Genomic DNA, 114528 nt, shown 5'->3' on the forward strand with positions numbered 1-114528 from the left:
CGCAGGCGAATTCGCGGATCAGGTGAGCGGGCGGCGTGAGTTCCTTCAATTCGCGGATGCGGACATCGTCGGTATTGTGCGGGGGCATGTTGTTCTCCTGAATCGGTTCGTAGCGTGTTCGCGCGGGTCAGATAGGGTTCGAAAAACGTGAGACGAAAAAAAACCGCCAGGCTGGCTGGCGGTTTTTCGGGAATTCTTGGTGTCCTGCGTGCACTAACACCCCTCTCGATCCGCCAGCGGTCTGAGATACCAAAAAAAGTAAAAATAAAACTTGGCGGACATGGCGAAGTGAATGCGTCGCTGGTCAAAAAAGGGTGAGTGACTTTATAACCCGGTACGGGCTCGGCTGACAAGCCGGGACGTCGAAAAATGCGGAATTTCCGCACGCTTCGCGCTTTGCGTGCACGAAGCGTGCATTCTTCGCGAAATCAGGCCGTGCCGCCGACCGTCATCCGCTCGATGCGCAGCGTCGGCTGACCGACGCCCACCGGCACGCTCTGGCCTTCCTTGCCGCACACGCCGACGCCCGAATCGAGCTTCATGTCGTTGCCGATCATCGTGACGTACTTCAGCGATTCCGGGCCGCTGCCGATCAGCGTCGCGCCCTTCACCGGATACGTGATCTTGCCGTTCTCGATCATGTACGCCTCGGAGGCCGAGAACACGAACTTGCCGTTCGTGATGTCGACCTGACCGCCGCCGAAGTTCACCGCATACAGGCCGTTCTTCACGGATGCGAGGATTTCCTGCGGGTCCTTGTCGCCGTTGAGCATGTACGTGTTGGTCATGCGCGGCATCGGCAGCGCCGCGTATGATTCGCGCCGCGCGTTGCCGGTGACCGGCATCTTCATCAGACGCGCGTTGAGCGTGTCCTGGATGTAGCCCTTCAGGATGCCGTCCTCGATCAGCGTCGTGCACTGGGTCGGATTGCCTTCGTCGTCGATATTGAGCGAGCCGCGACGGTTCGGCAGCGTGCCGTCGTCGACCACGGTGACGCCCTTCGCGGCGACCTGCTCGCCGATGCGTCCCGCGAATGCCGACGAGCCCTTGCGGTTGAAGTCGCCCTCGAGCCCGTGGCCGATCGCCTCGTGCAGCAGCACGCCGGGCCAGCCCGGGCCGAGCACGACGGTCATCGCGCCGGCCGGCGCCGGACGCGCGTCGAGATTGACGAGGGCCGCGTGTACCGCGTCGTCGACGTAGCGCGACAGCACTTCATCGGTGAAATAGCCGTAGTCGAAACGCCCGCCACCGCCGCCGCTGCCGATTTCGCGGCGGCCGTTCTGCTCGGCGATCACGGTGACCGATACCCGCACGAGCGGCCGGATGTCGGCCGCGAAGCCGCCGTCGCTGCGCGCGACGAGCACCACGTCGTATTCGCCGGCGAGGCCCGCCATGACTTGCTGGATGCGCGGGTCGCGGCCGCGCGCCATCTGCTCGATGCGCTCGAGCAGCTTGACCTTCGCGGTGGCGTCGAGCGAATGCAGCGGGTCGGACGGCAGGTACAGGTCGCGCCCGGCGATGCCGGTCAGCGACGACGCCACCTTGATCTTCTGCTTGCCACCGCCGGCCTTGGCGATCGCGCGCGTGGCGATGGCCGCCTGGCGGATCGCTTCGGGCGACAGATCGTCCGAGTACGCGAACGCGGTGCGCTCGCCCGACACGGCGCGCACGCCGACGCCCTGATCGATGCTGAAGCTGCCCGACTTCACGATGCCTTCTTCGAGACTCCACGCTTCGCTGCGGGTGGCCTGGAAGTACAGGTCCGCGTAGTCAACGCGGTGCGTGAAGATTTCGGCGAGCGTGCGCGTGAGCAGCGACTCGTCGAGACCATAGGGCGTGAGGAGGATGTCCTTGGCGGCGGCGAGATTACGGATACCGGGTTCGATGATGTTCATGCGAAGTATGTTCTGCTCGATACGAAGGGGTCGGGGAGCGCCTGCGTGGGTATATGCGTGGCAGGCGCCGCAGTTTCAATGTCGGTTTTCAGGTCAGCACGCGATGACGCCATGCCGGCAGGCTCTGCCGCACTTCGTCGATGCGCGCGCGTTCGAGGTTGCCCGCGACCACGCCAGCGCCCTCGTCGCGCACCGCGACGATCTCGCCCCACGGGTCGATCAGCATGCTGTGGCCCCAGGTGCGGCGGCCGTTTTCATGTTTGCCGCCTTGCGCCGCGGCGAGCACGTAGCACTGGTTTTCGATCGCGCGGGTGCGCAGCAGCAGTTCCCAATGCGCGCGGCCGGTCGTGTAAGTGAACGCGGACGGCACGACGATCAGCGCGCAGTCGCCCATGCGCCGGTACAGCTCGGGAAAGCGCAAATCGTAGCAGACCGACAGGCCGACCCGCCCGAATGGCGCGTCGAAGCCTTGCACCGCGGTGCCGGGGCGGATCGTGCGCGCTTCGTCGAACGATTCATCGCCTTTTTCGAAGTTGAACAGGTGGATCTTGTCGTAGCGTGCGGCTTCGTTGCCGAGTGGGTCGAACACGAGGGTCGTGTTCAGTACGCGCGACGCCTCCGGCGCCATGAGCGGCAGGGTGCCGCCGATCACCCAGACTCGGTGACGGCGCGCAGCGTCGGCAAGAAAGCGCTGGATCGGACCGTCCTGATACGGCTCGCGCACGGCGAGCTTGTCGGTGTCCTTGAAGCCCATGAAGCAAAAATACTCGGGTAGCAGCACGAGTTGCGCGCCGTCGGCGGCGGCTTCGGCGATCAGGCGCTCCGCGTCGGCGAGATTGCGATCGCGATCCGGCGTGCTGACCATCTGCAGCGCGGCGACCCGGAAGGGGCTGGCCACAGGGCCGCTGGACGTTGCGGGGGATGCCGATGAAGTGACGTGTGTTTCGCTCATGAACGTGTCGGAAGACTCCCGGCGGCCGGCGCTGTGGAGCGCGGGCACCGCATGCATGGTTCTGGGCTGGCTCGGCTGCTGTCGACGCACTGGGTCCGCGCAGCTTCCTCGTTGGCTGGCTGAATGGTTCGGAGCGCGACGCCGGAGAAAGCGGGCCGAATCGGACGGACCTTTTGGTTAGCGCCGCCGGACTCATCCAGGCGGCAAAACTCAGTGCGCTTCCACGGTCGAAGCCGGAACGTCAATCTTACCCCCTTCAGTCGTCACCCGCTCGACGTGCGGTTTCGACCACGAGCCGGTGATCGAATACTCGCGCGCGAATACGTGCGACACCCCTTGCGAGAACGCGATATCGGCGACCAGCGCGCCGAGGCCGATCAGCGGATTGACGACGGTCGCGGCGATCACCGCGGAGCCGGCGCTGATGGTCGGCACCACGTGCAGGTGCATGTCCTGGGTCTTTTGCGCGATGTCGACCGAGCCCACCATTTCGACGCGCGCCGGCGCGGTCACCATCCTGAAGTTCTCGGTGCGGGCGATGCCGTCGTGAATCTGCGCGGTACCCGTCACGCTCGAGAACGGCAGGCCCTCGCCGATCACGTCGCGGAAATTGAGCGTGGCGATGCGCGCGAGGCTTTGCAGGCTCAGCACGCCGAGCAGTGTCGCGACACCCGGATCGACCTTCAGGATCTGACCGTGGCGCAGATCGAGCGCGAGGTTGCCGTTCAGCGTCGAATAGTCGATCGTGGTCGGGCCGCCTTGCCACACGGCTTTGCCCGAGACCGAGCCGCTGCCGCTTTTGAGGGTCTTCGGCAGACCGAAGCGCTCGAGCATCGCGCCGGCGTCCTTGATGTCGAGCTTGAAGTCGAACACGGTGCGACGCGGCGTGGCCTCGTCGGCCGAGGTGGGCAGCTCGGTCGAGGTGCGCCAGTTCGCGGTCGCCGTCAGCGTCGCGGTGGGGTTCGTCACGTCGAGCTTGTCGAGCTGCCAGACCGGCACGCCGTTCTCGTCGTAGTTGTGCGCAATGACTTCGAGCCGGCCGACGTTGCGATCGCGCACGATCAGCTCGTTCACGACCAGATCGATCGACGGCATGTTCAGCGCGGGCGCCGACATCGCCGGGCCGAGCAGGTCCTGGTCCTCGACCGATGGAATCACGACGCGCGCAAAGCGCGCCTGCAGCTCGCCCGGCGACTCGCGGGTCGCCCCCGGCAGCCACGATACGTGGCCGGACACCTGGTTCGACGCGATGTTCGCCTGCCACATGCGGTCCGTGTGCGACGCGCCGACGATCACGTTGTCCCAGTGGCGCTTGAGCAGCGTCAGCATGTCGATGTGCAGCGCGAAGCGATTCGGCAGGAACTGCGTGAGCGTGGGATTCGGCGCGGCGGCGGGGGCGGCCGCGCTGCTCGCGCTGGCGGCGCTGCTGGAGGTGCTGCCGCCGTTCACGCCATTCTCCGCAGCCGCGCTCGCGCGCAGTTGCGCGGCGAGCGCGCGCCAGGCGTCGGCATTGAACTCCTTGATGTCGACCGCGGCGACCACGCCCTCGGACGGCAGGTCGGCCGGCCGGTTCACGCCGATCGCGCCGCGCACGACGGTCGGTGGCGTACGCGGCTGCGCGTTTGGCTGATAGCGCAGCAGATACGCCGCGGCGACCGGCCCGAACGTCAGGTCGGCGCGTTCGAGGCCGGCTTCGCCCGGCAGCGTCGACGGATTGACCGAGAAGTGCAGCGGCATCGGCGTGCCGGCCTGCTTTTTGAACGGCGCTGGAAAATCGAGCCCGAGGCCGCGCAGATCAGAGTTGGCGCTGACTTCCGGCAGGCGGCCCTTCGCGCCGGTGACGTTCAGCGCATACGGCGCGCTGCCGCTCATATGCGCGAGCACCTGTGCGGTCGGGCCATGCAGATGCAGCTCGCGCGCGGCATCGACGGCGACGTGGCCGTCGAGCGCGAGCGCGTATGTGCCGTCTTGCCGCAAGCCGCCGTTCGCATGCACGTCGCCGCCGAGGAACTGTCCGGAGAGCCGGTCCACCTGGGCCGTGTGTTCGGTGAAGCGCACCCGGCCGTTCAGTTGCGACAGCGGCGGCGCATTGCTCACGCTCAGGCGATTGTTCTGGAAGCCGAGCGCGCCTTCCACGCCGACATGCGGCATAGGCGTACGCGGGATCGTCAGCTTCAACGCGAGCGACGCCGGCCCTTCCGCGCGAATCTTTTCGGTCTGATGCCGCGCCATGATGCCGAGTGAGCTGCCGTTCACGTAATCGAGCATGTCGGCGAGCGGGCCGCGGCCGTTGCCCTGGATGGTCAGGTTCGAGGCTTTGGTGCCGAGGTCGTCGATGCGGCCGTTCACGTTAGTCAGCGCGAATCGCTTGTAGCGTCCGCGGTCGATGTCGAAGCGCAGCACGTTCTGCTTCAGCTCGAACACGCCGTCGATGCCGTCGAGCGGCGGCCAAACGTTTGGCGTGCCGTTGCGCATGTTGCGCGGCGGGAACGGCGTCGGATCGAACTTGCCGCCGGTGAACGGCGCGACGATGTGGAAGATGCCGGCGTCGGGGTCGCGCGCATAGGGGAACTTGGTCAGGTCGCCATGGATTTCGATCGTGCCGCCCCGCGACACGCCGGCCTGCAAGCCGTGGCCCAGGTAAATGCGCAGCTTTTCGCTGACCGCGGTCGGCAGATAGCGGGCGATGCGCGTCACCTGCGCGCGCTGGAAGTCGGCTTTCAGGTCGAGCGCGCCGCGGCCGTGGCCGGGATTGCTGTAGCTCGCGGTCGCGGTCGCGTCGACGTCGGGGTTAGACACGCGGAAATCGTTCAGCTTGACCGCGAACGCGGGACGCGTGTCACCCGGTGACTTCGTGCCCATGGTCCAGTCGGCGCGGCCGTGCAGGCGCGCGATCGTGAGACGCGGATCGTCGAACACGCCCGGCAGCGTGATCGCCACGTTGGACGTATCGAGGTTCACGTGGCCGCCTTTTTCGTCGGCGTCGACGTTGCCCCACAGGTTTTCGATGCCGGGAACGCCGGCGCGCGGGTGGCCGCGCGGCGTGAGACCCGGCCCCGGCTCCTGGGCGGCGAAGCTGATGCCCTGCAGATCGCCCTTGAAGCGATAGCGCTCGATCGGTTCCGCGCCCGTCGGCCGATGGTCGCTGCCCACTTCACCGGATTCCGGCTTGCCGCGCTCGACCTCGATCACGTAGTCGGCGACGAGCCCGCGCGGATTGATGCGCACGAGTTCGTTCAGAAAGTGCCGCGGCAACGGCAGTGCGCGGCTGAATTCGGCGAGGATGCCGAGATCGATGCGATCCCCGCTGACGCTCAGTAGCTGCCCATGCTGCTGTGACGCGGTCCGGTAGCGGCTGTCGAGGGTCCGGAAGCGCAGGATGCGTGTGAGCGGCGTGCCGTCGTCGAGCGCCGGCTGGCCGAGCTCGGCGCGCATGTCCGACAGGTGCAGCTGGTACTCGCCTTCGTCTGCGTCGACGCGCCACAGAAAGTTGGCGATCGGCACGAGCAGCTTCGGCTGGGTCGGGCGCACACGCATCGCGACGTCGTTGCCGCTCAACTGGCCGGTCGCCTGGGTCATGCGGCCTTCGCTGAAGTCGATCCAGATTGCATTGTCGATGCGGCCGGCGAACGTCTCGATCGGGAATTGGACGTAGCGCGCGAGCGTCGGCAGATCGACCGTGCCCGTCGATATGTACACCTGGCCGCTCCAGTTGATCGGCTTGCCGATCTCGGAGAGCGGCGCGTGGCGGAAGTACGTGCGGAAGTCGAGCGGGCCTTTCAGCACCCGGCCGTCGGGCGGCGCCTGCAGCGCCATGCGGTGGTCGCGGCCGTCATTGAGGATCGCGATGCGGATGTCGCGCAGCGCCAGTTCGGGTTCGTGGCGCGTCGCGTCGCGCCAGCGCAGCACGCCGCCGCGCACGACGATCGCCTGCTGACGCAACAGCCAGGTGGACAGCGCGTCGTTGCCGCTATGGCGCGTCGGCACCGGCACGCCGGCGACCGACAGCACGCCGTCGTCACTGCGCGACACCAGCACGTCCGGCTGATCGACGATCAGGCTCGACAGCGCGGGATGAAACTCCCACAGCGAGCGCCACGACACCGTCGCGGTGGCGTGCGGAATCGTCAGAGCGGGTTGGCCGTCGTGATCGCGGATGACGAGGTTCGTGACATCCAGCCCAGGCTGGAAGCCGCTCCAGTGCGGTGCGAGCCGGCCGATGGTGAACTGGGTGTGCAGCTTGTCGGAGACCGCGGCTTCGATGCGCGGGCGGAACATGTCGATGCGCGGCAGCACCACATAGCGCAAACCCAGAAACAGGCCGCCCGCGATGAAATAGAGGACGAGCGCGAGTGCGGCGAGCACGCGCAAGGTCCGACGCAGCACGAGGTGGTCGCTTCCGCTCACATGCCGGACCTGCGATGGAGCTTGCGGGTCGGCGGATTCGTTTCGCTCGGACATGCTGCGGCGGCTGGGCGTATGGTAGTTTTGCGAGTTAACGACGAAATGTATCACACGGGAAAGCGTCGGCGGACCTCCTGCAAACCCTGTCCGACGGCCCGTGACGGGGATTGGCGAGGCTGTCCGGCACGGGGTTCGGCACGCTTGCCGTAGCATGCCGATTGCGCAACCGAGCACACGACAAAGACCCCGGAACGACGCCCGGACACCGTCAGAATACCGCCGGACAAATTCGATCAAGCAACGAGCGAGCCAGATTTTTGATGACTGACGCCACCCTCCTGAGTTCCAACTATTCGCACTATGCCGCGCGCGCCGCCGCGGCCCGCCCGCAACTGGTCGCGCATGTCAGCGCGCTGGCCGACGAACCGCTGACGCGCGAGCGCATCGATGCGCGTCTCGACGCGCTGTGCGCCGAGGCGGCGGGCGCGGCCGGTGCGCCGGTTAATGAAGATGCGCTCAAGCGTGCGCTGCGCCAGCTGCGCACCGAAGTCTTCTGCGCGGTGATGGAGCGCGACCTGGCCGGCGAAGCCGACATCGCCGAAGTCACCGGCGCGATGACCGATCTCGCGGAAACCACGATCCAGCGCGCGCTGACGGTGCTGAGCGCCGAGCTCGAAGCGCTGTATGGCGAGCCGCGCGGCCCGCAGGGCGAACGGCTCACGCTCGGCGTGGTCGGCATGGGCAAGCTCGGCGGACGCGAGCTGAACGTGTCGTCGGATATCGACCTGATCTTCGTCTACGAGGACGACGGCGAGACCGCCGGCGGCCAGCGCTCGCCGCTCGCGACCCAGGAGTTCTTCACGCGTCTCGGCAAGCGTCTGATCGGCGCGCTCGCCGAAGTCACCGCCGACGGTTATGTGTTTCGCGTCGACATGCGTCTGCGGCCGAACGGCGATTCGGGGCCGCTCGTCTGCAGCCTCAGCATGCTCGAAGAGTATTTCTACGTGCAGGGCCGCGAGTGGGAGCGCTACGCGTGGATCAAGGGCCGGCTCGTGTCCGAAGGCGCGAGCGGGTCGGCGCAGCGGCTGCAGAAGCAGCTCGACGCGATCGTCACGCCGTTCGTCTATCGACGCTATCTGGACTTCGGCGTGATCAGCGCGATCCGCGCGCTGCATCTGCAGATCCGCCAGGAGGCGCAACGCCGCGCGTCGATGCGCCCCGACAAGGCCGACGACATCAAGCTCGGCCGTGGCGGCATCCGTGAAATCGAATTCAGCGCGCAGGTGTTCCAGCTGATCCGCGGCGGCCAGGACGCCGGCTTTCGCGTGCGGCCGACGCTCGCGGTGCTGCGCCACGCGGCCACGCATGGGCTGCTGGACCCGTCGGTGTGCGTGAAGCTGTCGCAGGCGTATCGCTTTCTGCGTGAGCTCGAGCATCGTCTGCAGTATCGCAACGACGCGCAGACCCACGCGATGCCCGTCGATGCCGGAGAGCGCATGGCACTCGCGCTCGCGATGGGTTGCGACGACTACGCGCAATTGATGACGAAGCTCGACGCGCATCGCGAGTTCGTCGAACAGCAGTTCGACCAGATTTTCGCCGACAAGGTGGGTGGCCGCGACGGCTGCGGCGCGCCCGAGGACGGCGCGGCCGCGTGGGTGTGGAGCAGCGCGCTCGCCGACGATAGCGCCGACGACGCGCTGCGCGCGCGCCTCGTCGAACTGGGGGTGGCCGAGCCCGGCGAACTGCTGGCGCGGCTGCAGGCGGTGTGGCGCTCGTCGCGCTACACCGGTCTGAACGAGCGCAGCCGGCAGCGCTTCGACATCGTCGCGCAGCGCGCGCTCGAAGCCGCGCGCACGCTGGAGCCGGCCGGGCGGCGCGGCGATACGGTCGCGCGCCTGTTCGATCTGCTCGAAGCGGTGAGCCGGCGCGGCGCGTATCTGGCGCTTCTGACCGAGTATCCGCAGGCGCTGCATCAGGTGCTGTCCGTGCTGGGCGGCTCGCGCTGGGCAGCCGGCTATCTGATTCGCCATCCGCAACTGCTCGACGAGCTGCTCGACGTCGAGGCGATCAACAGCCCGTTCGACTGGCCTGAATTCAAGCGTACGTTGCGTTTGCGGCTCGCCGCCGCCGACGGCATCGAGCAGCAGATGGATCTGCTGCGTCACGCGCATCAGGCCGAGGTGTTTCGCATTCTGCTGATCGACCTGGCCGGCAAGCTGTCCGTCGAGCACGTCAGCGACCGACTATCCGAACTCGCCGACGCGGTGCTCGACGTGACGATCGAAGCCGTGTGGAACCAGTTGGCCAAACGTCACCGCGAGGTGCCGCGCTTCGCGGTGATCGCGTACGGCAAGCTCGGCGGCAAGGAGCTCGGCTACGCGTCGGACCTCGACCTGATCTTCCTGTACGACGATCCCGACGATGCCGCCGCCGACGTCTACGCAACCTTCACGCGGCGTCTGATCACGTGGCTCACCACCGCGACCGGCGCCGGCACGCTGTTCGACATCGATCTGCGGCTGCGGCCGAACGGCGAGTCGGGCCTGCTCGTCACCGATCTCGACGCGTTTCGCCGCTACCAGCTACGCGAGGGCGACGCGGCGAACACCGCGTGGGTATGGGAGCATCAGGCGCTGACGCGGGCGCGCTACTGCGCTGGCGATGCCGGGATCGGCGCGAAGTTCGAGGCGATTCGTGAACAGGTGCTGACGACGCCGCGCGAAGCGACGCCGCTCGCGAAGGAGATCGTCGAGATGCGCGCGCGTGTCGAAGCGGGACACCCGAACCATACGCCGGCGCTGTTCGATCTGAAGCACGACCGCGGCGGCATGGTCGATATCGAGTTCACCGTGCAGTACTGGGTGCTGCTGCATGCGGCACGCGATCCCGAGCTGATCCGCAACACCGGCAATATCGCGCTGCTGCGTGAGGTGTCGCGTTTCGGGCTGATGAGCGAGGCGGAAGCGGAGACGGTGGGCGCCGCGTATCGGCGGTATCGCAAGCTGCAGCACACGCTGCGGCTCGACGGGATGGAGAAGGCGCGGGTCGACCCGGCGCTGGTCGCGACCGAGCGCGAGGCGGTGCTGGCGTTGTGGAAGAGGGTGTTCGGGTAAGGGCGCCGAGGCATCTCGCCTCGCGCACTCATCAGGCCTGGCCGGGATCGGTGTGACATCCCGGCCGGCTCGAATCGGGGTATGCAGAAGGTAAAGCGCGGCGCGAACAGAGGCGACGCACTTGCCTGAGCGAAACGTGAATCCTGGCGAAGCGTAAACGGAGGCGCCGCGTGAACCCGAGTCACGCGTGAAGCTAGGCAGCCAGCATTTCCTTCGCATGCCTGCGCGTGGTCGCCGTGATTTCGAGGCCGCCGAGCATGCGCGCGACTTCCTCGATGCGGCTCGACTTGTCGAGCGAAGTCACGCTGCTCAGCGTGCCGCCGCTGCCATTGCTCATCTTTGCGACCTGGAAATGATGATCGCCGCGCGCAGCGACCTGCGGCAGGTGGGTCACGCACAACACCTGGCGCGCCTCACCGAGCTGATGCAATAGCCGCCCGACCACTTCGGCCACGCCGCCGCCGATGCCAGTATCCACTTCGTCGAAGATCAGCGTCGGTGTGGGGCTCGCCGCGCTTGCGATCACCGCGAGCGCGAGGCTGATACGCGCGAGCTCGCCGCCCGACGCAACCTTCGCGAGCGGCCGCAGCGGCACCCCGGCGTGGCCGGCCACGCGAAACTCGATCTGCTCGAGCCCATGCGCGCCGCCTTCGGGCAGCGGCACCAGCGCGACTTCGAAGCTGCCGCCTTTCATCGACAGTTCCTGCATGCCGGTCGTGACCGCCTCGCCGAGCGCCTTGCCTGCTTTCGCGCGTGCCTTCGACAGTTTTTTCGCCTCGGCGACGAACACTTCCTTCGCTTGCGCCTCGGCGGCGCGGAGGCCCTCGAGGTCGGCGGCGGCGTCGAGCGCGGCCAACTGCTTGCGTCGCGCTTCGTGTTCTTCCGGCAGCGTCTCCGGCTGCAGACGGAATTTGCGCGCGGCCGAGTGCAGCGCGTCGAGGCGCTTTTCGACCTGCGCGAGCCGCTCAGGATCGAGTTCGAGCTTCTGCGCGTAATGGCTCAGCGAATAGGCCGCTTCCTGCAACTGGATTTCGGCCGGCTCGAGCGCGGCGAGCACGTCGTTCAGCGCCGGGTCGATCTCCGCGAGGTCGCGCACCTTCGACACGATCGAGCCGAGATGCGTGATCATCGCGTCGTCCGATTCGGACAGCGCGCCGAGCGCACCCTGCACGCCGTCGATCAGATTCGCGGAATGCGACAGCCGCCGATGCTCGGTGTTGACCTCTTCCCATTCGCCCGGCTGCGGTGCGAGCTTGTCGAGTTCGGTGAGTTGCCACGCGAGTCGCTCGCGTTCGAGTTGCAGCTCGCGATCGCGCGTTTGCGCGTGCTCGACCGCCTGCGCCTTGTCGCGCCACGTGCGCCACCCGCGCGTCACTGCCGCGGCCATCTCGGACAGGCCCGCGTGTGTGTCGAACAGCTCGCGCTGCGCGTCCGGGCGCATCAGCAGCTGGTGCGCGTGCTGACCGTGAATATCGACGAGCATTTCGCCGACCTCGCGCAGCTGCGCGAGCGTGGCCGCCGTGCCGTTGATGAACGCGCGCGAGCGGCCGTTCGCGTCGACCACCCGCCGCAGCATCACGGTGTCGCCGTGCTGGCCGTCGTTCGCGGCGCCGAGCGCCTGCGCGTCGAGCCATTGATCGACCTGCGCGTGCGTTTCGAACTCCGCGGTGATGTCGGCGCGGCTCTCGCCGGTGCGCACGACGCTCGCCTCGGCGCGCGCGCCCAGCGCGAGCGCGAGCGCGTCGATCAGGATCGATTTGCCGGCGCCGGTTTCGCCCGAGAAAACGGTAAAGCCGCTGTCGAATTCGAGGTCGAGCGCGGCGACGATGACGAAGTCGCGTATCGAGAGGTGGCGAAGCATGGAGGTCGTCGGGTGAGCTTGGGATTCGGGTGGCGGCCGCGGCGGCGTGCGCGATTCAAAGCGTCGCTTACGGCCTCGGGTCTTCTTCGTGCGACGGGTACTCGTGCCAGTGCAGCTTTTTGCGCAGCGTCGCGTAATAGCTGTAGCCGACCGGATGCAGCATCGGCACCGTGTGACGCGAACGGCGCACCTCGATCGTGTCGCCGAGCTCTAGCGACGTGAACGATTGCATGTCGAAATTGACGTTCACTTCGCGCCCGGACACGATCTGGATGCTGACCTTCGAGTCGTCGGGCAGCACGATCGGCCGGTTCGACAGCGCGTGCGGCGCGATCGGCACGAGCACGAAGCCCTGCAACTGCGGATGCAGAATCGGCCCCTGCGACGACAGCGCGTACGCGGTCGAGCCGGTCGGTGTCGCGACGATCAGGCCGTCCGAGCGCTGGTTGTACATGAAGCGGCCGTCGACCGACACGCGCAGCTCCGCCATGCCCGAAAAACCGCTCCGGTTGACCACCACGTCGTTGAACGCGAGCGCGTGGTAGATCGGCGTGCCGTCGCGCACGATGCGCGCTTCCAGAAGCACGCGCTCCTCGCGCTCGAAGTTGCCCGACAGCATTTGCGGCACGATCTCGCGCATGTCCGAGATCGGAATGTCGGTGATGAAGCCGAGCCGTCCGTGGTTGATGCCGATCAAGGGCGTGCGATACGGCGCGAGCTGGCGGCCGAAGCCGAGCATCGTGCCGTCGCCGCCGAGCACCACGGCGACGTCCGCACGCGCGCCGATCTCGGCGGGACGCAGCGCCGGATAGTCGGTTACGCCGATTTCGGCGGCGGTGTCGGCTTCGAACACGACTTCGAAGCCGAGCTTCGCGATGCACCCGGCGAGCGCGGTCAGCGGCTCGCCAATGCCTGGCGTATTGCTGCGCCCGACGAGCGCGACGGTCTTGAACTGGCTGGTCACTTGCATGCCGGCATTACACCATAGGTAGGGCCTGAAAAGAACCGCAGACCGACCCGGTAGTGGGCCGGCGCACACGGGGCGTCTGCGTATGTCGCGATTATCGTTAGAATGGTGTAGACCTGATGACATGCGAGCCCACCGAGGGCGGCGCATTCGCCGGGAGCGGGCGCCGCGGGCGCTCGCGGCTGCGATGCCATTGAGCTAAAATTTTTCGTCATGCTAGATCCTCGCGCACAAACCCTCCTCAAAACGCTGATTGAGCGCTACATCGCCGAAGGTCAGCCGGTCGGCTCGCGCACGCTGTCACGTTACTCGGGCCTCGAACTAAGCCCGGCCACGATCCGCAACGTGATGTCGGACCTCGAGGATCTGGGGCTCGTGATCAGTCCGCATACGTCGGCGGGGCGCATTCCGACGCCACGCGGCTACCGTCTGTTCGTCGACACGATGCTGACGGTCGAGTCCGCCGCCGACGAGGAGGCGGTGATGCGCGCCGTCAAAACCACGCTGCAGGTCGGCGAGCCGCAGAAGATCGTCGCCGCGGCGGCGAGCGTGCTGTCCAACCTGTCGCAGTTCGCCGGCGTCGTGCTCACCCCGCGCCGCAGCCACGTGTTCAAGCAGATCGAATTCATGCGCCTGTCCGACAAGCGCATCCTGCTGATCATCGTGACGCCCGAAGGCGACGTGCAGAACCGCATCCTCGCCACCCAGCGCGACTTTTCGCCGTCGCAGCTGGTGGAAGCCTCCAATTACATCAACGCGCACTTCGCGGGCCTCTCGTTCGACGAAGTGCGCCGCCGCCTGCGCGGGGAAATCGACGAGCTGCGTGGCGACATGACCTCGCTGATGCACGCGGCCGTCACCGCGAGCACCGACGAATCCGACGCCGGAGAGACCGTGCTGATCTCGGGCGAGCGCAATCTGCTCGAAGTCGCCGATCTTTCGTCGGACATGGCGCGGCTGCGCAAGCTGTTCGATGTGTTCGACCAGAAGACCAGCCTCCTGCAGTTGCTCGACGTGTCGAGTCACGCGGCGGGCGTGCAGATTTTCATCGGCGGCGAGTCGACTCTGGTGCCGATCGAGGAAATGAGCGTCGTCACCGCGCCGTACGAGGTGAACGGCAAGATCGTTGGCACGCTCGGCGTGATCGGGCCGACCCGCATGGCCTACAACCGCGTGATTCCGATCGTGGACATCACTGCGCGGCTGTTGTCCATGACGCTCAGCCAGCAGTAGTCCTCGCGCTGCGTGGAACTGCCGTCATCGCAGCCCGTGCCGGTCATGATGCGCGAACGCGCTGCGTCTGCCAATCGTCCGAATGGCCAGGGGGGTCTGGCGGCGCCCGGCAGAACCCGCGCCGCTATAATGAATCTCCATTGAATCGACTCGCCGCGTGAAGCGGTGATTTTCTGCTGCCTATGCGCTTCGACCTCGAGCGGCCATCACAGAACGCCACGTCGCATCGCGTCGCCGTGTTGCTGATCAATCTCGGCACGCCCGATGCGCCGACGCCTCGCGCGGTGCGCCGCTACCTCGCGCAGTTCCTGTCCGATCCTCGCGTGGTCGAAATTCCGGCGTTGCTGTGGCAGCTGATTCTGCGTCTGTTGATTCTGCCGTTTCGCGGCCGCAGCTCCGCGAAGAAGTACGCGGCGGTGTGGATGCCCGAGGGCTCGCCGCTGCGCGTGCATACCGAAAAGCAGGTCGAGGGCCTGCGCCATCTGCTGCAACTGAACGACTACACGGTGCTGGTCGAGTACGCGATGCGTTATGGCACGCCAGGCATTCCGGCCATGCTGAACCAGCTGAAGCTCGCGGGCGCCGAGCGCGTGCTGCTGATGCCGATGTATCCGCAATATTCGGCGTCGAGCACCGCGACCGCGTTCGACGAAGCGTTTTCCGCGCTCAGGCGCATGCGCAATCAGCCGGAAATCCGCACGGTGCGCCAGTACGCGGATCACCCGGCGTATATCGCCGCGCTCGCCGCGCAGGTGCATCACTACTGGCATCTGCACGGCCGCCCCGATTTCGCGGCGGGCGACAAGCTCGTGCTGAGTTTTCACGGTGTGCCCAAGCGCACGCTCGACCTCGGGGACCCGTACCACGAGCAATGTCAGCAGACCGCCGCGCTGCTGATGCAGGCGCTCGAATTGACCCCGGTCGAATGCCGCATCACGTTCCAGTCGCGCTTCGGCAAGGCCGAATGGCTGCAGCCCTACACGGCGCCGACGTTGAAGGAACTCGGCGCGGCAGGCGTGCGGCGTGCTGACGTGTTTTGCCCGGGTTTCACCGCCGACTGCCTCGAAACGGTCGAGGAAATCGGCATGGAAGTGCGCGACGAATTTCTGCATGCGGGCGGCAAGGAGTTTCACCGGATCGCCTGTCTGAACGCGTCGCAGCCGTGGGTTGCCGCGCTCGGTGAGATAGTCGCGCAACATCTGCAGGGCTGGCCGGTGCAGGCGGTGCCGGTGCCGCACACCACAGGAGCTTGAATACGCAGATGAACTACCGCATTTCAACCGAACCGGGCGCGAAGCTGCGCATCGACAAATGGCTGTGGGCCGCGCGCTTTTTCAAGACGCGTTCGCTGGCCGCGGATGCGGTCGACAAGGGGCGGGTGCGCATCGGCGGCGCGGCCGTGAAGCCGGCCAAGGACGTGCGTGTCGGCGATCTGGTCGAAATCGAGATCGAGCGCTACGTGTGGCAGGTCGAGGTACTGGGCGTGTGCGACGTACGCGGTCCGGCGAGCGTCGCGCAGACGCTTTATGTGGAAACCGCGGAGAGCAAGGCGAAGCGGCAGGTCGAGCAGGAGCGGCGCAAGGTGTACCACGAGCCGGCCGCCGTGCTGCAGGGGCGACCGACCAAACGCGACCGGCGCACTATCGACAGATTTTCGCGTGGGGATTGAAAAATTGCTCCACGGTGGCGTGCGCGCCGCCGTACTCGGTGGTGTGGTCATTGACCGCACCGGACATGCAGATGGTCGTGGTGCCCGCGATCAGTACCAGTGCGACCACCCCGATTGCAACGGTCAGTTTCACGGTACTCCCCCTGGTGGGCTGAAACAGGCTATCGGAACGACTGTCAGGTATCGGTAAGGCTTACGTCAGATTAGGGTTAACGTGGCGTTGCCGCTCCATGAGTGGAGAATAGGTCAGTTGCGGGCTGCACTCAATCCCTATCTGATTGCGCCACGTTAATCCTTGTTACGGCGCATTTCGCATGCACGACGGTGGTGCGAAAAAACGCTGGGAACCGCTTGAAACGGCATTTTCAGGCCCCATCTGGGGTCCGGTCTGGCGGATCCGCGCGAAGAACGCGTGGCGCGATTGTGCGAAGCACGAATCGCCCCGCGCTGGAACGGCTTTTACCGCCTTTGGCTTTTACTTTTTAACGACTTTTCAGCGACATGGAAAACACGCAAGAGAACCCGACGAGCCAGAATCCCACGCCCGCCGACGAAGCCGCGCGCCAGGCCGCCGAGGCCGCCGGGGCCGCTGCTCAGCAGCAGGACACCGGCGCCGCCACTGAACCTGCCCAGGCAGCCGGCGAGCAGGCGCTGGCCGACGCTCAGGCGAAGATCGCCGAGCTGCAGGAAAGCTTTCTGCGCGCGAAGGCCGAAACCGAAAACGTGCGCCGTCGCGGGCAGGAAGACGTCGCCAAGGCGCACAAGTTTGCGATCGAGAGCTTCGCCGAGCATCTGCTGCCGGTCGTCGACAGTCTCGAGGCGGCCGTTGCCCATTCGTCCGACGACCTGCAGAAGGTCCGCGAAGGCGTCGAACTCACTCTGCGCCAGTTGAGCGGCGCGCTCGAGAAGGGCCGCGTCGTGGCGATCAATCCGGTCGGCGAAAAGTTCGACCCGCATCGCCATCAGGCCATTTCGATGGTGCCGGCCGACCAGGAGCCGAACACCGTCGTCGCTGTGCTGCAAAAGGGCTTCGTGATTGCGGATCGCGTGCTGCGTCCCGCGCTCGTGACCGTCGCGGCGCCGAAGTAAGCACGTCGGCGCGCACTTCGGGCGTTTGCGCCTGCGGGGCCCGCGGCGCCTGCGTCGTCGCATCGCGTCGCAAAAGATCCAGTCGAATCAGGCACTTCCGGCAAACCACGCCGGGGGCGCCGTGCAGGCTGACGGAGCGGGCTCGCAGCAAAGATTCGGCAGCGCGCCCCGTGATTGAAAAAAATTAAAGACCGCATCGCAAAAGAGGTCTTGAAAACGATGTGGCCGCACTTATTTTGAGTGCAGGTATGAATTCAGAGCGGATAGTCCGGCCGCCAGATGGGCCAACCGGGCGCTTTCCGCAGCGATCAAAGTCAGGAGATTTGTAAAAATGGGCAAAATCATCGGCATCGACCTCGGCACGACCAACTCGTGCGTGGCGATCATGGAAGGCAACTCGGTCAAGGTCATCGAGAACTCGGAAGGCGCGCGCACCACGCCGTCGATCATCGCTTACATGGAAGACAGCGAGATCCTGGTCGGCGCGCCGGCCAAGCGTCAGTCGGTCACCAATCCGAAGAACACGCTGTACGCGGTCAAGCGCCTGATCGGCCGCCGCTTCGAAGAAAAGGAAGTGCAGAAAGACATCGGTCTGATGCCGTACAAGATCATGAAGGCCGACAACGGTGACGCATGGGTCGAAGTGCGCGAACAGAAACTCGCGCCGCCGCAAATCTCCGCCGAAGTTCTGCGCAAGATGAAGAAGACCGCTGAGGACTACCTCGGCGAGACCGTCACGGAAGCCGTGATCACGGTGCCGGCGTACTTCAACGACAGCCAGCGTCAGGCAACCAAGGACGCCGGCCGCATCGCCGGTCTGGAAGTCAAGCGGATCATCAACGAACCGACCGCCGCGGCTCTCGCGTTCGGTCTGGACAAGGCTGAAAAGGGCGACCGCAAGATCGCGGTGTACGACCTGGGCGGCGGTACGTTCGACGTGTCGATCATCGAAATCGCAGACGTCGACGGCGAAATGCAGTTCGAAGTGCTGTCCACGAACGGCGATACGTTCCTCGGCGGCGAAGACTTCGACCAGCGCATCATCGACTACATCATCGGCGAGTTCAAGAAGGAGCAGGGCGTCGATCTGTCGAAAGACGTGCTCGCGCTGCAGCGCCTGAAGGAATCGGCTGAGAAGGCGAAGATCGAACTGTCGTCGAGCCAGCAGACCGAAATCAACCTGCCGTACATCACGGCGGACGCATCGGGTCCGAAGCACCTGAACCTGAAGATCACGCGCGCCAAGCTGGAAGCGCTGGTCGAAGACCTGATCGAACGCACCATCGAGCCGTGCCGTGTCGCGATCAAGGACGCTGGCGTGAAGGTCGGCGAAGTCGACGACGTGATCCTGGTCGGCGGTATGACCCGTATGCCGAAGGTGCAGGAAAAGGTGAAGGAATTCTTCGGCAAGGATCCGCGCCGTGACGTGAACCCGGACGAAGCCGTGGCCGTTGGCGCCGCGATCCAGGGCCAGGTTCTGTCGGGCGACCGCAAGGACGTTCTGCTGCTCGACGTGACCCCGCTGTCGCTCGGCATCGAAACGCTCGGCGGCGTGATGACGAAGATGATCAACAAGAACACCACGATCCCGACCAAGCACGCACAGGTTTACTCGACGGCTGACGACAATCAGAGCGCCGTGACGATCAAGGTGTTCCAGGGCGAGCGCGAAATGGCAGCGGGCAACAAGCTGCTCGGCGAGTTCAACCTCGAAGGCATTCCGCCGGCACCGCGCGGCGTGCCGCAGATCGAAGTGAGCTTCGACATCGACGCGAACGGCATTCTGCACGTCGGCGCGAAGGACAAGGCGACCGGCAAGGAAAACCGCATCACGATCAAGGCGAACTCGGGTCTGTCCGAAGCTGAAATCGAGAAGATGGTGAAGGACGCCGAAGCGAACGCGGAAGAAGATCACAAGCTGCGTGAGCTGGCCGACGCCCGCAACCAGGGTGACGCGCTCGTCCACAGCACGAAGAAGGCGCTGACCGAGTACGGCGACAAGCTCGAAGCCGGCGAGAAGGACAAGATCGAAGCCGCGTTGAAGGACCTCGAAGACACGCTGAAGAGCAACTCGAGCGATAAGGCTGCGATCGAAGCGAAGATCGAAGTGGTGGCCACGGCCTCGCAGAAGATCGGCGAGAAGATGTATGCCGACATGCAGGCTGCGCAAGGTGCCGAAGCGGCAGCGGGCGCGGCGGGCGGTGCCGGTGCATCGGCGGGCGCGAGCCAGCAGGCCGACGACGTGGTCGACGCTGACTTCAAGGAAGTGAAGAAAGACTAAAGCCAGGTCGGCATCCGACCGTAAAGCCGTGCACAGCAGTGTGTGCGGCCCGGCTGCACAACAGGGGCGCCCTTGGGGCGCCTCGAGTGCAAGAGCGGTTTTCGCGCCTGGCGAGCCCTTTGGGCTCTCCGGGCACGTTCGTTTTATGGAGGGCGTTGTTTTGAACCGTGGGCAAGCGCGGCGCAGACAGCGGCCGGACGAGTCGTGAGACTCCACAGCATTCACAAGGAGCTACCGCGTCGCTTTGCGCGGCGGCGTTGAACCGATATGGCGAAACGGGATTACTACGAGGTTCTGGGCGTCGCAAAGAACGCGAGCGACGACGAAATCAAGAAGGCTTATCGCAAGCTCGCGATGAAGCACCACCCCGACCGCAATCCGGGCAACAAGGATGCGGAAGAGCATTTCAAGGAGGTGAAGGAAGCCTATGAAATGCTGTCGGATTCGCAAAAGCGCGCCGCGTACGACCAGTACGGTCACGCGGGCGTCGATCCGAACATGGGTGGGGCTGGTGCGCAAGGTTTCGGCGGCTTCGCCGATGCATTCGGCGACATCTTCGGCGACATCTTCGGCCAGGCGGCCGGCGGTGCCGCTCGCGGCGGCGGCCGCGCGGGCCCGCAGGTGTACCGCGGAGCCGATCTGCGCTACAGCATGGAAATCACGCTCGAGCAGGCCGCACACGGCTACGACACGCAGATTCGCGTGCCGAGCTGGGTCTCGTGCGAAGTCTGTCACGGCTCGGGCGCGAAGCCGGGCACCAAGCCGGACACCTGCCCGACCTGTAGCGGCTCGGGTTCGGTGCGCATGTCGCAGGGCTTCTTCAGCATCCAGCAGACTTGCCCGAAGTGCCACGGCACCGGCACCTACATCCCCGATCCGTGCAATCACTGCCACGGCGCGGGCAAGGTGAAGGAAACCAAGACGCTCGAAGTGAAGATTCCGGCCGGTATCGACGACGGCATGCGCATCCGCTCGGCCGGCAACGGCGAGCCGGGCATCAATGGCGGTCCGTCGGGCGATCTGTACGTCGAGATTCATATCAAGCAGCACTCGGTGTTCGAGCGTGACGGCGACGATCTGCATTGCCAGATGCCGATCCCGTTCACTACCGCGGCGCTCGGCGGCGATATCGAGGTGCCGACGCTCGCCGGTCGCGCCAGCTTCACGGTGCCGGAAGGCACGCAGTCGGGCAAGACGTTCCGTCTGCGCGGCAAGGGCATCAAGGGGCTGCGTTCGAGCATCGCCGGCGATCTTTACGTGCACGTGCAGGTCGAAACGCCGGTCAAGCTCACCGAAGGGCAGCGCGATCTGCTCAAGCAGTTCGAAAAGGCGCTCGTGGAAGGCGGTGCGCGGCATAGTCCGCAAAGCAAGAGCTGGTTCGACCGGGTGAAGAGCTTTTTCGATTGATCTGATGTGGCGGTCAGCATGACGGTGGACAGGCGCGGCGCGGTGTTCGCGCTGCTCGACGATTGCGGTGCAACGGCGGCGCGTCCGTCGAGCCGCTTGTACACGGGTTTCGTGCGCGAGCTGGTGTGCACGGAGGCGGCGCAGCTCGAAGCCGTGTGCGACAGCGTCGCTGCGGATACCCGCAACGGCCTGCACGCCGTGGTGCTCGCCGACTATGAATTCGGCCGCGCGCTGATGGGTTTCGATGCGCGCCGCTCCTTTGAAACGCAGCGTGGCAATGCCACGCTGCGTTTTTTATTGTTCGAACGCTGCGCGAAGCTTTCGCGCGACGAAGTCGACGCGTGGCTGACGACGCGCGACAACGATGCGCTCGAACCGTCGGTCGCGGGCACGGCGAACGTGTGCGAGAGCGTCGATCGCGCCGAGTTCGATGCGGCGATCGAAGCGATTCACGCCGCGCTGCGTGCCGGCGATACCTATCAGGTTAACTATACGTACCGCCTCGGCTTCGACGTGTTCGGCTCGCCGCTCGCGTTCTATCGACGTTTGCGGGCGCGCCAGCCGGTGTCGTTCGGCGCGCTGATCGCGTTGCCGGACGCTGCGTGGGTGCTGTCGTGTTCGCCTGAACTGTTCGTCGAAAAGCACGGCCCGACATTGCGCGCGCGGCCGATGAAGGGCACGGCGCCGCGCTCGCAGGATCCTGCCATTGACCGGAGCCAGGCCGAGTTCCTCGCCAACGATCCGAAGAACCGTGCCGAGAACGTGATGATCGTCGATCTGTTGCGCAACGACCTGTCGCGGGTCGCGCGGATCGGCTCGGTCAACGTGCCGGCGCTGTTTTCCGTCGAGCCGTATGCGTCGGTGTGGCAGATGACGTCGACGGTGGAGGCGACGTTGCTCGGCGGCACCTCGTTCGCGACGATCCTGCGCGCGCTGTTTCCATGCGGCTCGATTACCGGTGCGCCGAAACATCGCACGATGCAGTTGATCGACGAACTGGAAAGCACGCCGCGCGGGCTTTATACCGGCGCGATCGGCTGGCTCGATGCGCCGGGCGACGATCAGGATTGCGGCGACTTCTGCATGTCGGTCGCGATTCGCACGCTGAGCTTGACTGCGTCGACGGCGCAGGCCGGCGGCATGGACAGTCTGCGCGGCAGCATGGGCATTGGCGCGGGCATCGTGCTCGACAGCGTGGCCGCCGACGAGCACGAGGAGTGTCGATTGAAAGCACGTTTTCTGACGGGCGCCGAGCCGGGCTTCGAACTGTTCGAAACGATGTACGCGACGCGGGAAGATGGCGTGCGGCATGTCGAGCGGCATCTGCGGCGCTTGTCGTCGAGCGCCGCGACGCTCGGCTTCGGGTGCGACGAAGCGCGCATCCGCGCGGAGCTTTCAGCACGCTGCGCCACGCTGCCGGCGCAGACGCCGCATCGGATGCGGCTAGCTTTGAGCAAGAGCGGCGCGACCCAGATTACGGCCGCGGTACTTACGCCGTTGGCGGATGCGTTGGTTGGTGTTCTGCTCGGCTCCGAAGCGCAGTTCGCGCCGACGCACGCGGCCGATCCGCTGCTGCGTCACAAGACCACGCGCCGCGCCGACTATGACCGCGGCTGGCGCGAAGCCGAAGCGAAGGGCGCCTTCGATACGCTGTTCTTCAACGAACGGGGCGAGCTGACCGAAGGCGGCAGGTCGAACGTGTTCGTAAAGCTCGCGGGGCAATGGTGGACGCCGCCGCTCGCCTCGGGCGTGCTGCCTGGTGTGATGCGCGGCGTGTTGCTCGACGGGGCGTCGGGCCTCCGGGCAGCTGAAAAAGTGCTGACGCAGGCGGATGTGCTGAACGCCGAAGCGCTGCTCGTGTGCAACGCGCTGCGCGGCGCGGTGCCGGCACGGGTTGTGGGTTAGAGCACTGAAACAAACCGGAATGCCACGCGCTCGCGCGGCAAACGGGCATCAAAACGTGTGCTCGGCGCCCGGAAACGTCCCCTCCTTCACCGCCCGCACATACGCCTCGACAGCCGCCTGAATGTTGGGCTGTCCTTGCATGAAATCCTTCACGAAGCGTGGCCGCTTGCCGGGGAAAATCCCGAGCATGTCGTGCAGCACGAGCACCTGACCCGAGCAGTCGAGGCCGGCGCCGATGCCGATCGTCGGAATGCGCAGTTGCTGCGTGACCTCGCCCGCGAGTTGCGACGGGATCGCTTCCATCACGATCAGTTGCGCGCCCGCTTCCTGAACAGCGAGCGAATCGCGCAGCAGTTGGCTCGCGCCCGCTTCGGTCTTGCCCTGCACCTTGAAGCCGCCGAACGCATGCACCGACTGCGGCGTGAGACCCACGTGCGCGCACACCGGAATCGAGCGCTCGACCAGAAACCGCACCGTGTCCGCGAGCCATTCGCCGCCTTCGAGCTTGACCATCTGCGCGCCCGCGCGCATCAATTCGACCGAGCTCCTGAACGCGTCTTCGCGCGTGCCATACGTGCCGAAAGGCAGGTCGGCGACGATCAACGCCGACGGTCTCGCGCGTGCGACGCTCGCCGTGTGATACGCGATGTCGGCCAGCGACACCGGCAGCGTGGTCGCCTGGCCTTGCAGCACGTTGCCGAGCGAGTCGCCGATCAGCAGCACATTGACGCCCGCGCGATCGAGCAACGCGGCGAAGCTCGCGTCGTAGCAGGTGAGCATCGCGATCTTTTCGCCGGCGTCGCGCATCGCCTGCAGTTTCGGCACGGTGACGGCGCTCCGGCTCGTTTCCTGCAAATAAGTCATGGTCAATCCAGTGAGAAAAATGAACTGGCCGCGCCGCTTACAGCGACGTGGCTTTGACGAAGAACTCCTTGCGGCCGCGCATCGTCCCGATGCGTTCGGCGAGCAGCGCAAGGTCCGCGTCGGAGTCGAGCGGATTCAGATGCTCGGCGTTGACCGTCAGCACGGGCGCGCGGTCGTAGTGGTAGAAGAATTCGTTGTACGCGTCGCACAGCGCGCGCAGATACGCATCGGAAATCTGCAGCTCCATCGGCACCGCGCGCTTCTGGATCCGCGCGAACAACACCTCGGGGCTCGCCTGCAGATAGACGACGAAGTCCGGCTCCGGCGCGCTGACGTCGAGCCGCGCGGCCAGCGCGCGATAGAGCTGCCACTCGTCTTCCTGCAAGGTCAGACGCGCGAAGACGTCGTTTCGCTGCGTGATGAAGTCGGCGATCAGCGGCGTGCCGCTCGCCTGCGCGGCGCTCACTTGCTGCGCCTGCTGCGCGCGTTGCAGCGCGAAGTGCAACTGCACCGGCAGTGCATAGCGCGTGGTGTCGCGATAGAAGCGCTCGAGAAACGGATTGTCCTGCGAGCGCTCGAACAGTTCGTGCATCGACCAGCGTTGCGCGAGGCGCCGCGCGAGCGAGGTTTTGCCGACGCCGATCGGCCCCTCGATCGCGATATAGCCGAACGGCGGGCGCAGCTGCGGCGCAGTGACCGTGAGCGGCGGCGAACTCATTCGCAGCGGCCTTTCTCGGCGGAATCGCCGGTGAGCGCACTGAGCATCGGGCACTGGCAGGGCGACTTCACCTTCTCGATGCGCTGATCGCTGACGCTGTCGAGCAGCGCGGCGGCCTGGCCATGTCGCGGAATGACGATTGCCGCGTCGATCTCGACGAGCGGCACTAGCGCAAACGCGCGCTCGACGAGGCGTGGATGCGGCACGATCAGATCGGCTTCGTCGATGGATTGGTCGCCATACAGCAGGATGTCGAGATCGAGCGTGCGCGGCGCATTGCGGAACGGCCGTTCACGGCCGAACTGATGCTCGATCTTGTGGCACAGCGCGAGCAGATGCCGCACGGGGAGCGTCGTTTCCAGCTTCACGACGCAGTTGAAATAGTCATCGCCGCCCGCGTCGATCGGGGCAGTACGATACAGGCTCGATTTGGCGAGCACGGTGATGGCGTGCTGTTGTGCGAGGCACACCACCGCGTCTTTCAGGGTCTGGCGCGCGTCCCCGAGATTCGCGCCGAGGCCAAGATAAGCAACCGTCATGGCATAACTTCCTGCAACTATCGTTTTGACGGCTTTTCCGCGAACGCCGCGTCAGTCTTCGTGCGGGCCTTCTTGGCCCGCGTCGTTGTCCGTGCGTTCGGCGGACGAGCCGCCCTCCACTCCGTCACCTGATTTGCGGTTTCTGGCGCCACCGCGCCGCCGTCGTTTTCTAGGGCTCCGGTCCTTCCCGCCTTGCGTGAGCAATGCCTCGCGCGCGGCGACGTCTCCTTCGATGAACTCAGTCCACCACACACCGACCGACTCGTCGAGTTCGCCCGATGCGCAGCGCAACAGGAGGAAATCATACCCCGCTCTAAATCTTTGGTGTTCCAGCAGCTTCAGCGCGCTGCGGCCCGAGCGTTTTTCGAGGCGCAGTTGCAGGCCCCAGATCTCGCGCATGTCGGCCGAGAAGCGCTTGTGGATCGCGAGCTTTTCGGTCTGCATGTCGAGCACTTCGTCCATCGCGCGATGCAGCGCGGGCACCGGATACTCGCCTTCGGACTCGAACTTCTGCCAGCGCTGCTGCACGTCGTGCCACAACAGCGTCGCGAACAGAAAGCCCGGCGACACCGGCTTACCGGCGAGCACGCGTGCATCGGTATTAGAGAGTGCCAGAGAAATAAATTTTTCGCCGGTCGGCTGCTCGAGCACGACGTCGAGCAGCGGCAGCAGCCCGTGATGCAGGCCTTCCTGACGCAGCCGCTTCAGACACGCGAGCGCGTGGCCCGACAGCATCAGCTTCAGCATTTCGTCGAACAGACGCGCGGCGGGCACGTTGTTGATCAGATCGGCCATCTTCTCGATCGGCGCGCGCGTGGCGTCGTCGATCTCGAAGTCGAGCTTGGCGGCGAAGCGCACGACGCGCAGCATGCGCACCGGGTCCTCGCGATAGCGTGTTGCCGGGTCGCCGATCATGCGCAACAGGCGCGCGCGCATGTCGGCCATGCCGTTGTGGTAGTCCAGCACGGTTTGCGTGGCTGGATCGTAGTACATCGCGTTGATCGTGAAGTCGCGGCGCGTGGCGTCTTCGTGCTGCTCGCCCCACACGTTGTCGCGCAGCACGCGGCCGCTCGCGTCGACCGCGTGGGTGCGGCGGTCGAGCTCGTCGCGCTTCAGACGCTTCGGCGGCGGCGCGTCGGCCGCGGGCGGATCGACCAGCGCACGGAACGTCGAGGTCTCGATGATTTCCTGGCCGAACTGCACGTGCACGATCTGGAAGCGCCGGCCGATGATGCGCGCGCGGCGGAACAGCTTCTGCACCTGTTCGGGCGTCGCGTCGGTCGCGACGTCGAAGTCTTTCGGCTTGATGCCGAGCAGCAGGTCGCGCACCGCGCCACCGACGATGAACGCGCGGAATCCCGCCTGTTGCAGGCCCTCGGTCACGCGGATCGCGTTGCGCGAGATCAGCGTGGGGTCGATGCCGTGCACGTCGTGCGGAATGATGACGGGGACGTCCGGCTCGGGCGGCGCTTTGGCGGCGGCAGCGGTGCCGGCGGACTTGCGACGCGGCCGCGCGGTCGTGCCGGAAGCGGTCGTGCCGGAAACGGACTTGGCGCGCGCCGGCTTGCTGGCATTGGCGTCGCCGTCGGCGCTGGCCTCGGCGCGGGTTTCGGCGGAGAGCGTGTCGTCAGCGGTCGCCGCGTCCTGGCCGAATAGCTTGCGGATGAGTTTCTTGATCACGAGGGTTGGAAGAGTTCGAGGATGCGCCAGCCTTTGGCCTGCGCATGGGCGCGCAACGTGTCGTCCGGATTGGTCGCGATGGGATCGGTGACTTTTTCGAGCAGCGGGATATCGTTGTGCGAGTCGCTATAGAAATAGCTGTGCTCGAAGTTGCTCCAGCTCTTGCCGAGCGACGCGAGCCACATTTCGGTGCGCACGATCTTGCCTTCCTTGTAGCTCGGCGTGCCGGTCGGACGGCCGGTGTAGGCGCCGTGCGGCTCGCCGCCGACGGTCTCCACCTCGCACGCGATCAGCGTGTCGACGCCGAACGCCTGCGCGATCGGCCGCGTGATGAATTCGTTGGTCGCCGTGACGACGCAGCACAGGTCACCCGCTTCGCGGTGCTGTTTCACGAGTTCGATCGCCACCGGCTGGATGGCCGGCGTAATGACTTCGTGCATGTACTGCGCGTGCAGGTCGGCGAGTTGCGCGCGCGTGTACTTCGCGAGCGGCGTCAGCATGGCGATCAGATAAGCGTGAATGTCGAGCTTGCCAGCCTTGTAGTCGGCGTAGAAGCGGTCGTTTTCACGGGCGAAATTTTCGGCGTCGACCATGCCTTTTTTCACCATGAAGCGGCCCCATTCGTGGTCGCTGTCGGTGGGAATGAGCGTGTGGTCGAGATCGAAGAGTGCAAGATTAGCCATGGGGGCCTATTTTACTTGAAGCGGGAAGGCCGGCGTGTGAACCCGGCACGGTGGCGGGATCGGGCGACGCGAGCATCGTGCGCAACAGCGGCAGCGTGACCGCGCGCTTCTGTTCGAGCGAGAACCGGTCGAGCGCGTCGAGCAGCGCCATCAGGCTCGGCATGTCGCGGCGAAAGTGCGTGAGCAGGTAGGCCGGGACGTCGTCGGCGAGCATGATGCCGCGCTCGCGCGCCGCGCGTTTGAGTACCGCGGCCTTCGCGTCGTCGGGCAGCGGCGCGAGGTGAAACACGAGACCCCAGCCGAGGCGCGTGCGCAGATCTTCGCGCACGGTCATGCCGATCGGCGGCGCGTTGCCCGCGGCGACGAGCGCGCTCGTCGGATGCGCGCGCACTTCGTTGAACAGGTTGAACACGGCGATCTGCTGCGCGGCCGACAGCGCGTCGCAATCGTCGATCGCATAGAGCGCGACGCGCGGATCGAAGCCGAAGGCGGCGAGGCTGCTTTGCGGACCGGCGAAGCGCGCATGCCCCGGCGGCGCTTCGTGCACGAGCGCCTGCAGCAGGTGCGTACGGCCGCTGCCGGCTTCGCCCCAGATGTAGAAGGTGCGATCGGCGACCGGCCCGGAAGCGAGCGCGTCGTCGAGCTCCCGCAGGCGCGTGACCAGCTCGGCGTTCGCGCCGGCGAAGAAATTGTCGAATGTCGATGGCGGCGGGGTGCCGAGATCGAGCGTCAGTTGACGAAGCACAGTAGGTTAATGCCGAAAATGAGGCTCGGGCCGCGAGTGGACCGGACCTCTGGGCCTGGAACGTCGCCAGGCGGTAGTTGTCGTAAAGCGTGCTCGCCGGGTTGCCAGGCCGCGCGTCGCGAAGCGCGGCGGACTGGATTGCGCGGCCGGCGGCGCCGGAATCGGGGTGTCGTGTTGCAAACTCGTTTCCCGGATCTCGTCGGAACGTGCGAATTCCAGCCAGGCGGCCAGCATCGGGTAAAATCGCATTTTACCGACCTTCGAGCTTTTCCCCATGAATCAACCGAAATCCGCTCAGCCTTCAACCGATTCGGCCCAAGGTTTGTCGTATCGCGACGCCGGCGTGGACATCGATGCGGGCGACGCCCTCGTCGATGCCATCAAGCCCTTTGCCAAGAAGACCCTGCGCGACGGCGTGCTGGGCGGCATCGGTGGATTCGGCGCGCTGTTCGAAGTGCCGAAGAAGTACAAGGAGCCGGTGCTCGTGTCCGGCACCGACGGCGTCGGCACCAAGCTGCGTCTCGCGTTCCAGCTGAACAAGCACGACACGGTCGGCCAGGACCTGGTCGCAATGAGCGTCAACGACATCCTCGTGCAGGGCGCCGAGCCGTTGTTCTTCCTCGACTATTTCGCCTGCGGCAAGCTCGACGTCGGCACGGCGGCGACCGTCGTGAAGGGCATCGCGCAAGGCTGCGAGCTGTCGGGCTGTGCGCTGATCGGCGGCGAAACCGCGGAAATGCCGGGCATGTACCCGGACGGCGAATACGATCTGGCTGGTTTCGCGGTCGGCGCGGTCGAAAAGAGCAAGATCATCGACGGCAGCAAGATCGCTCCGGGCGACGTGGTGCTCGGACTCGCGTCGAGCGGCATCCATTCGAACGGCTTCTCGCTGGTGCGCAAGATCATCGAGCGCGCCAATCCCGATCTGAACGCGGACTTCGACGGCCGCTCGCTCGCTGACGCGCTGATGGCGCCGACGCGCATCTACGTGAAGCCGCTGCTCGCGCTGATGCAGCAGATCGAGGTGAAGGGCATGGCGCACATCACGGGCGGCGGCCTCGTCGAGAACATTCCGCGCGTGCTGCGCGAGGGTCTGACGGCCGAGCTCGATCATCGCGCATGGCCGCTGCCGCCGCTGTTCTCGTGGCTGCAACAGCACGGCGGTGTCGCCGATGCGGAAATGCACCGCGTGTTCAACTGCGGTATCGGTATGGCGGTGATCGTGTCGGCGGCGGACGCCGAAGCGGCGATCGGGCTGCTGTCCGCGGCGGGCGAGCAGGTCTGGAAGATCGGCACGGTCCGTGAAAGCGCGGCGGGCGAAGCGCAGACGGTCGTGGTTTAAAGTTTGACGAGGGTTCGCGTGGCGCGCCGCAATGGCGCGCCACGCGGGCTTCGAATCTTTTGCTTCAAATCCCGCGCTTCAAATCCCCGCTTTACATCCCTCCGATTCCCTCCCGCTGACCGGCGTCTCAAACCAGCGTCTCGATCAACTCCACCACCCGCGCCGTCGCGTGCGGATCGCAGCAATCCACGACCTGTCTTTCCGGCATGCTGCGCAGCCACGTGAGCTGTCGCTTGCAGAGTTGCCGCGTCGCGAAGATGCCCTTGTCGCGCATGGTCCGACGGTCGACCGCGCCGTCGAGGTATTCCCACACCTGCCGATACCCGACGCAGCGCATCGACGGCATTTCGGGCAGCAGGTCGCCGCGCGCGCGCAGTTTCACGACTTCATCGACGAAACCGTGCGCAAGCATCGCATCGAAGCGCTGCTCGATGCGTGCGTGCAGCACGCCACGCTCGGACGGCTCCAGCGCGACCGGCACGAAGCGCCATGCCGACGCGGCGGCGTCGGTGGGTGCGGGTGCGGCGAGCAGCGTCGACATCGGCTGGCCGGCAAGCATGAACACTTCCAGCGCGCGCTGGATGCGCTGCGAATCGTTCGGCGCGAGACGCGCGGCGGTGACCGGATCGATCTCGGCGAGCCGCGCGTGAAGCGCCGGCCAGCCGTCGCGGGCGGCGTCGGCGTCGAGTGTCGCACGAACGTCGGCGTCGGCGCCGGGCAGGTCGTTGAGCCCCTGCGTTAGCGCCTTGTAGTACAGCATCGTGCCGCCGACCAGCAGCGGCAGCCGCCCGCGCGCATGAATCTCGCCGACGAGCCGCAAGGTATCGGCGCGAAATTGCGCGGCGGAGTACGAACCGGCCGGATCGACGATATCGATCAGATGATGCGGCGCGACCGCGCGCTCTTCAGCAGTCGGCTTCGCAGTGCCGATGTCCATCTCGCGATAGACGAGCGCCGAATCGACGCTGATGATTTCGACCGGCCGCCGCGCGGCAAGCGCGAGCGCGGCGGCGGTCTTGCCGGATGCGGTCGGGCCGAGCAGGCAGGGGATGGGAGTAGGGCGTGACGTCATGAGCAAGCGGGCGCGCGGCGAGGACGGTGTGATCGAACGCGGCGCGTTACTGGCCGCGCATGAACAGCCGATCGAGATCGGCCAGCGTCAGCTGATACCAGGTCGGACGCCCGTGGTTGCACTGGTCGGCGCGCTCCGTTGCTTCCATCTGGCGCAACAGCGCGTTCATTTCGTCGAGCGTCAGACGCCGGTTCGCGCGCACCGCGTGATGGCACGCGAGCGTGCCGAGCAGTTCGTGCTGACGCTCCGTCAGCACGCGCGAGCCGCCGAACGCGTGCAGGTCGGACAGCACCGCGCGCGCGAGCACTTGCAGGTCGGCGTCCTTCAGCAAGGCGGGGACCGCGCGGATCGCGAGTGTGGTCGGCGACAGTACCGCGAGGTCGAAGCCGAGCGCATCGAGCGTATCGCGCTCTTCCTCGACCGTGCCGATTTCGACCGGATCGGCCTGCATCGTCTGCGGGATCAGCAGCGGCTGCACGGCGATCGCGCGGTCGGCGAGCGCGTTCTTGAACTGCTCGTAAAGGATGCGCTCGTGCGCGGCATGCATGTCGACGATCACGAGCCCGTGGCGGTTCTGCGCGAGCACATAGATGCCGTGGATCTGGCCGAGCGCGAAGCCGAGCGGCTGGTCGTCGGTGGCGTCGAATGCGGGGGATGCGGGGCGCGATGCGAACGGTGCTGCATCGTACGGCGGCGTCGTGTCGGTTGCCGAGTCACGCGCCTCGAACAGTGACGCGCCTTCGACCCGGCCGGCAAGCGGATCCTTGCGGCCGAACAGCGCATCGTAACCGGCGAGCGGTTGTGCGACCGGTAGCGTGCCTTGCGTCATGCGCGCCTGGCGCATCCACGTGTTGCCGGGCTGCGTTGCGCCCGGGGCACTGAATCCGCCGAAGCCGCTGCCGCCGCCAAAGCCGCCGCCGCTGCTAGCGCCAGAGCCGCCGCCGCTCGAAGCACCGGCGCCCGCGCCAATGCCGTCGCCTACGGCGCTTGCCCCAGCGAGCGGCGTCGACCCGAATGAAGCCGGTCCGCCGGCCGACGCCTCAAGATGCGCCGCATGGCCGCCCGCCGTCGTTTCCGGCGACGCGCCCGCGTGCCGCGCGAGCGCGCGCTGCACCGCATGGAACACGAACTGGTGGATCGAGCGCGAATCGCGGAAACGCACTTCGATTTTCGACGGATGCACGTTCACGTCGACGCCTTCGGGCGGCAGATCGAGGAACAGCACGTACGACGGATAACGCTCACCGTGCAGCACGTCTTCATACGCGGCACGCACCGCGTGCGTGAGCAGCTTGTCACGCACGAAGCGGCCGTTGACGAAGAAGTATTGCTGATCGGCGCGGCCGCGGCTCGCGGTCGGCAGACCAGCGCAGCCGTAGATCGCGAGCGGACCGGCGGATTCGTCGAGCGGCAGATGGGCGGTCGCGAACGTGTCGCCGAGAATCTTCGCGACGCGCGCGGGCGGCTCGCTCGCGTTCCAGTGTTCGACGGCCTTGCCGTTGTGCAGCACCGAAATCGCGACATCGGGCCGCGCGAGCGCGGCGCGGCGGATCTGTTCGAGACAGTGGCCGAGTTCGGTCTGTTCGCTCTTCAGGAATTTACGCCGCGCGGGCGTGTTGAAGTACAGCTCGCGGACTTCGATCGTCGTGCCCTGGGTGCCGGCGGCGGGACTCAGCACGCCGGTTTCCGCGTCGATGCGCACCGCGTGCGGCACGTCGGCAGTGCGGCTCGTGATGCTCATCTGCGCGACCGACGCGATCGACGCCAGCGCTTCGCCGCGAAACCCGAGCGTCGCGACCGCTTCGAGCTCGGCAAGCGAGCGGATCTTGCTGGTCGCATGACGCGTCAGTGCGAGCACGAGTTCGTTCTCGGGGATGCCGCAGCCGTCGTCGGTGATCGAGATGCGTTTGACGCCGCCTTCGTCGAGCAGGATGCGCAGCGTCTGCGCGCCCGCGTCGAGCGCATTCTCGAGCAGTTCCTTGACCACCGACGCCGGCCGCTCGACCACTTCGCCGGCGGCGATCTGGCTGATCAGTTGATCGGGCAGCGGCTGGATCGCGCGCAGCGGACGCGGCGCGGGCGCCGGGTTGGAGGCGTCGGAAGGCGCGGCCGCGGCCGCGGTGCCCGCAGGCGTTTCGGAGAATTCGGACATGGCGAAATTATAGCGACTCGGCGCACGCCGCCCGCGCGTGCCACCAACCAGCAGTTTTTCAATCGACCGGAGGCACTTTCGGTATCATGTCGCGGTCAATTCGCAGTGGTCGGCCCGCCGCTTGCTGCTCCTGTTGCGGGGTCGCGCGGCGGCCGTTTTCCCTCTACGCACACACTGGTTTAAAAGGACGATCCTTGGATACGTTGCTACATTTCGCCAATCTTGTCCTGCACATCGACAAGTTTCTCGGGGACTTCATTCAAGTCTACGGCGCCTGGGTCTACGTGGTGCTGTTCGCGATCGTGTTCGCCGAAACGGGGCTCGTGGTGCTGCCGTTCCTGCCGGGCGATTCGCTGCTGTTCATCGGCGGCGCGTTCTGCGCGACCGGGCAGATGCATCTCGGCCTGCTGATCCTGTTGCTGCTGGTGGCGGCGGTCGCCGGCAATACGACCAACTATCTGATCGGCCGTGCGATCGGACCGCGTGTGTTCAATTCGCACATTCCGGTGCTCGAGCGCTTTCTCGATCGCGCCGCGCTGCAAAAGACTCACAACTTCTATGAGAAGCACGGCGGCAAGACCATCGTGCTCGCGCGTTTCATCCCGGTCGTGCGGACGTTTGCGCCGTTCGTCGCGGGCGCGTCGTCGATGACCTGGAGCCGCTTCCAGATGTTCAACGTCGTCGGCGCGCTGTTGTGGGTGCTGCTGCTCACGCTGCTCGGCTACTTCTTCGGCAACATCCCGTTCATCCGTCAGTATCTGAATGTGATCGTGCTGGTCGGTATCGGCGCGGCGATCGTGCCGGTCGTGCTCGGCGCGTTGTGGAAGATGCTGCGCAAGAATGGTGCGAACACGAGTCCGCGTTGACCGTATTTGAGGCCTTCAATACGCAAAAGGCGTCGCGAATCTCGCGACGCCTTTTTTTATGCCGCCGTGCCGACGCGGGTCGGGTCCGCGCGGACGTTCGATCAGATCAATCGCGCGTGATCGCGCGCGGCGCGAGCGGCGTTTCCGGTGTCGGGTAGCCGGCTTCCTTGAAGGTCTGCACGATCGCGCGATTAGTGTCGAAGTAGACCTGCCAATAGTTCTGGTTGGACGAGTAAGGGCGCACGCACAGCAGCGGTCCTTCCGGTGTGAAGCTCAGGACCTCGATGTCCGGCGCCGGGTTTTCGGCCACGTTCGGAATCTTCGCGACGGCGGCTTTCAAACGCGCGATCGCGTCGGTCGGATCGACGCCGTTGGCGATCTTCGCGGTCAACTCGACGCGCCGGAACGGCAGCACGCTGTAGTTCGAGATCGTGTCGGAAAAGATCTTGTTGTTGCCGACGATGGTCGTCACGTTGTCCGGCGTGACGATCGTCGTGCCGAACAGGCCCAACTCCGTGACGGTGCCGGTGACGCCCCCGGCCGTAACGAAATCACCGACCTTGAACGGCCGCAGCACCTGCATGAACACGCCGGCGGCGAAGTGCGCGAGCAGGCCGCCCCACGCAGTACCGATCGCGAGGCCGAGACCGGCGAGCAACGCGGCGAACGACGTCGTCTGCACACCGAAGATTTGCAGGATCGCGAGGACGAGCAGCAGGTTCAGCAACGCGCCGAGAATCGACGCGAGGTAGTTTGCAAGCGTCGGATCGACCCGGCCGTTGCGTGCCAGCATCTTGCGCAACAGGTTGGAGATTAGCCCGATGACCCAACGGCCGACGATCCACAGCACGATGGCGCCGATGACCTTGGTGCCGATGTCGATGCCCTGGGTCATGATGAATGCACGTACGGATTCGATATCCAAGATGTTTCCTCGTTATAAGTTGCCATCAACGGATTGAACGACGGTGGTGCCATGACCCACAACGCGCGGTCTTCGGGAGTTATAGCCGACGGCGCGCGCATGCGCAAGGACCGTTCCTGCCTTGTGCGCGGGTGGCCATAGAGCGATGAAACATGGCGGGGATGGACGTGAAAGGCCGGTCGGGGCGTGCCGGACTTACATGCGCAGCTGCGATTCGGAATACGGTGACGTGCGGATGACAATCGCTTTGTCCCGGGCGCTTTTCAACGCGCGCCGGCGCGCCGCCATGCGATGCCACGAGAACGCGATCACGATCGCGAGCGCATACGCGCCAGCACGCTGAAGAAACGACGTCGGCCGGACGAATTGTCCATAGCGGCTCTGCGCGTCGGCGAACACGACAAATGTCAACAAGCCGTCGAGCACGCATGCGATCAGCGCGAGCATGATGAAAATCGCCGGGCCGCTCAACGGGGCGCCCGACCCGAACCGGTTATACAGCCGACAGGCCAACGATACGATGGCGAGCAAAGCGAGGTTCGACAGCAGATCGAACAGAAAGTTGGTCATTATCGGTTCAATGAAAAAGCAATGCGCCGTGGGGTTGCCGGAACGTTTGCTCGCGCAAGCTTCAGACATGCTCCGCTGAGTCGGCGGCGATCATTGCATATCTTTTCATCTCGATAAATAACCCGAAAAAGCGAAACTGCTGTCGCTCTTTCTGTAGTTTTCTTTTATTTGCAATACAAATGTGAAATGCAAATTGCAAATTTATAGTACTGCGACGTATTCCGTGCGCTGGGTCTCAGAAGCGATAAGAAATGCCGATCTGCAAGGTCGGATACCACCGGTAAGGCGACGCCTTATCGCGCAGTTGCTGCAATCCGGTGTTGATGATCTGCTGACTCATCGCCGGTCCTGCCGCCTGCGACAGTGCCGGCGACAGTGTGTACGAGGTCTTCGGAATGCCGTAGGCGACACCGAGATCGACCACGAGCCCCCAGCCTTTGGGTCTCGGGTGCAAGCCATAGCCGATGCCGAGGTAGGGCATCGCAGTCGGGTATCGGGCGGTCGCCGTCGCGTATTCGCCAGGGAAGGCCGGCGATGCTTTGCCCTCGAACACGTACATGCCGTTGGTCGGAACCGAGTTGCCGCTGACTTCGTTGTCGGTCAGACGCAGGCCCGCGGTCACACGGAAGCCGGTGCCGGCCCACGGAAAGAAATCGCTGTAGAGACCGCCCTGACGCAGCCGTATGCCGTCTTCGTAGCGATTGCCGCCGACGTCGAAGTTGTGCGACAGATTGATCGCGTTGAAGTCCGCGTGCACGCCGAACCACGAGGTGATGCTCCACGCCGCGCCGACCCCGATGCCTAGCGTGCCGCCCTGCAGATAGACCTCCTGCGCATGCGACGTTTCGATCAGACATGGCAAAGCCACTACCCAGATTACTTTTCCAGCTTTCATGGGTACCCCCTGAGCGGCGGGGCAGCCCGATCGTTGCGGGACGCGCTCGCCGTTTTGTCGTCTCTTCTTTCTCTCTTTGTTTCAGGACGCTCGAAGGCGTCGTGAAGCGATCATGCGAGCGGAGGGCGCGGACGGTCTGTGAGGTGGCGAACCATACGATCAAATGAATGGGGTCGGAGGCGCAATCAAGCGGAAAAAGTCCTCAGGTGAAGAGGCGCGTCGCGTATCCGGCGCGCTGTCGTCGGACGCGCGACAAGCGTCCAGGCGGTCCTGTACGGAACGCTCGAGCGTGTTCTGAGATTGTGAGGATGAGGGGGGAGAAAGCCAGTCAGGGCGACGGCGGATGTCAGTCGCGAGACCTTGGCGAGGGCCGCCGCCTCCCCTTGGGTCTGGCCGCGCGGTGGGGAAGTTCAGGGAACTGCGCATCGCCGATAACGCTTGCCCACGCATTCATCCAGCAGGTGGCGAGCGTCTTTTCAGCCTCTGACTCAGCGCGCATAAGACGACTCGTGGCAAGACGCAGACGAGCCAACGCATACTCCTTGCGAGTGGACCCCCGACGCGAAAGCGAACGATTCTTCTGCATTGCCGGCCACCGAAAGTAGGCAAGAAGCATGGCAAGTGAAATCGGACCGCATTGCATCGTACCCGAGGAACCAACGCGCGGCGTAATCGACGGGTAGCTGTCGAGTAAGGATTCGCTCCAGGTTGGTGCGTCCTCAATCAATCGGGCGATGCCGCGCAAAACCTGCACTGTGGTGAAAACACCAAATCAACGTTGTTTAATTTTGACGAGTCGCGCTGTCCGTTTAGGCGTGCGAGGATGAAATCGTCAGTGTTCCTGACGTGCAGATCCAGTTACGGGGGCTCCATGAGTAGCATTCCACTCATCTGGGCAGCGGTGCCGCATAACAGCGACGGTGTTGTCTTTCAGATCCGGCTCGGCCGCGGACTTCAGCGGTTTCACGTGTCGCGGCGCGTGCTCGAGGATGTGTTCGAACTCGAACGAAAAGCCTCCGACGCGCGCCAACTCGAATTCTTCTACGTGCACGAGCAACGCATCGTCGCACGCGCCAGCGCAAAGCGTGCGACGGCCTGCGCGGCCACCGTTTCACTACTGACGGCCGATTTCGGCGTGTCGAACGACCGGGAGCGTTGGGCGACGCCGGGCGGCGTCGCGCACGGCCTCATCTAGGCGAACCGACGTTTCGCCAGCCGCCGCGAGCGGCGGCTGGGCGTGCGCCGAGCTTGCCCGTCAGCGCGCCTTGAGTTGCGCCTCGAGCACTTCGAACGTGCCGGGGATGACCGTCGCGCGCGGATGAGGATCGGCGGCGGTGGCCGCTTCGGGCGCGCCGAACTTCGACGACACCAGATAGATCCGGTGCTGCTGCGCGTCGAGCGCCATCGTTTTCGCGCCTTCCAGCGTTGGCATGTTCTGCTCGACCGTGTAGTGGTCCGGATCGTCCTGATGGACGACCGTCAGCGTGCCGTCCGCGCCGTTCGAACTGAACGCGAGCTTCAAGGCCGGATCGAAAGCCGCCGCGTCGGGGTGGCCGCCGATCAGCACCTCGGCCACGCGACGGCCCGATGTCGCATCGACGATCGTCATGCGGTGATTGGCGCAAACCGAAAACAGGCGCTCGCTCGCCGGATCGATCGCGAGTCCGGTCGGCGACTCGCACCGTGCGAGCGGCCAATGCGCGAGCACCGTCGCGGACCGGCCGTCCATCTCGACGATCTCGGCACGATCTTCGACATTGACGAACACGTGCCCGTGACTGTCCGCCGCGAGCGTCTCCGGCTTGCCTCCGACGCTCATCGTGGCGACTACCTTGCGCGTCGCGACGTCGATTGCGCTGACGCTGCCGTCGTGGCCATTGCTCACGAAGATGCGCCGCAGGGCCGGCACGTACAGAATGCCGTCCGGGTCGGGGCCGCCGGCCTTGATGATGTCGACGACCTTGAGCGTGTCGAGATCGACGACGCTCACCGTATTGGCGCGGCCGTTGGTGACGAAGCCGAGCTTGCGCTCCTCGACGAACGCGAAGCCGTGGACGCCGTCGGTGTCGGCGATTTCGCCGACCGGTTTGCCGGTGCGCGTATCGATGACCTGCACATGCGTGTCGCGGCTGATGAAGAGGTGCTGGCGAACTGCGTCGTAGGCCACGTAGTCCCAGCGTTCGCTGCCGTCGAGACCATAGCGTTTGGAGATTTCGAATCGATCCGCGTTGGCGGCCGTCGCCGCATGGACGTTCGACAAGGCGAGCAGGGAAGCGACGCCGGCGGCAATCAGAGTGGACAGGATGTTTTTCAGTTTCACGTCGAGTGGCTTCAGGTCAGTACTGCGTATTGATTGGAAAGGAGGACGTCATTCCGGCGAGCGGATCGCGTCCCGGGTGCGGCGGGGCGTCAGCGCATCGTCATTCGTGGTCGTCGAGATTGAAGTCGACCCACAACTGCTCGGACAACGTTTTGCCGACGAAAGCGGGCTCGGGTTTCGGATAGGCCGCGTCGCGTACCGCCGCGAGCGCCGCGCGATCGAGCAGTCCAATACCGCTCGATACCACGACGTTCAGGTCGGACACGACACCGTCCCGATACCGGAACGCCACGCGTGTGCGTCCCGTCATGCCGGCCATGCGGGCCGATTCGGGATAGCGCAGCGCGGCCTGAATCGCGGCGCGCAGCGCACCTTCGAAGCTTGCCGTGGGCGCGGCTGCAACCGGTGCCGCGGCGGCCGCGGGCGCTTGCCGCGCGGGCTGGGCCGACGGCTGCGGTGCGGACGTGGTCGGCGGCTCGGTCGGCGTCGCCGCGGGCTGCGCCGGTGCCGGTGTCGGTGTCGGTGCTGGTGCCGGCATAGGCTTTGGCCCGGCGGCGCTCACCGGTTTCATCGGCGTGTGCGCAGCAGGATGCATCGGCACGGGCTTCGCAACGGGCTGCGGCGGTTGCGTCGGCTGCGGTGCGGCAGCCGGTGCCGCCAGCGTCAATAGCGTCGGCGGCGCCTGTTGCGACACGGCGGGCAAACGAGCCGTATGCGTGAGCAGCGCAATCGCCACGCCGAGCACCAGCGCTTCCGCGACAAGCGCGATCGCGGCGGCCGGCAACAGGCGCTTTCGGTCCTGCGCGATCCCGGAGGCGGGTAGAGTCGCCATATCAGTTCGCCACGGGTTGCGCGGCGAGCGCGATCTGCGACACGCCGGCGGCGCGGCACGCATCCATCACCGAAACGAGGTGCTGGATCCGCGCCTGCTTCGAGCCGGCAATCGTCACGACGGTATGCGCGAGGTCCGCGCGGGCGGCGAGCAGCGTGGTCAATTGCGCGAGGCTCAGCGTGCGGCCGTCCACCGACAGACTGCCGTCGGTCGCGAGCGTGACCGTCACCTGCGGCGGCGGCAGCGATTGCGTGGTCGCGCTCGACGGCAGCTGCGTGCGTAGCCCCGCATTCGGGATCATGTGCAGCGTGATCATGATGAAGAACACCAGCAGAAAGAACATGATGTCGATCATCGGGATGATCTCGATGCGCGCCTTTCGCGCCTCGAAATACTTCATCGTCATACTCCCTGCGACGCGAATTTGCCGACCACCGGGCGCGGCACTTCATGCACCGCCTTGGCCGCGTCATGCGTTCTGGCCGCGAGCCGGTTCACGAGCGCGGCCTTTACGGTTTCGAGCTGATGGACGACGCTGCGCACGCGGTTGTGCAGACCGTTGAAGAACACGAGGCCGATCATCGCGACGAACAGCCCCGAGGCCGTCGCGATCAGCGCCTCGGCGACGCCGCCCGTGACCTGGGTCGGCGCATTGCCCGGATTCGACAGCACCTGGAACGCGTTGAACATGCCGACGATCGTGCCGAACAGGCCGAGCAACGGCGCGAGCGTGACGATCGTGTCGAGCACCCACAGCAAGCGATCGATGTTCGGCGCTTCGCGCATGATCGCCTCGTCGAGACACGCGTCGAGTTCTTCGCGCGTGGACGTCTGACCGGCAAGCCGGCCGGCGGCCTTCAGCAGGCTCGCCATCGGCAGCGCCTGAAACTGTTCGGCGCATGCCGTCAACGCGCCGGCGTTCAGTGCTTCGAGTCGGTCGATCCGGTCGAGCACCGCGTGGCTTGCGCTCGCTGCGCGCTGCAAAAACCACGAGCGCTCGATGATGATCGTCAGGGCAACGAACAGCATGGCGGCAATCACGTACAACACGCCACCGGAATTGTTCGCAAGGTGCAGCAGATTATCGACAGTCATGAAAGAAGCTCCGTTCAGAAATCGGTGGACAGCGTCGCGACGAACGCGCGGCCCGGGATGGTCCAGTAAAGCGGGGTGTTGTCCGCGGCGGTATAGCCGGCCAGCGCGTTGATGCTGGTGCGGTTGAACAGGTTGTCGATCTGCAAGCCGAGGCGGGTGTCGTGCGTCCACGACGCGAGTCGGTCGAACCTGTACGAGCTGGCGAAGTTGGTCACCGCGTAGCCGCCGATCGGCTGCGTGTTGCCCGTATCGCCATACTGATGACCGACGAACTTCATCAGCAACGAACCGGCGAGCGGTCCGCGTTCATAGAGCACGCCGGCGGCGGCCGTCGATTGCGGCGCGTTCGGCATCCAGGTATTGGTGCTCTTCTGTTTGGCCGAATTGAAGGTCAGATTGCCGTACAGGCTGAAGCCGTCGCCGACCGACAACGTCGCCTCGGTTTCGACGCCCTTGTAGGTCGCGCCGCCCGCATTCGAGAAGATCACGTTGTTGCCGACCGTGCGGCTCGTCACCGCATTACGGAAGTTGATGTAGTACAGGTCGGCGGAGACTGTCAGGCGCCCGGTTTTGTAGGTCGTACCGAGCTGGTAGTTGTCGGTCTGTTCCGGATCGGGCTGCCCGGAGATGGTCGGATCGTTGACATAGAACACGTTCAGGTTCGGTGCCAGAAAGCCCTGGGCGTACTGCGCATAGGCGCTCCATTGCGGCGTGATCTGCTGGTGCAGCGTCAGCGACGGCAGCAGCTTGTCCCACGTGTGGCTGAAATCGAGCGGCTCGCCGGTTTTCTGGTTCATCGGCGTATCGATGCCGCGGTTGAACGACACGTACTTGAGTCCCGGCGTAATCGTCAAGCCGTTCTGCAGTTGCCACGCGTATTGCAGATACGGCTGGAACGTCAGCATCGTGTCGTTCATCGTGAAGTTCTGCGAGATGAACGCGAAGTTCAGCGACGAATCGACATTGAAGTTGTCGCGGAAGTTGGACTGGTGCGCGATCCACATGCCGGTCTGCAGCTTGCCCGGACCGAGTTGCCGTTCGAGCGCGAGCACGTCGCCGAACGCGCGGTAGTTGTTGTTCATCTCCTCACCGGGCACGTTGTTCGGGCCGAAGATCGTGCCGTTCGGCGTTTCGCCGTTCGGGTCGAGACCGTTGAAGCCGTTGTGGTAGTAGCCGTACGTGTAGAGCTTGTTGTCGATCACCCACTCGGCAAGCTTCGTCTTCACGCCGATGTATTCGAAGTCCGTGTTGATCTTGTCGAAGTTGTAGCCGGCATAGGCCTGGCTCGTCGGATCGGCGCTCAGTCCGAAGTTCGGACCGAACTGCTGGATGTGCGCGGCCGTCGCGCCGAGCGACACGTTCTGGTGAATGTTGTTGTACGTCGCGAACAGCGTGAGCAGCGTGTTGTCGCCGATCGGTTTGTCGAGCTTGAAGTAGACGTTCTGACGGCGCTGGTCCGCGTTGGTCAGGTATCCGTCGCTGCTGCTCTGCGTATAGCCGACCATCGCGCGGGCATCGCCCCATTGCTGCAGATAGCCGGTGTTGAACTCGGCGCCGGCCTGCCACGTGTCGAAGCTGCCGTACGAGCCGAGCACCGAGAATGCTGGAGTTGCCGACGGATCCCTCGATTGCAGCGCGATGGTTCCGCCGAACGTGGCGAAGCCGATCTGCGAAGCGTCGCCGGGACCGCGGTCGACGACGATATTGCCGAGCACCCGGTTCGAGAAGAACGACGTCGAATGATGGGTGAAGTCGTTGGTGTCGCCGAACGGAATGCCGTCGAACGTCACGTTGTACTGACCGTCCTGAAAGCCGCGAATGGACAGGCTCTGCGATTCCATCAGGCCGGAACCGTTCGGATCGACGTTCGACACGCTCGGCGCGATCTGCACGATATCGCTGTAGTTCGCGCTCGGAGCGGTACTGTTCTCGATGTAGTGCCGGCTGATGACCGACTGCGGTTCGCTCGCGGTGAGCGAGCCCTGCGAGGGCGCCTGTGCCGGCGCGGACTGCACGTTCTTGCTGGCGGCTGCGCCGCCGTTCGACGAGGAAACTGCCGTGCTTTGCACGGAACCGAGATCGCCCGAGGTCTCGGCATGCGAGATCTGCGCGCCGGTTGCGCACAGTGTGGCCAGAACGAATTGCGTTAGCGGCTTCTTTCTAAGGGGAAAACTAACCCATTGCATGGTGCAGCATCCTTTCGCGAGTGGGGCGTGAACTGGAAGTCGAACGAGGCGGGATGCTATCAACGGTCCATTAACGCGAAGTGATCGGTATCTTACGAATCTAAAGTTGTTATTACGGATACCCAACGACAGCGCGATCCGCACTCGAAGCGATGCGGCGCGCTCAGGTTTGTAAGTTTGTGGACACCGCGCATTCATGCGTGTGCACTAGCATCGGCGGCGCCGTTCACACGGTGGGTCACGCCTTTTTTCCTGTCGGCGATAGCGCCGTGCCACTTCGCAGCAATCTCTCTTCAGTTTCCGCGCACGATGAAACGCCTTACCTGTTTGCCGCTCGCTGCTTCACTCTTCGTCGCTGCAAGTGCGGCGAGTTACGCCGCACCGTCCGTTGACGCGAGCTATCTCGACGCCCGTCAAATTCCGCTTGGCGTGCTGCTCGCGCCGCCTGCCGCCGATGGTTCCGAGCGCCAGCGGGCTGATCTCGATGCCGTGCTGAACGCGCAGCGCAGCCGCACACCGGAGCAGGTGGCGCGCGCGAAGGCGGACGCCACCAGGTCCGTGTTCCGTTTCGCGGATGTGCTCGGGCCGGACTTCAACCAGGACGGTCTGCCGAAAACCGCTGCGCTGTTCGAGGCCGTCGATCACGATGCCGAGCGGGTCGCAAAAGGCGGCAAGCAGTTCTTCAGCCGCGCGCGGCCGTTCGTCGCGAGCCGCGACGTGCAACCGATCGTGCCGAAGCGGCCCGGGGACGACTACGACTCGTATCCGAGCGGCCATGCGACCTTCGGCTATCTGTGCGCGATCCTGCTCGCGCAGATGGTGCCCGAGAAACGCGACGCGCTGTTTGCGCGCGGGCGCGAATTCGGCATGAACCGCGTCGTCGACGGCGCGCACTATCCGAGCGATGTCGAAGCGGGCCGCATCGACGGAACGCTCGTCGCGGCGGCGCTGATGGCCAATCCGGATTTTCAGCTCGACTTTGCCGAAGCGAAGGCGGAACTGCGCGCGGCATTGAAGCTCGACTAGTCGAGCCCGCGAACGTCGTTCGGCCCGACTCGGCTTGCGTCATGAAGCGGCAACATGGTCATGCGACACTGCGCGCCCGCGCCGACGGTCCCCGCCATTGACGTCGCCCTGGCTGCGGCGACGCACGATCACAGGAAACGACGTCCTCTTGGAAAGCAAAGCAGCGATCAACTACCCCGCGGGGCGCAGACCCCGCATTCTCGTCGTCGAAGATGACGAACGTGTGAGGCTCGAAGTGTCGACCGCACTCGAGGACTACGACTTCGCGGTGGAAAGCGTGCCGAGCGGCCATGCCGGCCTGTTGCGCGCGCTCAACGGCGATTTCGACGCGGTCGTGCTCGACCGGATGCTGCCCGATGTGGATGGTCTGTCGATTCTTTCCACGTTGCGCAACGTCGGCAAAGAGACGCCGGTGCTGATACTGAGCGCGCTGTCGGCGGTCGACGAACGCGTACGCGGCCTGCGCACCGGCGGCGACGACTACCTGACCAAACCGTTCGACAGTCTGGAGTTGACCGCGCGCCTCAATGCGCTGCTGCGCCGCCGCTCTTCTGCGGAGCAACCGCTCGTGCTGAGCGTCGGCGATCTCGTGCTCGATATGGGCGCGCGTCAGGTCAGGCGCGCGGGCGAGCCGATCGAGCTGAAGCCCCGCGAGTACCAGTTGCTCCGATACCTGATGCTGCATACGGAGCAGCCGGTGACGCGCGCGATGCTGTTCGAGTCGGTCTGGAATTACCACTTCAATGCGCAGACCAACGTGATCGACATGCATATCGGTCAACTGCGCCGCAAGATCAGTCTGAACGGACGGTTTTCGCTGATGATCCACACGGTTCGAAATGTTGGCTATGTCCTGCGTGCCGGCGAATAGGCGCTGGCTGCGTCTGCCGGCGAGCAACGTCACGTGGCTGCTGATGGTGTTCGTCAGTTGCGCGGTCGTGCTGTTCGCGATGCTCTACTGGATGATGCATACATATCTGCTGCACGAGGTAGATGAACGGCTGCGCGGAGAAGTGGCCGAATTCAGTTCGATCGGCCGCGCCGAGGCGATCGCCAATATCGCGGCGCTCAGCCGGCGCGACATCGCGAGCAGCCGGCCCTATGGCGTGTTCGACGAAGCAGGCCGCTGGCTCGCCGGGAATATCCATGCTCTGCCGCCCGAGCGCGAACGCCGGCCGTTCTACTACACGCAAGCGATGGACGACCAGCCGCCGTCGCTGGCCAGTCATTTTCGCGGCATCATCGTGCCGACGCGCAGTGGCCTGCGGATCGTCGTCGGTCACTCGATCGACGAGATCATTCATTTCGACCATACGCTCGTGAAGATCCTGTGCCTCGGGCTCATGCTGACGATTCTGCTTGCCGTCGGCTGCGGCGCCGCGCTTCACGCGATGTCGAACCGGCGCATCCGCTCGATGAGTCTGACGGCGCGCGAGATCATGGCGGGCCAGTTGAGCCGGCGTCTGCCGAATCGCGGCACGCATCACGATCTCGACCGTCTGGCGGAGATCGTCAACCTGATGCTCGATGAAATCGAGCGGCTCGTGGCCGAAGTGCGCGGCGTGTGCGCGGGCATCGCGCACGATCTGCGCACGCCGATGACGCATCTGCGCGCGGGGCTCGAGCGCGCGCGTCGCCGCTCGCAGAGCGCTGACGATTACGCGAGCGCCGTCGATACCGCGATCACGCAGTCGGACGTCGTGCTGAACCGTTTCACCGCGCTATTGAGGATCGCGGAGGTCGAAGCGGACGTCAGGCGCGCGAGCTTCTGCGACGTGTCGCTGGACACCATCCTGCGCGACGTCGCCGAGTTGTACGAGCCGGTCGCGGAAAACCGCCGTTTGTCGGTGGTAGTGCTTGCGTCCGAACCGGTTGTCGCGCGCGGCGACGTGGACCTGCTGTTCGGCGCGATCGAGAATCTGCTCGATAACGCGCTGAAGTTCACGCCCGGCGGTGGCGCGGTGACGCTGCAAGCGACGCTCGAAGCGGGAAGACCCGTCGTGCAGGTCGCGGACACGGGGCCCGGGATCGAGGCGGCCGAGCGCGACGCGGTGCTGCGTCCGTTCTATCGCAGCAGAAACGGACAGGAGGCGGCGACGTCGGGGCATGGCGTCGGCTTGAGTCTGGTGGCCGCGATCGCGCGAGTGCACGAGGCCGTCGTGGAGATTCACGACAACACGCCGGGCTGCAGGATCGTGTTGCGGTTCAACGCGGGATTGCCGGCGCGCTGAGCTCAGGCGTCGAGATGACGCGGAGGCTTTGACCTGGGAGCGCGCAAGAAAAAACGACCTGCCGGATCGCAGGTCGTTTCTTTTGCATCTACCAACCCGCTCAGGACTTCGGCACCAGCGCGACGCCGCGCAGCCCCTGGCCATACGGCGCGGTCTGCATCACGGTGAAGCCCTGCGCCGACGTCACCGTCGAACCGCTGATGCTGACCGTGATCTTGACGAGCTGGTTCGAGTCGGCGCCCGCATCGAACGCGCTGCCGAGGCTGTTGCCGATCGTCGAGGTCACCGCGTAGATCGTGAACGAACCGTCGCTGTTGACCTGGCCGGTGAGGTTGCGCAAGCCGTCAGGCGTGGTCGTATAGCTCGCGCCCTTCGTACCGTACACGCCGGCGGTGTCCGTCACCGTGTAGGCCGTGCCGAGGTTCAGGCCCGTCGTCAGGTTGGCGAGCGGCTTCCACGTGCCGTTCTGGTTCTGATAGACCCACAGGCCGCCGCTGCCGCTGACCTGGTCGCCCGGCGTGCCGTCGCCTTCGTCGGCGACGAACATGATCGACGGGTTCGACGCGGGGATCCACATACCGAACGGATAGACGGTGCCGGTCACCTGGCTGGGCGACATGAGCGCCGTCAGGTTGGTCGCGAGGGCCGTCGTGAAGCCCGGCACGATCGTGATCGCGGCGTTTTGCGGCAGCTTGCCGCCATTGGCGAGCGCACCGGTCGCGCCCACCTGGTACACGGTGTTCACGCCGTTGCCGCCGCTGCCCTTCGACACATACATCGTGCCGTCCGGGCCGACGAAGAGGCCGCGGAGGTTGATGTCCTTGCCGGTTTTGTCGGCGGCCGTCGCGGGCGTCGTCGGCAGGCTCGCGATCGAAAAGCCGAACTGGTCACCCGTCGAGCTGCCGCCCGTGATCGAACCCATCGACGCCAGCGAGCACGTCGTTCCAGCCGGCGCGACCGCGTACGTGCCGGTGCCCGTGCCGGACTGGAATGCGCCGATCACTTGCGTGAACGCGCATTGGCTGCCCGCAGCGATGGCTTGCACACCGGTGTTCATCGTCAGCATGTCGAGCTGCGCGGTGGTCGGCTTCGGATTCTTGCCCGAGTTGCCGGCATTGCCGACGATGTAGTACTGGCCGTTGGCCAGCACCGCCGCGCGGCTGTTGTTGCCGGCGTACGCGTTGGTGTTCGTGAACGACAGGCTGTTGTCGGCGAAATTCAGCTGCGCGACGGTTCGGTAGGTCGGCGTCGCGACGTCGGTGTTCGTCGTGTCGACTACGCCCGGCGTATTCGTGTTCGAGATATCGAGCTGGTCGATCGAGGTGTTGTAGCCGGTGAAGGTCACCGACTTCTGATCCAGCGACACGTTCAGCGCGAGCTCGGACTTCGAGGCGAAGCTGGTGGCGAAATTCACGCTGCTCTTCGCGGCCTGCGCGGTGATGTCCAGCGTTTGCGACGGGCTCGTCGCGTTCGGAGCCCACTGATCCAGATACGCTTCCGACGTCACGCCGAAGTTGGCGTCGTTCGCATCGTTGGTAAACACGTTCGGAAAGCCGCCCGGCGAGACGGCCGTCACGGGCGATGCATTGGTGGTCGTGGGCGTCGCGTTATAAGGAAGCGTGCCGCTCACGACGTACGCCGGATCATAGGCCGTGCGCGAGACCAGCAGGTTGCCGGCCGTGTAGTTGCTCGCGGAGGTCGTCGGCGTCGTCGGCGTGGCCGGGGTGCTGCTCGTCGTGCCTTGCGGCGCGCTCGTGCTCGACGGGTTTTGGGTGCTGCCGCCGCAGCCGTAGATGGCGGAGATCAGAACCGCGATCGGAAGCGCCTTCAGGGTGGTTTGCATTCTGTTTGTTTGGGTAGGGTGGGTGAAATTTTTTGAAAAGTTGCAGCCGGTATTGCAACTCGCGAGGCTACAAACCACCCGTGGCACAAACATGAATCGAAAATTACTAAAAAGATAAGAATGGGGTGGCGCGTTGGTGCTGGTTAGCGCTGCTTCGTTGCAGGATGCCTGGTGTTTTGTAGGGCGCGCGCGGAGGGGAGGGAAGTGGCCTGGGCGGAAGGCTACTCTGAGGCGGGGAAGAGGCGGGGGAGGGGCGGCTCGCTTGACGCGCGCACATCTGTTGTGCGCGCGGACAACGGAAAAAGAAAAGGGCTGACATGCATTCGCATGTCAGCCCTCGAATCTTTTGGTAGGCCGTACGGGATTCGAACCTGTGACCAACGGATTAAAAGTCCGCTGCTCTACCAGCTGAGCTAACGACCCAAAAGAGAAGCGAGATTATATCGATGCACCGATGACCTGTCAACTTCGCAAGGCGATCTGGCCAAAATGAAAAGCCCGGGCATCACTACCCGGGCTTTCCAGCGAGAGGCGCGCGTGACTATGACTTCGGGCACTGCGCGTTACTGCCAACAACTACATCAAAACATGATCAATCCGCCACCACGAACTACTTGATCTGCGACAGCTTGCTCTGCGCCGACTGCGCGACGTCCGAGCCGGCGTATTGCGAGACGATCTGCTCGAGCGTCTTTTTCGCCGCGGCCTTCTGGCCTTGTTCGAGCTGATTGTTCGCGATCGCGAGCAATGCTTCCGGCGCCCGCGGATGCTGCGGGTACTTGGCCACGACACCTTGCCAGACCGCCGTCGAACCCTTGTAGTCGCGCAGTGCATACAGCGCGTTGCCGAGCCAGTATTGCGCGGTCGGCTGATAGGGGCTCGTCGGATATTTGGAGATGAAGCTGCGGAACGACGTCGCCGCGTTCTTGAAATCGCCGCTGCGGAATTGCTGCGAAGCCGCGTTGAACGCATCGGTTTCACCCGGCTGCACCTCGCCCTGGACGCCGTCCACCGTCTGCTGCTGCGGCTCGAATTTCTTCAGGCGCGTGTCGAGATCGGTGTAGTAGTCCTTCTGCTGCTTTTGCAGCGTGGTGAGCTGGTTCGCCATGTCCTCGTTCTGTCCGCGCAGCGTCGCGACCTGCTGGTTCAGCTGGTCGAGACGGTTGGACTGATCGAGGATCGTGCGTTGCGCCGCCGACAGCTGGCTCGACAGACTATCGGTCTTCGAGCGCAGATCGAGAATGGCCTGGCGGGCCTGATCGTCGTCGAACATGCCCGCATGGGCGGGCACGGCCGCGAGGGCCGTGCCTGCGACGCAGGCCGCTGCGGCAAACCGCAGCCAGGAGAAACGATGCGTCATTCGGCTCATAACCCGTTGACTTACTGTTGATACACGAGGTCGGCGCGGCGGTTCTGTGCCCACGACGCTTCGTCATGACCCGTTGCCAGCGGCTTTTCCTTGCCGAGGCTCACGGCTTCCATTTGCGAATCCGACACGCCCATCAGCGACAGCGAACGACGCACGGCTTCAGCACGCTTCTGGCCGAGTGCGAGGTTGTATTCGCTGGTGCCGCGCTCGTCGGTGTTGCCCTGGATCAGCACGTGACGCTGGGGGTGGCTCTTCAGATATTGCGCGTGTTGTTGCAGCAGCGGTTGATAGTCGTCCTTGACCGAGTAGCTGTCGAAGTCGAAGTAGATGCTGCGCTTCGCGAGCGGGCTGTTCGGATCGTTCAGCGGGTCGACGTTGACCGTCGCGACGTCGTTCGGGTTCGGTTGAGCCGAGCCTGCGCCCTTGTTGGCGTTTTCGTCGAGCTTGACGCCCGAGTGACATGCGGCCAATGCACCGACCATCACGACGGCGAATGCGAAACGAAGTTTGGACATCATTTGATTACTCTCCTTGTGTTATTGCATCAACGTTATTGCATAAACGGGCCCCAGGACGGCTCGCGTACGCTGCCCCCCTGAACGGACAGGACCTGCCGAGTGCGACCGTCGGTCGATACTGCGGCCAACACGCCACGGCCGTTCACCTGAGTGGCGTAAAGAATGTACTGACCGTTCGCCGCGAAGCTCGGCGATTCGTCATGTGAGGTGTCCGTCAGGCCCGTGGCGGTTCCGCCTTGCAGGTCCTGGATGTACAGCTTGAAAGCACCGCCGACGCGCGAGATGTAGGCAAGCTCCTTGCCGTCAGGACTCACACGCGGGCTGGTGTTGTAGCTGCCCGTAAACGTGACGCGTTGCGCGCCGCCCGCGCTTTCGCCTTGCGCCGACATCTTGTAGATCTGCGGTGCGCCGCCGCGGTCGCTCGTGAAATAGATCGACTGGCCGTCAGGGGAGTAGGTCGGCTCGGTGTCGATCGAGCTGCCTTGCGTCAGACGACGCAGACCGCTGCCGTCCGCGTTGACCGCGAAAATCTGCGTATTGCCGGTACGCGACAGCGCGACGGCGAGCGTGCGGCCATCCGGCGACCACGCCGGCGCACTGTTGTTGCCCTTCTGGTCCGATACGACGACGCGCTTGCCCGTGGGCAGGTCGTGGATATAGACGATCGGCTTCTTCTTCTCGAACGACACGTAAGCGACCTTGGTGCCGTCCGGCGACCAGGCCGGCGAGATGATCGGCTCGGGGCTAGACAGCGCGATATGCGCGTCCTGACCGTCCGAATCCGAGATCTGCAACTGGTAGCGGTTGCCCGACTTGATCACGTACGACAGGCGCGTTGCGAACACGCCGCGGTTGCCCATCAGCTTGGCGTAAATGTAGTCGGCGACCTTGTGCGCGCTCATGCGCAGACCGCTTTCCGGGCTCACCAGCACGAGGCCGCCGAGGCTTTCGCCCTTGACCGTGTCGTACAGCTTGAAGCGCACTTCGTACTGGCCGTTCGGCAGGCGGTTCACGCTGCCCGCGACGAATGCGTTGGCACCCTTCGCCTTCCACGCGCCGAGGTCGACGGAATCGGTCTCGGACACCGGCGTCGAGCCCGCGTCGATATTCGTGAATTTGCCGCTGCGTTGCAGGTCCTGACGCACGATCGTGCTGACCTGCTGCGGGGAATTCGCTTCATTGGCGAAATTCGCCGTCGCGATTGGAAATTGGGTGGATCCGACGCCCGTCACGAGGACGTTGAGTTGTGCGTTGGCGGCGCCGCCGACGGCGATCAGGCACGATGCCACGAGTGTTCGCAGGCCTAGCTTGGTCATCAAACTCATGCTGTATGGGTTCCTCAAAACGGTTTTACTAATACTCAAAGACAGCAGACAGACCGGAAAACGGCTATTTCGTTCCCGCGCAACGCCGCGCCGGGTAGGGCGCGGCGTTGATCGTCAGACAGCTGTCAGGCTGCACATCACTTTGCCGGGCGTAGCGTGACAAGGAAGTAGTCGGGGGTCTTGCCATTGACGTCCCTGGGCATCGGATCGGAGGCTTTCACCGCCCGTAACGCGGCGTCGTCCCAGGCCTGGTTGCCACTGCTACGGGTAATGTTTGCGCTCAGCTGATTGCCGTCCGGCGAACAACGTACGGCGATCACGGTCTCGAGACCTTCGGTTTCGCCGCCCCAGTTCACATGCTGAAGCACCAGCCGACGCACCTTGTCCGCATAACCCGGCGATGCCGCGTTGCCGCCCGAGCCGCTACCCGTTCCGCTCTTGCCCAGACCGTTGCTGCTCGAACTGCTACCGCCCACGCCGCCAGCGACGCCCTGCATCTGCGCAAGCCGCGCGCTACGTTCCTTGTCGAGCTGCTTCTTCGCCTGCGCGGCCGCATCGGCTTGCGCCTTGGCCTTCGCCGCTTTCTCGGCGTCAGCCTTCTTCTGCGCTTCCGCCTGAGCCTGCTTCTGCTGCTGCTCCTGCTGTTCTTTCAGTTGCTGCTGCTTCTGCTGCTCGGCGAGCTGCTGTTGCTTGAGCTTCTCGGCCTGCTGCTGTTGCTGTTGCTGTTGTTGCTGTTGTGCCTGCTGTTGCTGCTTGAGCTTCGCGGCCTTCTGCGCGGCGAGCTGGGCCGCCTGGTCGGCTGCCAGTTGCTGCTGACGCTTCGCTTCCGCTTCCTGCTGCTCTTTCAGCTTCAACTGGCGCTGCTGCTCGGCGAGTTGCGCGGCGCGAGCCGCTTCCTGTTGCTGGCGCTTCTTTTCCTGCAGCGCGATGTCGGCCTGCTCGTCGCGCACGGGCGGGGCAGGGACGACCGGCGCGGGCGGCGGCGTGACGATGGGACGCGGGGGGATCGCCGAATCCGGCACCTCGGTCCACAGTTCCGCCTGCTCGCCCTCGGGCGTGCTGTTTTGCCACTGGATGCCGTGATACAGGAAGAATCCGAGCAATGCATGCATCACCAGCGCGAACAGAAATGCTCGCCCGGTGCCGCGTTCACGCGGTGGCTGAAGCGGATATTCGGTGTTCTTGCGGATCATTGCGATTTGACGAGCAATCCGACGCGCTTGACGCCCTGAGCCTTCAACTCGGACATCACATTCATGACGACTTCGTACTTCACGGTTTTGTCGGCGGCGATCACGACGGGCTGATCGGGATGCGATTGTGCCCGATCGGCGATGAAACCTTTGAGGCCAGCTTTCGTCATGTCTTCCTGCTGCTGCGTGCCGGAGTCGTCCTTGTACTTGACGCTCATGTTGCCGTCCGCGCGGATGTTGACGATCACGGGCGGCGTCTGCTGCTGGGGCGCGGCGCCGCCGACGGTCGGCAGATTGACGATCGACGGTGCGACGAGCGGCGCCGTGACCATGAAGATCACGAGCAGCACGAGCATCACGTCGATGTACGGCACGACGTTGATGTCGGCCATCGCGCGTCGCGAGCGCGAGCCGCGCATGCTGGAGGAGCGGGAGCCTGCCATCGTGGCCTCCTTAGTGTGCCTGGCGCTGCAGGATGTTCGAGAACTCTTCGATGAAGGTTTCGAAGCGGATCGCCAGACGATCGATGTCGTGCGCGTAGCGGTTGTAGGCGACCACGGCCGGAATCGCGGCGAACAGGCCGATCGCGGTGGCGGTCAGCGCCTCGGCGATGCCCGGCGCGACGTTCGCGAGCGTGGCCTGCTGCACGTTGGCGAGACCGCGGAACGCATTCATGATCCCCCACACCGTGCCGAACAGACCGATATACGGGCTGACCGAACCGACCGACGCGAGGAACGCGAGGTTCGCTTCGAGCACGTCCATTTCGCGCTGGAACGCCGCGCGCATCGCGCGCCGGGCGCCGTCGAGAATCGCGCCGGGATCGTTCAGGCGTTTCTCTTTGCCTTTCAGGAATTCGCGCATGCCGGACTCGAAAATCCGCTCGAGCGCGCCGATCGTGTGGCGATTGTTCGCGGCGCTCTGATAGAGAGCCTGCAGGTCGCCGCCGGACCAGAAATCACGCTCGAAGCGTTCAGTTTGCGCGCGCGCCCGGCGAATCGCAAACCACTTGCGGAAGATGAAAGTCCAGGAGAGAAGCGACAGCAACAGCAGCAGAGCCATGACGGCCTGGGCCAGCAGGCTCGCGTTGAGTACGAGTGAAACGATCGACAGATCTTGTGTAGTGTTCATAAAGGTTCGTTTTAACGTCCCGGGAAGGGGGCGTCCGGCTGCAAGGCCGCTTCAAGCTTGCCGTGGGCAAAACGGAAGCTTCGGCGATATCGAAGCCGAACCATGCTTTGTGTTACCTGACCGGTATGAGTTCACTGGCCCCGTAACAACGAGGCGCAGGTATCGTCCGTTGACATGCCGCCGCTGTTCAGTCCGCACTCTCGCTGACGCCCGGCCCGCGCCGCAGTGCGACGAGAACCGAAGGCGGGATCGCGGCTGGCCGCAGCGTCGCGCGGTCCACACAGCCAACCCGGACCGAACCGGTAGCAAGCAACGTGCCTTCGCGCCATGCTTCCTGCACGAAGTCTACCGAAGCTCGGCCAAGACGCTCGATCCGGCTGACAATTTTCACGATGTCGTCGAGCCGGGCCGGAGCCCGGTAATCGACCGCGGTACTGCGCACGATGAAAATCGCGTCGTTTTCTTCCGCAAGCCGATGCTGGTCGACGCCGCACGCGCGCAGCCATTCGGTGCGAGCGCGTTCGAAAAATTTCAGGTAGTTGGCGTAAAACACGATGCCGCCGGCGTCGGTATCTTCGTAGTACACGCGGATGGACCACGTATAGCCGATTTCCGTGCCTGGCTGGCTGGTCGACATATTCATGCGGCGCATTCTACCGGAACGCACACCCCGGGGTCTGTTTCGAAGTGTGAGTTGCGCGTGGCGGGCGTCGGCGGCGCTAGTGCCAGCCGCGCCGGGACTGGGGGTAGGTTATTGGCGCGCCGCGCGAACAAACGGCCATCGTGATGGGCGGCGGCGCGACCGATAGTAGCGGCGCCCGTCGCCGGCCGCCCTCAAACTCAGCCGCGGTTCACGGACAGACCGGCAAACGACTGCGCGACCGGCATCAGCTCGATCGTGTTGATGTTGACGTGGGCCGGGCGCGTGGCGATCCAGTAGATGGAGTCGGCGATGTCTTCGGCCGTCAGCGGCTGCACGTTTTCGTAGACCTTGGCGGCCTTGTCGTCGTCGCCGCGAAAACGCACGTTCGAGAATTCGGTGCCGCCGCACAGACCCGGCTCGATGTCGGTCACGCGCAGCGCGGTTCCGGCGAGGTCGGCGCGCAGGTTCAGGCTGAACTGGCGCACGAACGCCTTGGTCGCGCCATACACGTTGCCGCCTGCGTACGGCCAGCGGCCCGCCACCGAGCCCAGATTGAAGACATGCCCGCGATTGCGCTCGACCATGCCGGGCAGCAGCGCATGCGTGACCTGCACGAGGCCCGTGCAATTGGTCTCGATCATGGTGTTCCATTCGTCGAGGCTCGCCTTGTGCGCCGGCTCGGTGCCGAGCGCGAGGCCGGCGTTGTTGACGAGCACGTCGATCGCGGCGAACTCGGCCGGCAGCGAGGCCGGCACGGCTTCGACGGCGGCGCGATCACGCACGTCGAGCTCGTACGGCAGCAGCGCGTCGCCGAGCTCGTCGGCGAGTTCCTGCAGGCGGTCCTTGCGGCGTGCGGTGGCGACGACGCGATGGCCGCCCTTGACGAACGAGCGGGCGATGGCGGCGCCGAAGCCGGCTGACGCGCCTGTGACAAACACGATCATTGCAGTTCCCTGGTCGGTGAGAGACAAAGGCCCCAAGCCTACTTCCAATGCGGCGCTGCGGCAAGGATGCACGAGCCGGATCGGCGGCTGCAGCGATGGTGCGCAACGGTTGCGTGGCGCGGCCGGCGCGCTTTCGTCAGAGGGTTGCGCAGCGGGGCCGCCGGTCCGTCCGGAGGCCCCGCCGGCGGCCGCCGGAGTGCCCGTCAGTCGGTTGCCTATTCGGGCCTCTTCCAATACACTATCGCGCTCGACCCTGCGTGACTGGCGATAGAACCGAGTCGTCCGACTCAGCCGATTCAACCAATCGGGTTCAAGGTGGAACAACCCACCGTGAAGCGCAGGGTGCCGTTTTGCCGTTCGCCTGGGCAGCCGTGAACCGCGCGCACTAATCTGCGCTGACGGTGGCTGGCCTGCCTCGCGTGTGCGGCGACTCTCCACTCGCCACGTCAGGGCAAGACTCGCTGCCCACAGCGCTGCGTACCCCGCTGTGTACCCTCTACGCAGGATTCGGCGCACGATCCGGTCAACCTGAAAACACTCAACGGAACCCGTATGTTTGACAGAGCCCAAAGCACCATCGCCAACGTCGATCCTGAACTCTGGAAGGTCATCGAGCAGGAAAACCGCCGTCAGGAAGAGCACATCGAACTGATCGCGTCGGAAAACTACACGAGCCCGGCTGTGATGGCCGCGCAAGGCTCGCAACTCACGAACAAGTACGCCGAAGGGTATCCGGGCAAGCGCTACTACGGCGGCTGCGAATACGTCGACGTCGCCGAGCAGCTGGCGATCGACCGCGTGAAGCAGCTGTTCGGCGCCGAAGCGGCGAACGTGCAGCCGAACTCGGGATCGCAGGCAAACCAGGGCGTGTTCTTCGCGATGCTCAAGCCGGGCGACACGATCATGGGCATGAGCCTCGCGCACGGCGGCCACCTCACGCACGGCTCGCCGGTCAACATGTCGGGCAAGTGGTTCAACGTGGTCAGCTACGGCCTGAACGAAGCCGAAGACATCGACTACGACGCCGCCGAGAAGCTCGCGCAGGAACACAAGCCGAAGCTGATCGTGGCGGGCGCATCCGCGTTCGCGCTGCGCATCGATTTCGAACGCATGTCGAAGATCGCGAAGTCGGTTGGCGCCTACTTCATGGTCGACATGGCGCACTACGCTGGCCTGATCGCAGCCGGTGTGTACCCGAACCCGGTGCCGCACGCCGACTTCGTCACCACGACTACCCACAAGAGCCTGCGCGGCCCGCGCGGCGGCGTGATCCTGATGAAGGCCGAGTTCGAGAAGCCGATCAACTCGGCGATTTTCCCGGGCATCCAGGGCGGTCCGCTGATGCACGTGATCGCCGCGAAGGCCGTCGCGTTCAAGGAAGCGCTGTCGCCGGAATTCAAGGCGTATCAGGAACAGGTCGTCGAGAACGCGCGCGTGCTCGCTGAGACGCTGGTCAAGCGCGGTCTGCGCATCGTGTCGGGCCGCACCGAAAGCCACGTGATGCTGGTCGACCTGCGCGCGAAGAAGATCACCGGCAAGGCTGCGGAAGCGGCCCTCGGCGCGGCGCACATCACGGTCAACAAGAACGCGATCCCGAACGATCCGGAAAAGCCGTTCGTGACCTCGGGCATCCGCCTGGGTTCGCCGGCCATGACCACGCGCGGCTTCGGCGTGGAGGAAGCCGAGCAGGTCGGCAACCTGATCGCCGACGTGCTGGACAACCCGGAAGATGCTGCGACGATCGAGCGTGTGCGCGCGCAAGTCGCCGAGCTGACCAAGCGCTTCCCGGTTTACGGCTAAGCCGTCATGCATTGCCCCTTCTGCCGCCACGCCGATACGCAGGTCGTCGACTCGCGCGTATCCGAAGACGGCGCGACGATTCGCCGGCGCCGCCGCTGCCCGGCCTGCGACAAGCGTTTCACGACGTATGAGCGGGTCGAGCTGGCGTTGCCGTCGGTCGTCAAGAAGGATGGCACGCGCACGGAGTTCGATCGCCGCAAGATCGTCGCGAGCATGCAACTGGCGCTGCGCAAGCGCCCGGTTGCCGTGGACGCGATCGAAGCGGCGGTCGCCCGTATCGAGTATCAGCTGCTCGGCAGCGGCGAGCGCGAGGTGCGTAGCGAGCGCCTCGGCGAACTCGTGATGAACGAGTTGCGCGCGCTCGACACGATCGCCTACGTCCGTTTCGCTTCCGTGTACCGGCGCTTCGAAGACGTCTCCGAGTTCGAGGACGTGATCGAGGAATTCCGCCGCGCGGCTTCGCCGCCCAAGCCTTCCCGCAAGCGCTGAGCGCACGCGTGCCGCATCTGAGCTGCGGTCATTCGCCCCCATCGCCTCGCGCATTTCGCGCTTTTCTTCTCGCATCGCTTCTCCCGCCTCCGTGATCGATCGTCACGTGCATTGTTGCGCGCGCTAACGTCTGAACGCCACCTGGCCATTCGGACGATGTTCGGAGCGCTCGCAAAACGCTAGATTGGCTGCATCCGTTCGAAACGCTCAGGGATGCAGATGAAATTCAAGAGGATTCACCGGCCGTCGCGCGCCGGTTTCACGCTCGTCGAAACGCTGGCGGTGATCGCGCTCGTGATGCTGATGGCCGTACTGGCGATGCCGTCGTTCGCCGCCTGGCACATGCGCGATCAGGTCGACGCGCGCTCGAAGGCGCTGCTATCCACGTTCGCTTACGCACGCAGCGAGGCGCTGCGGCGCGGCACGCGCATCACGGTGTGTCGCGTCGGCGTGGCGCGCGTCTGTCTCGCGTCGGGCCAGGCCTGTGCCGACGGCATCGCCGACTGGGCCTGCGGCTGGGCCGTATTCGTCGAGCGCGGCGGCAAGCCGTCGTTGTTGCGCGCACAGCCTGCGCTTGCGGCGGTGAGCATCGTCGGCGTGCAGACGGATATGACCTTTACGCCGCCGGCGGGGCAACTGATCGGCGCGTTCCGAAGTTTCGATATCGCGCCGCGAAGCCCATCGAAGTCGATGCAGGGGAACCCGTGGCGGCGCTGCATCAGTGTCGCGGCAGGTGGCCGCGCGCGGATCTCGGATGGCGCGTGCGGAGCGACGTCATGAGCCGCCTCACATTCAACACCGGTTCGCGTGCGCGTGCATCGGCATGCGGCGGCAGTTCGCTGATCGAGGTGATGCTGGCGGTCGCGCTGGTCGCGGTGAGCGCGCTGGGTTTGGTCGCGGCGCAGGTGTGGACCGCACGCGAAGCGCGCGCGACGACGCTGCGCGAGAGTGCCGCGTGGATAGCCGACTCGATTGCAGAAGCGACGCATACGCCTGCCATGGGCGATGCCGTGCTCCATCAATGGAGCGCGTGGTCGAGCGTCCTGCTGCCGCACGGCGACGCGTCGATCGGTGACGGCGGGGCGGTCGCGACAGCGCGCGTGACGTGGGCGTCCGTGCGGGACCGGCCCACGGCGGGCGATGTGGTCGCTGAACCGGCGGAGCCTTGCGGCGACGTCGATGCACCAGCTGGATCGTCGTGTGTCGCGTTGGCGTTCGTGAAATGAGGCGGCCGCATTGTCCACGCGGTCATACGCTGGTCGAATTCCTGATCGCGATGGCGCTCGGGCTGATCGTGACAGTGGGCGCCGTCTCCCTGTACACGGCGCAGCGCAACGCGTTCGCGCAAGCGAGCAACGCGACCAGGATTCGCGAAGCCGGGTTGACCGCGCTGATGCTGATCGGCCAGCAATTGCAGATGGCCGGCTTCGTCCCAGCCGATGTCGTCGGCTATCACGCGGCGCCTACGCTGTTCGGCTGCTCGGGCGGTCGTCCGACCGGCGCCGACGACAGCCTCGCTTGCACCGCGTTGAGCACCGGCTCGGATGGCGTCGCGATCCGTTACGTCGCAGATGTCGTATCGACTTGGCCGTCTTCGAGCGGGCAAGTCACCGACTGCGTAGGGCAGGCCGTCAAAAGCAGCGATGCGGTCCTTGGCGATCAGGGCGCGCCGGTGGTGAATCGCTACTTCGCCAACGTCAGCGGGTCGACGGGCGAGCCTGAGCTTTACTGCGCAGGCAGCGGCAATGCCGGGTCCGCTCAGCCGCTGGTCGAAGGGGTCGAACGCTTGCGGTTGCGCTACTGGCTGGACGGTGCGGCCGATGCGGTGAACGCGTCGGCCGTAGCGGCCGATCAATGGACGAACGTCGTCGCGGTCGATGTCTGCGTGCTGGTACGCGGCGCGCCGCAAGGACAGCGCTCGAAGTACGTCGATTGCGATGGCGTGAGTACACTCGGCACCGACTCGCGGCCTCGGCAAGTGTTTTCGCGCAGGGTTGCGCTGCGTAATCGCGGGGAGGCGTCGTCGTGATGCACCGTGACGCAGCAATGCAACGCTGCCGCGCGTACGAAATAGGCGCCGGCGCAGACGGAACGGCGAAACACTTAGGCAAGCGAAATTGTCAGTGTGGTTCTCGACGGTCGGATCAACGCGGTGTCGTGCTAGCCATCGTGCTGTTGATCTCAGTCATGATGCTCGCCACGTCCGCGATCTGGTTCGAAACTTCGCTCGCGGCGGCACGCGCCGCGACCAATGTGCGCGACTATCTGCAGGCTTTTCACGCGGCGGATTCGGCGCTGACCCTGTGCGAACGCAGCGTGCTCCCGGCAAGTGGCGCTGCTCCTGGAGCGCCGCTCCCCTCCGGCGAGCCGGCTCAATGGAGGCTTGAAACCGCGTTCGACGCGGCCGCGATCACGCCGATCGCGCAATGGCCGGGATCGGCGCGCGCGCCGCAATGTCTGATCGAGCCTTGGCGTCTCGCGAATCGACCCAACGCTACTGCTTACCTGCTGAGCGCGCGCGGCTTCGGGCAGAGCAGCGAGTCACAGGTCTGGTTGCAGATGGCGGTCGTGACCGAAGATGGCGCGGTCGAACGTCATTGGCGGCGCGTTGCCGCAAGACCATTCTGAGGAACGCACCGACCGGACACCCATGAAAAGGCCGAACACATCCGCATTCACGCTGCTCGAACTCGTGATCGCGCTCGCGATTGCCGCCACGCTTGCCGCGTTTGCAATCCCTTCGTATCGCAGCCACATCGCACGCACGCATCGTGTCGATGCGGCGTCGGCGTTATATCGGGCTGCGCAATTCGTCGAGGGTGCCGCGAGCGATGGTGTGCCTCCCTTGCCACCGGGCATCGATCAGGCGCCGCAGTTCGGCGCGCCGGTGTATCGCGTGCGCGTGCTGCCCGTGGACGACACGAACGGCGGCTATTCGATCGAAGCAGCGCCCGTCGAAACGGGTCCGATGCGCGAAGACCCATGCGGCACGTTCACGCTCGATGCAACAGGTCAGCGAGGCAATAGAAACGACGCGAGCGGCACGACGCTCACGAGCAGCGAATGCTGGAATACGAGCTAGCGGGTCAATGAAAACCGGCGCGCACGGCCGTGCGAGCGGGACATGCGATAGATCGCGGAGGACCTCAGTAGCCGCTTCGCGTCGAATCGGCCTGCACCGCCGCCGACTGCGCAGCGGAAGCCGCCGTCGCCGCCCGCGCCGCCGCCGAAGCCGCCGACTCGTTCTTCATCTGTTGCCAGATCCGGAACGCTTCCCACGCGCCGAGCGCAATGCTGCCCCACTTGAGCGCGGGCTTCGCGCCCGCGACGACCGTTGCGCGCAGCGGTTTGGCAAGCAACAGCGAAGCGATCGAGCTGATGAACGGATACTGCTTCAGCAATGCGCCGATCGTGCCCGCGTTGAGCACGCTCGCCTTCGGCCCTTTACCGACGCGCACGCCGCCGAAGCCGGGAATCACGAACTTGAGCCAGCTGAAATGCGTGACGGCCTGGCGCAGTTCGAAGGTGGCCTGCGCGAGTTCGACGCGCTCGACATCCGCGCGCACGAGCAGCAACTCCTTGCGCAGCGCCCGCAGATGCGGCGCACTCAGATCCTTCGACGGATGGCGCTTGTTACGAAAGGCGGTATCGGAACGGGACTGGCTCATGGCGTGTCGGCGGCAGTGGAGGTGAGGTGATGGATCGGATGCGAACAGACTTGCCCATCAGTCGCGGCTGCGAAACGCGTCGCGATCCTTTTCGAACTCGGCGATGGTCGCTTCGAATACCATCGGCGCGTTGCGCAATCCGCTGCGGGCCTTCAGCGCGCAGGCGAGGCCGGCAATCGCGTAGACCACGGTGATGCCGGCAAGCGCCTGCCACCGGTAGGTGTCCCAGAAGGCAATGGCGATCAGTGCGGTCAACGCGATCAAGGCCATCGTCGCGAGCATCATCGCGGCAAGGCCGAGAAACAGCACGCCGAGCAGGCGGTCTTTTTCCTCGGCGAGTTCGATGCCCACCAGTTCGAGCCGCGTCTGCAGGATCGCAAACACGGAACTGAGAATACGGCGCAACGGGCTGTGTTCTGCGCGCTGCGAGTGTGTTTCGGTCGTCATGGCTGTGGGCGTTGCGCGTGAGGGCCTGGCCGGCGCACACGCGCGCCAGCAGAAGGGGACCGGCGAGGCTCGCGCCGGTCCTCCCATGTCTCCGGTGCGCCGGACATGCGTGCTCCGGCGACCTCACCGGCCTTTACTTGCGATTGATCAGCAGACCGACCACGACGCCGATCCCGGCGGCGATGCCGATCGACGCCCACGGATGTTCGTGCACGTAGTCGTCGGTGGCGCGGGCCGCCTTCTTGCCTTTTTCGACGACCACGACCTGGACGTCGGCTGCCTTTTCTTTCGCCTGCTTCAGGCGCGTCAGCGCGGTTTCGCGCAGTTCCGACGCGCGTTCGCCGGTAGCGCTCGCGGCCTGTTTCAGCAGGTCTTCAGCGTCCGCGAGGACGGTTTTGATATCCGACATCAATCTCTCCTTGTTGACTTCCGACATTGACAGCTCCCTTTGTCTCACGCTACGCGTAAATCGTAACCAAAGAAACGGTCGCTGGCGAGCATGGTGCCGGTCGCACGCCACCGCCGCATGATCCGTTCCCGGCAGCGCGCGGCGACAAGACACCCGTTTGAGGGCACTCTGCTCCAGACCGGTATCGGATTGAGTTGATCTGTCCCGCAAAGTTTCCATCAAACGGGAGAAAATTACAAAAACGCATAAAGTACTGACGCGATGTTGGTTCGCCATGTACCACCGCGGCCTTATGCTTTATCGTGACGGGCCGCCGCGGGTACACGCCCGCGCCCCGATCCGGATACCGTCCGAATACCTACAGGAGATGCACTATGAGTCTACGTCTTGGCGACATTGCGCCGGATTTCGAACAGGAGTCGAGTATTGGCCGTATCAGGTTTCACGAGTGGCTCGGCAATAGCTGGGGCGTGCTGTTCTCGCATCCCGCCGACTTCACGCCGGTCTGCACGACCGAGCTGGGCCTGACCGCGAAGCTTGCGAGCGAGTTCGAAAAGCGCAACGTGAAGACGATCGCGTTGTCGGTCGACAGCGCAGAGTCGCACAAGGAGTGGATCAAGGACATCAACGAGACGCAGGCCGCCAACGTCGGCTTTCCGATTCTCGCGGACGGCGATCGCAAGGTCTCGCAGCTTTACGACATGATTCATCCGAACGCGAACGAGACGTTCACCGTGCGTTCGCTGTTCGTCATCGATCCGAACAGGAAGGTGCGTCTGATCATCACGTATCCGGCGAGCACCGGCCGCAACTTCGACGAAGTGCTGCGCGTGATCGATTCGCTGCAACTGACCGACAGTCACTCGGTCGCGACGCCGGGCAACTGGAAGCAGGGCGATGACGTCGTGATCGTGCCGTCGCTGAAGGACGAGGAAGTCATCAAGCAGAAATTCCCGAAGGGCTACAAGGCGCTGCGTCCGTACCTGCGCCTGACGCCGCAGCCGAACCGCTGAGCGACGCGCCATCAAAAACGAAAAGCCGGTTCGAAGGAACCGGCTTTTTGCGTTATCGGTAGTGCGGCAGCGAAATCAGAAGAATGCCTGAATACCCGTCTGCGCGCGGCCGAGGATCAACGCGTGAACGTCGTGGGTGCCTTCGTAGGTGTTGACGACCTCGAGGTTCACCAGATGCCGGGCGACGCCGAACTCGTCCGAAATGCCGTTGCCGCCGAGCATGTCGCGCGCGAGGCGGGCGATGTCGAGCGCCTTGCCGCACGAATTGCGCTTCATGATCGACGTGATTTCGACCGCGGCCGTGCCTTCGTCCTTCATGCGGCCGAGGCGCAGCACGCCTTGCAGCCCGAGCGTGATTTCGGTCTGCATGTCGGCGAGCTTCTTCTGGATCAGCTGGTTCGCGGCGAGCGGCCGGCCGAACTGCTTGCGATCGAGCACGTACTGACGCGAGATGTGCCAGCACGCTTCGGCCGCGCCGAGCGCGCCCCAGGCGATGCCGTAGCGCGCCGAGTTCAGACACGTGAACGGACCGCGCAGGCCGCTGACGCCCGGCATGATGTTCTCTTGCGGCACGAACACTTCGTCGAGCACGATCTCGCCGGTGATCGACGCACGTAGACCCACCTTGCCGTGGATCGCCGGCGCCGACAGACCCTTCCAGCCCTTCTCGAGAATGAAGCCACGGATATTGTCCTTGCCGTCTTCCTCGAGCTTCGCCCACACGACGAACACGTCGGCGATCGGCGAATTGGTGATCCACATCTTCGAGCCCGACAGCGAGTAGCCGCCGTCGACCTTCTTCGCGCGCGTGACCATGCTGCCCGGATCGGAGCCGTGGTTCGGCTCGGTCAGCCCGAAGCAGCCGATCCACTCGCCGCGCGCGAGCTTCGGCAGATATTTTTCCTTCTGCGCGTCCGAGCCGAATTCGTAGATCGGCACCATCACCAGTGACGACTGCACCGACATCATCGAGCGATAGCCGGAGTCGACACGTTCCACTTCACGCGCGATCAGTCCGTACGCGACATAGTTCAGACCGGGGCCGCCGTACTGTTCGGGAATCGTCGGGCCGAGCAGGCCGAGTTCGCCCATTTCGCGAAAAATTCCGGCATCGGTCTTTTCGTGACGGAACGCCTCCAGCACGCGCGGCAGCAACTTGTCCTGCGAGTAAGCCGCAGCGGCGTCGCGCACCATGCGTTCGTCTTCGGTGAGCTGCTGATCCAGCAGCAACGGGTCTTCCCAATGAAACTGCGCGGCTACGGCCATGACGTATCTCCTGATTTCTCGCTCAGAACAAGCTTGACTTGTGTTCCGCCTTGCGAAACAATGTTTTGCAAACGACGCTCGAGTGTATCACCCTATGACGCTGCCATCCACTTTCTCCGCTCCGCTCGACGAACGCAAATTCGTCGTCGCCCTTGCTCGCGGGCTGGACCTGCTGCGCGCGTTCCGGCCGGGCGAAACGATGCTCGGCAATCGCGATTTCGTCGAACGCACGGGTTTGCCGAAGGCCACCGTGAACCGGCTCGCCTACACGCTGACCGTGCTCGGCTATCTGCGGCTCGACGAAAGACACGGCAAATATGCGCTCGACGCGGGCGTGCTGTCGCTCGGCTTCGCGCTGCTGTCGGGCTCCGACACGCTCGAACTCGCGCGCCCGCACCTGCGCAGCCTCGCGCGCGAAGTCGGCGCGGCGGTTTCGCTCGGCTGTCGGGACGGGCTCGACATGGTGTATCTGGAGACGATCCGCAGCGAAACCGCGCTGACGCTCGGCCTCGCATCCGGCTCGAAACTGTCGATGCTGACGAGCTCGATGGGCCGCGCCTATCTCGCGGTGCAGCCGCTCGAGGCCCGCGCCGCGCTACTCGCGGAACTGAAAAAAGCCGCCGGCAGAGTGGGGGGGATGCTCGTCGCCGAAGCCGAAAAGGAGATCGCCGCGTTTGCGACCGAGCGCTGCTGCTATTCGTTTCGCGCGTGGCATGACGACGTGAACGCGGTCGCGGTGCCGTTTCGCGAGCCGCGCGAAAACCGCTGGCTCGTGCTTAGCTGCAGCGGGCCGGCGTCGTCGATGGGGGAGGAGGTGTTTCGCGAGAATGTCGCGCCGCGCCTGAAGGCGCTCGCGGCGCGCCTGGGGGAGCCGGGCTGAAGCGATGCCGGGCGCCCCGGCTAATCGCGCCAACCTCGTGTCATGCCGCCCGGTCGTGATAATGCGCGTTGAACAATGGCCCTTGTACGAACCGCACGTCGTACTGCTGTAGCGCGGAGAACTGCGCCTCATCCATCACGCGATTGAAAATCAGCGGTACCCGCAGCCGCCCCGCGTAGCCGACGAGCGGCTTCACGGTCGCGTCGCGCAATGCGACCGACGCATCCATCTTGATGAAGTCGAGCCGCGCGGTTTCCGACACCGACAGAATCTGCCCCGCGTTCGACAGATTGCCCGCCACCTTGAACCCGTAGTGCTGATAGCTGCGCGTCAGATAGCCAAGAAACGTCTTGTGCGCGACCGCCGCCGCCGGCAGCTCGATGACGATGCGCGCCGGACTCAGATTGAACGACGTCAGCACGCTCGAAAAATGCCGGCCGTGGTCGTACTTCACACTCTTCAACAGCCTCTCGTGCACGCGCAGAAACAGCAGCCCATGCCGTTGCGGGCCGAAGAAATTGATTGCGTGCAGCGCGCGCGACATGCGGTCTAGCGCGACCAGTTGCTGATCGTCGGCGATGTTGTCGAATGGATCGAACACGTCGAACGGCGGCGCGCCGAGCCGATGTGTGACGGCCTGAAAGCCGAGTTCGTCGCCGAACCGGTCGACCCCTTCCGCGCCGCATGACAGCGACTGTGCGAGCGCATGCACGCTGATGTCGAAGATCGGCTCGTAGGCGCTGGTGAGCTCGATGCCGTCGAAATGCGCGAGCGCGATGCCGGCGTGCGCGCCTTGTCCCAATGCCAGATGCTCGCCGAGAAACGGGTGATGAGCGGCGCGGGCGATCAGATCGGGGATGGTCGGCGAAATCATGAAGGCTATTGAAAGGCGACGATGAACGCGCACCGGGCGCGTGGCGGCGCGACGCGATGGCCGCATTCATTGATGGTAGCAGTACGCGCCCCGCGCAGATTAACAAATTGGTCATAACGTTATGGGCCTCAGGCTTATCGGCCGGGGCTGAGCGCGAAATCAGGAGCTTGGCGAGCGAGCTTCCAGGGGTATACGTTAATTTCACTATACGTAATTCGTTTTACTATGCGTAAAACGCAATTTCAGTCAGCTTCAGTCAGCTTGAGGGACGACCCAATGAGTGACCAATCCGCCGCCAACGTGATCGAAGTCGAGCGCGTGCTCGCCGAAGCGCATCGCCCGGCTTTTCAGGCGATGCTGCTCGCGCTGTGCGGGCTGTGTCTGCTGATCGACGGCTTCGACGCACAGGCGATGGGCTATGTCGCGCCGAGCGTGATCGCCGAATGGCACGTCGCGAAAACCGCGCTTGGGCCCGTTTTCAGCGCGAGCCTGTTCGGCATGTTGCTGGGCGCGCTCGGGCTGTCGGTGCTGGCCGACCGCATCGGCCGGCGGCCGGTGCTGATCGGCGCAACGTTCTTCTTCTCGCTGTCGATGCTCGCCACGCCATTCGTAGCGACCATTCCCGCGCTGATCACGCTGCGCTTCATCACGGGGCTCGGGCTCGGCTGCATCATGCCGAACGCGATGGCGCTGGTCGGCGAATTCTCCACACCCGCGCATCGCGTCAAGCGCATGATGCTGGTGTCGTGCGGCTTCACGCTGGGCGCGGCGGTTGGCGGCTTCGTCAGCGCCGCGCTGATTCCGGCCTACGGCTGGCGCGCGGTGTTCTGGGTCGGCGGTGCGGTGCCGTTGCTGCTCGCGTTCGCGATGCTGGCGACGCTGCCGGAGTCGCTGCAGTTTCTGGTGCTGAAGGGCCGCAGCGAGCGCGCGATGAGCTGGCTGGCGAAGTTCGACCCGGCCTTGCCGATCGACGCGAACACGCGCCTCGTCGTCAGCGAAAAACGCACCGACGGCGCGCCGGTCGCCGAATTGTTCCGTGCGGGCCGCGGTCCGGTCACGTTGATTCTGTGGGCGATCAGCTTCATGAACCTGATCGTGCTGTACTTCCTGTCGAACTGGCTGCCCACCGTCATGCGCGACGCCGGCTACACGGCGGGCACGGCGGTGATCGTCGGCACGGTGCTGCAGACGGGCGGCGTGATCGGCACGCTGCTGCTCGGCTGGTTCATCGAGCGCATGGGTTTCGTGCGCGTGCTGTTCGCGTGCTTCGCGCTCGCCGCGTTCGCGGTCGGCACGATCGGCGTGCTCGCGCATGAGCTGCCGTGGCTGCTCGTCGTCGTGTTCGCGGGCGGCTTCTGCGTGGTCGGCGGACAGCCGGCGGTCAATGCGCTCGCCGGGCATTTCTATCCGACCGCGCTGCGCTCGACCGGCATCGGCTGGAGTCTCGGCATCGGCCGGATCGGTTCGGTGATCGGCCCGCTCGTCGGCGGTCAGCTGATCGCGCTGAACTGGTCGAATGCCGCGCTGTTTCATGCGGCGGCGGTGCCGGTGCTGTGCTCGGCGCTGCTGGTGGTCGCGCTCGCCGGTGCGACGCGGCAACCCAGGCGCGCGTCCGAAGCGGAGCCGGCCTGAGCCTCACTGCAAAGATCACGTAGCAACCGGAAAAGAATCGAGCAACTCGCGGAGAACCTTGTATGGATACCTCAACACGTACGCCGGCCGACGAACGCCTGCGGCCTGAAATCGAGCCCGGATATCAGTCGGGCTTCCTGAACGAATTCGCGACGGAGGCATTGCCGGGCGCGCTGCCGACCGGCCGCAATTCGCCGCAGCGCGCAGCCTACGGTTTGTACGCCGAACAGATTTCGGGCACGGCGTTTACGGCGCCACGCGGTCACAACCGTCGCTCGTGGCTGTACCGGATTCGCCCGGCGGCGATGCACAAGCCGTTCACGCTGATGCCGTCGGAGCGGCTCGTCGCGAACTTCGCCGAAGTGCCGCCGACGCCGCCGAACCAGCTGCGCTGGGATCCGCTGCCGATGCCGGGCGAACCGACCGATTTCATCGACGGCTGGGTCACGATGGCGGGCAACGGCTCGGCCGAAGCGATGAGCGGTTGCGCGATCCATCTGTACGCGGCGAACCGTTCGATGCAGGACCGTTTCTTCTACAGCGCCGACGGCGAATTGCTGATCGTGCCGCAGCAAGGGCGCCTGCATATCGCGACCGAAATGGGCCGGGTCGATATCGAGCCGTACGAGATCGCGGTGATTCCGCGCGGCGTGCGCTTCGCGGTGAGCCTGCCGGACGGCAGCGCGCGCGGCTATATCTGCGAGAACTTCGGCGCGCTTCTGCGTCTGCCGGAGCTGGGACCGATCGGCTCCAACGGTCTCGCGAATCCGCGCGATTTCCTGAGCCCGCACGCCGCGTACGAAGACCGCGAAGGCGCGTTCGAACTCGTCGCGAAGATGAACGGCAATCTGTGGCGCGCGGACATCGGCCATTCGCCGCTCGACGTGGTCGCATGGCACGGCAACTACGCGCCGTACAAATACGACCTGCGCCGCTTCAACACGATCGGCTCGATCAGCTTCGACCATCCGGATCCGTCGATCTTCCTCGTGCTGCAATCGCAAAGCGACACGCCGGGCGTCGATACGATCGACTTCGTGATCTTCCCGCCGCGCTGGCTCGCCGCCGAAGATACGTTCCGGCCGCCCTGGTTCCATCGCAATGTAGCGAGCGAGTTCATGGGGCTCGTACATGGCGTCTACGACGCGAAGGCCGAGGGCTTCGTGCCCGGCGGTGCGAGCCTGCACAACTGCATGACCGGCCACGGCCCGGACGCGGACACGTTCGAGAAAGCGTCGCATATCGACACCTCGGTGCCGAAGAAGGTCGACGACACGATGGCCTTCATGTTCGAGACGCGCACGCTGATCAAGCCGACCCGCTTCGCGCTCGAAACCGCGCAACTGCAGGCGCATTACTACGAGTGCTGGCAAGGCCTCAAGAAACACTTCAATCCGGAGCAACGATGAACGCGGTAAACGATCTCCAGGCGACGCTCGATGCGTCGCGCAAGAGCTGGATCGAGTCGGCCAACGACCCGGCCAGCGACTTCCCGATCCAGAACCTGCCGTTCGGCATTTTCAGCGACCGCGGCAACGACGCGCGCCGCGTGGGCGTCGCGATCGGCGATCAGATCGTCGATCTGGCAGCGCTGCAGGCCGCGGGTCTGTTGAGCGTGCCGGCGCAGAACGTGTTCAGAAGCGATGCGCTGAACGATTTCATCGCGCTCGGCCGCGACGCGTGGCGCAGCGTGCGTATCCAGCTGAGCCAGCTGCTCGCGCGCGACACCGCGACGCTGCGCGACGATGCCGCGTTGCGCGCGAAGGTGCTGGTGCGTGCGGCCGATGCACGTCTGCATCTGCCGGTGCAGATTCCGGGCTACACGGATTTCTATTCGTCGAAGGAACACGCGACCAATGTCGGCTCGATGTTCCGCGATCCGAAGAATGCACTGCTGCCGAACTGGTCGGAGATGCCGATCGGCTACAACGGACGGGCGTCGTCGGTGGTGGTGAGCGGCACGCCGGTGCGTCGACCCAATGGTCAGCTGAAGCTGCCGGATCAGGAGCGCCCGGTGTTCGGCGCGTGCCGCAAGCTCGATATCGAACTGGAGACGGGCTTCATTATCGGCGGCGGCAATGCGCTGGGTGAGCCGATCGCGTGCGAGGACGCGGAGGCACATATCTTCGGCATGGTGCTGCTGAACGACTGGAGCGCGCGCGACATCCAGCAATGGGAATACGTGCCGCTCGGCCCGTTCAACTCGAAGGGCTTCGCGACGACGATCTCGCCGTGGGTCGTCACGCTCGACGCGCTCGAACCGTTCCGCGTCGCGCAGCCGGCGCAGGAGCCGCAGCCGCTCGCGTATCTGCGGCATCGAGGCGAGCATGCGTTCGACATCCACCTTGAAGTGACACTGCGCGCGGCACACGCGCAGCAAGCGAGCACGATCTCGCGGACCAACTTCAAATACATGTACTGGACGATGGCGCAGCAACTTGCGCATCACACGGTGGCGGGCTGCAACACGCGGGTTGGCGACCTGATGGGCTCGGGCACGATCAGCGGGCCGAGCGAGGATTCGTACGGCAGCCTGCTCGAGTTGACGTGGAACGGCAAGAAGCCGCTGGAGTTGAAGGAGGGCGGCACGCGCACGTTCATCGAGGACGGCGATGAGTTGACGCTCGCCGGCTGGTGCCAGGGTGACGGCTATCGCGTGGGGTTTGGCCCATGTGCTGGAGAGATTCTGCCGGCCCGAGGGTGAGTGCGGCAGTCACGATGAACGAGGGCCGGCGCGCAAGCCGGCCCTGGTCGTTTGTGCGAGACCCCGGACGTGCCGCGCTCGCTTCATCCACCCAGCAAGCCGAACACCGCTACGCCGTTCGTCGTGCCCACATACACCTTGCCGTTTGCGATCATCGGCGTGATGAACTTGTTGCCTGTGCCGAACTGATCGCGCGTGCCCATCTGGTTGCTGTTGTACAGCTCGTTGAGCGTGACCGGGTCGAACGCATGCAGTGCCGCGACGGTGCCGTTTTCGGCGGCCCACACGATCCCGTTGGTGGTGCCGTTCGCCGAGATGCTCGGCGTCGTGCCGGGATAGTCGAACGTCATCGCGCTTTGCGCGGTCGGTGTGATCGACAGTTTCGCGTTGGTCACGGTGAACGCTTTCAGATGATCGCCGACCGAGCCGAAATACACGCGCCCGTTGAAATAGGCGGGCATGCCGAATTCGCCGCCGGCCAGTTGCGCGGGAATCTCCTGATAGATGTTGTTGACCGTCGGGTTGAACTTGCCCATCGAGTCGCGATTCAGCACGTAGATGGTGCTGTCCTTGCCCGCGCCGAGCGTCAGATGCCGGACGGTGCCGCCCGCGTCGGTCAGGTCCGGCAGCACCAGTGCGCCGCCGGAGCCGAGGTCGATGTCGTCGTTGGCCTCCTGCACGACGTTCGTCATCGCGAAGTAGTCCGCCACCGCCAGGCCGCCCGACGTGTCGAGCTTCAGGAACGAATTGCCGAAGTCCTTGCTCGCCGGAAAGCCGCCCGAGGTCATCGTCGTGTCGAAGGTGCCGTTGGCATCGAGCAGATAGATCGACGAGCCGTCCGACGCCGGTCCCGCGCCGCTCATCCAGATCGCGCCGCCGAGGCCGTTAGGCGTCACGTTGAGCACCGTGGTCTGCTGCAACGTGTCGGCGCCGTAGCCCATGATCCAGCCCGTATAGCCGCCGTCGTCGCAGTGTGAGGTCCACGCCGTGTAGACCGTGTTGCCGAGTAACAGCAGCCCCGCGCGCTCCGCATACAGCGACGCAGTGAACGGCACGACCCCGTTCGTCGCGCCCGTGCCGCCGCCTGGGTAAGAGGCGGCGATCTCGGTGGGACCGTTCAGCAGTTCGGCGCCGCTCGCGAGGTCGAGCGCGTGGAGGCGGTGATGGTAGCCGCCGGCCGCGTCCTTCGACATCGCGACGACGTAGATCGTGCCGTGCGTGCCGCGCGAGCGGTCGATCACCGGTGTCGAGGTGATGCCGATGGTGTTCTCGATCTGGCTGCAGCCGCGGTCGTCGCTCGGGGCTTCGCCGGTGCCGAGCGTGCGCACCTGCCATAGGGTCGCGCCGGTGTCGGCGTCGAATGCGAACACGCTGTCGTTCTCGGTCGCGACGTACAGCACGTTGTGCGTGCCGCCCGCGATCGCCAATGAGCGCACGAATAACGGCTGCGCGTCGACCTTGCCGTCGACGCTAAAGAAGCCGACCTTGCCGAACGTCGAAGCCGTCACGTTGGCGGGCGTCAGCGTGGTTTCGCCGAGGTTCTGGCCGGTGCGCGCGATGTCGTCGTGATAGGTGAGCACGTCCTGCAAGGCTGCCGACGATGTGCCGCTCATCGACGTCCCCGAGCCGCTGCCCGAGGTACCGGTGCCGCCGGTGCCGCCGCTCGTGGTGCCGCCGCCGGTGCTGCCGCCGCTCGCCGCGCTCGGGCTGGAGGCGCCCGACGCGCCGCTGCCACCGACGCTCGAGCCCGACGGGGCACTGCTGTTTCCGCCTCCGCCGCCTCCACAGTTCGCGGCGACGATCGCGGCTACCGCGATCGCCGTGCCCAACAGGCTGGCACGGAGCAACAGGCGCATCGAGACCATGGCGGACTCCCCGTTGCTTGCGGCGGCGCCACGAGATATGGGCCGTTCGTCAAATGCCCGCGCAACGTGAATTGAAGATTATCACCCTGCGTATAGATCGCAAAAGCCAGCAATTAGCGTCGATTCATCAACTCGGCGCCCGCAGCGCGAGGCGCCGGCGCTCCCACCATGCCGCCACTAAAAACGCGAGCGCCGAGCACAACAACACGCCGACTACCGCATCGTGGCCGACCGTTTTCATCAACGCGCCGGCGACGAGCGGGCCGCCGAAGCTCGCCGCGCTCCACGACGCGCCGACCAGCGAACTCGCCGACACCAGCGCGACACCGCGAAAGCGCTCGCCGCACGCCACCAGCGACAGCGTGTAGATCGCGCCCGCGGCCGCGCCGAGCACATACAGCAGCGGCCAGCGCAGCCACGGCGAGCCGACTGCCCACGGCAGCAGCGGCAACAACGCGACCACCACGATGCCGCAGCCGATGTGCACCCGTTCGCGGCCGAGCCGGTCGGCGAGCCAGCCGATCGGAAACTGCATCGTCGTATCGCCGAGCAGCAGCGCCGACGCGAACAGCACGGCCACTTCGCTCGACATGCCATGCGCCATCGCGAACAGCGGCAGCAGCGATAGCGCGATCGTGTCGAACAGCGCGAAGAAGCCTGTGCCGATCACGAGCGCGGGCATGCGCGGCAGTACGCGGCGCCAGCCGCCATGCTCGGCGTGTTCGTCGCTCGATGCGTGCTGGGTGGCGCGGATCGTCGCGAGCAACGGCAGCGCGAGCAGGAAGATCGCGCCGCACAGCAGGAAGCGTCCCTGCGTGAAGCCTGCGATCTGGCTCACCAGCACCGGGCCCGACATCTGGAACAGCGTGAAGTTGGTCGCGTAGATCGCGATCACGCGACCGCGCGACGCATCGTCGGCGAGCTGGTTGACCCACGCTTCGCCGATCGTGAACAGCAGCATCAGCGCCGCGCCGCACAGCACGCGCAGCAGCGCCCATAGCCACAGGTTCGCAGTGAGTTGCATCAACGCGGTCGCGCCGGCCACCACCAGCACCGCACCAACGATCACCTGACGGCCGCCGAAGCGCGCCGCGATCCAGCCGGCGAGCGGCACCACGGCGAGACCGCCGCCCGCCTGCGCGGCGGTCAGCAGGCCGACCACGTCGGTGCCGTAACCGGCTTGAGCGAGTGCCAGGGCGGTGAGGGGAAGTGTGGCGCCGCTGCCGAGTCCGACGACGGCGACGCTCAGAATCAGCGCGAGGAAATCGCGGGTGAAGATGACTTTCATCGGCGGGGATGCTACTACGGGCGGGAATGCTAGGCACCTGGCGGCACCCACTCCGGCATTACCCGGCCATCGCCACCCGCCGCTCGATCGACACCGACCACAACGTCAGCAGCAGTGCGCCGAGCGCGGTCGCGACGCCGACCCACGGCAGCGTCGTCAGCGGCGCGCCGGCGCCGATCGCCATGCCGCCGAGCCACGCGCCGGTCGCGTTGCCGAGATTGAACGCGCCCTGATTCAGCGTCGACGCGAGATTCGGCGCATGGCTCGCGCGATCGACGATCAGCATCTGCAGCGGCGGCACGATCGCGAAAGCGAGCACGCCCCACACGAACACGGTCAGCATCGCCGGAAAGCGCGCGTGCATCGTGCCCGCGAACACGCACAGGATCACGACGATCGCCATCAGGAACGCGACCAGCGACGGCATCAGCCGCCAGTCCGCGAGCTTGCCGCCGAGCGTGCTGCCGACCGTCAGGCCGAGGCCGAACAGCAGCAGCACCAGCGTGACCGCGTGCGGCGTGAAGCCGGTCACGTCCTCGAGAATCGGCGTGATGTAGGTGAAGGTCGAAAACAGGCTGGCCGACGCGAGCACGCTGATGCCAAGCACCATCAGCACCTGCGGGTTCTTCAGCACGCTGAATTCGCGCACGAGGCTCGCCTTGTGCATCTCGATCTTCGCGGGCAGGCACACCGCGAGCGCGGCCGCCGCCAGCACGCCGATGCCGGTCACGGCCCAGAACGTCGCGCGCCAGCCGACCGCCTGGCCGAGCGCGGTGCCGAGCGGCACACCCAGCACGTTGGCGAGCGTGAGGCCGGTGAACATCAGCGCGATCGCCTGCGCACGGCGATTCGGCGCGACGAGCCCGGCCGCGACCACCGAACCGATGCCGAAAAACGCGCCGTGGCAGAACGCGGTGACGATGCGCGCGGCCATCAGCACCGCGTAGCCCGGCGCGATCGCGCACAGCAGATTGCCGACGATGAACACGCCGATCAGGCTCATCAGCGCCTTCTTGCGCGGCATGTTGGCGACCGCGATCGCGACGATCGGCGCGCCGATCGTCACGCCGAGCGCATACGCGGACACCAGCATGCCGGCCGCCGGAATCGACACGGACAGATCGCGCGCGACGTCGGGCAACAGGCCCATGATGACGAACTCGGTGGTACCGATTCCAAACGCGGCAACCGCGAGGGCAAGCAGAGGCAAAGGCATGGCGATGATGGGGTGTGACGCGTGAAGCGGCGCGAACAACGGGCGCCGGGCGGGCGTTTCCGAAGGGGGGAACGCTGTCGCCGGATAGGGGAAAACAGTAGGGGATTCTACCTAAGTCAAATCTGGCTTGCAGGCTGTCAGGAAAGGTGTTGTTTTTTGCGGACCGCGGTGGCGGGAACCCCGCGCGGCCGGGCCGCGCTCAGCGCCGCGCGAGATTGCGCGCGAGCGCCGCGCAGCCCGCATCCGTCAGCGCTTCGACCACGGCGCTGCGCTCGTCGGGCTTGAAGTCGGCGATCCAGATCACCCGGCAAGTCGCGGGCGTGTCGGCCACGACCTGCAGCGTCGCGTGATGATGCTCGAAGCGTCCGCCGCCCACGGAGTAGGCGAGCCGCTGGTGTGCATCGTCGACGGCGATCACGCGTTCCTCGATCACGGTGCCGTCGGCGAAGGTGACCCAGCGCAGGTCGCCTTCCATGCGCGCCGCGATCAGCACACCCGCGAACACGCGCGCGACCCCGGCGGGATCGCGCAGCGCCGCCCATGCATCGGCCGCGGCGGTTTCCACGGCGATTTCCCGGTAGATCGTAGCCATCTCGGTTCCTCTCGTTCGTTTCGGGTAACCTGGGTCTCGTGTGCACGGCAGGTGTCACCACGAGCGCTTGCAAACCTGTCGCCGATCGCGCGGGCCGTCTTATCCACGCTCCGGGTCGATGCCGCCGCCATGCCGGCCCGCGCCGGACGCAAAGCGCGCCGCGCCCGTCACGCCCTCGGCGAAGACCGCCGCGTAGCCGCCCGCGCCTTCGCGCCGCAACGCCTCGGCGAGATCGTCCAGCGTGCTGTTCTCCAGCGCGGAGCGGCGATCGGCGAGCAGCGCCGCCTGCGGAAATGCGGCCAGCTCCGCGGCCAGTTGCTCGGCGGCCGCGCGCGCTTCGCCTTTCGGCACCACGCGGTTGGCGAGCCCGAACGCGAGCGCCTCGCGCGCATCGACCGCGCGGCCGGTCAGGATCAGATCGAGGGCGCGCGACAGACCGATCAGTCGCGGCAGCCGGATCGTGCCGCCGTCGATCAGCGGAATGCCGACACGCCGGCAGAACACGCCGAGCACCGCGTCTTCTTCGACGACGCGCAGGTCGCACATCGCGGCAAGCTCGAGTCCGCCGGCGACCGCATAGCCGGCGATCGCGGCGATCACCGGCTTGCTGAAGCGTGCGCGCGTCGGCCCCATCGGACCCGGGCCGCTGCCGTCCGCGTGCAGCTCGTTGCGGCGCGTGTCGTCGGCGAGTGCGCTCAGGTCCGCGCCTGCGCAAAACGTGCCGCCCGCGCCGAACAGCACGGCCGCGCGCCACGCGGGCTCGGCCTCGAAGCGGCTGAACGCGGCGCTCAACGCGTCGGCCACCTGCCGATCGACCGCGTTGCGGCGCGCGGGTCGGTCGAGAACTATCGTGGCGACCCCTTTGTCCTGATCGGCCTCTATTCGCACATGGTGATTGAAATATTGGCTGGCTATCATCGTTAGGTACCTTAAGGGAGCCTGAAGGCCGGTGAATTAATCCGGCAGTGTTGCGGCGCGCTCATGCAGCGTGATTAATCAGGTGGAAAGTCATGTTTCTGTCACACCCCGCTCGTAGCGTTACCGCTCTATTAATGCGCTGGCTTCCTGCCGCCAGCTTGCCGAGCCTGCCTTTGTCCCTGACTTTGCCCACTTCAACGCCGGCCCCCGTGCCGGGTTGCGCCGAAACGGTCTGGATCGTGCCGTTGCGCGAGCATTCCTGGTACGACCATGTGCGCCTGAAGCGCGTATTCGTCACCGACGGCACCCGTCACCAGGTCGTGCTCGTCGATCTGCGCAAGCTGCTCGCGTGCGCGGATCGCGACAACACCGACTACGTGCTGAAGCCGGTCGCCGAATGGCATGCGGGCAAGGTCCGCGGCATTCGAGAGTTTCTCGATCCCGACAGCGCGCGCATTCCGCAGATGCCCTACGTGACGATCTCCACGCGTCGCGCGCCTGGACTGCTCGGCTGGGTCGGCATAGAGCGCGAAGGGGTGGTGGCGTTTCGCAACGGCCAGCATCGCGCGCGCTATCTGGCCGACGCGGGCGCGCGCTGGTGTCCGGTCGAAGTGCACGAGCGCGAGGCGGGCTTGCTGCGCGAGCTGTGCGGCGCGGCCGATGACGCGCGCACCGAGATTCGCTCGACCCAGCTGGGCGGCGACAGCGACGTCTAGCTTTCGCGGTCCGCGGCAAGTCGCGCGCGCCACGGTTGTCCCCGCTACCCCGCCCGCACGACGTTGCGCGGCGTACCCGCCTGCCACGCCGCGATGTTCGCGAGTGTGGTCTGCGCGATCTCGGTCATCGCCTCGCGCGTGAAGAACGCCTGATGCGCGGTGACGATCACGTTCGGGAACATCAGCAGACGCGCGAGCACGTCGTCCTGCAGCGGCAGATTCGAATGATCCTCGAAGAAGATGCCGCCTTCTTCCTCGTACACGTCGAGCCCGAGATTACCGAGCTGGCCGTCCTTCAACGCGCCGATCAGCGCGTTCGCCTCGACGAGCCCGCCGCGCCCGGTGTTGATCAGCATCGCGCCGCGCTTCATCTTCGCGAGCGCGGCGCGGTCGATCAGGTGATAGGTGTCGGGCAAGAGCGGGCAATGCAGACTGACGACGTCCGATTCGGCGAGCAACGTATCGAGCGGCACGTAGCGCGTGCCGAGCGCGAGCAGCTCGTCGGAGGGCGGCCCCGGATCGTAGGCGAGCACCTGCATGCCGAAGCCGGCCATGATGCGCGCAAACACCCGGCCGATGATGCCCGTGCCGACCACGCCGACCGTTTTGCCGTGCAGGTCGAAGCCGAGCAGCCCATGCAGCGAGAAGTCACCTTCGCGGGTGCGCGCGACCGCGCGCGGCAGGCGCCGGTTCAGCGCGAGAATCAGCCCGACCGCGTGCTCGGCGACCGCATACGGCGAGTAGGCCGGCACACGCGCGACCGGCATGCCGAGCCGCTCGGCCGCCGCGAGGTCGACATGATTGAAGCCCGCCGAGCGCAGCGCGATCATGCGCGTGCCGCCCGCGTGAAGCCGCTCGAGCGTGGCGGCGTCGACGTGGTCGTTGACGAACGGGCAGACCACGTCGTAGCCATGCGCGAGGATCGCGGTCTCGCTATCGAGCGGGGACTCCTGGAAATGCACTTCATAGCCGTGCGCGGCATTGGCCTCGGTGAAAGTGTCGACGTCGTACTGACGACTGCTGAACAGGATCGTGCGCATATCGGGCTCCGAAGAAGTGTGCTTCAGACGTTTTGCGAAGTCGGTTTTCCGTAAGAAAATGACATTGACAGGGTTGCCAAACTGCAATATCAATTAACCAGCATTCCGAACAAAGCATGTACAAACATGCTGAAAGAAACTGGCCAAACAGCAGATTATCTTTTTCACGATGTTAGGCGACTTCGCGACGAAAGAGTAACTGTCGGGCGTTCGGGAAATCGTTCCACCGCCGGCAATGCCGGGCGGCGCGTTCGTCCGGGCGTCAAGGTGCCCAGCTGTGCGGCTCTTGCCGGCACCCAACGCGTGGATCTCCTTTCATAGTTGCGTTTTTATCGGCGCATTTGATGCGCCGTGCATCGCGCCTGTTGCGCGTGCGACGTCACCATCGCGTCACCTGTGTCACCTTGCCTCAGACGGTTTGATTCGGTTTTCGAGCGGTTGGTGTTCTGTTTTCTTTAATCAACCTGTAAATCGGCGAGCCCACATGATCGGTGAATTGCTGAGATCGCAACCCGAAATCGCGCTTTTCGCGTGTCTCGCCATTGGCTATTTCATTGGCTCATTTCATATCGGCCCGATTCAGCTCGGCGGCGTGTGCGGCACGCTGATCGTCGCGCTCGTGCTCGGGCAGAGCGGTGCGCGCATCGCCCCCGACCTGAAGAACATCGCGTTCGCGCTGTTCATCTTCGCGCTCGGCTTTACCGGTGGGCCGCAGTTCTTCGCGAACATCGGGCGCGGCTGGCGCTATGGCGTGCTGTCGCTGGTCGAAATCGTCTCAGTGCTGGTGCTGATCCTGATCGCGGTCAGCGTGATGCGGCTCGACGTCGGCACCGCGGCCGGACTGCTCGCGGGCGCGGCGACCGAGTCGGCGGTGATCGGCACCGCCTCCGAGGCGATCGCAAGGCTCGGTCTCGGCGATGCGGCCACGCAGCGTCTGCAGGCCAATATCGTGACCGCTTACAGCGTCAGCTACCTGTTCGGCCTGATCACGATCGTGCTGTTCACGAGCCAGTTCGCGCCGCTGCTGCTGCGCGTCAATCTGCGCGAAGAAGCCGAGCGCGTGTGGCGCAGGCTCGGCGGCGAAGGGGCGTTCAGCGAGGGGCAGAGCGCGGCCGCCCCGGCGCTGGTCGGCCGGGCGTTTCGCATCGGCAATGCGGCTGGCCTGACGGTGCGCGCGCTCGAGGAGCAATACGGCTACAACCTGACCGTCGAGCAGATCGAGCGCAACGGCGCGGACCTGCCGGTCGCCACGGAGACGCGGCTCGCGGCCGGCGATGTGGTGCTCGTCGCCGGCCGCCGCGCAGCGGTCGTCGCGGCGTCGGCCAGCCTCGGCGAAGAGGTGCTTGGCGCCGATTTCGCCCAGGTGTTCGCGCAACGGCTCAACGTGGTGCTGACGCGGCCCGACGTCAACGGGATGACGGTCGAGCAGCTGCGCGCCCAGGCCAAGCCGGAAAATGCGCGCGGCGTTTATATCGCCGCGATCACACGGCTCGAATCGACGATTCCGGCGCTGCCCGGCACCGAGCTGTATCGCGGCGACGTGCTGACGCTGGTCGGCGCGAAAGCCGACGTCGAGCGCGGCGCGAAGCGGCTCGGCTACGTATTGCCGCCTACCCAGAAGACCGACTTCGTCTATCTCGGCCTGGGCGTGCTGGTTGGTATGGCGATCGGGCGGCTCGGCGGCTCGATCGGCGGCGTGACGCTCGCGCTCGGCACGGGCGGCGGCTGTCTGCTGTCGGGGCTGCTGTTCGGCTGGGTGCGCTCACGTCATCCGCTCGTCGGCTCGCTGCCGTCGGCGGCCGCGCAGATCATCAAGGACTTCGGACTCGCCACGTTCATCGCCGCGGTCGGGCTGTCGGCCGGGCCGGACGCGATCAAGCTGGTGCGCGAATACGGGCTGGCGCTGCCGCTCGCCGGCATCCTGATGGTGCTCGTGCCGGGGCTGCTGTCGCTGTGGATCGGCCATGCGCTGCTGAAGCTCGAAGCGCCGATGCTGCTCGGGGCGATCGCGGGCCAGCAGTGCAGCACGCCGGCGATCAGCGCGCTCGTCGGCGTGACCGGCAATTCGACGCCGGTGATCGGCTACACGATCACTTACGCGCTCTCCAACATCCTGTTGCCTTTGATGGGGCCCGTGGTGGTGGGTCTCGCCGGCAAGCTCGGCTAGCTGGACTTGCCGCAGTCGCATGCCGCGCAGCGCTTCGCACCTCGCGGCAAATCAGGCGCTCGCGCGGCACAGGCGCGCGCCGTACCCGTACCGGGTATCACCAACGAACCCGCCAACTACCTAGCGAGGGAACGATGGACTGGCTACACAACATCTTTCACAAGTCACCGGAGATGGCGCTGTTCCTGTCGCTCGCGGTCGGCTATTTCATCGGGCAGATCAAGTTCGGCAAGTTCCAGCTGGGCGGCGTGGGCGGCTCGCTGCTGGCGGCGGTCGTGATCAGCCAGGCGGGCGTGACGGTCGACAACGGCGTGAAGGCGGTGATGTTCGCGGTGTTCATCTACGCGGTCGGCTACGACTCCGGGCCCGGTTTCTTCAATTCGCTGAACCGCAAGACGCTGCGTGAGATCGCGATGGCCGTGTTTCTCGCGGTCAGCGCGCTGATCACGGTGGTGGTGTGCGCGAAGCTGTTCCATCTGAACAAAGGGCTCGCGGCCGGGCTCGCGGGCGGCGCGCTCACGCAGTCGGCGATCATCGGCACCGCGGGCGACGCGATCGCACGGCTCGGCCTGCCCGCCGATCAGGTCAAATCGCTGCAATCGGACGTCGCGATCGCGTACGCGGTCACCTACGTGTTCGGCTCGCTCGGCGCGATCATCGTGTGCGTGAACATCCTGCCGAAGTTCATGGGCCAGGGCTTGCGCGAAGCGTCGATCGAGGCGGAGCGCGAGCTGTCGTCGGGGGCGCCGACGCGCGGGCCGGGCCAGGTGGCCGCGCTGCCCGAACTGATCGGACGCGCGTACCGGATCGACTTCAGCGCCGGCAAGAGCGTGCAGGCGGTCGAGTCCCTGCACGGCGAAGGCCTGACGATCGAGCGCATCAAGCGCGGCAGCCAGCAGATCGACCCGAAGCCCGACCTCGTGCTGCAACCTGACGACGTCGTGCTCGTCGTGGGCCGCCGCGAGGCGGTCGTCGCGTTCGGCGCGAAAGGCAACGAGGTCGGCGACGCCGAGGACATCGGCGTGGTGATGCAAACGCGCGAGGGCGTGTTCACACGCAAGGGCATGAATCACACGACGATCGCGGCCGCGCGCCAGCTGATCGATCGCGACACGCGGCACGGCGTCTATGTGCAGAGCATCTCGCGCGCCGGGCAGCCGCTGCCGGTGCTGCCCGAAACCGAGCTGCAGCACGGCGACGTGATCACCTTCTACGGCTCGCCGAAAGACACCAGGCGCGCGGTCGAAGCCGCCGGCTACGAGCTGCCGTACAGCAACAAGACCGACTTCATCTACATGGGCGTCGGCCTCGTGATCGGTCTGCTGATCGGGCTGATCGTCGTCAACGTCGGCGGGGTGCCGCTCACGCTCGGCTCGGGCGGCGGCTGTCTGCTGTCGGGGCTCGTGTTCGGCTGGATGCGCGGCAAGTATCCGATGTATGGCGTGATGCCTTCGGCCGCGTCGCAACTGCTGAAGGACTTCGGGCTCGCCGCGTTCGTCGCGGTGGTCGGTCTGAACTCGGGCTTGCAGGCGGTCGTCACCGTCAAGCAGAGCGGCATGACGATTTTCCTGCTCGGCGTGTTCGTCACGCTGTTCCCGCTGCTGCTGACGATGCTGTTCGGCCGCTACGTGCTGCGCTACAACAACGCGGCGATTCTGGCCGGCGCGCTGTCCGGCTCGCGCAGTGCCAACCCGGCGTTCGGCGGCGTGCTCGACAAGGCCGAAAGCGCGGTGCCCACCGTGCCGTTCGCGATCACCTATGCGATCGCGAACGTCGCGCTGACGCTGCTCGGGCCGCTGGTGGTCGGGCTCGTGTAGCCGCTGATCGCACGTTTGCAGCATGTTTAGCGCACGGTGATCGAACGCCGTTCCGTATCGATCTCGATAGCCGGCAGCAACCGGGACCCCTCGCCACGCCGGCGTGTTTCATCTCTTCACTGGAGAACGCATCATGGCAAAAGAGAAGGGCGACAAGAAACGCACGAGCGTGGACGCGGGTCTTGCCGCGCTGAGCCCGTTCGAGCTGAAGGACGAACTGATCAAGGCCGCCGGCGGCAGCGCGGTCGATCGGCCCGCCAACGTTGCGATGCTCAACGCGGGCCGTGGCAACCCGAACTTTCTCGCGACGATCCCCCGCCACGGCTTCTGGCAGCTCGGCCTGTTCGCGATGCGCGAGTCCGAGCGCTCGTTCGCGTACATGCCGGAAGGTGTCGGCGGTTTTCCGCGCCGCGAGGGTCTTGGAGAGCGCTTCGACCTGTTCCTGCGCGAGAACAGGGGCGTGCCCGGCATCGACTTTCTGCACGGCGCGGTGTCGTACGTGCGCGATCAGCTCGGGCTGTCGGGGACCGACTTTCTGTATGAGATGTGCGAGGGCATTCTCGCGTCGAATTACCCGGTGCCCGACCGGATGCTGAAGCTGTCGGAAATCATCGTCGGCCAGTATCTGCGGCACGAGATGATCGGCAAGCACCCGTTCATCGGCGAGTTCGACATCTTCGCGGTCGAAGGCGGCACGGCGGCAATGACCTACATCTTCAACACGATGCGCGAGAATCATCTGATCAAGGCGGGCGACACGATCGCGCTCGGCATGCCGATCTTCACGCCGTACATCGAGATCCCGGCGCTGAACGACTATCAGATGAACGTCGTGCATATCAATGCCGACGTCGCGCACGGCTGGCAGTATTCGAAGAAAGAGCTCGACAAGCTGCGCGATCCGAAGGTGAAGGCGTTCTTCCTCGTCAATCCGAGCAATCCGCCGTCGGTGAAAGTCGACGACGCGAGCCTCGAGTACATCGCCGACATCGTCAAGGAACGGCCCGATCTGATCCTGCTGACCGACGACGTGTACGGCACGTTCGCCGACGACTTCGTGTCGCTGTTCGCGCTCGCGCCGAAGAACACGATCCTCGTCTACTCGTACTCGAAGTATTTCGGCGCGACCGGCTGGCGTCTCGGCGCGGTGGCGACGCATCGCGACAACGTGCTCGACAAGCTGATCGGCGAATTGCCGCCCAATGCGAAGAAGGAGCTGCATCATCGTTACGAGTCGATCACGACCGAGCCCGACAAGCTGAAGTTCATCGACCGGCTCGTCGCCGACAGCCGCACGGTGGCGCTGAATCACACGGCCGGGTTGTCGACGCCGCAGCAGGTGCAGATGGTGCTGTTCTCGCTGTTCTCCCTGATGGACACGCCCGATGCGTACAAGAACGCGCTCAAGCGTCTGATCCGCAAGCGCAAGCAGGCGCTGTACGAAGAAGTGGGCATCGCGTTCGAGGACGACGATCCGAACAAGGTCGACTACTACACGATCATCGACGTCGAATTCCTCGGAGAAAGAGCGTTCGGGCGCGAGTTCGTCGAATGGCTGCTGAAGAACACCGAGCCGTCTGAATTGCTGTTCCGGCTCGCGCGCGAGGCGCGCGTGGTGCTGCTACCGGGCCGCGGCTTCGGCACCCAGCATCCGTCGGGGCGCGTGTCGCTCGCCAATCTGAACGAGTCCGACTACCGCAAGATCGGTCGCGCGATACGCAAGCTGATCGAGGACTACGTCGAGCGCTACAACGCGGCGACCGGCAGCAAACTCGACAAGACCAAGGTGATGAAGTAACTCACGCGGGTCGCGCGTCGCGGCCCGCTACCCTGGCCAAAAAACTTGCGCAATCGCGCGGTTCAGTGAATGATCGGACGAACGGCCTCGAACGGCGCGCCTGCCGCGAGGCCGTTCGTTCCTTTGCGCTTCACATTCACACACCGATCATGCCGACTTCAACCTCCACTACTGTTGTCTCGTCCGTCCCCTGTCCGGTTGTCGAATCGCTCGACGCCATCCTTCCCGAAGAACCGCTGCTGATGATGGGCGCCGGCCCCGTGCCGATTCCCGCCGCGGTCGCGAAGGCCAATGCGATCGTGATCAACCATCTGGGCGGCACGATGGCGAAGGTGGTCAACCAGGTGAAGACGATGGCGCGCTACGTGTTCCAGACGCAGTCGAAGTGGGTGCTCGGCGTCGCGGGACCGGGATCGGGCGCGATGGAGATGGCGATCTCCAATCTCGCGTGGGAAGGCACGCGCATGCTGTGCATCAAGAACGGCTTCTTCAGCGACCGCATGGGCGAAATGGGCCGGCGCGTCGGCGCGCGCGTGAGCGTGCTCGAAGTCGCGGACCGCACGGTCGCGAGTCTCGACCAGGTCGCCGACGCGCTGCGCCGCGAGCGTCCCGAGGTCGTCACGGTCGTGCAGGGCGAGACCTCGAACACCGTGTGGAATCATCATCTGAAAGACATCGCCGCGCTCGCGAAGGAAGCGGGCGCGCTCGTGATCGTCGACGCCGTCTGCACGCTGAGCACGATGCCGCTCGAAATGGACAACTGGGGTATCGACGCGGTGATTACCGGTGGCCAGAAGGGCTTGTCGTCGATTCCGGGCGTGTCGCTGATCGCGTTTTCAGACGCGGCGTGGGAACGCGTCAAAGGCCGCACGGTGCCCAATACGCACTGGTGCCTCGATGCGTCGCTCGCGGAAAACTTCTGGCACAACGCCGGGTATCACTACACAGCGCCGGTGTCGGGCGTGCTCGCGCTGCACGAAGCGCTGCGGCTCGTGTGCGCGGAGACGCTGGAGAAGCGCTTCGCACGCCATCTGAAATGCTCGCTCGCGTTGCAGCAAGGCGTCGCCGCCATGGGGCTGCAGCTTTATGCGCCGGAGAATTGTCGTCTGAATTCGGTGGTCGGCATCGAGGTGCCGGATGGCCTGAGTCCCGCCGACGTCTGCGCGCATATCTCGCGGCAGCATCAGGTGGAAATCTCCGGCTCGTTCGGTCTGCCGATCGTGCGGATCGGCCAGATGGGCGAGCAGTGCCGCGAGCACAACCTGTTTCGCACCGTGCATGCGCTCGGCCGCACGATGGTCGACCTCGGCGTCAAGGTCGATTTGCCGGCGGGTGTCGCGGCGCTCGAACGAGGATTGAGCGAAGGGAGGTGAGCATTCAAGGGGGCAGGCGCTACCTGCTCCCTGTGCTCAATGAGAGAACTTTCTGCCCCGCGCGTGGGTATGGAAGCAGGTGCCGCTCCCCAAGGAGCGACCTGCACACACGTTAAGACGTCGCAGGCGCACTGGTTAGCCTGGCGTCGCGCAGATAAAGCACGGTGGAAAGCACCACCGCCGCCGCGGCGGCAATCGCCGCAAACAGAAACACGGAGCCGTAGCCGAACTCGCCAGCGATATATCCGGCGAGCGGCCCGGTGATACCCAGCGACAGGTCCAGGAACACCGAATAGGCGGACAGCGCCGCGCCGCGGCTCGCGGGCGGCACGAGCCCGACCGCCTCGACGCCGAGCGCCGGGAACACCAGCGCAAAGCCGAAGCCGGTCAGCGCGGCGCCCGCGAGCGCGATATGCGGTTCGGGCGCGAGCCACAGCATCAACAGACCCGCGCATTCGAACGAGAACGATGCGATCGCGACGCGAAAGCCGCCGTAGGTCTTGATCGTGTTCGCGAACAGCAGGCGCGCGCCGATGAACAGCGTGCCGAACAGCGTCAGCGACAGCGCCGCGTTCGGCCAGTGCCTGGCCGCATAGAACAGCGTGATGAAGGTCGCGATCGAACCGAAGCCGGCCGAGCCGAGCGCGAGGCCCATGCCATGCGGCAGCACGCGCGTGAACACGCTGCGATACGACATCCGCTCGCCATGCACGACCGGCACCGGCGCGATCAGCCGCGCGAGATAGTAGCCGAGCCCCGCGAGCGCGATCACCAGAATGCCGAGCGCGGTAAAGCCGATCGAGCGCGAGATCATCACGCCGAGCGGCGCACCGATTGCCAGTGCGCCGTAGGTCGCGATGCCGTTCCACGAAATCACCCGGGCGTTGTTGGACGTGCCGACCCGGCCGATCCCCCACAGAATCGCGCCGGTGCCGCACAGACTCTCGCCGAAACCGAGCACGAGGCGGCTGCACACGAGCACTGCGAGGCTCAGTCCCGGCCACTGGCCGGTCAGCGCTGCGAGCAGTAGCAGCACACCGCTCGCCCCGCAGCCGAGCAGACCGATCGACACCGTGCGCTTCGGCCCGAGCGTATCGGCCGAACGGCCCGCGAGCGGCCGCGACGCGAGCGTCGCGAGGTATTGCACGCTGATCGCCGCGCCGGCCAGCACCGCGCTGTAGCCGAGGTCGGCGTGCACGTAGCCGGGCAGCACCGCGAGCGGAATACCGATCGTGAGGTAGCAAAGAAAGGTGAAAAAGACGACCGGAATGATCTGCAGGGTCGTCGCAAATTCGCTGCGGGCGGGCGCGGAGTCGGTGGACATCGGGAAAACGAGACTTGAAATCGGCGGGAAGGCGTGATTCTCCCATGGAACCGATTCCCTTGCAGGGCGTGCCTAAAAAATGGGACGAATATTTGGCGGGTTGTGACTCGATAAAGGTCCGTTTTTGCGCCCCAGCGCGCGATTTTTGGGCCGCACCGCGGGGCACGTCGAGACCGGATATGTCAATTAATCCACAAAAAAACTAAAAAAACGGCAAAAACGTCCGATCAACATAAGTGTTGCCTCGCGCAAATCCATCTCGATATCGCGCGAAGAATATGTCCCCCATGCGATCCGAGCTATGGGTTGCGTTTATTGATGGTGATAGCTTTCAAACCATCGACGCGGCGGGTCCGCGCGAACCCAGATCAGACGAGAGCAACGAGACATGACCGAGCCGATTCGCTTCTATCACCGCAACGCGATCCGCGAAATCCAGGACGCGCCCGTCACCCGCACGGTGCTGCAGTATCTGCGCGAGGACGCGCATTGCACCGGCACCAAGGAAGGCTGCGCCGAAGGCGACTGCGGCGCCTGCACCGTCGTGATCGGCGAGCGCAACGCGGCGGGCGGCGTCGACTTCAAGGCGGTCAACGCCTGCATCCAGTTCGTGCCGACCCTCGACGGCCGCGCGCTCTTCACGGTCGAAGACCTGCGCCAGCCGGACGGCTCGCTGCACCCGGTGCAGCAGGCGATGGTCGACTGCCACGGCACGCAATGCGGCTTCTGCACGCCGGGCTTCATCATGTCGATGTGGGCGCTCTACGAAAAGCACGGCCACGAACATAGCTGCGCGAACCGCACGGTGCCGTCGCGCGAGGCGATCGGCAATGCGCTGACCGGCAACCTGTGCCGCTGCACCGGCTACCGGCCGATCGTCGATGCGGGCGAACGCATGTTCGATGCGCCTGCGCCGCAAGCGCCGGTCGACGTGAAGGCACTCGCCGACACGCTCGCGACGCTCGAACGCCGCGACACGTTCCAGTACGAGTACGCGGGCCAGCGCTTCGCCGCGCCGCGCACGGTCGCGGCGCTCGCCCAGATCAAAGAGGAACAACCGGCCGCGCGCATTCTCGCGGGCAGCACCGACATCGGCCTGTGGGTCACCAAGCAGATGCGCGAGCTCGGCAACCTCGTCTACGTCGGGCAGATCGCCGAGCTGCAAAAGCTCGAAACGAACGAAGACTGGATCGAGATCGGCGCGGGCGTCAGCGTCGAAAAAGCGTATGCCGAGATCGCGAAGCAGTACCCGGAGCTGACCGAGATGTGGCAGCGCTTCGCGTCGCTGCCGATCCGCAACGCCGGCACGCTCGGCGGCAACATCGCGAACGGCTCGCCGATCGGCGATTCGATGCCGGGTCTGATCGCGCTCGGCGCGCGCGTGATCGTGCGGGGCGGCGACATCGAGCGCGAGATGCCGCTCGAAGACCTGTACCTCGCGTATCAGAAGAAGGACATGGCCGAGCACGAGTTCGTCGTCGGCCTGAAGGTGCCCACGCGCGGCGGTGCGCGCGCGAACCTGCGCTTTCGCACCTACAAGCTGTCGAAGCGCTTCGATTCAGATATTTCGGCCGTGTGCGCGGCGTTCTCTTTCATCGCCGACGGCGACGTGATCCGCGAGCCGCGCATCGCGTTCGGCGGCATGGCCGCGACGCCGAAGCGCGCGGGGAATGCCGAAGCCGTGCTGCGCGACGCCGAATGGCACGAGGCGACCGCGCAGGCCGCGATGCTCGCGCTCGGCAACGACTACGCGCCGCTCACCGATATGCGCGCAACCAGCGACTACCGCCTCGAAGCGGCGAAGAACACGCTGTACCGCTTCTGGCTCGAAACGCGCGCGCAGCAGCCGCTGCTGAAGAGCGCGCTCGACGTGCGCGCGGTCGCGCCGGCCGGCGCGAGCGTTTGAGCGCCGCGCGTCCAAGGATACGGAGAACCCAACAATGAACCAGCAAGCCGAACCGTTCCTGAAAGAGATTCAGGATCTCGCCGACTTCACCCAGGTGCACGTGTCGCGTCCGCACGAGTCCGCGCATCTGCACGTGAGCGGCCGCGCGACCTACACCGACGACATCCCCGAGCTGGCCGGCACGCTGCACGCGGCGCTGGGGCTGTCGGCGAAGGCGCACGCGAAGATCGTGTCGATCGCGCTCGACAAGGTGCGCGCGACGCCCGGCGTCGTCGCGGTCTTCACCGCCGACGACATCCCCGGCGTCAACGACGTCGGCCCGATCGTGCATGGCGACGATCCGATCCTCGCCGACGGCGTCGTGCAATACGTCGGCCAGCCGATGTTCATCGTGGTCGCGAGCTCGCACGAGGCGGCGCGTCTCGGTGCACGACGCGCCGAGGTGGTCTACGAGGAACTGCCGGCCGTGCTGAGCGCACAGCAGGCGCGCGCCGCGAACCAGTTCGTGCTGCCGCCGATGAAGCTCGCGCGCGGCGATGCCGGCACGAAGATCGCGCGCGCCGCGCGTCGCGAGGCGGGTGAGATGCTGCTCGGCGGCCAGGAGCAGTTCTATCTGGAAGGGCAGATCTCGTACGCGGTGCCGAAGGACGACGACGGCATGCACGTCTACTGCTCGACCCAGCATCCAACCGAAATGCAGCATCTCGTCGCGCACACGTTGGGCGTTGCATCGCATAACGTATTGATCGAATGCCGGCGCATGGGCGGCGCGTTCGGCGGCAAGGAATCGCAGTCGGCGCTGTTCGCCTGCTGCGCCGCGCTCGCCGCATGGAAGCTGCTGTGCCCGGTCAAGCTGCGCCCGGATCGCGACGACGACATGATGGTCACCGGCAAGCGCCACGATTTCCATTACACGTATGAAGTCGGCTACGACGACGAGGGCGTGATCGAAGGCGTCGCGGTCGACATGACCTCGCGCTGCGGCTTTTCCGCCGACCTGTCGGGCCCGGTGATGACGCGCGCGCTGTGCCACTTCGACAACGCGTACTGGCTGTCGGACGTATCGATCGACGGCTTCTGCGGCAAGACCAACACACAGTCGAACACCGCGTTTCGCGGCTTCGGCGGTCCGCAGGGCGCGTTCGCGATCGAGTACATCATCGACGACGTCGCGCGCTCGTGCGGCATGGATTCACTCGACGTGCGCCGCCGCAATCTGTACGGCAAGACCGAGCGCAACCAGACGCCGTACGGCCAGGTGGTCGAAGACAACGTGATTCACGAGCTGATCGACGAACTCGAAGCGACCAGCGACTATCGCGCGCGCCGCAAGGAGATCGACGAATTCAACGCGAACAACGAGATCCTGAAAAAGGGCCTCGCGCTGACGCCGGTCAAGTTCGGCATCGCGTTCAACGTCACGCACTTCAACCAGGCCGGCGCGCTGGTGCACATCTACACCGACGGCTCGGTGCTCGTGAATCACGGCGGCACCGAAATGGGCCAGGGGCTGAACACCAAGGTCGCGCAGGTCGTCGCGCATGAACTCGGCCTCGGCTTCAACCGGATTCGCGTGACCGCGACCGATACCAGCAAGGTCGCCAACACGTCGGCGACGGCCGCGTCGACCGGCTCCGACCTGAACGGCAAAGCCGCACAGGACGCCGCGCGCCAGTTGCGCGAGCGGCTCGCCGCATTCGCGGCCGAGCGCTTCGGCGCGGGCAGCGTGAACGCGCGGGACGTGCGCTTCGCGCACGATCGCGTGGTGGTCGGCGAGGTGGCCGTGCCGTTCGAGGAAGTGGTCGCGAAGGCTTACCTCGCGCGCATCCAACTGTGGTCCGACGGCTTCTACGCGACGCCGAAGCTCTACTGGGATCAGTCGAAACTGCAAGGCCGGCCGTTCTACTACTACTCGTATGGCGCGGCGGTCTCAGAAGTCGTGATCGACACGCTGACCGGCGAAATGCGCGTGCTGCGCGCCGATGCGCTGCACGACGTGGGCGCATCGCTGAATCCGGCGCTCGACGTCGGCCAGGTGGAAGGCGCGTTCATTCAGGGCATGGGCTGGCTCACCACCGAGGAGTTGTGGTGGAACGCCGGCGGCAAGCTGATGACGCACGCGCCGTCGACGTACAAGATCCCGACCGTCAACGACGTGCCGCCGGTCTTCAACGTGAAGCTGTTCAAGAACCGCAACGTGGAGGACAGCATCCATCGTTCGAAGGCGACCGGCGAGCCGCCGCTGCTGCTGCCGTTCTCGGTGTTCTTCGCGGTGCGCGACGCGGTGTCGGCGGTGGGCGGCCATCAGGTCAATCCGCCGCTCAATGCGCCCGCGACCAGCGAGGAAATTCTGAAGGCGGTCGGCGCGGTGCGGGCCGCGACCGCGGCCGCGCGGCAGGCGTGATTGGCGAGTGGCGAACGAGCGGGAGCGCGATATGGAAGCACGCCTGAATAATTATCCGGACGGCACGAGCGTCATCCACGACGGCGCACCGGTGCGGATCGGCCGGCGTTGCGCCGCGTCGGAACCTGCGCCGCGGCCGGCGCCGATGCATATCGTGCTGTTCGGCGCGGGACACGTCGGTCATGCGCTGGTGCAACTGCTCGGCAGCCTGCCTTGCGTGGTCCAGTGGGTCGACGAACGCGACGAGCTGTTTCCCGACGAAACGCCGCCCAACGTGCAGGTCGAAGCGACCGACACGCCCGACGCGATCGTCGACGCGGCGCCGCCCGGCGCGTGGTTCCTGGTCATGACGCACAACCATGCGCTCGATTTTTCGCTCGCCGCGCGCATCATGCGGCGGCGCGATTTCAGCTACTTCGGCATGATCGGCTCGAAGACGAAGCGCGTGAAGTTCGAGCGGCGTTTGCTCGAACGAGGCGTCGAGTTGGAGCGGCTTGCGGACATGACGTGCCCGATCGGTGTCGAAGGGATCGTCGACAAGGCACCCGCCGCGATTGCGATTGCGGTGTGCGCGCAGTTGCTGCGAATGAGGACACGGCAGGCCGCGACGGTTGATGCTTTGGGACAGGCCACGAGCCATGCCCGTGCAACGGAGCAGATCGCGGTTTAGGCCGGATGGCGCAACGTGTTTGCGCGAGTGTTCGAGGGGGACGGGGCTCACGCGCCGTCCCCCTTCTTGTTTCAGGCGTTCTCTCGGACGCCGTTGCGGCCGCCGCTACGAGCGCGATCGGACGCGCCGTTGCCCCTTCGCCCGCGGCGCCTTCCGCGCGACCAGTTCACCCGACACCTCGGACATCAACGTCCTCAGCCAGCTGATATCGCTCGGCCGATCCGGCTGCGGATGCCACAACTGATAGCAGCGGATGCGCGGAAACGCGATCGGCACGTCGACGACCGCGAGCGGCAACATGCTGGCGTAATGCATCGCGAAGCGCCGCGTCGTCGTGAAGATCAGATCCGATTGCAGCAGCGTCTGCGCGACGAGCCCGAAGTAGGGCAGCGTCGCGACGATGCGCCGGCTCGCCTTCGCACGCGCGAAGCCGGTGTCGATCGCACCGCCGCGCGCGCCGCTGTACGGTGTCGGCGCCAGATGCGGCGCGGCTAGATAGGCGTCGCGCGTGAGCGGCTCGCGGGTCAGCGGATGGTCCGCGCGCATCATGCACACGACGGTATCGGCGAACAGGTCGCTGCGCTCGAAGCGCGGATCGGGCTTCGGCCAGTTGCCGATCACCAGATCGAGTTCACCGGTGTCGAGCGCGGACGAATGATCGAGCAGCGGCCCCAGCGATTCGATTTCGAGCCGCGCATGCGGCGCGGCTTCGCGAAATCGCGCGATCACGGTCGGCATGAAGAAGTCGTTCAGATAGTCGGGCGCGGCAACGCGAAACGTGCGGCGCGAGCGGCCCGGATCGAAGTCGCCGTGCGGCGTTGCGACGAAATCGACATCGCGCAGCACGCGCTGCGCGGCCGCGAGCAGCGACTCGCCGTATTCGGTCGGCACCATGCCCGACTTGCCGCGCACCAGAATCGGATCGCCGAGCGTTTCGCGCAGCTTGCGCAACGCGGTGCTGATCGCCGGCTGGGTCTGGTTCAGCCGCAACGCGGTCTGCGTGACGCTGCGCTCGACGAGCAGCGTGCGCAGCACGCGCACGAGCCAGATATCGAGTGAGGCGGCGGTGTCGTCCATGATCGAAGCTTGGTGGCGCGGGCGCAGCCGATGAGCTCGCCGCGCGGCCTGCGCGTGGGGTGCGAAAGCCTATAACCTTAGGCCCGTTTGCGCTTCGGCGGCATAGCGGGCGCGGTATGGCCGGCATCAGCGCGGCGCTCGCCGGCGTCGAGTCGTTCGGACCGAAGCCGCAACCAGGGGCGGCCTGCTGCCGCCGCCGGGTTATGCCGATGCCGGTTTGTCCGCCAGCCCCCACGGCAGGGTACTGATCCGCTTGACCTCGCGCGATTCGAGCCAGTTCGGCGTGCGCGCGCAGTACAGCACCATCGGCAGCGCGTCTTCGCCCCAGAATAGTTGATCGTTCAGACGAAACGTCGGCACGCCATAGACGCCGAGGTCGATCGCGTCGGCGGTATTGCGCTGCAATTGCGCCTTCACGGTTTCGGCCTGGATCAGTTCCCGGCCGTCCGGCATGCCGACGCGCTCGCACAGTTCGTCGAACGCTTCGTCGCTCGACGGGTCGCGCCCCTCGCGCCAGATGAAGCGGAAAATCTCGCGCACGAATTGCACGTCGCCGCTCGCGGCGGTCGCGAGCAGCAGCGGCTTCATCGAATCGAACGGATGGGCGGGCGGCATTTTGTACGGAATGCCGAGCTGCTCCGCGCGAAACAGCGCGTGCCGGTACATGAAGGTGCGCTTGGAGGGGACGCTGTACGCGGAGCGCTGGCCCCAGTGGCGGTACAGATCGTTCAGCACGACCGGAGTGAACGCGAAGTCGAAGCCGGGCCATTTGTCGTGTTGCTCGAGCAACAGGTAGGTGAACGGCGAGACGAAGTCGTAAAACCACAGCGGCTGTTGGGCGTCGATGCCAACGGTCATAAATGTCTCCCGGATTGCCTGTGTCGGACGACGCGAAAGGGGCGTCCGTTATCTCATCAAAATTGTAGCGATCTTACGCGGTGCGGTCCCGGCTTGCACCGGTCGATATCCCCTGGTGGCAGGCCCGGGGGGCGGGTTCCGGCGGGGTCGTCAGCGCGCTCAGCCTTTGACTTTATCGGCCGCCGGCTCGTCGGCCTCGTCCAGCCCGCCATGGGTGTCGCGGCTTTCCGTGAGCCGCCGTCGCACGAAGCCGATGTGCTCGCGCAGCACGTAAAACTGGTCCGCGTACGCGAGCGGCATCTTCATGCCGTTGACCGAGTCTTCGATCGTGTCGAGCCGCTCGATCAGCGACGTGCGTTCTTCCGCCGAATGTTCGCCGAGCGCGCCGCGCTCGATCGCGATCAGCGCGCCGTACCAGCGATAGATGCGCGACTTGACGCGCCACGCGTACAAGCCCGGCACGACGCGCAGCGCCGGCACCAGCAGCACGATCAGCGGCACGACGATCACCAGCAGGCGGTCCGCGAGACTCGCGATCCAGAACGGCAGCGTGCGGTACAGGAAGCTCTTGCCAGACTTGTAGTAGCGCGCGGCGTCGTCGGAAAGCGGGAACTCGTGCGCGACCGGCGCGGGGAATTCGCCGGCGCGCTGCATGGTCGTCGCGCCGCCATGCACCTCGCGGGCGGCCTCGATCAGCAGATCGGACAGCGCCGGATGCAGCGAATCGCGCGCGATCAGCTCGGCGGTCGACGCGATGATATTGATCGAGTTCGCCGGCAGGTTCTTGCCGAGGTCGAACGCGCCCATCGGCACCTTCAGCTGCGTCAGGTACGGAAAGCGGCGCGTGTACGCGTCGGCCTGCGTGAAATCGTAGAAGCGTACGTTCCCAGTGCGGTAGAGCTTGCCCATCACGGCCGGCTGCGCCGAATCGCCGGCGAGGAAGGTCGCGTCGATCTTGCCGTCGATCAGCGCGTTGGCGGCTTCGTCGCCCGTTAGCGGCAGCAGTTGGGTCGGACCGCCCGGCACGATGCCGTTGGCCTTCAGGAGCGCGAGCGCAAGCTCGCGCGTGCCGCTGCCCTCGGGGCCGATCGCGAGGCGCTCGCCCTTGAACCCGGACAGCCAGTCGACCGGCGCGCCGCGATAGAAGATCGCGAGCGGCACGTAAGCGACGCTGCCGAGCGACATCAGGTCCTTGTTCTTGTCGACCCCGGCGGGCGTGACGCCGCTCTGCACGAAGCCGACGTCGACGTTCGCCTTCGGGTCCAGTAGCCGTTTCAGATTTTCCTGCGAGCCCTGCGAGGCGAGCACGTTCAGCGTGATGCGGTTGCGCGCGAGGATCGCCTTGTACTTCTGCGCGGCGATCCAGAACGTGCTGCCCTCGGGGCCGGCGCTGATCGTCAGCGTATTCGGCGGGGCGGGCTGGATCAGCCGCACGGCGGCCCAGATCGCGACGATCACGAGCAGCACGAGCGGGCCGAACGAGACCGCGAGGTCGCGCCACGAGATCGCGACGAAACGGGCGACGAGATGGGTAGGGCGGGTGCGGCCGGTGTCAGGCTTCATCGGGTCATCTGAAAGCGGCGGTCGATCGGGCTCGAATGCGCGAAGCGGCGTGGCGGCGCGCGGCGGTGCGCCGCCACGCGTCGCGCCGATGGTACCTGAGATTGGCGCGGCCGCGAAACGCGTAGCCGCGCGTCATGTCGACAAACGCGTAACAAATGGTGAGCGCTGCAGTGAACGCCGCGATGGGCGCCGCAATGTGCGCCAGCCTGAGCACCGGCATGGTGCCCATGCAAATTTCGCGCGACCACGGCGCGTGATGCGCCCCTATCCGGCACGCATCACGCGCCCGCTGTCGGCACGCCACGCCGCGTGCTAAACCCTTTGCGCTTCTGTCCCGGCTAGATTAAATTGGGCATCGCTCACCGCGATCCAACGTTTGCGGCGCGATCCCGGCAAGACGGACAAGAACCGGGTGCGTCGGCGGACTTCGCGGTTTGACGGTTACCGGTTGCTGGTAACCAGCCTCTCTCGCCTCTTGCACATCGTGCACAGCCGTTGACGGCCGTCGCTCACGAGCGTTTCCCGTGATCACGCCCGCCCTTAGTCGTAACGAAGCCGCTTGTTCATGCGGTCCACTGTGAAACCAAGGAGAAGAGAGCTATGAAGACGGTAGGTTTTCTGAAAACACTGGGTCCGGTTGTGGCGATGGTGATGGCGTGCAGCGTCTACGCCCAAAACGCTCCGGCAACCGATACGGCGTCGGCGGCAGCCGCCGTCAAGGCCGGCAAGGCAGCGAATCACGAACTCAACCGTAAAGTGCGCCACGCGCTGACCAAGACCCAGGGTCTGGACGTGTCGCACATCGCTGTGCGCGTGCGCGGCGGCGCCGTGACGCTGACCGGCACGGTGCCGGACCAGGGCCAGGCCGATAAGGCCGCCGAAGCCGCCAAAGGCGTCGAGGGCGTGACGTCGGTGACGAACAAGCTGACGGCGAAGCAGCAGTAAGCGGTGCGCGTGTGCGCGCGGCGCCGCAACGGCCGCGTCGCGCGGTGGTGCGCATCGGCGTGGTGCATGGGCGCCGTCATCGGCGTCGCGTAGACGGTTTGACGCCGCGCTTGCATCGCGTCGCGAGAACTATCTATCAATCTCAAGGCTCCGGCGTGATCGCCGGAGCTTTTTTTTTCGCCGCCGCTCTGGCACCTGGCACTTCGCGAGGTTTGCGGGGCCGCAGCAATGCGGCTTGCCGCACGTACGAGTCCTTAGCGGAGCCCGGCCGCCGCGGATTCGTGCGCTGCGACACATTGCCGACGGATCGCGGGGCGTACTGTGACGAGAAGGGTACGGGGAGCCAAGGTCATGGAAACCACGCAGTATCGCTATATCGATCTGCCGATCGGCGATCGCGCGGCATTCGAACTGGTGTGCGCAAGACACGGTTTCGCGCCCGCGCATTTCGACATCAGCGCGAGCGCGACACCCGGTGAGCCGGCGCACGAGCGGCTCGTCACCGTGCGGCGCGGCGGCTGGTCACAGTCGTATCGCGACCGCCACGGCAAGTGGGTCCGGCAGTTCGAGGCGGATCTGACCTGCCGGTTTTTCAAATAGACGCGGGTTGCGGGCTGCGGCACATCACGACAACACCAGCCGCACACCGACCAGCGTCAGCGTCGCCGCGAGCAGATTGCGCAGCAGCGCGTCGGGCGCGCGCGAGGCCAGATAGCTGCCGATCGCGATGCCGGGCAGCGATCCCACCAGCAGCGACAGCAGCATCGACCAGTCGATCGAGCCGAGCAGCCAATGTCCGGCACCCGCGAGCAAGGTCAGCGGCACCGCGTGCGCGATGTCGGAGCCGACGATGCGCGTGGTCGGCAGCATCGGATACAGCAGCAACAACACCGTCACGCCGATCGCGCCCGCGCCCACCGACGTCAGCGACACCAGCACGCCGAGAATCGCGCCGGTCAGCATCGTCAGCGCGAGCGTGCGTGCCTGGCTGGGCGTGCGTTGCTTGCGCGCGCCGAGCGCCGCCAGCTGCGGACGGAACACCAGCGCAACCGCGGTGATCAGCAGCGCCGCGCCGAGCACGACCTGGATCAGCCGGCCCGCGCCCGGCGTGTCCATCCCGTAGCGATGCAGCAGGATCAGCGTGATGGTCGCCGCGGGTACGCTGCCGGCCGCGAGGCGCAGCGTGACCTGCCAGTCGACCGAACCTTTCAGCCCGTGCACCAGCGTGCCGGTCGCCTTGGTGGCGGCCGCGTACAGCAGGTCGGTGCCGACCGCGGTGGCAGGGTGCACCTTGAACAGCAGGACGAGGATCGGCGTCATCAGCGAGCCGCCGCCGACGCCCGTCAGCCCGACCAGAAAGCCGACGAACAGGCCGGAGACGGAGTACAGCAGATCGATGTGGGGTAGAGCCATTGAGCGGACAGCTGACGCAGCGCGGGTGAAGGGTTGGGCGGCAAGGCCGGCGTACGCGCCGGGGCGGTTTGGTGCGGCGGCGTGCGGTGCGCGGTAGGGGCGCGTCGGCCGCCGCCGGTGCGGCGAAAGGCGCTATTGTCGCAAAACTGCCGCGCCTGCGTGCGGCTCGCACTCAGGGCAAGTGCGCCGGGGCTTGTGGTCGGCTCCGTTCGAGGCCTGCAAAGCGAGTGCGCGCTATACGGCGCCGGGGCCCATATGGAATGCCCGGCGCCGGGTATCGCAGGTCGTGCCGGGTGCCGCTCAGAGCGCGCGGCGGATTTCGACCACGCCGAACGCCGCCAGCGTGATGCCGACCACGCGATCGATCGCGACGCGCAGCCTGCTGCCGATCGCATGACGCGCGAGCGACACCACGGTTACCAGACAGCACCACCACGCGATCGAACCGGCGAACACGCCCCCGACCGTCGTCAGCGCGATGGCCGGCGAGAACGCGCCGCGCGGCGCGAGCGTCGTGAACAGCGCGGCGAACATGATGATGGTTTGCGGATTGGTTAGCGTCAGCAGCAGCGCGCTCGCGTATGCGCGCAGCGCGCCGGCGCGGCCGATCTGCGCGAGCTTGCCGTCGCCATTGCCGTTGCCGTTGCCGTCGGCGGCTTCGGCGGGCTGCTTCTGCAGCAGCGCGCGCACGCCGAGATACAGCAGGAACAGGCCCGCGAGCAGATGCAGCGGGCGATCGTACGCGAGCATGAACTGCGAAATGCCGACGAGGCCGAGCGCCGCAATGAGGCCGTAGGCCGCGTCGCCGCTCGCGATGCCGAAGCCGATCGCGAGTCCCGCGCGCGGGCCGCCGGTCAGCGTGCGGCGGATGCACAGCATGCCCATCGGGCCGACCGGCGCGGCGATCGCGAGGCCGACGCCGGCAGAGGTGAAAAACAGACTGGTGGTGGACATGAGCAGGTTCTCGAGCGGTTGTTCTGGTTGGCGCAGCCGTCTGCGGATGCCGGCGCACCCGCCAGCATAGCCAGACCGAAAGTCGCGGGCAAGGGCGGGGACGAGTCAGCCGTAGACAGCCCAAACCCACTTCAGCGCCCGCCGTCCTCAGGGCATAATTTTCCCCACTCCCAACTCATGAGTCCGCTGCGCCGATGTGGCAAATCGATCAGGTGACGCTGCGCTTGTTCATCGCCGTGTGCGAGGAAGGCACGATCGCGCGCGCGGCCGAGCGTGAGTTCATCGCGCCGTCGGCGGTCAGCAAGCGGCTCGCCGATCTCGAAGCGCTCGTCGATGTCGCGTTGCTGTCGCGCAGCCAGCGCGGCGTGCGCGCGACCGCCGCCGGCGAAGCGCTGTTGCGCCACGCGCGGCTCATCATGCGCGGCCACGAACGCCTGCAGGCCGAACTCAGCGAATATGCGGCCGGCGCGCGGGGGCATGTGCGCGTGCTGGCGAACGTGTCGTCGATGGTGGAGTTTCTGCCCGAGGCGCTGTCGGCGTTTTTGCAGGCGAATCCGGCGATTCGCGTCGATGTCGAGGAGCGCGTCAGCGCGGACATCGTGCGCGGGCTCGAAGAGGGCGTCGCCGATCTGGGCATCTGCCGCGACACGGTGCCGCTCGGCAGTCTCGACACGCTGCCGTATCGCGCCGACCATCTCGCGCTGATCGTGCCGCGCGCGCATCCGCTGGCGGCCGAGACGCAAGTCGGCTTCGCGCAGACGCTCGGGTTCGATCATCTGGGGCTCGCATCGAATGCGTCGGTCAATGCGCTGATGCAGCGCATCGCGCTGGAGAAGGGCAGCGAGTTGAATTACCGCACCTATGTGTCGACTTTCGATGCCGCCTTCCGCTTCATCCAGGCGGGTCTCGCGGTCGCGATCCTGCCGCGCGAGGCGCTGCCGCGCCATGCCGCCGACGAGTACGGCATCGTCGCGGTGCCGCTTCGCGAGGCGTGGGCCGAGCGGCGCTTCGTGATCTGCATGCGCGATCGCGCGGCGTTGACGCTAGCCGCCGCGCGCCTGCTCGAGCATCTGCTGGACGCGATGTAAGACGGGCGGCGCGTTTGATGTCCGTTTGGTCTCTGTTTGGTCTCCGTTTGGTCTCCCGTACCGGGAGCCCTCTACACGTACCCCGGCAACTCCGTTCGCCACTTCTCCAGACAAACCCCTAAGCATTTCACCCAGGCGAGCGCCAAAGCCCGCCCCATCTACCTGAGCGGCCATCGCGAGCGGCGATGGTGCGCGTCGTCAAAGCAGACTTTGCCGCGCGCCGGCATGCGGGCACGCTGTGATCCAGTTAGCGCTTCCGTTCCATCCAACGAGCCTGCCAGGCTCGCGTCCACGACTCAGGATTCCAACCGATGAATGAAACCCGCGAGCGCGTCGTCGTGACCGAAGTCGGTCTGCGCGACGGTCTGCAAAGCATTGCCCGCATCATGTCCACCGACGACAAACGGCGCTGGATCGACGCCGCCTACGCGGCCGGCGTGCGCCACATGGAAGTCGCGTCGTTCGTGCCGGCCAGGCTGCTGCCGCAAATGGCGGACGCCGCCGAAGTAGTCGCCCACGCCCGTCGCTACGACGATCTGAGCGTGAGCGCGCTGGTGCCGAACCTGAAGGGCGCGCAGCACGCGCTCGACGCCGGCGTGCAGCGCATCGTCGCGCCGATTTCGGTGAGCGTCGCGCATAGCCTCGCGAACGTGCGCAAGACGCCCGCCGAGATGATCGACGCGTTCGCCGCGATGCGCGAGCTGATCGACGGCGGGTCTTCAGCAGGTGGCCGCCGCGTCGAGTTGATCGCCGGTTTGTCGACGGTGTTCGGCTGCACGCTGCAGGGCGCGGTGCCCTACGCGGAGATCGCCGCGATTGCGCGCGCCGCGGTGCAGGCCGGCGCCGACGTGATCGCGCTCGGCGACACGACCGGCGAAGCGACGCCGCGCCAGGTCGGCGAGGTCATCGAGCTGGTGCGCGACGTTGCGGGCGCTCGGCTGCGCTCGCTGCATTTCCATGACACGCGCGGCCTCGGGCTCGCCAACACGCTGGTCGCGTTGCGCCACGGCATCCGCGAGTTCGATGCGTCGCTGGCCGGTCTCGGCGGCTGTCCGCATGCGCCGGGCGCGACCGGCAACGTCAATACCGAAGACCTCGTATTCATGCTCGACAGCATGGGCTACGACACCGGTATCGACATCGCGCGGCTGCTCGCATCGCGCGCGGTGCTCGAGCAAGCGCTGCCGGGCGAGCCGCTCTATGGCTATCTCGCGCGCGCGGGATTGCCGAAGCAGTTCGCGCACGCGCAACCGGTTGCGCGCGAAGCCGCCGGGCACTCCGAAGCTTTGCCTGATTCTCATCGTTCCGTTCAGCAGGTGCCGCAATGACTCCGCTTTCCTCCGCTACCTCAGCTTCGTCTTCGTCGCCGACCTCTTCACCGCAACCGGGCACGTTGCCGCTCGCGGGCATCCGCGTGATCGAGTTGTCGCATATGGTGATGGGTCCGACCTGCGGCATGATTCTCGGCGACCTCGGCGCCGAAGTGATCAAGGTCGAGCCGCCGCGCGGCGACGGCACGCGCCGGCTGCTCGGCACCGGCGCGGGCTTTTTCCGCACCTTCAATCGCAACAAGAAGAGCGTCGCGCTCGACCTCGACAGCGAAGCCGGTCTTGCCGCGCTGAAGCAACTCGTCGATAGCGCCGACGTATTCGTCGAAAACTTCAAACCCGGCCGCATGGCGAGTCTCGGCCTCGACTACGCGACGCTGCGCGAGCGCAATCCGAAGCTCATCTACGTGTCGCACAAGGGCTTTCTCAATGGTCCGTACGAACATCGTCTGGCGCTCGACGAAGTCGTGCAGATGATGGCGGGCCTCGCGTACATGACCGGACCGGTAGGCCGTCCGCTGCGCGCGGGCAGCTCGGTCAACGACATCATGGGCGGCATGTTCGGTGCGATCGGCGTGCTGGCCGCGCTGCACGAGCGGCACGCGAGCGGTCGTGGCAAGGAGGTGCAAAGCGCGCTGTTCGAGAACTGCGTGCTGCTCTCCGCGCAGCACATGCAGCAGTTCGCGGCGACCGGTGTGGCCGCCGCGCCGATGCCCGAGCGCATCAGCGCGTGGGCCGTCTACGACGTGTTCACGCTCGCGCATGGCGAGCAGATGTTCATCGCCGCGACGGGCGACACGCAGTGGCGTGCGCTGTGCGCGATTCTCGAGCGCGACGATCTGCTCGCCGACGCGCGCCTCGCGACCAACAACGATCGCGTGCTCGCGCGCGGCTGGCTGCTGCAGACGCTCGGCGAAAGCCTGAGCCGTTTCGACGGCGCGACGCTCGCGCCGCTGTTCGAGCGCAATCACGTTCCGTTCGCGTCGATTACGAAGCCGGAAGAACTGTTCGACGATCCGCACCTGAACGCGAGCGGCGGCCTCGTGCCGCTGACGCTCGACGACGGCAGCGAAACCGCGATGCCGTTGCTGCCGATTTCGATCGACGGTGCGCGGCTCGGGCCGCGCCTGCCGATCGCGAAGATCGGCGAGCACACCGTCGAGGTGCTGCGCGAACTCGGGTTCGACGATGCGCGGATCGCGGAGCTGGGCGGTGGCGTGCAATCGCCGACGCCGCGCGCGGCTGCATGAGCGTCGTGCCGCGCTTCATCCGTTGCAACGGGCAATAGACCAAAAATTCTGGAGACAGACGATGAAATCGTCGAATCAGGCGGTGTACGCAACGGCGCTCGGCGATGCCGGCGCGCTCGATGGCTCACCTACGGACGCGGGCGCCGATGCGGCCGCATCCGGCCGCGCCGGCGCGGTCGCGCTCGAAGGCGCGCGCATTTCCGCGCGGCTCGACCGGCTGCCCGCGACTCGCACGATCTGGCAACTCGTGATGCTGCTCAGCTTCGGCATGTTCTTCGAGCTCTACGACCTGATGTACTCCGGCTACATCGCGCCGGGGCTCGTGCACATCGGGCTGCTCACCGCGACGACGCACGGCCTGTTCGGCACCAGCGGCGTCGCGAGTTTCATCGCCGCGCTGTTCGCGGGCCTGTTCATCGGCACGGCGGCCTGCGGCTTTCTCGCCGACCGCTTCGGCCGGCGCGCGATCTTCACGTGGTCACTGCTGTGGTACACGGCGGCCAACGTCGTGATGGCGTTCCAGCACACGGCGCTCGGCTTGAACTGCTGGCGCTTCATCGCGGGGATCGGCATCGGCGTCGAGATCGTCACGATCGGCACGTACATTTCCGAACTCGTGCCGAAGCACATTCGCGGGCGCGCTTCGGCATGCTCGCAGGCGGTCGGCTTCTGCGCGGTGCCGATCGTCGCGTTCCTGTCGTATCTGCTGGTGCCGCAACGCGTGTTCGGCCTCGACGGCTGGCGTGTGGTCGTGCTGATCGGCGCGATCGGCGCGATCGTGGTGTGGTGGATTCGCCGTGGCTTGCCGGAGAGCCCGCGCTGGCTCGCGCAAAAGGGCCGCCTCGCCGAAGCCGACGCGGTCATGACGCGTCTCGAAGCACGCGTCGCGCGCGAGTATCAGCGCCAATGCGGCCTGCCGTTGCCCGAGCCCGCGCTACCCGAACCGGTGCGCGCGCGGGCCGCGTTTCGCGATCTGCTGGTGCCGCCGTATCGCAAGCGCACGCTGATGCTGATCATCTTTCACGTGTTTCAGACGATGGGCTACTACGGCTTCGCGAACTGGATTCCGACGCTGCTGATCAAGCAGGGCATCACGGTAACGACGAGTCTGATGTACGCGAGCATCATCGCGATCGCGGCGCCGCTCGGGCCGTTGCTGGGGCTGCTGATCGCGGATCGCTTCGAGCGCAAGACCGTCATCATCTTCATGGCGGCGGTCAACGTCGTGTGCGGGCTCGCATTCAGCCAGGCGCGCGAGACGGTGCTGCTGGTCAGCCTCGGCGTGTGTCTCGTGCTCGCGGGCAACATCATTTCGTACAGCTACCACGCGTACCAGGCCGAACTGTTTCCGACCGGCATCCGGGCGCGCGCGGTCGGCTTCGTTTATTCGTGGAGCCGGATTTCGGCGATGTTCTCTGCGTTCGTGATCGCCGCCTGCCTCGGCCGCTTCGGCGTGAACGGCGTGTTCGTGTTCATCTCCGGCGCGATGGCGGTCGTGATGGTCGCGATCGGTACGCTGGGGCCGAAGACGCGCGATGTCGCGCTCGAGGATCTTTCGAACTAGCCAGCGCGTGTTCGCGCTGATAACGGGCTCTAGGAGTCCTGGCGCGTCTCGTCGTTGCTCGACAGCCGGTCCGACACGTTGCCTAGCAGCAGCGCGAGCAGCACCGCGCCGATCATGGCGAACAGGAATCCGCCGATCATCGTGGCCAGTATCAGATCCTATGAAGCGAGGGCTTCGAAGTGCTGACGCCTAAAATCAGCTTGCCGAGGTTTGCTCACAGGAGAACATCATGCGTACCGATCAGGCATACACGGGTCATGGTGACGTACTCGTGCTGGCAGTGTCGCTGGAACTGGCAGCGGCCAAATGGAAAGTCGCGCTTCACGACGGCCGGCGCGAGAAGCCAGCCGTGCACACCCTCGCACAACCACAGGCCGCGGCGCGTCTGCAGGCGGTCCTCGACCTGATCGAGGCGCACAAGGAGAAGTGGTCGCTGCCGGCCGGCGTGCGCACCGTTGTGAACTACGAGGCCGGGCAGGACGCGTTCTGGATCTATCGCGCGCTGCAGGTGCATGGCATCGAGTGTTACGTCATCGATCCGGCCAGCACCCCGGTTGAACGTCACAGGCGGCGTGCGAAGACCGACCGTCTCGATGTAATCAAGCTGGTGATTAATCTGCGCGCATGGCTTCGCGGCGAGCGCGACCGCATGCACGTCGTGCACGTGCCGTCACCGCAGGATGAGGCTTCGCGCCAACTGATGCGCGAGCGCGGCCAACTGCAGAAGGAAGTGCTGCAGCATCGCGACCGGATGCGCAAGCTCCTGGTCACGCTAGGTTGCTGGGATGCGGTCGATCACCGTACCTTCGCCAAGCGGCTCGAACGCGAGGAAGTGCGCTGCCACGACGGAGCTCCGTTACCGCACGAGCTGCGTGAGCGGTTACTGCGCGAGTGCGAACGGCTCGCGCTCGTCGAACAGCAACTTGCGACCCTGGAGAAGACGCGACAAACAAACGTACCAGCACCCGCGCGCCAGCGTTGCGATGCGCTGGCGCGCTTGCAGGGGATTGGCGAAGTAGGCGCTTCTCGCCTTGCCCTCGAGCTGTTCTGGCGGGACTTCAACAACCGCCGGGAAGTCGGCGCGTGCGTCGGGCTGGTGCCGCAGCCCTACGATAGCGGCGAAAGCCAGGTCGACCAGGGAATCAGCAAACAGGGAAACCGGCGGGTACGCGCGCTGCTGATCGAAATCGCATGGAGCTGGCTGCGCTACCAGCCCGGCAGCGCATTGGCGAAATGGTTTGACCAGCGCACACTGGGTACGGGACCGAACCGACGCGCGCGACGCATCGCCATCGTCGCGGTCGCACGACGTCTTGCCATTGCACTGTGGCGCTATCTGAAAGACGGCGTCATCCCCGACGGCGCACAGCTGAAGTCCACATAAGCCCTAAAGTTTGGCAAGAAAGGAGATAAAGGTTTGGCCAGGCAGTGACGTAGCAAACATGGTCGAAGTGAACATGCCCGTGGTCACACTGGGTTGCTGAAGCAACCGAATACTTTCAGATGGGGCCTGTTCCCGGACGAATGATTCCGGCGTAACGCGCATGCAGGATAAGGCTGGTGACACGCCAGCGGATAGAAGGCGGTGGGGATGCTGGTTCTTCTCACGAGCGCAAGGCGGCTTCGGACCAAACACAGGTCAGACAGGTTATGGAAATTTCGGGAAAAGGGATCTTGACAGAAGTCCCGCTCATAGAAGCGTGATCCATGAAATGCCGTTCATGTGTGCGGTTCCAGCGCGTTGGTCGGGGGCATCGTAACCCGTACATGGATCACTTCTATGTGCGTCTGCCCGCCGTAAACCTGTCAGTCGACGCCGAACTATCGTCGCATCGTGCCATTACGCGGCGCGTTTTCAGTGCGTATCGCCATCATCGCGTGACGGGATGGCAGACTTCGTTCGCTGTGGGCGACTACCCTTGCGAAAACCCGATAGTGCATTTCCGCAATCGCCTGGCGGAAATGCACCGGGTCGCACCCGACCTATTCCGCCATTGGCCCGCCTATTGCGGGGGCGCTGAAGCCTTCCGATTTCCATGTTTCAGGTTTGAAACGTTAATCGCCGCTTTTATATTCCACTCGCCAATAAAAATCGATTAAATAATCTTTTCTGGCGCGGTGAGTGCTTGTATTGAATGGCGCAAGGGTCGGTCGTGCGGCGCTTGCGCGTACGGTCACGAAAAGTTGCCGATGAGGCGAGGCATGCTCCTGAGGGTGAGGTAAATTTCACTCGTCAGTGGCTAATCCAAGCGAAGAAATACTTTTTAAATACGTGTTGGCGGGTGGATAAAGCGAAGGTGCGCCGTTTTTCGAGTAGTCCCGCAGTGTGCGCTGGCGTACGCATTCATTTTTTAAACTGCATTAAGATTCGCAAGTGCATATTCAACGATATGCGGATAGACGATTAATTCGTTGAAAAGACGGTCGTTTCCGTATTGCCGAATTGCACTGGCTGATCACGTATTCATAGTGCCAATATGTCTGCACTTTCGGACATGGCGGCGGAGTGCCGGAGGCGGTCGCTATGATGCACTGCGCGGAGTTCGCATTGTGCGTGGTCATAAAGGTGTAGTAGATCGTTTCCTGTCGAGAGGATGACTATGACCTGCGCGAGTATCGAGTCTGCAATGCTGCGCTGGGTGCATGCGCCGAGCAAGGGCGTGCGTCGTGTCGCGATTCTGTTGTTCAACGACTGCTCGTTGCAGGGAGCGGGCGTGATCGCCGAGGTGTTCCAGGCTGCCAACGAGCTCGCCACTTCCGGTTCGGGCGCGTGGGCGTACGACGTGTCGTTCTTGTCCGCCGCCGGTGGCATGGTGACTTCGTCGTCGGGTTTGCGCGTGTGGACCGACGGGCTCGACGCGCGCCATTACGGCGGCTTCGACGCGCTTTATGTGGCGGGCGGCAAGGGCGCGGCGTCGGCGGCGCGCGATGAGCGGCTCCTCGGATGGCTGCGGCGCGTGCGTCGCAACACCGCGATGATCCGGTCGATCGCCGAAGGGCGCACGGTGCTCGATGCGGCTGCCCTGCCCGACGAGAAGGATGGCAGCGAGATGCGTCAGCCGGGCTTGACCACGAATGGCTCGCGCGCGGCCGAGCAAGGCGTCGTCGAACTCAGCGACCGGCTGGAATCGATGCGCAGCGCGCTCGCGATGATCAAGCGCGACCTGGGCAACGCGACCGCGCGCTCGGCTGCCGAACGGTTGCTGTCCGACTCGTGCGCGAACCTCACGCCGCTGCTCGGCGAGGACGGCGGCATGAGTCCCGGCGACAAGGTTCGCGCGGCGGCGCGCTGGCTGCAGGAAAACTGCCAGCAGGCGATATCGATTGCGGATGCCGCGCAGGTCGCGGCGATGAGCGAGCGCAACTTTCTGCGCCGCTTCAAGATGGAAATGGGTATCACGCCGTCGAGTTTCCTGCTGCATGAGCGCCTCGCGGTGACGTGCAGCCTGTTGACCGAATCGGAATTGCCGGTCGACAAGATCGCGCGTCGCACCGGCATGGGCAATGGCGATCGTCTCGCGAAGGTGTTCCGCAAGCGGATGAGGATTTCGCCGACCGAGTTCAGGATTCAAAGCCGCCGCATGGCGGGCGAGTAGCGCAGACGGGGCCAATCCGGCATCCGCGCAACACATGCGGGGCCGGGTTCGCTGGTTGTCGTACCTTGCTGATCGATAAGGATTGCCAATATGTTGACGCAGGCAGGTGTGAGCGCACGATCCGTCGAGCCGAACGGCGCAGGCGCCGGGGTGGCTGGGGCGCGCTGCGCGTACATCGTCCCGGTCATTCTCGCGGGCGGCTCGGGCACGCGGCTGTGGCCGGTGTCGCGCGAAAACTTCCCGAAGCAGCTGATCGACGTGGTCGGCTCCGACTCGCTGCTGCAAGCGACCGCGCGGCGGCTGGAGGGCTTCCCGGCGGGCTGGAGCGTCGACGCATCGCCGATCGTCGTGTGCGGCGAGGAGCATCGTTTCGTGATCGCCGAGCAACTGCGCGAAAACGGCGTCGCCGCGCGGCTGATCGTCGAGCCCGCGCGCCGCGACACGGCGCCGGCGCTGACGCTCGCTGCATCGCTCGCTTGCGCGGCCGGCGACGACGCGATCCTGATCGTGATGCCGGCCGACCACGCGATCGCCGACGTGCCCGCGCTGCAGCGCGCGCTGGCGTGCGCGGCGCAGCACGCGAGCGAGGGCGCGATCGCGACGCTCGGCGTGCCGCCGACGCGTCCCGATACCGGCTTCGGCTATATCCGCATCGGCGCGGCATTGCCCGCCGGCGGCCATGCGATCGACGGGTTCGTCGAGAAGCCCGCCGAGGAAATCGCGAGGCAATACCTGAGCGCGGGTACCTACTGGTGGAATAGCGGCATTTTCATCGTGCGTGCGCGCGTGTGGCTCGACACGCTCGCGTCGCTGCGGCCCGACATGCATGCGCCGTGCGCAAGCGCGTTCGCGAGCGGCAAGCAGGAGGGCGAGGTGTTCCGGCCGTCGCACGACGCGTTCGTCGAGGTGCCCGCCGATTCGATCGATTACGCGGTGATGGAGCATCTGAGCGAGCCGCGGCCGGCGCAGGACGACGGCGCGAGCAGCGCCGAAACACAAGGCGTGGCGGCCAACGATACGCAAGTGCAAAGCCCGGCCGCGGTGATTCCCCCGGGCGTCGTGATCCCGCTCGAAGCCGGCTGGTCCGATCTCGGCTCGTGGGACGCGGTATGGGCCGCGATGGAGAAGGACCCGAACGGCAACGCCGGCCGCGGCCGCGTGACCTTCGAAGGCGCAGTGTCCTGCTATGCGCATTCGGAAGGCCGGCTCGTCGCGTGCGTCGGCACCACGAACGTCGTCGTGGTCGAGACCGCCGACGCGGTGCTCGTGGCGGATCGCTCGCATGTGCAGGACGTCAAGGGGCTCGTGTCGCGCATCAAGGCGCAGCACGCGCCGGAGGCCGACGCGCACCGCAAGGTACGGCGCCCGTGGGGCTTCTACGACTCGATCGATCACGGCGAGCGCTTCCAGGTCAAGCGCATCGTCGTGACGCCCGGCGCGAAGCTGTCATTGCAGCTGCATCATCATCGCGCCGAGCATTGGGTAGTCGTGCGCGGCACTGCGCTCGTCACGCGCGGCGAAGAGCAGTTCCTGCTCAGCGAAAACGAATCAACCTACATTCCGCTCGGCACGCGTCACCGCCTGGAAAATCCGGGCAAGGTGCCGCTCGAAATCATCGAGATCCAGTCGGGTACCTATCTCGGCGAAGACGACATCGTGAGGTTCAACGACAACTACGGTCGCTGCCCATAGGCAGCGCATGCACGCCCCATTTGCGAACAGGAAAGGCAGAACGAGGTAAGCAAAATGCGCAAGTTTCAGGATCTGATCGCGCGGATTTTTGATTTCGCTTTGGTATTGGCGGGTGCGGCCGTGGCGTCACGGATCCGCTTCGACTATCTCGGCCCGTCGGGTTTCTACTGGGTGCTGGTGATGTTTTCGGCGGCGTTCGCGCTCGCGATCTTCCCCGCGTTCGGCGTCTACGAATCGTGGCGCGGTCGCTCGAAGCTCGGGCTCGCCGGTCAGGTGTCGCTCGCGTGGCTGATCGTGCAGGCCTGCGCGCTCGTGCTGATGTACTCGCTGCATCGCATCGATTTCGTGTCGCGGCTGTGGTTCTCGTACTGGACCGCGACGACGGGTGGGCTGCTGATCGCGAATCGGCTGGTCACGCACGCGGTGCTCGCGCGGGCGCGCGGCGCGGGCATGAACCTGCATCAGGTCGCAATCGTCGGCAACGGCTCGCAGTGCGATGCGATCCTGCGCCGTATCGAGTCGGCGCCGAGCGCGGGCTTTCGCGCGACCGCCGTCTACAACGCGCGCCCGGACGACTCCGCCGTGACGAATCCGCGCGTGCCGGTGTTCGATCGCGTCGGTCTGCTGGCCGACTACATCCGCAACAACGACGTGCACGAGCTATGGCTGATGCTGTCGCTTTCCGAGGAACCGCTGATCTGCTCGCTGATCGACGAGTTCCGCGACGACCTGGTGAATATCCGCTTCATGCCGGACGTGCGCAGCCATGCGCTGTTCGAAGGCAGCGGCGTGGTCGATCTGTTGGGCGTGCCGGCGATCAATCTGGTCGCGTCGCCGCTGTCGGCCAACGCGATGCTGAAGAAGGAAATTTTCGACCGGCTGTTCGCGGCAGCGGCGATCGTTGCCCTCGCGCCGCTGCTGCTCGGCATCGCGATCGCGGTCAAGCTGTCCTCGCGCGGACCGGTGTTGTTCAAACAGAAGCGCAAGGGCGCGGACGGCCGTGTGTTCACGATCTACAAGTTCCGCTCGATGCGCGTGCATACGGAAGCGAAGGGCGTCTTGAGCCAGGCGACGCGCAACGACAAGCGCGTGACGAAAGTGGGCGCGTTTCTACGCCGCACGAGCCTCGACGAGCTGCCGCAATTTTTCAACGTGTTGCGTGGCGACATGTCGGTCGTAGGACCGCGTCCCCATGCGCTCGAGCACGACGACCTCTATCAGAAGGTGGTCGCGGGCTATATCAATCGCTACCGGATCAAACCGGGAATCACGGGCTGGGCGCAGATCAACGGCTTCCGTGGCGAGACCGACCGCATCGAGAAGATGGAGCGCCGCGTCGAACATGACCTGTACTACCTGGGTCACTGGTCGTTCGCACTCGACATGCGGATCATCGGCGCGACGATTGTCGCCGGACTGGTGCATCGAAACGCTTACTAGAAAGTCAATAACAACGCCTCGGGGCGAAGGAGTAAAGATCATGAGCTCACTTGGTTTTCGCACAGGAAGTCTTGTGGTTTTCGCTAGTGCAGCAGTATTGCTTTCCGGATGCCAAATCGTACCGGGACAACGGATGATCACGCCGGCTGCGCTTCAGGACACAGGTGGCGAATTCAGTACCGAAGCTTCGCAGCAGAAGCAGATCCCGATTACCGATATCAATCTGGAGCTGCTGAAGAAGTTGGGCGACGACCAGAAAGCTTCCCAGCTGCCGCCGGAGACGTTGGCGCTGTTCGGCAAGCCGGGGCCGTACAAGCTGGGCCCTGGCGACGTGCTGCAGATCGTCGTGTGGGATCACCCGGAACTCGCTGCCGCGCTCGGCCAGCCGCCGACCAATGCGCGCACCAGCGATGCGATGCCGGGCTTCCTGATCGATGACCAGGGCAACATCCAGTTTCCGTATGCGGGCACGATGCACGTTGCTGGCATGACCGTCTCGCAGATCCAGCGCGAGCTGAATCAGCGGCTGGGCAAGGTGTACCAGAAGCCCGAGGTGACGGTGCGCGCCGCGTCGTTCCGTAACGCGACGGTGTATGTCGATGGCGAAGTGCGCACGCCGGGCACGCAATCGATCAACGATGTTCCGATGTCGCTGACGAACGCGATCGGCCTGGGCGGCGGCTTCAACTCGACCGCGGATCGCAGCCGGGTCGATCTGATCCGCAACGGCACGACCTATCGGCTGAACATCGACGACCTCGTCAAGCGCGGCCGCAATCCGTCGGACATTTATCTGCAACCGGGCGATACCGTGCGCGTGAATGCGCGCGAGGACGCCGGCGTCTACGTGATGGGCGAAGTCAACAAGCCGGCTACGGTGCTGCCGTTGCGCAACGGCTCGCTGACGCTGTCGCAGGCGATCTCCGACGGCGGCAGTTTCGACTCGAACACGGCCTCGGGGCAGCAACTGTTCGTGATCCGCAATTCGACCAGCGATTCGCCGCAGATCTATCACCTCGATGCGACCTCGCCGGTGGCGATGCTGCTCGCGAACCAGTTCGAGCTGCAGCCGAAGGACATCGTGTACGTCGGTCAGGGCGGTCTGGTCCGCTTCAACCGCGTGCTGAACCTGTTGTTGCCGGCGATCAACGCGGCGGTGACGGGCGTCGTGTTGACGAAGTGACGTAGGCGCGACGCGATATCAGAACCGGCAGGCCTTGTTGGGTGGAAACATGGCGATCAATTACGAAAACCGCTACGCCGGCGTGTATGAACCGGGGCAGTTGCATCTGTCGGACTACGTCCGCACGATCGTGCGCGGTTGGCGCACGGTCCTGACGGTGACGCTGATCGCGCTCGCGCTCGGTTGCGCGTACGCGTTCCTCGCGCCGCCGGTCTATCGTGCGGACGTGCTGTTTCATGTCGAGGACAGGACGTCGAACGCGGCGAACGTCAATTCGAACGGCCGGGATGCGGCGTCGCCGCTTCCCGGCGGGTACGATTCGAAGCCGTCGACGTCCGCGCAGATCGAGCTTCTGAAGTCGCGTCTGGTCACCGAGGAGGCAGTCCGTGCGCTGCACCTCGACATCACCGCGAAGCCGCGCTATTTGCCGGTGCTCGGCAAGAAGATCGCGGGACTCGTGAACGGGCGCTGGTGGTTCAGGCTGCCGTCGTTCATCAACCTGTCCGGGTTCGCGTGGGGCAACGAGAGCATCGCGGTGTCGCGCTTCGACACAACGAAGGACTTGTATGGCGAGACCTTCACGCTGGTCGCGGGCGCCGACAACACCTTCATGCTGCGCGATCCTCACGGCAGCGCGATCCTGTCGGGGCGTGTCGGCGAAACCGTGCAGACCGATACCGCGGTCGGCCCGATCACGCTGCACGTCGACAGCCTGGTCGGCGCACCCGGCTCGCGTTTCGAGCTGACGCGCGCGTCCACGCTCGGCACGGTGAACCATTTGGCGAAGACGATGGTGGTGCAGGAAACCGCGGAAGATTCCGGCGTGATCCGCGTGAGCCTCGAAGGCCCCGACCCGGCGCTGACCACGGCGATCGTCAACAACGTGGCGCACCAGTTCGTGCGTCAGGACCTCGCGAGCCGTTCGACGGAGTCCGACCACACCCTGACGTTTCTCGAACAGCAACTCGCCGACGTGCGCAAGGCGCTCGACGACGCGGAAGAGCGCTACGGCAAGTTCCGCAATACCCATGGCAGCGTCGATCTCGGCGAGCAGAGCAAACTGCTGCTGCAGCAGATCGTCGACAACAAGACGAAGCTGCTCGATCTGCAGCAGCAGCGTGCGCAGCTGTTGCAGCGCTTTACGCCGAACCATCCGACGGTCGCCGCGCTCGACGCGCAGATCGCCGCGTTGCAGGGCGCGCAGGGCACGATGAACCGCAGCGTCTCGACCATGCCGGACACCGAGCAGACCGCGCTGCGTCTGCAGCGCGACGTGCACGTGAACACCGAGCTCTACACGAGTCTGCTCAGCAGCGTGCAGCGGCTGCGGGTCGCGCAGGCGGGACAGGTGGGCGGCGTGCGCGTGGTGGACTTCGCCGAAGTGCCGGATGATCCGGTGCGGCCGAGGCGCATGTTCGTGATCCTGATCTCGCTCGGCGGCGGACTCGCGCTCGGCTTGCTGCTGATCGTCCTGAAGCGCGCGATGCGCGGCGGGGTCGAGCGGCCCGACGACCTGGAAATGATCCTCGGCGTGCCGGTGTTCGCGGCCGTGCCGCGCAGCCAGACCCAGCTGCGCCTGCAGCAGAGCGTGGCGCACCGCCGCCGCGGGCAGCACGTGCTCGCGCAGCAGGCGCCCGGGGATCTCGCCGTGGAAGGGGTGCGCAATCTGCGTACTTCGCTGCAGCTGTCGCTCGATCACGCAGCCAACAACGTGGTGATGATCACCGGCTCGCGGCCCGATGCGGGCAAGTCGTTCCTGTCGGTGAATCTGTCGACGCTGGTCGCGTCGGCGAACAAGCGCGTGCTGATCATCGACGGCGACATGCGGCGCGGCGACGTGCATTCGCATTTTGGCATCTCGCACCAGCCGGGGCTCTCCGACGTGCTGCTCGGCGCAGATCTCGCCACGGCGATCCAGCACGACGTGCTGCCCGGGCTCGACGTGATCCCGAAGGGCAGATTGCCGACGCATCCGGCCGAGCTGCTGATGAGCAAACGCTTCGAAATGTTGCTTGACGAACTGAAGCCACGATACGACCTGGTTATTGTCGATACGCCGCCGGTGCTGGCGGTGACTGACTCGACGCTGATCGGCAAATACGCGGGCACCACGCTGCTGGTGGTGCGCCACGGCCGTCAGCCGCTGCACGAGATCATCGAGACGGCGAAACGGTTGCGCAATGGCGGTGTGGCAATGCGTGGCGTGATGCTGACCGATGTGCCGCAGGAAGCCGCGTTTCTCGGTTCGGGATATCAGGGCGGCTATTACGGCTACGACAGCATTGCCGGTTGAAGGCACGGCCTTCGGCAGAACGCCGGACCATACCACGGCGTCTGTCTACGAATGAGAGCAGTGCGGGTTCGGGGTTCGGATAGGTATCGGGAAACTTTATCTGGGAGAAGGTTCGATGAAACGCAAGGTTGCGCTGATCACCGGCATTACGGGACAGGACGGCTCATACCTGGCCGAGTTGCTGCTCGCCAAGGACTACATCGTACACGGCATCAAACGCAGGGTGTCCCTGTTCAACACGGACCGGATCGATCATCTCTACCGCGATCCGCATGAACCGGAGCAACGACTCTTTCTGGACCACGCCGATCTGACCGACTCGACCAGCCTGCTGCGCGTGATCCAGCGCGTCGAGCCGGACGAAATCTACAACCTCGCGGCGCAGAGCCATGTCGCTGTGTCGTTCGAGGAGCCCGAATACACGGCCAACACTGACGGTCTTGGCACGTTGCGCATCCTCGAAGCGATCAGAATTCTCGGCATGCAGCAGAAAACGCGCTTTTATCAGGCGTCCACGTCGGAACTCTATGGGCTCGTTCAGCAGGTGCCCCAGAACGAAAACACACCGTTCTATCCGCGCAGCCCGTATGCGGTCGCCAAGCTGTTCGCTTACTGGACCACGGTCAACTATCGCGAGGCTTACGGCTTCTACGCGTGCAATGGCATTCTGTTCAATCACGAATCGCCGGTGCGCGGCGAGACCTTCGTGACGCGCAAGATCACCCGCGCGATCGCGCGCATTGCGGTGGGCACGCAGAAGATGCTGTATCTCGGCAATCTGTCGGCGCTGCGCGACTGGGGCCACGCCCGCGATTACGTGGAAATGCAATGGATGATGCTTCAACAGGACCAGCCCGAAGATTTCGTGATCGCTACCGGCGAGCAATACAGCGTGCGTCAGTTCGTTCAGAAGGCGGCCGCTGAACTCGGCATCACCGTGCGCTTCGAAGGCAGCGGCGTGGATGAAGTCGGCATCGTCGAAAAGGTCGAAGGGCGGGAGATCAAGGTGTCGCCCGGCGACGTGATCCTGCGGATCGATCCGCGCTATTTCCGTCCGGCCGAAGTCGAAACGCTGCTGGGCGATCCGTCGAAGGCGCATGCGCGGCTGGGCTGGAAGCCGACCACGTCGTTCGATCAACTGGTCAAGGAAATGGTGCGCTCGGACTACCAGATCGCACGCCGCGACGCACTCGTCACGCTGGCTGGCTTTACTGCATTGGAGCATCACGAGTAACTCGCATCACCGGGCGGCCGGCGGTTTGGTGGTCGGCTGACGTGATGCGCTGCGCGCCCGCAACTGTCGGCTTGCCGCCGACGGCTGCGGGCGCGTATTTTTTTGTTTGCGGGATTGCGGGATTGCGGGATTGCGGGATTGCGGGATTGCGGGATTGCGGGATTGCGCGTTGCGCGTTACGGGAAGGTCCGCGGTTTCTCGCCAGCTCCCCCCGGCGTTACGTTGCGACGCGCATGCATGGGCTTCGCGCGTCGCTCGCCGTCTGCGGCGCAACCTCAATGATGCAGG

99 protein-coding genes, 1 tRNA gene and 1 riboswitch (2 of these 101 only partly in view) are annotated in these 114528 nt (G+C 65.4%); of the genes, 48 read left to right on the forward strand and 52 right to left on the reverse strand.

Annotation, left to right across the window (positions count from 1 at the left end):
- On the reverse strand, positions 1 to 88 hold the start of the coding sequence (gene aroG, locus L0U84_RS02360; RefSeq protein WP_233847314.1) for a 3-deoxy-7-phosphoheptulonate synthase AroG. The gene continues 986 nt to the left of window position 1, outside the view; the window shows 88 of its 1074 coding nt (coding positions 1-88); the start codon lies at positions 86 to 88; its stop codon lies off the left edge, out of view.
- A 59-nt stretch (positions 89 to 147) separates the two neighbouring features.
- Between aroG and L0U84_RS02365 the strand changes: the two genes are divergently transcribed.
- Positions 148 to 318, forward strand: a complete 171-nt coding sequence (locus tag L0U84_RS02365) for a hypothetical protein (RefSeq protein WP_168991410.1) — start codon at positions 148 to 150, stop codon at positions 316 to 318.
- Between the two features lie 110 nt (positions 319 to 428).
- On the opposite strand, the gene tldD is transcribed toward L0U84_RS02365, so the two are convergent.
- From tldD to L0U84_RS02380, 3 genes are all read right to left on the reverse strand, one after another.
- Positions 429 to 1895 carry a metalloprotease TldD gene (gene tldD, locus L0U84_RS02370; RefSeq protein ID WP_233847329.1) on the reverse strand — a complete coding sequence of 489 codons (1467 nt, stop codon included), beginning with the start codon at positions 1893 to 1895 and terminating at the stop codon, positions 429 to 431.
- An 88-nt stretch (positions 1896 to 1983) separates the two neighbouring features.
- Positions 1984 to 2847, reverse strand: a complete 864-nt coding sequence (locus tag L0U84_RS02375) for a carbon-nitrogen hydrolase family protein (protein WP_233847331.1) — start codon at positions 2845 to 2847, stop codon at positions 1984 to 1986.
- A 210-nt stretch (positions 2848 to 3057) separates the two neighbouring features.
- Entirely contained in the window at positions 3058 to 7308 is a 4251-nt protein-coding gene (locus L0U84_RS02380) for a YhdP family phospholipid transporter (protein WP_233847333.1), read from the reverse strand.
- 263 nt (positions 7309 to 7571) lie between these two features.
- On the opposite strand from L0U84_RS02380, the gene glnE reads away from it, so the two are divergent.
- Positions 7572 to 10367, forward strand: a complete 2796-nt coding sequence (glnE, locus tag L0U84_RS02385; RefSeq protein ID WP_233847335.1) for a bifunctional [glutamate--ammonia ligase]-adenylyl-L-tyrosine phosphorylase/[glutamate--ammonia-ligase] adenylyltransferase — start codon at positions 7572 to 7574, stop codon at positions 10365 to 10367.
- A 193-nt stretch (positions 10368 to 10560) separates the two neighbouring features.
- Here glnE and recN read toward each other — a convergent pair whose 3' ends face one another.
- Together recN and L0U84_RS02395 are read right to left on the reverse strand one after the other, a co-directional pair.
- Positions 10561 to 12228, reverse strand: coding sequence for a DNA repair protein RecN (gene recN / locus L0U84_RS02390; protein ID WP_233847343.1), 1668 nt, complete (start codon positions 12226 to 12228; stop codon positions 10561 to 10563).
- Positions 12229 to 12295: 67 nt separating this feature from the next.
- Positions 12296 to 13198 (reverse strand): NAD kinase, encoded by a 903-nt coding sequence (locus L0U84_RS02395; RefSeq protein ID WP_233847345.1) that lies wholly within the window; start codon positions 13196 to 13198, stop codon positions 12296 to 12298.
- Positions 13199 to 13408: 210 nt separating this feature from the next.
- On the opposite strand from L0U84_RS02395, the gene hrcA reads away from it, so the two are divergent.
- The 3 genes from hrcA to L0U84_RS02410 all read left to right on the forward strand — a co-directional run bounded on the left by hrcA (position 13409) and on the right by L0U84_RS02410 (position 16097).
- The gene (hrcA, locus tag L0U84_RS02400; protein ID WP_233847347.1) at positions 13409 to 14428 is read left to right on the forward strand and encodes a heat-inducible transcriptional repressor HrcA; all 1020 of its coding nucleotides are present in this window, start codon (positions 13409 to 13411) and stop codon (positions 14426 to 14428) included.
- Positions 14429 to 14610: 182 nt separating this feature from the next.
- Positions 14611 to 15681 (forward strand): ferrochelatase, encoded by a 1071-nt coding sequence (hemH, locus tag L0U84_RS02405; RefSeq protein ID WP_233847349.1) that lies wholly within the window; start codon positions 14611 to 14613, stop codon positions 15679 to 15681.
- An 8-nt stretch (positions 15682 to 15689) separates the two neighbouring features.
- On the forward strand, positions 15690 to 16097 hold the full coding sequence (locus L0U84_RS02410) for an RNA-binding S4 domain-containing protein (RefSeq protein WP_129956960.1): 408 nt from the start codon (positions 15690 to 15692) through the stop codon (positions 16095 to 16097).
- Here the strand turns inward: L0U84_RS02410 and L0U84_RS02415 are convergent.
- Positions 16069 to 16230 (reverse strand): hypothetical protein, encoded by a 162-nt coding sequence (locus tag L0U84_RS02415; RefSeq protein ID WP_168991409.1) that lies wholly within the window; start codon positions 16228 to 16230, stop codon positions 16069 to 16071. The two genes, L0U84_RS02410 and L0U84_RS02415, sit on opposite strands and share 29 nt — an antisense overlap.
- 368 nt (positions 16231 to 16598) lie before the next feature.
- On the opposite strand from L0U84_RS02415, the gene grpE reads away from it, so the two are divergent.
- From grpE to pabB, 4 genes are all read left to right on the forward strand, one after another.
- Entirely contained in the window at positions 16599 to 17186 is a 588-nt protein-coding gene (gene grpE / locus L0U84_RS02420) for a nucleotide exchange factor GrpE (RefSeq protein ID WP_233847351.1), read from the forward strand.
- Positions 17187 to 17517: 331 nt separating this feature from the next.
- Positions 17518 to 19467 carry a molecular chaperone DnaK gene (dnaK, locus tag L0U84_RS02425; RefSeq protein WP_233847353.1) on the forward strand — a complete coding sequence of 650 codons (1950 nt, stop codon included), beginning with the start codon at positions 17518 to 17520 and terminating at the stop codon, positions 19465 to 19467.
- 267 nt (positions 19468 to 19734) lie between these two features.
- On the forward strand, positions 19735 to 20874 hold the full coding sequence (gene dnaJ, locus L0U84_RS02430; protein ID WP_129956957.1) for a molecular chaperone DnaJ: 1140 nt from the start codon (positions 19735 to 19737) through the stop codon (positions 20872 to 20874).
- Between the two features lie 18 nt (positions 20875 to 20892).
- Positions 20893 to 22779, forward strand: coding sequence for an aminodeoxychorismate synthase component I (pabB, locus tag L0U84_RS02435; RefSeq protein ID WP_233847355.1), 1887 nt, complete (start codon positions 20893 to 20895; stop codon positions 22777 to 22779).
- A gap of 48 nt (positions 22780 to 22827) precedes the next feature.
- Here the strand turns inward: pabB and panB are convergent, their stop codons facing one another.
- The 6 genes from panB to hda are packed head-to-tail and all read right to left on the reverse strand — an operon-like array spanning position 22828 to position 28008.
- Positions 22828 to 23643: a 3-methyl-2-oxobutanoate hydroxymethyltransferase gene (gene panB / locus L0U84_RS02440; RefSeq protein WP_233847357.1), complete on the reverse strand. Its 816-nt coding sequence runs from the start codon at positions 23641 to 23643 to the stop codon at positions 22828 to 22830.
- A gap of 37 nt (positions 23644 to 23680) precedes the next feature.
- The gene (locus tag L0U84_RS02445; protein WP_233847359.1) at positions 23681 to 24361 is read right to left on the reverse strand and encodes a deoxynucleoside kinase; all 681 of its coding nucleotides are present in this window, start codon (positions 24359 to 24361) and stop codon (positions 23681 to 23683) included.
- A complete protein-coding gene (gene folK, locus L0U84_RS02450; protein WP_129956953.1) occupies positions 24358 to 24900 on the reverse strand; it encodes a 2-amino-4-hydroxy-6-hydroxymethyldihydropteridine diphosphokinase in 543 nt (180 codons plus the stop codon). Before folK ends, L0U84_RS02445 begins: the two co-directional genes overlap by 4 nt.
- Positions 24901 to 24951: 51 nt before the next feature.
- Positions 24952 to 26580 (reverse strand): polynucleotide adenylyltransferase PcnB, encoded by a 1629-nt coding sequence (pcnB, locus tag L0U84_RS02455; RefSeq protein WP_233847361.1) that lies wholly within the window; start codon positions 26578 to 26580, stop codon positions 24952 to 24954.
- Positions 26577 to 27263 (reverse strand): HAD family hydrolase, encoded by a 687-nt coding sequence (locus tag L0U84_RS02460; protein WP_233847363.1) that lies wholly within the window; start codon positions 27261 to 27263, stop codon positions 26577 to 26579. Before L0U84_RS02460 ends, pcnB begins: the two co-directional genes overlap by 4 nt.
- On the reverse strand, positions 27256 to 28008 hold the full coding sequence (hda, locus tag L0U84_RS02465) for a DnaA regulatory inactivator Hda (protein WP_233847365.1): 753 nt from the start codon (positions 28006 to 28008) through the stop codon (positions 27256 to 27258). The genes L0U84_RS02460 and hda overlap by 8 nt, the downstream gene beginning before the upstream one ends.
- A 274-nt stretch (positions 28009 to 28282) precedes the next feature.
- Here hda and purM point away from each other — a divergent pair, with 274 nt between their 5' ends.
- Complete coding sequence (purM, locus tag L0U84_RS02470; RefSeq protein WP_233847373.1) at positions 28283 to 29350, forward strand: phosphoribosylformylglycinamidine cyclo-ligase; 1068 nt, start codon at positions 28283 to 28285, stop codon at positions 29348 to 29350.
- Between the two features lie 127 nt (positions 29351 to 29477).
- Here the strand turns inward: purM and miaA are convergent, their stop codons facing one another.
- Together miaA and mutL are read right to left on the reverse strand one after the other, a co-directional pair.
- Positions 29478 to 30422, reverse strand: a complete 945-nt coding sequence (gene miaA, locus L0U84_RS02475) for a tRNA (adenosine(37)-N6)-dimethylallyltransferase MiaA (RefSeq protein WP_233847375.1) — start codon at positions 30420 to 30422, stop codon at positions 29478 to 29480.
- A 46-nt stretch (positions 30423 to 30468) separates the two neighbouring features.
- A complete protein-coding gene (gene mutL / locus L0U84_RS02480; RefSeq protein WP_233847377.1) occupies positions 30469 to 32574 on the reverse strand; it encodes a DNA mismatch repair endonuclease MutL in 2106 nt (701 codons plus the stop codon).
- 194 nt (positions 32575 to 32768) lie between these two features.
- Between mutL and L0U84_RS02485 the strand changes: the two genes are divergently transcribed.
- Positions 32769 to 33440 (forward strand): VTT domain-containing protein, encoded by a 672-nt coding sequence (locus tag L0U84_RS02485; RefSeq protein WP_233847385.1) that lies wholly within the window; start codon positions 32769 to 32771, stop codon positions 33438 to 33440.
- Between the two features lie 106 nt (positions 33441 to 33546).
- Here L0U84_RS02485 and L0U84_RS02490 read toward each other — a convergent pair whose 3' ends face one another.
- From L0U84_RS02490 to L0U84_RS02500, 3 genes are all read right to left on the reverse strand, one after another.
- Positions 33547 to 34365: a mechanosensitive ion channel family protein gene (locus tag L0U84_RS02490; RefSeq protein WP_233847387.1), complete on the reverse strand. Its 819-nt coding sequence runs from the start codon at positions 34363 to 34365 to the stop codon at positions 33547 to 33549.
- Positions 34366 to 34560: 195 nt separating this feature from the next.
- On the reverse strand, positions 34561 to 34935 hold the full coding sequence (locus tag L0U84_RS02495) for a hypothetical protein (protein ID WP_233847389.1): 375 nt from the start codon (positions 34933 to 34935) through the stop codon (positions 34561 to 34563).
- 235 nt (positions 34936 to 35170) lie between these two features.
- Positions 35171 to 35830, reverse strand: coding sequence for a hypothetical protein (locus tag L0U84_RS02500; protein ID WP_233847397.1), 660 nt, complete (start codon positions 35828 to 35830; stop codon positions 35171 to 35173).
- Between the two features lie 871 nt (positions 35831 to 36701).
- Between L0U84_RS02500 and L0U84_RS02505 the strand changes: the two genes are divergently transcribed.
- Positions 36702 to 37025 (forward strand): hypothetical protein, encoded by a 324-nt coding sequence (locus L0U84_RS02505; protein WP_233847400.1) that lies wholly within the window; start codon positions 36702 to 36704, stop codon positions 37023 to 37025.
- 60 nt (positions 37026 to 37085) lie between these two features.
- Here the strand turns inward: L0U84_RS02505 and L0U84_RS02510 are convergent, their stop codons facing one another.
- From L0U84_RS02510 to L0U84_RS02530, 5 genes are all read right to left on the reverse strand, one after another.
- Complete coding sequence (locus L0U84_RS02510; RefSeq protein WP_233847408.1) at positions 37086 to 38150, reverse strand: YncE family protein; 1065 nt, start codon at positions 38148 to 38150, stop codon at positions 37086 to 37088.
- Positions 38151 to 38250: 100 nt separating this feature from the next.
- Complete coding sequence (locus L0U84_RS02515; protein ID WP_233847410.1) at positions 38251 to 38982, reverse strand: TonB family protein; 732 nt, start codon at positions 38980 to 38982, stop codon at positions 38251 to 38253.
- A gap of 1 nt (position 38983) precedes the next feature.
- Positions 38984 to 39382 carry an ExbD/TolR family protein gene (locus L0U84_RS02520; RefSeq protein ID WP_233847412.1) on the reverse strand — a complete coding sequence of 133 codons (399 nt, stop codon included), beginning with the start codon at positions 39380 to 39382 and terminating at the stop codon, positions 38984 to 38986.
- 2 nt (positions 39383 to 39384) lie between these two features.
- On the reverse strand, positions 39385 to 40077 hold the full coding sequence (locus L0U84_RS02525) for a MotA/TolQ/ExbB proton channel family protein (protein WP_233847414.1): 693 nt from the start codon (positions 40075 to 40077) through the stop codon (positions 39385 to 39387).
- A 14-nt stretch (positions 40078 to 40091) separates the two neighbouring features.
- The gene (locus tag L0U84_RS02530) at positions 40092 to 42263 is read right to left on the reverse strand and encodes a TonB-dependent receptor (RefSeq protein WP_233847416.1); all 2172 of its coding nucleotides are present in this window, start codon (positions 42261 to 42263) and stop codon (positions 40092 to 40094) included.
- A 309-nt stretch (positions 42264 to 42572) separates the two neighbouring features.
- On the opposite strand from L0U84_RS02530, the gene L0U84_RS02535 reads away from it, so the two are divergent.
- From L0U84_RS02535 to L0U84_RS02545, 3 genes are all read left to right on the forward strand, one after another.
- On the forward strand, positions 42573 to 43289 hold the full coding sequence (locus tag L0U84_RS02535; protein ID WP_233847425.1) for an acid phosphatase: 717 nt from the start codon (positions 42573 to 42575) through the stop codon (positions 43287 to 43289).
- Positions 43290 to 43437: 148 nt separating this feature from the next.
- Positions 43438 to 44160, forward strand: a complete 723-nt coding sequence (locus L0U84_RS02540; protein ID WP_233847427.1) for a response regulator transcription factor — start codon at positions 43438 to 43440, stop codon at positions 44158 to 44160.
- On the forward strand, positions 44138 to 45520 hold the full coding sequence (locus tag L0U84_RS02545) for a sensor histidine kinase (RefSeq protein WP_233847429.1): 1383 nt from the start codon (positions 44138 to 44140) through the stop codon (positions 45518 to 45520). The genes L0U84_RS02540 and L0U84_RS02545 overlap by 23 nt, the downstream gene beginning before the upstream one ends.
- A 100-nt stretch (positions 45521 to 45620) precedes the next feature.
- Here the strand turns inward: L0U84_RS02545 and L0U84_RS02550 are convergent, their stop codons facing one another.
- The 10 genes from L0U84_RS02550 to ydfG form a co-directional block, all read right to left on the reverse strand.
- Positions 45621 to 47363: a hypothetical protein gene (locus L0U84_RS02550; protein ID WP_233847431.1), complete on the reverse strand. Its 1743-nt coding sequence runs from the start codon at positions 47361 to 47363 to the stop codon at positions 45621 to 45623.
- A 347-nt stretch (positions 47364 to 47710) separates the two neighbouring features.
- Positions 47711 to 47786, reverse strand: a tRNA-Lys gene (locus L0U84_RS02555).
- 187 nt (positions 47787 to 47973) lie between these two features.
- On the reverse strand, positions 47974 to 48723 hold the full coding sequence (gene ybgF, locus L0U84_RS02560; protein WP_129956938.1) for a tol-pal system protein YbgF: 750 nt from the start codon (positions 48721 to 48723) through the stop codon (positions 47974 to 47976).
- A 20-nt stretch (positions 48724 to 48743) separates the two neighbouring features.
- Positions 48744 to 49250, reverse strand: coding sequence for a peptidoglycan-associated lipoprotein Pal (gene pal / locus L0U84_RS02565; RefSeq protein WP_129956937.1), 507 nt, complete (start codon positions 49248 to 49250; stop codon positions 48744 to 48746).
- Positions 49251 to 49282: 32 nt separating this feature from the next.
- Positions 49283 to 50575, reverse strand: coding sequence for a Tol-Pal system beta propeller repeat protein TolB (gene tolB, locus L0U84_RS02570; RefSeq protein WP_233847433.1), 1293 nt, complete (start codon positions 50573 to 50575; stop codon positions 49283 to 49285).
- Between the two features lie 137 nt (positions 50576 to 50712).
- Entirely contained in the window at positions 50713 to 51768 is a 1056-nt protein-coding gene (gene tolA, locus L0U84_RS02575) for a cell envelope integrity protein TolA (protein WP_233847435.1), read from the reverse strand.
- Positions 51765 to 52211, reverse strand: a complete 447-nt coding sequence (gene tolR / locus L0U84_RS02580; protein ID WP_013088523.1) for a protein TolR — start codon at positions 52209 to 52211, stop codon at positions 51765 to 51767. Before tolR ends, tolA begins: the two co-directional genes overlap by 4 nt.
- Before the next feature lie 10 nt (positions 52212 to 52221).
- The gene (tolQ, locus tag L0U84_RS02585) at positions 52222 to 52899 is read right to left on the reverse strand and encodes a protein TolQ (RefSeq protein WP_006047860.1); all 678 of its coding nucleotides are present in this window, start codon (positions 52897 to 52899) and stop codon (positions 52222 to 52224) included.
- A gap of 187 nt (positions 52900 to 53086) precedes the next feature.
- Positions 53087 to 53551: a tol-pal system-associated acyl-CoA thioesterase gene (ybgC, locus tag L0U84_RS02590; RefSeq protein WP_233847444.1), complete on the reverse strand. Its 465-nt coding sequence runs from the start codon at positions 53549 to 53551 to the stop codon at positions 53087 to 53089.
- Between the two features lie 188 nt (positions 53552 to 53739).
- Positions 53740 to 54486 carry a bifunctional NADP-dependent 3-hydroxy acid dehydrogenase/3-hydroxypropionate dehydrogenase YdfG gene (ydfG, locus tag L0U84_RS02595; RefSeq protein ID WP_233847446.1) on the reverse strand — a complete coding sequence of 249 codons (747 nt, stop codon included), beginning with the start codon at positions 54484 to 54486 and terminating at the stop codon, positions 53740 to 53742.
- Positions 54487 to 54733: 247 nt separating this feature from the next.
- Positions 54734 to 54860: riboswitch (ZMP/ZTP riboswitch) on the forward strand.
- A 178-nt stretch (positions 54861 to 55038) separates the two neighbouring features.
- On the opposite strand from ydfG, the gene glyA reads away from it, so the two are divergent.
- From glyA to L0U84_RS02630, 7 genes are all read left to right on the forward strand, one after another.
- Positions 55039 to 56286, forward strand: coding sequence for a serine hydroxymethyltransferase (glyA, locus tag L0U84_RS02600; protein WP_233847448.1), 1248 nt, complete (start codon positions 55039 to 55041; stop codon positions 56284 to 56286).
- Positions 56287 to 56292: 6 nt separating this feature from the next.
- Positions 56293 to 56775, forward strand: a complete 483-nt coding sequence (gene nrdR / locus L0U84_RS02605) for a transcriptional regulator NrdR (protein WP_129956932.1) — start codon at positions 56293 to 56295, stop codon at positions 56773 to 56775.
- 213 nt (positions 56776 to 56988) lie between these two features.
- Positions 56989 to 57555, forward strand: a complete 567-nt coding sequence (locus L0U84_RS02610) for a GspH/FimT family pseudopilin (protein ID WP_233847450.1) — start codon at positions 56989 to 56991, stop codon at positions 57553 to 57555.
- Entirely contained in the window at positions 57552 to 58001 is a 450-nt protein-coding gene (locus tag L0U84_RS02615) for a type IV pilus modification PilV family protein (protein ID WP_233847452.1), read from the forward strand. The genes L0U84_RS02610 and L0U84_RS02615 overlap by 4 nt, the downstream gene beginning before the upstream one ends.
- Positions 57998 to 58804 (forward strand): PilW family protein, encoded by an 807-nt coding sequence (locus tag L0U84_RS02620; RefSeq protein ID WP_233847454.1) that lies wholly within the window; start codon positions 57998 to 58000, stop codon positions 58802 to 58804. The genes L0U84_RS02615 and L0U84_RS02620 overlap by 4 nt, the downstream gene beginning before the upstream one ends.
- A complete protein-coding gene (locus L0U84_RS02625) occupies positions 58804 to 59403 on the forward strand; it encodes a pilus assembly PilX family protein (RefSeq protein ID WP_442794022.1) in 600 nt (199 codons plus the stop codon). The genes L0U84_RS02620 and L0U84_RS02625 overlap by 1 nt, the downstream gene beginning before the upstream one ends.
- A gap of 22 nt (positions 59404 to 59425) precedes the next feature.
- Positions 59426 to 59857, forward strand: coding sequence for a type IV pilin protein (locus L0U84_RS02630; protein WP_233847456.1), 432 nt, complete (start codon positions 59426 to 59428; stop codon positions 59855 to 59857).
- A gap of 64 nt (positions 59858 to 59921) precedes the next feature.
- Here the strand turns inward: L0U84_RS02630 and L0U84_RS02635 are convergent, their stop codons facing one another.
- From L0U84_RS02635 to L0U84_RS02645, 3 genes are all read right to left on the reverse strand, one after another.
- Positions 59922 to 60443, reverse strand: a complete 522-nt coding sequence (locus tag L0U84_RS02635; RefSeq protein ID WP_233847458.1) for a DUF3318 domain-containing protein — start codon at positions 60441 to 60443, stop codon at positions 59922 to 59924.
- 57 nt (positions 60444 to 60500) lie between these two features.
- Positions 60501 to 60890: a phage holin family protein gene (locus L0U84_RS02640; RefSeq protein ID WP_233847460.1), complete on the reverse strand. Its 390-nt coding sequence runs from the start codon at positions 60888 to 60890 to the stop codon at positions 60501 to 60503.
- 133 nt (positions 60891 to 61023) lie between these two features.
- Positions 61024 to 61326: a DUF883 family protein gene (locus L0U84_RS02645; RefSeq protein ID WP_026225611.1), complete on the reverse strand. Its 303-nt coding sequence runs from the start codon at positions 61324 to 61326 to the stop codon at positions 61024 to 61026.
- Positions 61327 to 61673: 347 nt separating this feature from the next.
- Between L0U84_RS02645 and L0U84_RS02650 the strand changes: the two genes are divergently transcribed.
- Entirely contained in the window at positions 61674 to 62312 is a 639-nt protein-coding gene (locus L0U84_RS02650) for a peroxiredoxin (protein WP_233847462.1), read from the forward strand.
- Between the two features lie 75 nt (positions 62313 to 62387).
- On the opposite strand, the gene L0U84_RS02655 is transcribed toward L0U84_RS02650, so the two are convergent.
- Positions 62388 to 63578, reverse strand: coding sequence for an acyl-CoA dehydrogenase (locus L0U84_RS02655; RefSeq protein ID WP_233847465.1), 1191 nt, complete (start codon positions 63576 to 63578; stop codon positions 62388 to 62390).
- A 94-nt stretch (positions 63579 to 63672) separates the two neighbouring features.
- On the opposite strand from L0U84_RS02655, the gene L0U84_RS02660 reads away from it, so the two are divergent.
- The gene (locus L0U84_RS02660; protein WP_233847467.1) at positions 63673 to 64458 is read left to right on the forward strand and encodes an IclR family transcriptional regulator; all 786 of its coding nucleotides are present in this window, start codon (positions 63673 to 63675) and stop codon (positions 64456 to 64458) included.
- A gap of 40 nt (positions 64459 to 64498) precedes the next feature.
- Here the strand turns inward: L0U84_RS02660 and L0U84_RS02665 are convergent, their stop codons facing one another.
- Entirely contained in the window at positions 64499 to 65332 is an 834-nt protein-coding gene (locus L0U84_RS02665; protein ID WP_233847469.1) for an EAL domain-containing protein, read from the reverse strand.
- A gap of 276 nt (positions 65333 to 65608) precedes the next feature.
- Here L0U84_RS02665 and L0U84_RS02670 point away from each other — a divergent pair, with 276 nt between their 5' ends.
- The 3 genes from L0U84_RS02670 (at position 65609) to fahA (ending at position 69668) form a co-directional block, all read left to right on the forward strand.
- Positions 65609 to 66964 (forward strand): MFS transporter, encoded by a 1356-nt coding sequence (locus L0U84_RS02670; protein ID WP_233847471.1) that lies wholly within the window; start codon positions 65609 to 65611, stop codon positions 66962 to 66964.
- Positions 66965 to 67026: 62 nt separating this feature from the next.
- Positions 67027 to 68373 (forward strand): homogentisate 1,2-dioxygenase, encoded by a 1347-nt coding sequence (gene hmgA / locus L0U84_RS02675; protein WP_233847473.1) that lies wholly within the window; start codon positions 67027 to 67029, stop codon positions 68371 to 68373.
- The gene (gene fahA, locus L0U84_RS02680) at positions 68370 to 69668 is read left to right on the forward strand and encodes a fumarylacetoacetase (RefSeq protein WP_233847475.1); all 1299 of its coding nucleotides are present in this window, start codon (positions 68370 to 68372) and stop codon (positions 69666 to 69668) included. The genes hmgA and fahA overlap by 4 nt, the downstream gene beginning before the upstream one ends.
- Before the next feature lie 83 nt (positions 69669 to 69751).
- On the opposite strand, the gene L0U84_RS02685 is transcribed toward fahA, so the two are convergent.
- From L0U84_RS02685 to L0U84_RS02705, 5 genes are all read right to left on the reverse strand, one after another.
- Positions 69752 to 71533 (reverse strand): outer membrane protein assembly factor BamB family protein, encoded by a 1782-nt coding sequence (locus L0U84_RS02685; RefSeq protein WP_233847477.1) that lies wholly within the window; start codon positions 71531 to 71533, stop codon positions 69752 to 69754.
- Between the two features lie 127 nt (positions 71534 to 71660).
- Entirely contained in the window at positions 71661 to 72821 is a 1161-nt protein-coding gene (locus tag L0U84_RS02690) for an MFS transporter (protein ID WP_233847485.1), read from the reverse strand.
- A 58-nt stretch (positions 72822 to 72879) separates the two neighbouring features.
- On the reverse strand, positions 72880 to 74037 hold the full coding sequence (locus L0U84_RS02695) for an MFS transporter (RefSeq protein ID WP_129956916.1): 1158 nt from the start codon (positions 74035 to 74037) through the stop codon (positions 72880 to 72882).
- Between the two features lie 199 nt (positions 74038 to 74236).
- On the reverse strand, positions 74237 to 74629 hold the full coding sequence (locus L0U84_RS02700) for an SRPBCC family protein (RefSeq protein WP_233847487.1): 393 nt from the start codon (positions 74627 to 74629) through the stop codon (positions 74237 to 74239).
- Positions 74630 to 74728: 99 nt separating this feature from the next.
- Complete coding sequence (locus L0U84_RS02705) at positions 74729 to 75547, reverse strand: crotonase/enoyl-CoA hydratase family protein (protein WP_233847489.1); 819 nt, start codon at positions 75545 to 75547, stop codon at positions 74729 to 74731.
- Between the two features lie 92 nt (positions 75548 to 75639).
- On the opposite strand from L0U84_RS02705, the gene L0U84_RS02710 reads away from it, so the two are divergent.
- Entirely contained in the window at positions 75640 to 76263 is a 624-nt protein-coding gene (locus L0U84_RS02710; protein ID WP_233847491.1) for a plasmid fertility inhibition factor family protein, read from the forward strand.
- A 44-nt stretch (positions 76264 to 76307) separates the two neighbouring features.
- Here L0U84_RS02710 and L0U84_RS02715 read toward each other — a convergent pair whose 3' ends face one another.
- A complete protein-coding gene (locus L0U84_RS02715) occupies positions 76308 to 77303 on the reverse strand; it encodes a 2-hydroxyacid dehydrogenase (protein ID WP_233847493.1) in 996 nt (331 codons plus the stop codon).
- 484 nt (positions 77304 to 77787) lie between these two features.
- Here L0U84_RS02715 and aspT (L0U84_RS02720) point away from each other — a divergent pair, with 484 nt between their 5' ends.
- From aspT (L0U84_RS02720) to L0U84_RS02735, 4 genes are all read left to right on the forward strand, one after another.
- Positions 77788 to 79470 carry an aspartate-alanine antiporter gene (aspT, locus tag L0U84_RS02720; RefSeq protein WP_233847495.1) on the forward strand — a complete coding sequence of 561 codons (1683 nt, stop codon included), beginning with the start codon at positions 77788 to 77790 and terminating at the stop codon, positions 79468 to 79470.
- A 134-nt stretch (positions 79471 to 79604) separates the two neighbouring features.
- A complete protein-coding gene (aspT, locus tag L0U84_RS02725; protein WP_233847497.1) occupies positions 79605 to 81287 on the forward strand; it encodes an aspartate-alanine antiporter in 1683 nt (560 codons plus the stop codon).
- Between the two features lie 133 nt (positions 81288 to 81420).
- Entirely contained in the window at positions 81421 to 83085 is a 1665-nt protein-coding gene (locus L0U84_RS02730) for a bifunctional aspartate transaminase/aspartate 4-decarboxylase (RefSeq protein WP_233847499.1), read from the forward strand.
- 149 nt (positions 83086 to 83234) lie between these two features.
- Positions 83235 to 84458 (forward strand): pyridoxal-phosphate-dependent aminotransferase family protein, encoded by a 1224-nt coding sequence (locus tag L0U84_RS02735; RefSeq protein WP_233847501.1) that lies wholly within the window; start codon positions 83235 to 83237, stop codon positions 84456 to 84458.
- 112 nt (positions 84459 to 84570) lie between these two features.
- Here the strand turns inward: L0U84_RS02735 and L0U84_RS02740 are convergent, their stop codons facing one another.
- Positions 84571 to 85782: an MFS transporter gene (locus L0U84_RS02740; RefSeq protein WP_233847503.1), complete on the reverse strand. Its 1212-nt coding sequence runs from the start codon at positions 85780 to 85782 to the stop codon at positions 84571 to 84573.
- Between the two features lie 388 nt (positions 85783 to 86170).
- Here L0U84_RS02740 and xdhA point away from each other — a divergent pair, with 388 nt between their 5' ends.
- From xdhA to xdhC, 3 genes are read left to right on the forward strand one after another with little or no spacing between them, the layout of a single operon-like run.
- Complete coding sequence (gene xdhA, locus L0U84_RS02745) at positions 86171 to 87688, forward strand: xanthine dehydrogenase small subunit (protein ID WP_233847505.1); 1518 nt, start codon at positions 86171 to 86173, stop codon at positions 87686 to 87688.
- Positions 87689 to 87722: 34 nt separating this feature from the next.
- Entirely contained in the window at positions 87723 to 90092 is a 2370-nt protein-coding gene (xdhB, locus tag L0U84_RS02750; protein WP_233847507.1) for a xanthine dehydrogenase molybdopterin binding subunit, read from the forward strand.
- A 31-nt stretch (positions 90093 to 90123) separates the two neighbouring features.
- Positions 90124 to 90762: a xanthine dehydrogenase accessory protein XdhC gene (gene xdhC / locus L0U84_RS02755; RefSeq protein WP_233847509.1), complete on the forward strand. Its 639-nt coding sequence runs from the start codon at positions 90124 to 90126 to the stop codon at positions 90760 to 90762.
- A 105-nt stretch (positions 90763 to 90867) separates the two neighbouring features.
- On the opposite strand, the gene L0U84_RS02760 is transcribed toward xdhC, so the two are convergent.
- From L0U84_RS02760 to L0U84_RS02775, 4 genes are all read right to left on the reverse strand, one after another.
- Positions 90868 to 91839, reverse strand: coding sequence for a LysR substrate-binding domain-containing protein (locus tag L0U84_RS02760; RefSeq protein ID WP_233847518.1), 972 nt, complete (start codon positions 91837 to 91839; stop codon positions 90868 to 90870).
- Positions 91840 to 92040: 201 nt separating this feature from the next.
- On the reverse strand, positions 92041 to 92697 hold the full coding sequence (locus L0U84_RS02765; RefSeq protein ID WP_233847520.1) for a 2-hydroxychromene-2-carboxylate isomerase: 657 nt from the start codon (positions 92695 to 92697) through the stop codon (positions 92041 to 92043).
- 159 nt (positions 92698 to 92856) lie between these two features.
- Positions 92857 to 94260, reverse strand: a complete 1404-nt coding sequence (locus tag L0U84_RS02770) for a TAXI family TRAP transporter solute-binding subunit (RefSeq protein ID WP_233847522.1) — start codon at positions 94258 to 94260, stop codon at positions 92857 to 92859.
- A 4-nt stretch (positions 94261 to 94264) separates the two neighbouring features.
- A complete protein-coding gene (locus L0U84_RS02775; protein ID WP_233847524.1) occupies positions 94265 to 94489 on the reverse strand; it encodes a hypothetical protein in 225 nt (74 codons plus the stop codon).
- Between the two features lie 371 nt (positions 94490 to 94860).
- On the opposite strand from L0U84_RS02775, the gene L0U84_RS02780 reads away from it, so the two are divergent.
- Entirely contained in the window at positions 94861 to 95205 is a 345-nt protein-coding gene (locus L0U84_RS02780; RefSeq protein WP_233847525.1) for a BON domain-containing protein, read from the forward strand.
- 351 nt (positions 95206 to 95556) lie between these two features.
- On the forward strand, positions 95557 to 95805 hold the full coding sequence (locus L0U84_RS02785) for a hypothetical protein (RefSeq protein ID WP_233847526.1): 249 nt from the start codon (positions 95557 to 95559) through the stop codon (positions 95803 to 95805).
- Positions 95806 to 95829: 24 nt separating this feature from the next.
- Here the strand turns inward: L0U84_RS02785 and L0U84_RS02790 are convergent, their stop codons facing one another.
- Entirely contained in the window at positions 95830 to 96618 is a 789-nt protein-coding gene (locus L0U84_RS02790; RefSeq protein ID WP_233847527.1) for a sulfite exporter TauE/SafE family protein, read from the reverse strand.
- A 300-nt stretch (positions 96619 to 96918) separates the two neighbouring features.
- Complete coding sequence (locus L0U84_RS02795) at positions 96919 to 97572, reverse strand: LysE family translocator (RefSeq protein WP_233847528.1); 654 nt, start codon at positions 97570 to 97572, stop codon at positions 96919 to 96921.
- A 194-nt stretch (positions 97573 to 97766) separates the two neighbouring features.
- Here L0U84_RS02795 and L0U84_RS02800 point away from each other — a divergent pair, with 194 nt between their 5' ends.
- From L0U84_RS02800 to gmd, 11 genes are all read left to right on the forward strand, one after another.
- Positions 97767 to 98660, forward strand: a complete 894-nt coding sequence (locus L0U84_RS02800) for a LysR substrate-binding domain-containing protein (protein WP_233847529.1) — start codon at positions 97767 to 97769, stop codon at positions 98658 to 98660.
- 311 nt (positions 98661 to 98971) lie between these two features.
- Positions 98972 to 99988, forward strand: a complete 1017-nt coding sequence (locus L0U84_RS02805; RefSeq protein WP_233847530.1) for a hydroxymethylglutaryl-CoA lyase — start codon at positions 98972 to 98974, stop codon at positions 99986 to 99988.
- Entirely contained in the window at positions 99985 to 101238 is a 1254-nt protein-coding gene (locus tag L0U84_RS02810; RefSeq protein WP_233847531.1) for a CaiB/BaiF CoA transferase family protein, read from the forward strand. The genes L0U84_RS02805 and L0U84_RS02810 overlap by 4 nt, the downstream gene beginning before the upstream one ends.
- Before the next feature lie 61 nt (positions 101239 to 101299).
- A complete protein-coding gene (locus tag L0U84_RS02815) occupies positions 101300 to 102802 on the forward strand; it encodes an MFS transporter (protein WP_233847533.1) in 1503 nt (500 codons plus the stop codon).
- Between the two features lie 229 nt (positions 102803 to 103031).
- A complete protein-coding gene (locus L0U84_RS02820; protein ID WP_233847535.1) occupies positions 103032 to 104186 on the forward strand; it encodes an IS110 family transposase in 1155 nt (384 codons plus the stop codon).
- A gap of 1216 nt (positions 104187 to 105402) precedes the next feature.
- On the forward strand, positions 105403 to 106398 hold the full coding sequence (locus tag L0U84_RS02825) for a GlxA family transcriptional regulator (protein WP_233847537.1): 996 nt from the start codon (positions 105403 to 105405) through the stop codon (positions 106396 to 106398).
- Between the two features lie 90 nt (positions 106399 to 106488).
- The gene (locus L0U84_RS02830) at positions 106489 to 108090 is read left to right on the forward strand and encodes a sugar phosphate nucleotidyltransferase (RefSeq protein WP_233847539.1); all 1602 of its coding nucleotides are present in this window, start codon (positions 106489 to 106491) and stop codon (positions 108088 to 108090) included.
- Positions 108091 to 108144: 54 nt separating this feature from the next.
- Positions 108145 to 109530, forward strand: coding sequence for an undecaprenyl-phosphate glucose phosphotransferase (locus tag L0U84_RS02835; protein WP_233847541.1), 1386 nt, complete (start codon positions 108145 to 108147; stop codon positions 109528 to 109530).
- A 40-nt stretch (positions 109531 to 109570) separates the two neighbouring features.
- Positions 109571 to 110713 (forward strand): polysaccharide biosynthesis/export family protein, encoded by a 1143-nt coding sequence (locus L0U84_RS02840; protein ID WP_233847544.1) that lies wholly within the window; start codon positions 109571 to 109573, stop codon positions 110711 to 110713.
- Positions 110714 to 110762: 49 nt separating this feature from the next.
- On the forward strand, positions 110763 to 113006 hold the full coding sequence (locus L0U84_RS02845; protein WP_233847545.1) for a polysaccharide biosynthesis tyrosine autokinase: 2244 nt from the start codon (positions 110763 to 110765) through the stop codon (positions 113004 to 113006).
- Between the two features lie 115 nt (positions 113007 to 113121).
- A complete protein-coding gene (gmd, locus tag L0U84_RS02850; protein ID WP_233847547.1) occupies positions 113122 to 114240 on the forward strand; it encodes a GDP-mannose 4,6-dehydratase in 1119 nt (372 codons plus the stop codon).
- A gap of 275 nt (positions 114241 to 114515) precedes the next feature.
- Here the strand turns inward: gmd and L0U84_RS02855 are convergent, their stop codons facing one another.
- On the reverse strand, positions 114516 to 114528 hold the end of the coding sequence (locus tag L0U84_RS02855; protein ID WP_233847549.1) for a hypothetical protein. It continues 1739 nt past the right edge of the window; only the last 13 of its 1752 coding nucleotides appear in the window; its start codon lies off the right edge, out of view — the gene reads right to left on this strand; its stop codon occupies positions 114516 to 114518.

The sequence above is a fragment of the Paraburkholderia sp. HD33-4 genome (assembly GCF_021390635.1).
Lineage (GTDB): Bacteria > Pseudomonadota > Gammaproteobacteria > Burkholderiales > Burkholderiaceae > Paraburkholderia.

Bases quoted from the DNA above. Each gene is read 5' to 3' on its own strand.
- tldD (WP_233847329.1), bottom strand. From the start codon at position 1,895: ATGAACATCATCGAACCCGGTATCCGTAATCTCGCCGCCGCCAAGGAC.
- L0U84_RS02375 (WP_233847331.1), bottom strand. From the start codon at position 2,847: ATGAGCGAAACACACGTCACTTCATCGGCATCCCCCGCAACGTCCAGC.
- L0U84_RS02380 (WP_233847333.1), bottom strand. From the start codon at position 7,308: ATGTCCGAGCGAAACGAATCCGCCGACCCGCAAGCTCCATCGCAGGTC.
- glnE (WP_233847335.1), top strand. From the start codon at position 7,572: ATGACTGACGCCACCCTCCTGAGTTCCAACTATTCGCACTATGCCGCG.
- recN (WP_233847343.1), bottom strand. From the start codon at position 12,228: ATGCTTCGCCACCTCTCGATACGCGACTTCGTCATCGTCGCCGCGCTC.
- L0U84_RS02395 (WP_233847345.1), bottom strand. From the start codon at position 13,198: ATGCAAGTGACCAGCCAGTTCAAGACCGTCGCGCTCGTCGGGCGCAGC.
- hrcA (WP_233847347.1), top strand. From the start codon at position 13,409: ATGCTAGATCCTCGCGCACAAACCCTCCTCAAAACGCTGATTGAGCGC.
- hemH (WP_233847349.1), top strand. From the start codon at position 14,611: ATGCGCTTCGACCTCGAGCGGCCATCACAGAACGCCACGTCGCATCGC.
- L0U84_RS02410 (WP_129956960.1), top strand. From the start codon at position 15,690: ATGAACTACCGCATTTCAACCGAACCGGGCGCGAAGCTGCGCATCGAC.
- grpE (WP_233847351.1), top strand. From the start codon at position 16,599: ATGGAAAACACGCAAGAGAACCCGACGAGCCAGAATCCCACGCCCGCC.
- dnaK (WP_233847353.1), top strand. From the start codon at position 17,518: ATGGGCAAAATCATCGGCATCGACCTCGGCACGACCAACTCGTGCGTG.
- dnaJ (WP_129956957.1), top strand. From the start codon at position 19,735: ATGGCGAAACGGGATTACTACGAGGTTCTGGGCGTCGCAAAGAACGCG.
- pabB (WP_233847355.1), top strand. From the start codon at position 20,893: ATGACGGTGGACAGGCGCGGCGCGGTGTTCGCGCTGCTCGACGATTGC.
- panB (WP_233847357.1), bottom strand. From the start codon at position 23,643: ATGACTTATTTGCAGGAAACGAGCCGGAGCGCCGTCACCGTGCCGAAA.
- L0U84_RS02445 (WP_233847359.1), bottom strand. From the start codon at position 24,361: ATGAGTTCGCCGCCGCTCACGGTCACTGCGCCGCAGCTGCGCCCGCCG.
- folK (WP_129956953.1), bottom strand. From the start codon at position 24,900: ATGACGGTTGCTTATCTTGGCCTCGGCGCGAATCTCGGGGACGCGCGC.
- L0U84_RS02460 (WP_233847363.1), bottom strand. From the start codon at position 27,263: ATGGCTAATCTTGCACTCTTCGATCTCGACCACACGCTCATTCCCACC.
- purM (WP_233847373.1), top strand. From the start codon at position 28,283: ATGAATCAACCGAAATCCGCTCAGCCTTCAACCGATTCGGCCCAAGGT.
- miaA (WP_233847375.1), bottom strand. From the start codon at position 30,422: ATGACGTCACGCCCTACTCCCATCCCCTGCCTGCTCGGCCCGACCGCA.
- mutL (WP_233847377.1), bottom strand. From the start codon at position 32,574: ATGTCCGAATTCTCCGAAACGCCTGCGGGCACCGCGGCCGCGGCCGCG.
- L0U84_RS02495 (WP_233847389.1), bottom strand. From the start codon at position 34,935: ATGACCAACTTTCTGTTCGATCTGCTGTCGAACCTCGCTTTGCTCGCC.
- L0U84_RS02500 (WP_233847397.1), bottom strand. From the start codon at position 35,830: ATGAAAGCTGGAAAAGTAATCTGGGTAGTGGCTTTGCCATGTCTGATC.
- L0U84_RS02505 (WP_233847400.1), top strand. From the start codon at position 36,702: ATGAGTAGCATTCCACTCATCTGGGCAGCGGTGCCGCATAACAGCGAC.
- L0U84_RS02515 (WP_233847410.1), bottom strand. From the start codon at position 38,982: ATGGCGACTCTACCCGCCTCCGGGATCGCGCAGGACCGAAAGCGCCTG.
- L0U84_RS02520 (WP_233847412.1), bottom strand. From the start codon at position 39,382: ATGAAGTATTTCGAGGCGCGAAAGGCGCGCATCGAGATCATCCCGATG.
- L0U84_RS02525 (WP_233847414.1), bottom strand. From the start codon at position 40,077: ATGACTGTCGATAATCTGCTGCACCTTGCGAACAATTCCGGTGGCGTG.
- L0U84_RS02530 (WP_233847416.1), bottom strand. From the start codon at position 42,263: ATGCAATGGGTTAGTTTTCCCCTTAGAAAGAAGCCGCTAACGCAATTC.
- L0U84_RS02535 (WP_233847425.1), top strand. From the start codon at position 42,573: ATGAAACGCCTTACCTGTTTGCCGCTCGCTGCTTCACTCTTCGTCGCT.
- L0U84_RS02545 (WP_233847429.1), top strand. From the start codon at position 44,138: ATGTCCTGCGTGCCGGCGAATAGGCGCTGGCTGCGTCTGCCGGCGAGC.
- L0U84_RS02550 (WP_233847431.1), bottom strand. From the start codon at position 47,363: ATGCAAACCACCCTGAAGGCGCTTCCGATCGCGGTTCTGATCTCCGCC.
- ybgF (WP_129956938.1), bottom strand. From the start codon at position 48,723: ATGACGCATCGTTTCTCCTGGCTGCGGTTTGCCGCAGCGGCCTGCGTC.
- pal (WP_129956937.1), bottom strand. From the start codon at position 49,250: ATGATGTCCAAACTTCGTTTCGCATTCGCCGTCGTGATGGTCGGTGCA.
- tolB (WP_233847433.1), bottom strand. From the start codon at position 50,575: ATGAGTTTGATGACCAAGCTAGGCCTGCGAACACTCGTGGCATCGTGC.
- tolA (WP_233847435.1), bottom strand. From the start codon at position 51,768: ATGATCCGCAAGAACACCGAATATCCGCTTCAGCCACCGCGTGAACGC.
- tolR (WP_013088523.1), bottom strand. From the start codon at position 52,211: ATGGCAGGCTCCCGCTCCTCCAGCATGCGCGGCTCGCGCTCGCGACGC.
- tolQ (WP_006047860.1), bottom strand. From the start codon at position 52,899: ATGAACACTACACAAGATCTGTCGATCGTTTCACTCGTACTCAACGCG.
- ybgC (WP_233847444.1), bottom strand. From the start codon at position 53,551: ATGCGCCGCATGAATATGTCGACCAGCCAGCCAGGCACGGAAATCGGC.
- ydfG (WP_233847446.1), bottom strand. From the start codon at position 54,486: ATGATCGTGTTTGTCACAGGCGCGTCAGCCGGCTTCGGCGCCGCCATC.
- glyA (WP_233847448.1), top strand. From the start codon at position 55,039: ATGTTTGACAGAGCCCAAAGCACCATCGCCAACGTCGATCCTGAACTC.
- nrdR (WP_129956932.1), top strand. From the start codon at position 56,293: ATGCATTGCCCCTTCTGCCGCCACGCCGATACGCAGGTCGTCGACTCG.
- L0U84_RS02610 (WP_233847450.1), top strand. From the start codon at position 56,989: ATGCAGATGAAATTCAAGAGGATTCACCGGCCGTCGCGCGCCGGTTTC.
- L0U84_RS02615 (WP_233847452.1), top strand. From the start codon at position 57,552: ATGAGCCGCCTCACATTCAACACCGGTTCGCGTGCGCGTGCATCGGCA.
- L0U84_RS02620 (WP_233847454.1), top strand. From the start codon at position 57,998: ATGAGGCGGCCGCATTGTCCACGCGGTCATACGCTGGTCGAATTCCTG.
- L0U84_RS02625 (WP_442794022.1), top strand. From the start codon at position 58,804: ATGCACCGTGACGCAGCAATGCAACGCTGCCGCGCGTACGAAATAGGC.
- L0U84_RS02630 (WP_233847456.1), top strand. From the start codon at position 59,426: ATGAAAAGGCCGAACACATCCGCATTCACGCTGCTCGAACTCGTGATC.
- L0U84_RS02635 (WP_233847458.1), bottom strand. From the start codon at position 60,443: ATGAGCCAGTCCCGTTCCGATACCGCCTTTCGTAACAAGCGCCATCCG.
- L0U84_RS02640 (WP_233847460.1), bottom strand. From the start codon at position 60,890: ATGACGACCGAAACACACTCGCAGCGCGCAGAACACAGCCCGTTGCGC.
- L0U84_RS02645 (WP_026225611.1), bottom strand. From the start codon at position 61,326: ATGTCGGAAGTCAACAAGGAGAGATTGATGTCGGATATCAAAACCGTC.
- L0U84_RS02650 (WP_233847462.1), top strand. From the start codon at position 61,674: ATGAGTCTACGTCTTGGCGACATTGCGCCGGATTTCGAACAGGAGTCG.
- L0U84_RS02655 (WP_233847465.1), bottom strand. From the start codon at position 63,578: ATGGCCGTAGCCGCGCAGTTTCATTGGGAAGACCCGTTGCTGCTGGAT.
- L0U84_RS02660 (WP_233847467.1), top strand. From the start codon at position 63,673: ATGACGCTGCCATCCACTTTCTCCGCTCCGCTCGACGAACGCAAATTC.
- L0U84_RS02665 (WP_233847469.1), bottom strand. From the start codon at position 65,332: ATGATTTCGCCGACCATCCCCGATCTGATCGCCCGCGCCGCTCATCAC.
- L0U84_RS02670 (WP_233847471.1), top strand. From the start codon at position 65,609: ATGAGTGACCAATCCGCCGCCAACGTGATCGAAGTCGAGCGCGTGCTC.
- hmgA (WP_233847473.1), top strand. From the start codon at position 67,027: ATGGATACCTCAACACGTACGCCGGCCGACGAACGCCTGCGGCCTGAA.
- fahA (WP_233847475.1), top strand. From the start codon at position 68,370: ATGAACGCGGTAAACGATCTCCAGGCGACGCTCGATGCGTCGCGCAAG.
- L0U84_RS02685 (WP_233847477.1), bottom strand. From the start codon at position 71,533: ATGGTCTCGATGCGCCTGTTGCTCCGTGCCAGCCTGTTGGGCACGGCG.
- L0U84_RS02690 (WP_233847485.1), bottom strand. From the start codon at position 72,821: ATGAAAGTCATCTTCACCCGCGATTTCCTCGCGCTGATTCTGAGCGTC.
- L0U84_RS02695 (WP_129956916.1), bottom strand. From the start codon at position 74,037: ATGCCTTTGCCTCTGCTTGCCCTCGCGGTTGCCGCGTTTGGAATCGGT.
- L0U84_RS02700 (WP_233847487.1), bottom strand. From the start codon at position 74,629: ATGGCTACGATCTACCGGGAAATCGCCGTGGAAACCGCCGCGGCCGAT.
- L0U84_RS02705 (WP_233847489.1), bottom strand. From the start codon at position 75,547: ATGATAGCCAGCCAATATTTCAATCACCATGTGCGAATAGAGGCCGAT.
- L0U84_RS02710 (WP_233847491.1), top strand. From the start codon at position 75,640: ATGTTTCTGTCACACCCCGCTCGTAGCGTTACCGCTCTATTAATGCGC.
- L0U84_RS02715 (WP_233847493.1), bottom strand. From the start codon at position 77,303: ATGCGCACGATCCTGTTCAGCAGTCGTCAGTACGACGTCGACACTTTC.
- aspT (WP_233847495.1), top strand. From the start codon at position 77,788: ATGATCGGTGAATTGCTGAGATCGCAACCCGAAATCGCGCTTTTCGCG.
- aspT (WP_233847497.1), top strand. From the start codon at position 79,605: ATGGACTGGCTACACAACATCTTTCACAAGTCACCGGAGATGGCGCTG.
- L0U84_RS02730 (WP_233847499.1), top strand. From the start codon at position 81,421: ATGGCAAAAGAGAAGGGCGACAAGAAACGCACGAGCGTGGACGCGGGT.
- L0U84_RS02735 (WP_233847501.1), top strand. From the start codon at position 83,235: ATGCCGACTTCAACCTCCACTACTGTTGTCTCGTCCGTCCCCTGTCCG.
- L0U84_RS02740 (WP_233847503.1), bottom strand. From the start codon at position 85,782: ATGTCCACCGACTCCGCGCCCGCCCGCAGCGAATTTGCGACGACCCTG.
- xdhA (WP_233847505.1), top strand. From the start codon at position 86,171: ATGACCGAGCCGATTCGCTTCTATCACCGCAACGCGATCCGCGAAATC.
- xdhB (WP_233847507.1), top strand. From the start codon at position 87,723: ATGAACCAGCAAGCCGAACCGTTCCTGAAAGAGATTCAGGATCTCGCC.
- xdhC (WP_233847509.1), top strand. From the start codon at position 90,124: ATGGAAGCACGCCTGAATAATTATCCGGACGGCACGAGCGTCATCCAC.
- L0U84_RS02760 (WP_233847518.1), bottom strand. From the start codon at position 91,839: ATGGACGACACCGCCGCCTCACTCGATATCTGGCTCGTGCGCGTGCTG.
- L0U84_RS02765 (WP_233847520.1), bottom strand. From the start codon at position 92,697: ATGACCGTTGGCATCGACGCCCAACAGCCGCTGTGGTTTTACGACTTC.
- L0U84_RS02770 (WP_233847522.1), bottom strand. From the start codon at position 94,260: ATGAAGCCTGACACCGGCCGCACCCGCCCTACCCATCTCGTCGCCCGT.
- L0U84_RS02775 (WP_233847524.1), bottom strand. From the start codon at position 94,489: ATGGGCACCATGCCGGTGCTCAGGCTGGCGCACATTGCGGCGCCCATC.
- L0U84_RS02780 (WP_233847525.1), top strand. From the start codon at position 94,861: ATGAAGACGGTAGGTTTTCTGAAAACACTGGGTCCGGTTGTGGCGATG.
- L0U84_RS02785 (WP_233847526.1), top strand. From the start codon at position 95,557: ATGGAAACCACGCAGTATCGCTATATCGATCTGCCGATCGGCGATCGC.
- L0U84_RS02790 (WP_233847527.1), bottom strand. From the start codon at position 96,618: ATGGCTCTACCCCACATCGATCTGCTGTACTCCGTCTCCGGCCTGTTC.
- L0U84_RS02795 (WP_233847528.1), bottom strand. From the start codon at position 97,572: ATGTCCACCACCAGTCTGTTTTTCACCTCTGCCGGCGTCGGCCTCGCG.
- L0U84_RS02800 (WP_233847529.1), top strand. From the start codon at position 97,767: ATGTGGCAAATCGATCAGGTGACGCTGCGCTTGTTCATCGCCGTGTGC.
- L0U84_RS02805 (WP_233847530.1), top strand. From the start codon at position 98,972: ATGAATGAAACCCGCGAGCGCGTCGTCGTGACCGAAGTCGGTCTGCGC.
- L0U84_RS02810 (WP_233847531.1), top strand. From the start codon at position 99,985: ATGACTCCGCTTTCCTCCGCTACCTCAGCTTCGTCTTCGTCGCCGACC.
- L0U84_RS02815 (WP_233847533.1), top strand. From the start codon at position 101,300: ATGAAATCGTCGAATCAGGCGGTGTACGCAACGGCGCTCGGCGATGCC.
- L0U84_RS02820 (WP_233847535.1), top strand. From the start codon at position 103,032: ATGCGTACCGATCAGGCATACACGGGTCATGGTGACGTACTCGTGCTG.
- L0U84_RS02825 (WP_233847537.1), top strand. From the start codon at position 105,403: ATGACCTGCGCGAGTATCGAGTCTGCAATGCTGCGCTGGGTGCATGCG.
- L0U84_RS02830 (WP_233847539.1), top strand. From the start codon at position 106,489: ATGTTGACGCAGGCAGGTGTGAGCGCACGATCCGTCGAGCCGAACGGC.
- L0U84_RS02835 (WP_233847541.1), top strand. From the start codon at position 108,145: ATGCGCAAGTTTCAGGATCTGATCGCGCGGATTTTTGATTTCGCTTTG.
- L0U84_RS02840 (WP_233847544.1), top strand. From the start codon at position 109,571: ATGAGCTCACTTGGTTTTCGCACAGGAAGTCTTGTGGTTTTCGCTAGT.
- L0U84_RS02845 (WP_233847545.1), top strand. From the start codon at position 110,763: ATGGCGATCAATTACGAAAACCGCTACGCCGGCGTGTATGAACCGGGG.
- gmd (WP_233847547.1), top strand. From the start codon at position 113,122: ATGAAACGCAAGGTTGCGCTGATCACCGGCATTACGGGACAGGACGGC.